The 112,683-nt window shown below is 71.3% G+C and carries 98 protein-coding genes and 6 pseudogenes (2 of these 104 running past the window's edge); 52 read left to right on the top strand and 52 right to left on the bottom strand.

The genetic code is table 11. The features are described 5' to 3' along the window. From ACGFSC_RS14755 to ACGFSC_RS14715, 9 genes and pseudogenes are all read left to right on the top strand, one after another. On the top strand, window positions 1-455 hold the 3' portion of the coding sequence (locus tag ACGFSC_RS14755; protein WP_359907703.1) for an NUDIX domain-containing protein. The gene continues 37 nt to the left of window position 1, outside the view; only the last 455 of its 492 coding nucleotides appear in the window; the start codon falls outside the window, past its left edge; it ends in the stop codon at window positions 453-455. Further along, on the top strand, window positions 452-1,603 hold the full coding sequence (locus ACGFSC_RS14750; RefSeq protein WP_359907706.1) for an aminoglycoside phosphotransferase family protein: 1,152 nt from the start codon (window positions 452-454) through the stop codon (window positions 1,601-1,603). The genes ACGFSC_RS14755 and ACGFSC_RS14750 overlap by 4 nt, the downstream gene beginning before the upstream one ends. Window positions 1,604-1,632: 29 nt before the next feature. Then, window positions 1,633-2,136 (top strand): MarR family transcriptional regulator, encoded by a 504-nt coding sequence (locus ACGFSC_RS14745; RefSeq protein WP_359907709.1) that lies wholly within the window; start codon window positions 1,633-1,635, stop codon window positions 2,134-2,136. Between the two features lie 177 nt (window positions 2,137-2,313). Next, a complete protein-coding gene (locus tag ACGFSC_RS14740; protein ID WP_359907712.1) occupies window positions 2,314-2,733 on the top strand; it encodes a nuclear transport factor 2 family protein in 420 nt (139 codons plus the stop codon). Window positions 2,734-2,808: 75 nt separating this feature from the next. After that, a complete protein-coding gene (locus ACGFSC_RS14735) occupies window positions 2,809-3,336 on the top strand; it encodes a YceI family protein (RefSeq protein WP_359907714.1) in 528 nt (175 codons plus the stop codon). A 37-nt stretch (window positions 3,337-3,373) separates the two neighbouring features. Then, window positions 3,374-3,936, top strand: a pseudogene (locus tag ACGFSC_RS14730) (NADPH-dependent FMN reductase). A gap of 15 nt (window positions 3,937-3,951) precedes the next feature. Continuing rightward, window positions 3,952-4,860 (top strand): oxidoreductase, encoded by a 909-nt coding sequence (locus tag ACGFSC_RS14725; protein WP_359907717.1) that lies wholly within the window; start codon window positions 3,952-3,954, stop codon window positions 4,858-4,860. Window positions 4,861-5,194: 334 nt separating this feature from the next. Next, entirely contained in the window at window positions 5,195-7,030 is a 1,836-nt protein-coding gene (locus ACGFSC_RS14720; protein ID WP_359907720.1) for a glycoside hydrolase family 15 protein, read from the top strand. A 329-nt stretch (window positions 7,031-7,359) separates the two neighbouring features. Then, window positions 7,360-8,022 (top strand): SDR family oxidoreductase, encoded by a 663-nt coding sequence (locus ACGFSC_RS14715; protein WP_359907723.1) that lies wholly within the window; start codon window positions 7,360-7,362, stop codon window positions 8,020-8,022. A gap of 71 nt (window positions 8,023-8,093) precedes the next feature. Here the strand turns inward: ACGFSC_RS14715 and ACGFSC_RS14710 are convergent, their stop codons facing one another. Continuing rightward, window positions 8,094-9,062, bottom strand: a complete 969-nt coding sequence (locus tag ACGFSC_RS14710; RefSeq protein WP_359907726.1) for a LysR substrate-binding domain-containing protein — start codon at window positions 9,060-9,062, stop codon at window positions 8,094-8,096. A 107-nt stretch (window positions 9,063-9,169) separates the two neighbouring features. On the opposite strand from ACGFSC_RS14710, the gene ACGFSC_RS14705 reads away from it, so the two are divergent. From ACGFSC_RS14705 to ACGFSC_RS14685, 5 genes are all read left to right on the top strand, one after another. Continuing rightward, window positions 9,170-10,135, top strand: a complete 966-nt coding sequence (locus tag ACGFSC_RS14705) for an ester cyclase (protein ID WP_359907729.1) — start codon at window positions 9,170-9,172, stop codon at window positions 10,133-10,135. A gap of 49 nt (window positions 10,136-10,184) precedes the next feature. Then, window positions 10,185-10,841 carry an NAD(P)-binding domain-containing protein gene (locus ACGFSC_RS14700; protein WP_359907732.1) on the top strand — a complete coding sequence of 219 codons (657 nt, stop codon included), beginning with the start codon at window positions 10,185-10,187 and terminating at the stop codon, window positions 10,839-10,841. A 146-nt stretch (window positions 10,842-10,987) separates the two neighbouring features. Beyond that, the gene (locus ACGFSC_RS14695) at window positions 10,988-11,245 is read left to right on the top strand and encodes a nitroreductase family deazaflavin-dependent oxidoreductase (protein WP_359907753.1); all 258 of its coding nucleotides are present in this window, start codon (window positions 10,988-10,990) and stop codon (window positions 11,243-11,245) included. A gap of 42 nt (window positions 11,246-11,287) precedes the next feature. Beyond that, window positions 11,288-12,211, top strand: a complete 924-nt coding sequence (locus tag ACGFSC_RS14690) for an NADP-dependent oxidoreductase (protein ID WP_359907735.1) — start codon at window positions 11,288-11,290, stop codon at window positions 12,209-12,211. A 77-nt stretch (window positions 12,212-12,288) separates the two neighbouring features. Then, window positions 12,289-12,495 (top strand): hypothetical protein, encoded by a 207-nt coding sequence (locus ACGFSC_RS14685; protein ID WP_359907738.1) that lies wholly within the window; start codon window positions 12,289-12,291, stop codon window positions 12,493-12,495. On the opposite strand, the gene ACGFSC_RS14680 is transcribed toward ACGFSC_RS14685, so the two are convergent. The 3 genes from ACGFSC_RS14680 to ACGFSC_RS14670 all read right to left on the bottom strand — a co-directional run bounded on the left by ACGFSC_RS14680 (window position 12,470) and on the right by ACGFSC_RS14670 (window position 16,197). Next, the gene (locus tag ACGFSC_RS14680) at window positions 12,470-12,841 is read right to left on the bottom strand and encodes a nuclear transport factor 2 family protein (protein WP_359907741.1); all 372 of its coding nucleotides are present in this window, start codon (window positions 12,839-12,841) and stop codon (window positions 12,470-12,472) included. The two genes, ACGFSC_RS14685 and ACGFSC_RS14680, sit on opposite strands and share 26 nt — an antisense overlap. 225 nt (window positions 12,842-13,066) lie before the next feature. Then, entirely contained in the window at window positions 13,067-14,524 is a 1,458-nt protein-coding gene (locus ACGFSC_RS14675) for an ATP-binding protein (protein WP_359907744.1), read from the bottom strand. Beyond that, the gene (locus tag ACGFSC_RS14670; RefSeq protein WP_359907746.1) at window positions 14,521-16,197 is read right to left on the bottom strand and encodes an FAD-dependent oxidoreductase; all 1,677 of its coding nucleotides are present in this window, start codon (window positions 16,195-16,197) and stop codon (window positions 14,521-14,523) included. Before ACGFSC_RS14670 ends, ACGFSC_RS14675 begins: the two co-directional genes overlap by 4 nt. Before the next feature lie 149 nt (window positions 16,198-16,346). Between ACGFSC_RS14670 and ACGFSC_RS14665 the strand changes: the two genes are divergently transcribed. The 3 genes from ACGFSC_RS14665 (at window position 16,347) to ACGFSC_RS14655 (ending at window position 19,656) form a co-directional block, all read left to right on the top strand. Beyond that, window positions 16,347-16,514: a hypothetical protein gene (locus tag ACGFSC_RS14665; RefSeq protein ID WP_359907749.1), complete on the top strand. Its 168-nt coding sequence runs from the start codon at window positions 16,347-16,349 to the stop codon at window positions 16,512-16,514. 125 nt (window positions 16,515-16,639) lie between these two features. Beyond that, window positions 16,640-17,254, top strand: a complete 615-nt coding sequence (locus ACGFSC_RS14660) for a hypothetical protein (protein ID WP_392863346.1) — start codon at window positions 16,640-16,642, stop codon at window positions 17,252-17,254. A 257-nt stretch (window positions 17,255-17,511) separates the two neighbouring features. After that, window positions 17,512-19,656 (top strand): NPCBM/NEW2 domain-containing protein, encoded by a 2,145-nt coding sequence (locus tag ACGFSC_RS14655; protein ID WP_359896825.1) that lies wholly within the window; start codon window positions 17,512-17,514, stop codon window positions 19,654-19,656. 105 nt (window positions 19,657-19,761) lie between these two features. Here the strand turns inward: ACGFSC_RS14655 and ACGFSC_RS14650 are convergent, their stop codons facing one another. The 4 genes from ACGFSC_RS14650 to ACGFSC_RS14635 form a co-directional block, all read right to left on the bottom strand. Further along, complete coding sequence (locus tag ACGFSC_RS14650) at window positions 19,762-20,109, bottom strand: hypothetical protein (protein ID WP_359896823.1); 348 nt, start codon at window positions 20,107-20,109, stop codon at window positions 19,762-19,764. Next, complete coding sequence (locus ACGFSC_RS14645) at window positions 20,073-21,137, bottom strand: hypothetical protein (RefSeq protein WP_359896821.1); 1,065 nt, start codon at window positions 21,135-21,137, stop codon at window positions 20,073-20,075. Before ACGFSC_RS14645 ends, ACGFSC_RS14650 begins: the two co-directional genes overlap by 37 nt. Window positions 21,138-21,717: 580 nt before the next feature. Further along, on the bottom strand, window positions 21,718-23,178 hold the full coding sequence (locus ACGFSC_RS14640) for a serpin family protein (protein WP_359896819.1): 1,461 nt from the start codon (window positions 23,176-23,178) through the stop codon (window positions 21,718-21,720). 49 nt (window positions 23,179-23,227) lie between these two features. Next, complete coding sequence (locus ACGFSC_RS14635) at window positions 23,228-23,881, bottom strand: TetR/AcrR family transcriptional regulator (protein WP_359896817.1); 654 nt, start codon at window positions 23,879-23,881, stop codon at window positions 23,228-23,230. 107 nt (window positions 23,882-23,988) lie between these two features. On the opposite strand from ACGFSC_RS14635, the gene ACGFSC_RS14630 reads away from it, so the two are divergent. From ACGFSC_RS14630 to ACGFSC_RS14620, 3 genes are all read left to right on the top strand, one after another. Then, on the top strand, window positions 23,989-25,026 hold the full coding sequence (locus tag ACGFSC_RS14630; RefSeq protein WP_359896816.1) for a medium chain dehydrogenase/reductase family protein: 1,038 nt from the start codon (window positions 23,989-23,991) through the stop codon (window positions 25,024-25,026). A gap of 170 nt (window positions 25,027-25,196) precedes the next feature. Next, a complete protein-coding gene (locus tag ACGFSC_RS14625) occupies window positions 25,197-25,607 on the top strand; it encodes a VOC family protein (RefSeq protein ID WP_359896814.1) in 411 nt (136 codons plus the stop codon). A gap of 588 nt (window positions 25,608-26,195) precedes the next feature. Beyond that, entirely contained in the window at window positions 26,196-29,642 is a 3,447-nt protein-coding gene (locus tag ACGFSC_RS14620; protein ID WP_359896812.1) for a protein kinase, read from the top strand. Window positions 29,643-29,647: 5 nt separating this feature from the next. Here the strand turns inward: ACGFSC_RS14620 and ACGFSC_RS14615 are convergent, their stop codons facing one another. After that, entirely contained in the window at window positions 29,648-31,153 is a 1,506-nt protein-coding gene (locus ACGFSC_RS14615) for a hypothetical protein (protein ID WP_359896810.1), read from the bottom strand. After that, window positions 31,141-32,346, bottom strand: coding sequence for a DUF6236 family protein (locus ACGFSC_RS14610; protein WP_359896807.1), 1,206 nt, complete (start codon window positions 32,344-32,346; stop codon window positions 31,141-31,143). The genes ACGFSC_RS14615 and ACGFSC_RS14610 overlap by 13 nt, the downstream gene beginning before the upstream one ends. Before the next feature lie 331 nt (window positions 32,347-32,677). Here ACGFSC_RS14610 and ACGFSC_RS14605 point away from each other — a divergent pair, with 331 nt between their 5' ends. From ACGFSC_RS14605 to ACGFSC_RS14595, 3 genes are read left to right on the top strand one after another with little or no spacing between them, the layout of a single operon-like run. After that, the gene (locus tag ACGFSC_RS14605) at window positions 32,678-33,229 is read left to right on the top strand and encodes a hypothetical protein (protein ID WP_392863339.1); all 552 of its coding nucleotides are present in this window, start codon (window positions 32,678-32,680) and stop codon (window positions 33,227-33,229) included. Then, window positions 33,226-33,393: a hypothetical protein gene (locus tag ACGFSC_RS14600; protein ID WP_392863336.1), complete on the top strand. Its 168-nt coding sequence runs from the start codon at window positions 33,226-33,228 to the stop codon at window positions 33,391-33,393. Before ACGFSC_RS14605 ends, ACGFSC_RS14600 begins: the two co-directional genes overlap by 4 nt. A 52-nt stretch (window positions 33,394-33,445) precedes the next feature. Next, window positions 33,446-33,751 carry a hypothetical protein gene (locus ACGFSC_RS14595; RefSeq protein ID WP_392863333.1) on the top strand — a complete coding sequence of 102 codons (306 nt, stop codon included), beginning with the start codon at window positions 33,446-33,448 and terminating at the stop codon, window positions 33,749-33,751. 235 nt (window positions 33,752-33,986) lie between these two features. Here ACGFSC_RS14595 and ACGFSC_RS14590 read toward each other — a convergent pair whose 3' ends face one another. The 4 genes and pseudogenes from ACGFSC_RS14590 to ACGFSC_RS14575 form a co-directional block, all read right to left on the bottom strand. Further along, a complete protein-coding gene (locus ACGFSC_RS14590; protein WP_359896806.1) occupies window positions 33,987-34,199 on the bottom strand; it encodes a hypothetical protein in 213 nt (70 codons plus the stop codon). Continuing rightward, a pseudogene (locus ACGFSC_RS14585) lies at window positions 34,181-34,582 on the bottom strand (RNA polymerase sigma factor); the annotation flags it as partial. The pseudogene ACGFSC_RS14585 and the gene ACGFSC_RS14590, both read right to left, overlap by 19 nt. A 111-nt stretch (window positions 34,583-34,693) precedes the next feature. Beyond that, a pseudogene (locus tag ACGFSC_RS14580) lies at window positions 34,694-34,966 on the bottom strand (WhiB family transcriptional regulator); the annotation flags it as partial. Continuing rightward, window positions 34,950-35,189, bottom strand: a complete 240-nt coding sequence (locus ACGFSC_RS14575) for a hypothetical protein (RefSeq protein ID WP_359896805.1) — start codon at window positions 35,187-35,189, stop codon at window positions 34,950-34,952. The gene ACGFSC_RS14575 and the pseudogene ACGFSC_RS14580, both read right to left, overlap by 17 nt. Before the next feature lie 151 nt (window positions 35,190-35,340). On the opposite strand from ACGFSC_RS14575, the gene ACGFSC_RS14570 reads away from it, so the two are divergent. Continuing rightward, the gene (locus ACGFSC_RS14570; RefSeq protein ID WP_359896803.1) at window positions 35,341-35,757 is read left to right on the top strand and encodes a helix-turn-helix domain-containing protein; all 417 of its coding nucleotides are present in this window, start codon (window positions 35,341-35,343) and stop codon (window positions 35,755-35,757) included. A 145-nt stretch (window positions 35,758-35,902) separates the two neighbouring features. Continuing rightward, window positions 35,903-36,292: a hypothetical protein gene (locus tag ACGFSC_RS14565; protein ID WP_359896802.1), complete on the top strand. Its 390-nt coding sequence runs from the start codon at window positions 35,903-35,905 to the stop codon at window positions 36,290-36,292. A 500-nt stretch (window positions 36,293-36,792) separates the two neighbouring features. On the opposite strand, the gene ACGFSC_RS14560 is transcribed toward ACGFSC_RS14565, so the two are convergent. Beyond that, window positions 36,793-37,086: a hypothetical protein gene (locus tag ACGFSC_RS14560; protein WP_359896800.1), complete on the bottom strand. Its 294-nt coding sequence runs from the start codon at window positions 37,084-37,086 to the stop codon at window positions 36,793-36,795. Between the two features lie 546 nt (window positions 37,087-37,632). After that, window positions 37,633-38,046, bottom strand: a complete 414-nt coding sequence (locus tag ACGFSC_RS14555) for a helicase associated domain-containing protein (RefSeq protein WP_359896798.1) — start codon at window positions 38,044-38,046, stop codon at window positions 37,633-37,635. Between the two features lie 404 nt (window positions 38,047-38,450). Here ACGFSC_RS14555 and ACGFSC_RS14550 point away from each other — a divergent pair, with 404 nt between their 5' ends. Next, window positions 38,451-40,454, top strand: a complete 2,004-nt coding sequence (locus ACGFSC_RS14550; protein WP_359896797.1) for an alkyl sulfatase dimerization domain-containing protein — start codon at window positions 38,451-38,453, stop codon at window positions 40,452-40,454. Here ACGFSC_RS14550 and ACGFSC_RS14545 read toward each other — a convergent pair. After that, complete coding sequence (locus tag ACGFSC_RS14545) at window positions 40,441-41,280, bottom strand: SMI1/KNR4 family protein (RefSeq protein WP_359896795.1); 840 nt, start codon at window positions 41,278-41,280, stop codon at window positions 40,441-40,443. The two genes, ACGFSC_RS14550 and ACGFSC_RS14545, sit on opposite strands and share 14 nt — an antisense overlap. Before the next feature lie 571 nt (window positions 41,281-41,851). On the opposite strand from ACGFSC_RS14545, the gene ACGFSC_RS14540 reads away from it, so the two are divergent. The 3 genes from ACGFSC_RS14540 to ACGFSC_RS14530 are packed head-to-tail and all read left to right on the top strand — an operon-like array spanning window position 41,852 to window position 47,126. Continuing rightward, a complete protein-coding gene (locus ACGFSC_RS14540) occupies window positions 41,852-44,083 on the top strand; it encodes a transposase (RefSeq protein ID WP_359896794.1) in 2,232 nt (743 codons plus the stop codon). Between the two features lie 17 nt (window positions 44,084-44,100). Beyond that, complete coding sequence (locus tag ACGFSC_RS14535) at window positions 44,101-45,342, top strand: AAA family ATPase (protein WP_359896792.1); 1,242 nt, start codon at window positions 44,101-44,103, stop codon at window positions 45,340-45,342. After that, on the top strand, window positions 45,339-47,126 hold the full coding sequence (locus tag ACGFSC_RS14530) for a TniQ family protein (RefSeq protein ID WP_359896790.1): 1,788 nt from the start codon (window positions 45,339-45,341) through the stop codon (window positions 47,124-47,126). The genes ACGFSC_RS14535 and ACGFSC_RS14530 overlap by 4 nt, the downstream gene beginning before the upstream one ends. Before the next feature lie 434 nt (window positions 47,127-47,560). Here ACGFSC_RS14530 and ACGFSC_RS14525 read toward each other — a convergent pair whose 3' ends face one another. Continuing rightward, complete coding sequence (locus tag ACGFSC_RS14525) at window positions 47,561-48,820, bottom strand: NADH:flavin oxidoreductase/NADH oxidase family protein (RefSeq protein ID WP_359896789.1); 1,260 nt, start codon at window positions 48,818-48,820, stop codon at window positions 47,561-47,563. A 90-nt stretch (window positions 48,821-48,910) separates the two neighbouring features. Between ACGFSC_RS14525 and ACGFSC_RS14520 the strand changes: the two genes are divergently transcribed. The 3 genes from ACGFSC_RS14520 (at window position 48,911) to ACGFSC_RS14510 (ending at window position 51,077) form a co-directional block, all read left to right on the top strand. Next, window positions 48,911-49,534 (top strand): TetR/AcrR family transcriptional regulator, encoded by a 624-nt coding sequence (locus ACGFSC_RS14520; protein WP_030394835.1) that lies wholly within the window; start codon window positions 48,911-48,913, stop codon window positions 49,532-49,534. Window positions 49,535-49,633: 99 nt separating this feature from the next. Next, on the top strand, window positions 49,634-50,593 hold the full coding sequence (locus tag ACGFSC_RS14515; RefSeq protein ID WP_359896787.1) for an NAD(P)H-quinone oxidoreductase: 960 nt from the start codon (window positions 49,634-49,636) through the stop codon (window positions 50,591-50,593). A gap of 127 nt (window positions 50,594-50,720) precedes the next feature. Then, window positions 50,721-51,077 carry a hypothetical protein gene (locus ACGFSC_RS14510; RefSeq protein WP_359896786.1) on the top strand — a complete coding sequence of 119 codons (357 nt, stop codon included), beginning with the start codon at window positions 50,721-50,723 and terminating at the stop codon, window positions 51,075-51,077. A 107-nt stretch (window positions 51,078-51,184) separates the two neighbouring features. Here ACGFSC_RS14510 and ACGFSC_RS14505 read toward each other — a convergent pair whose 3' ends face one another. Next, a complete protein-coding gene (locus ACGFSC_RS14505; protein ID WP_359896784.1) occupies window positions 51,185-51,886 on the bottom strand; it encodes a type 1 glutamine amidotransferase domain-containing protein in 702 nt (233 codons plus the stop codon). A 252-nt stretch (window positions 51,887-52,138) separates the two neighbouring features. Between ACGFSC_RS14505 and ACGFSC_RS14500 the strand changes: the two genes are divergently transcribed. Further along, a complete protein-coding gene (locus ACGFSC_RS14500) occupies window positions 52,139-53,113 on the top strand; it encodes an alpha/beta hydrolase (protein ID WP_359896783.1) in 975 nt (324 codons plus the stop codon). A 15-nt stretch (window positions 53,114-53,128) separates the two neighbouring features. Here ACGFSC_RS14500 and ACGFSC_RS14495 read toward each other — a convergent pair whose 3' ends face one another. The 5 genes from ACGFSC_RS14495 to ACGFSC_RS14475 all read right to left on the bottom strand — a co-directional run bounded on the left by ACGFSC_RS14495 (window position 53,129) and on the right by ACGFSC_RS14475 (window position 59,182). Beyond that, the gene (locus ACGFSC_RS14495) at window positions 53,129-54,727 is read right to left on the bottom strand and encodes a succinic semialdehyde dehydrogenase (protein WP_359896780.1); all 1,599 of its coding nucleotides are present in this window, start codon (window positions 54,725-54,727) and stop codon (window positions 53,129-53,131) included. Between the two features lie 15 nt (window positions 54,728-54,742). Continuing rightward, entirely contained in the window at window positions 54,743-55,666 is a 924-nt protein-coding gene (locus tag ACGFSC_RS14490) for an acetoacetate decarboxylase family protein (protein ID WP_359896779.1), read from the bottom strand. A 962-nt stretch (window positions 55,667-56,628) separates the two neighbouring features. Next, entirely contained in the window at window positions 56,629-56,790 is a 162-nt protein-coding gene (locus ACGFSC_RS14485; RefSeq protein ID WP_359896777.1) for a hypothetical protein, read from the bottom strand. A 554-nt stretch (window positions 56,791-57,344) separates the two neighbouring features. Then, a complete protein-coding gene (locus ACGFSC_RS14480) occupies window positions 57,345-58,034 on the bottom strand; it encodes a response regulator transcription factor (protein WP_359896775.1) in 690 nt (229 codons plus the stop codon). Continuing rightward, window positions 58,031-59,182, bottom strand: a complete 1,152-nt coding sequence (locus ACGFSC_RS14475) for a sensor histidine kinase (protein ID WP_359896772.1) — start codon at window positions 59,180-59,182, stop codon at window positions 58,031-58,033. The genes ACGFSC_RS14480 and ACGFSC_RS14475 overlap by 4 nt, the downstream gene beginning before the upstream one ends. A 167-nt stretch (window positions 59,183-59,349) precedes the next feature. Between ACGFSC_RS14475 and ACGFSC_RS14470 the strand changes: the two genes are divergently transcribed. Beyond that, window positions 59,350-60,540 carry a lipase gene (locus ACGFSC_RS14470; protein WP_359896770.1) on the top strand — a complete coding sequence of 397 codons (1,191 nt, stop codon included), beginning with the start codon at window positions 59,350-59,352 and terminating at the stop codon, window positions 60,538-60,540. Between the two features lie 214 nt (window positions 60,541-60,754). Here the strand turns inward: ACGFSC_RS14470 and ACGFSC_RS14465 are convergent, their stop codons facing one another. Further along, window positions 60,755-63,109: an FtsX-like permease family protein gene (locus tag ACGFSC_RS14465; RefSeq protein WP_359896769.1), complete on the bottom strand. Its 2,355-nt coding sequence runs from the start codon at window positions 63,107-63,109 to the stop codon at window positions 60,755-60,757. 145 nt (window positions 63,110-63,254) lie between these two features. Further along, entirely contained in the window at window positions 63,255-64,001 is a 747-nt protein-coding gene (locus ACGFSC_RS14460) for an ABC transporter ATP-binding protein (RefSeq protein ID WP_359896767.1), read from the bottom strand. A gap of 142 nt (window positions 64,002-64,143) precedes the next feature. Between ACGFSC_RS14460 and ACGFSC_RS14455 the strand changes: the two genes are divergently transcribed. From ACGFSC_RS14455 to ACGFSC_RS14445, 3 genes are all read left to right on the top strand, one after another. Next, entirely contained in the window at window positions 64,144-65,355 is a 1,212-nt protein-coding gene (locus ACGFSC_RS14455) for a histidine kinase (protein WP_359896766.1), read from the top strand. Beyond that, on the top strand, window positions 65,352-66,035 hold the full coding sequence (locus tag ACGFSC_RS14450) for a response regulator transcription factor (protein ID WP_359896765.1): 684 nt from the start codon (window positions 65,352-65,354) through the stop codon (window positions 66,033-66,035). Before ACGFSC_RS14455 ends, ACGFSC_RS14450 begins: the two co-directional genes overlap by 4 nt. A gap of 281 nt (window positions 66,036-66,316) precedes the next feature. Continuing rightward, complete coding sequence (locus ACGFSC_RS14445; protein WP_359896764.1) at window positions 66,317-66,646, top strand: hypothetical protein; 330 nt, start codon at window positions 66,317-66,319, stop codon at window positions 66,644-66,646. A gap of 58 nt (window positions 66,647-66,704) precedes the next feature. Here ACGFSC_RS14445 and ACGFSC_RS14440 read toward each other — a convergent pair whose 3' ends face one another. The 3 genes from ACGFSC_RS14440 to ACGFSC_RS14430 all read right to left on the bottom strand — a co-directional run bounded on the left by ACGFSC_RS14440 (window position 66,705) and on the right by ACGFSC_RS14430 (window position 68,479). Continuing rightward, window positions 66,705-66,830, bottom strand: coding sequence for a hypothetical protein (locus ACGFSC_RS14440; protein WP_359896763.1), 126 nt, complete (start codon window positions 66,828-66,830; stop codon window positions 66,705-66,707). Between the two features lie 117 nt (window positions 66,831-66,947). After that, window positions 66,948-67,910, bottom strand: a complete 963-nt coding sequence (locus tag ACGFSC_RS14435) for a hypothetical protein (RefSeq protein WP_359896762.1) — start codon at window positions 67,908-67,910, stop codon at window positions 66,948-66,950. A 347-nt stretch (window positions 67,911-68,257) separates the two neighbouring features. Further along, entirely contained in the window at window positions 68,258-68,479 is a 222-nt protein-coding gene (locus tag ACGFSC_RS14430; protein ID WP_359896761.1) for a hypothetical protein, read from the bottom strand. Window positions 68,480-68,818: 339 nt separating this feature from the next. Here ACGFSC_RS14430 and ACGFSC_RS14425 point away from each other — a divergent pair, with 339 nt between their 5' ends. The 4 genes and pseudogenes from ACGFSC_RS14425 to ACGFSC_RS14410 all read left to right on the top strand — a co-directional run bounded on the left by ACGFSC_RS14425 (window position 68,819) and on the right by ACGFSC_RS14410 (window position 72,674). Next, entirely contained in the window at window positions 68,819-70,132 is a 1,314-nt protein-coding gene (locus tag ACGFSC_RS14425; protein WP_359896759.1) for a sensor histidine kinase, read from the top strand. Beyond that, window positions 70,129-70,464, top strand: coding sequence for a response regulator transcription factor (locus tag ACGFSC_RS14420; RefSeq protein WP_359896757.1), 336 nt, complete (start codon window positions 70,129-70,131; stop codon window positions 70,462-70,464). Before ACGFSC_RS14425 ends, ACGFSC_RS14420 begins: the two co-directional genes overlap by 4 nt. A 347-nt stretch (window positions 70,465-70,811) precedes the next feature. Continuing rightward, window positions 70,812-71,030 (top strand): annotated as a pseudogene (locus ACGFSC_RS14415) (hypothetical protein); the annotation flags it as partial. A 468-nt stretch (window positions 71,031-71,498) separates the two neighbouring features. Continuing rightward, a complete protein-coding gene (locus ACGFSC_RS14410) occupies window positions 71,499-72,674 on the top strand; it encodes a hypothetical protein (RefSeq protein WP_359896755.1) in 1,176 nt (391 codons plus the stop codon). 116 nt (window positions 72,675-72,790) lie between these two features. Here ACGFSC_RS14410 and ACGFSC_RS14405 read toward each other — a convergent pair whose 3' ends face one another. The 5 genes from ACGFSC_RS14405 to ACGFSC_RS14385 form a co-directional block, all read right to left on the bottom strand. Beyond that, window positions 72,791-73,138, bottom strand: coding sequence for a hypothetical protein (locus tag ACGFSC_RS14405; RefSeq protein WP_359896754.1), 348 nt, complete (start codon window positions 73,136-73,138; stop codon window positions 72,791-72,793). A gap of 175 nt (window positions 73,139-73,313) precedes the next feature. Then, window positions 73,314-74,297: a GNAT family N-acetyltransferase gene (locus ACGFSC_RS14400; RefSeq protein WP_359896752.1), complete on the bottom strand. Its 984-nt coding sequence runs from the start codon at window positions 74,295-74,297 to the stop codon at window positions 73,314-73,316. Between the two features lie 138 nt (window positions 74,298-74,435). Beyond that, complete coding sequence (locus tag ACGFSC_RS14395) at window positions 74,436-74,705, bottom strand: hypothetical protein (RefSeq protein ID WP_359896847.1); 270 nt, start codon at window positions 74,703-74,705, stop codon at window positions 74,436-74,438. Window positions 74,706-74,763: 58 nt separating this feature from the next. Beyond that, a complete protein-coding gene (locus tag ACGFSC_RS14390) occupies window positions 74,764-76,206 on the bottom strand; it encodes a hypothetical protein (protein ID WP_359896751.1) in 1,443 nt (480 codons plus the stop codon). Window positions 76,207-76,249: 43 nt separating this feature from the next. Further along, window positions 76,250-76,450, bottom strand: coding sequence for a hypothetical protein (locus ACGFSC_RS14385; protein ID WP_359896749.1), 201 nt, complete (start codon window positions 76,448-76,450; stop codon window positions 76,250-76,252). A 520-nt stretch (window positions 76,451-76,970) separates the two neighbouring features. On the opposite strand from ACGFSC_RS14385, the gene ACGFSC_RS14380 reads away from it, so the two are divergent. After that, window positions 76,971-78,032: a DUF2776 family protein gene (locus ACGFSC_RS14380; RefSeq protein WP_359896748.1), complete on the top strand. Its 1,062-nt coding sequence runs from the start codon at window positions 76,971-76,973 to the stop codon at window positions 78,030-78,032. Window positions 78,033-78,324: 292 nt separating this feature from the next. On the opposite strand, the gene ACGFSC_RS14375 is transcribed toward ACGFSC_RS14380, so the two are convergent. Further along, window positions 78,325-78,465 carry a hypothetical protein gene (locus tag ACGFSC_RS14375; protein WP_359896746.1) on the bottom strand — a complete coding sequence of 47 codons (141 nt, stop codon included), beginning with the start codon at window positions 78,463-78,465 and terminating at the stop codon, window positions 78,325-78,327. A 1,057-nt stretch (window positions 78,466-79,522) separates the two neighbouring features. On the opposite strand from ACGFSC_RS14375, the gene ACGFSC_RS14370 reads away from it, so the two are divergent. Further along, window positions 79,523-79,741: a recombinase gene (locus ACGFSC_RS14370; protein WP_359896744.1), complete on the top strand. Its 219-nt coding sequence runs from the start codon at window positions 79,523-79,525 to the stop codon at window positions 79,739-79,741. Window positions 79,742-80,044: 303 nt separating this feature from the next. Further along, window positions 80,045-80,242 carry a hypothetical protein gene (locus tag ACGFSC_RS14365; protein WP_359896742.1) on the top strand — a complete coding sequence of 66 codons (198 nt, stop codon included), beginning with the start codon at window positions 80,045-80,047 and terminating at the stop codon, window positions 80,240-80,242. A 235-nt stretch (window positions 80,243-80,477) separates the two neighbouring features. Here the strand turns inward: ACGFSC_RS14365 and ACGFSC_RS14360 are convergent, their stop codons facing one another. The 4 genes from ACGFSC_RS14360 to ACGFSC_RS14345 form a co-directional block, all read right to left on the bottom strand. Next, entirely contained in the window at window positions 80,478-81,452 is a 975-nt protein-coding gene (locus ACGFSC_RS14360) for a hypothetical protein (RefSeq protein WP_359896740.1), read from the bottom strand. Next, window positions 81,449-82,792 carry an MFS transporter gene (locus ACGFSC_RS14355; protein WP_359896840.1) on the bottom strand — a complete coding sequence of 448 codons (1,344 nt, stop codon included), beginning with the start codon at window positions 82,790-82,792 and terminating at the stop codon, window positions 81,449-81,451. The genes ACGFSC_RS14360 and ACGFSC_RS14355 overlap by 4 nt, the downstream gene beginning before the upstream one ends. A 2-nt stretch (window positions 82,793-82,794) precedes the next feature. Beyond that, entirely contained in the window at window positions 82,795-84,153 is a 1,359-nt protein-coding gene (locus tag ACGFSC_RS14350; RefSeq protein WP_359896739.1) for a discoidin domain-containing protein, read from the bottom strand. A 680-nt stretch (window positions 84,154-84,833) separates the two neighbouring features. Continuing rightward, window positions 84,834-85,685 carry a LysR family transcriptional regulator gene (locus ACGFSC_RS14345; RefSeq protein WP_359896737.1) on the bottom strand — a complete coding sequence of 284 codons (852 nt, stop codon included), beginning with the start codon at window positions 85,683-85,685 and terminating at the stop codon, window positions 84,834-84,836. Window positions 85,686-85,780: 95 nt separating this feature from the next. Here ACGFSC_RS14345 and ACGFSC_RS14340 point away from each other — a divergent pair, with 95 nt between their 5' ends. Then, window positions 85,781-86,512, top strand: a complete 732-nt coding sequence (locus ACGFSC_RS14340; RefSeq protein ID WP_359896736.1) for an SDR family NAD(P)-dependent oxidoreductase — start codon at window positions 85,781-85,783, stop codon at window positions 86,510-86,512. A gap of 351 nt (window positions 86,513-86,863) precedes the next feature. On the opposite strand, the gene ACGFSC_RS14335 is transcribed toward ACGFSC_RS14340, so the two are convergent. Next, window positions 86,864-87,784 (bottom strand): tyrosinase family protein, encoded by a 921-nt coding sequence (locus tag ACGFSC_RS14335; protein ID WP_359896734.1) that lies wholly within the window; start codon window positions 87,782-87,784, stop codon window positions 86,864-86,866. A gap of 189 nt (window positions 87,785-87,973) precedes the next feature. On the opposite strand from ACGFSC_RS14335, the pseudogene ACGFSC_RS14330 reads away from it, so the two are divergent. Beyond that, window positions 87,974-88,197 (top strand): annotated as a pseudogene (locus ACGFSC_RS14330) (transposase); the annotation flags it as partial. Window positions 88,198-88,382: 185 nt separating this feature from the next. On the opposite strand, the gene ACGFSC_RS14325 reads toward ACGFSC_RS14330, so the two are convergent. After that, complete coding sequence (locus ACGFSC_RS14325) at window positions 88,383-88,712, bottom strand: hypothetical protein (protein ID WP_392863304.1); 330 nt, start codon at window positions 88,710-88,712, stop codon at window positions 88,383-88,385. Window positions 88,713-88,715: 3 nt separating this feature from the next. On the opposite strand from ACGFSC_RS14325, the gene ACGFSC_RS14320 reads away from it, so the two are divergent. After that, on the top strand, window positions 88,716-89,081 hold the full coding sequence (locus ACGFSC_RS14320; RefSeq protein ID WP_359896733.1) for a hypothetical protein: 366 nt from the start codon (window positions 88,716-88,718) through the stop codon (window positions 89,079-89,081). Between the two features lie 595 nt (window positions 89,082-89,676). On the opposite strand, the gene ACGFSC_RS14315 is transcribed toward ACGFSC_RS14320, so the two are convergent. Together ACGFSC_RS14315 and ACGFSC_RS14310 are read right to left on the bottom strand one after the other, a co-directional pair. Next, the gene (locus ACGFSC_RS14315; RefSeq protein ID WP_359896731.1) at window positions 89,677-91,344 is read right to left on the bottom strand and encodes a protein NO VEIN domain-containing protein; all 1,668 of its coding nucleotides are present in this window, start codon (window positions 91,342-91,344) and stop codon (window positions 89,677-89,679) included. Beyond that, the gene (locus ACGFSC_RS14310) at window positions 91,319-94,201 is read right to left on the bottom strand and encodes an ATP-binding protein (RefSeq protein WP_359896729.1); all 2,883 of its coding nucleotides are present in this window, start codon (window positions 94,199-94,201) and stop codon (window positions 91,319-91,321) included. The genes ACGFSC_RS14315 and ACGFSC_RS14310 overlap by 26 nt, the downstream gene beginning before the upstream one ends. A 1,446-nt stretch (window positions 94,202-95,647) precedes the next feature. Here ACGFSC_RS14310 and ACGFSC_RS14305 point away from each other — a divergent pair. Genes ACGFSC_RS14305 through ACGFSC_RS14295 form a run of 3 tightly spaced genes read left to right on the top strand, consistent with a single transcriptional unit; the run spans window position 95,648 to window position 98,759 of the window. Then, entirely contained in the window at window positions 95,648-96,751 is a 1,104-nt protein-coding gene (locus tag ACGFSC_RS14305) for a bifunctional DNA primase/polymerase (RefSeq protein WP_392863300.1), read from the top strand. After that, window positions 96,748-98,358 (top strand): phage/plasmid primase, P4 family, encoded by a 1,611-nt coding sequence (locus ACGFSC_RS14300; protein WP_359896726.1) that lies wholly within the window; start codon window positions 96,748-96,750, stop codon window positions 98,356-98,358. The genes ACGFSC_RS14305 and ACGFSC_RS14300 overlap by 4 nt, the downstream gene beginning before the upstream one ends. Beyond that, complete coding sequence (locus ACGFSC_RS14295; RefSeq protein ID WP_331768794.1) at window positions 98,355-98,759, top strand: DUF6009 family protein; 405 nt, start codon at window positions 98,355-98,357, stop codon at window positions 98,757-98,759. Before ACGFSC_RS14300 ends, ACGFSC_RS14295 begins: the two co-directional genes overlap by 4 nt. Window positions 98,760-99,132: 373 nt before the next feature. Here ACGFSC_RS14295 and ACGFSC_RS14290 read toward each other — a convergent pair whose 3' ends face one another. Further along, window positions 99,133-99,789: a hypothetical protein gene (locus ACGFSC_RS14290; protein ID WP_359896723.1), complete on the bottom strand. Its 657-nt coding sequence runs from the start codon at window positions 99,787-99,789 to the stop codon at window positions 99,133-99,135. A 639-nt stretch (window positions 99,790-100,428) separates the two neighbouring features. Continuing rightward, complete coding sequence (locus tag ACGFSC_RS14285) at window positions 100,429-101,478, bottom strand: hypothetical protein (protein WP_359896721.1); 1,050 nt, start codon at window positions 101,476-101,478, stop codon at window positions 100,429-100,431. 425 nt (window positions 101,479-101,903) lie between these two features. On the opposite strand from ACGFSC_RS14285, the gene ACGFSC_RS14280 reads away from it, so the two are divergent. Next, window positions 101,904-102,716, top strand: a complete 813-nt coding sequence (locus ACGFSC_RS14280) for an isocitrate lyase/phosphoenolpyruvate mutase family protein (protein ID WP_359896719.1) — start codon at window positions 101,904-101,906, stop codon at window positions 102,714-102,716. A gap of 365 nt (window positions 102,717-103,081) precedes the next feature. On the opposite strand, the gene ACGFSC_RS14275 is transcribed toward ACGFSC_RS14280, so the two are convergent. From ACGFSC_RS14275 to ACGFSC_RS14260, 4 genes are all read right to left on the bottom strand, one after another. Beyond that, the gene (locus tag ACGFSC_RS14275; protein ID WP_359896717.1) at window positions 103,082-103,309 is read right to left on the bottom strand and encodes a hypothetical protein; all 228 of its coding nucleotides are present in this window, start codon (window positions 103,307-103,309) and stop codon (window positions 103,082-103,084) included. Window positions 103,310-103,730: 421 nt separating this feature from the next. Next, window positions 103,731-104,096 carry a hypothetical protein gene (locus tag ACGFSC_RS14270; protein WP_359896716.1) on the bottom strand — a complete coding sequence of 122 codons (366 nt, stop codon included), beginning with the start codon at window positions 104,094-104,096 and terminating at the stop codon, window positions 103,731-103,733. Between the two features lie 90 nt (window positions 104,097-104,186). Beyond that, complete coding sequence (locus tag ACGFSC_RS14265; protein ID WP_359896714.1) at window positions 104,187-104,660, bottom strand: hypothetical protein; 474 nt, start codon at window positions 104,658-104,660, stop codon at window positions 104,187-104,189. 682 nt (window positions 104,661-105,342) lie between these two features. After that, on the bottom strand, window positions 105,343-107,169 hold the full coding sequence (locus tag ACGFSC_RS14260; RefSeq protein ID WP_359896712.1) for a HEAT repeat domain-containing protein: 1,827 nt from the start codon (window positions 107,167-107,169) through the stop codon (window positions 105,343-105,345). Window positions 107,170-107,478: 309 nt separating this feature from the next. On the opposite strand from ACGFSC_RS14260, the gene ACGFSC_RS14255 reads away from it, so the two are divergent. Continuing rightward, complete coding sequence (locus ACGFSC_RS14255) at window positions 107,479-108,156, top strand: hypothetical protein (protein ID WP_359896711.1); 678 nt, start codon at window positions 107,479-107,481, stop codon at window positions 108,154-108,156. 432 nt (window positions 108,157-108,588) lie between these two features. On the opposite strand, the gene ACGFSC_RS14250 is transcribed toward ACGFSC_RS14255, so the two are convergent. The 3 genes and pseudogenes from ACGFSC_RS14250 to ACGFSC_RS14240 form a co-directional block, all read right to left on the bottom strand. Beyond that, window positions 108,589-111,075, bottom strand: coding sequence for a hypothetical protein (locus ACGFSC_RS14250; RefSeq protein ID WP_359896709.1), 2,487 nt, complete (start codon window positions 111,073-111,075; stop codon window positions 108,589-108,591). 653 nt (window positions 111,076-111,728) lie between these two features. Then, window positions 111,729-111,986, bottom strand: a pseudogene (locus tag ACGFSC_RS14245) (esterase); the annotation flags it as partial. A gap of 156 nt (window positions 111,987-112,142) precedes the next feature. Beyond that, a protein-coding gene (locus tag ACGFSC_RS14240) for a hypothetical protein (RefSeq protein WP_359896707.1) crosses the window boundary here: on the bottom strand, window positions 112,143-112,683 show its 3' portion. It continues 2,090 nt past the right edge of the window; only the last 541 of its 2,631 coding nucleotides appear in the window; its start codon lies off the right edge, out of view; it ends in the stop codon at window positions 112,143-112,145.

Below are 112,683 nucleotides of genomic sequence, written 5' to 3'. Positions count from 1 at the left end.
CGGCTTCCGGGACGGATCCGCTGACCCTGGTCGTCGGCGTCCACCTCGTCCTGACCAACGCCGACCGCGTGCTGCTCGGCCGGCGCCGCAACACCGCCTACGCGAACGGCCTGTGGCACCTGCCGGCCGGGCACATGGAACGCGGCGAGCCGGTCACCCGCTCCATGACGCGCGAGGCCGAGGAGGAACTCGGCATCACCATCGCCGAGGACGACCTCGCGCTCGTCCACACCCTGCACCACCTCGACGCCGACGACGGCCGCAGCCGCCTCCAGCTGTTCTTCCGCCCCACCCGCTACCACGGCCGGCTCCGCAACGCGGAGCCACACAAGTGCGAGGAACTGCACTGGTGGCCGCTCGACTCGCTGCCGGACGACACCGTCCCCTACACCGCCCACGCGCTCGCCGAGATCGCCCGCGGCAGCACCCTGTCCACCGTCGGGTGGACCCCGTGAGCGCCCCCGACATGCCGGCCGACATCACCCGACTGCTGCGCGCGACGGCAGAGGACTACGAGCTGCTGGACGTACGCTCCCTCGATCGCGCCGGCCACCCGGTCGTCTGGGAGGCCCTCGGTGCCGCCGGACGCAGGCTGTTCGCCAAGCGCCACAAGAACGCCCTCATGCACCAGCGAGAAACCGCCGCCTACCGTCTCCTCGCGCCAGCGCTCGGCAGCGGCCGGGCACCGGCCCTGCTTGCCGAGGACACCCGGTCGCTGCTCATCGTCACCTCCGCGCTGCCCGGCACCCCGGTCATCAGCACCGACCTCACCGCCGCCGAGGAGCAGGAGGTGTACCGGCAGGCCGGGCAGCTCCTGGCCACGACTCACGCGCAGCCGACGACCGGAGCCCCGGTCGGCGAGTACCTGCCCTGGGCCCAGGAGCGCGCACGGGCGCTGGCCCGCGCCCGCGACGCCCGCCTGTCGGACGAGGCCGTCGAGGTCCTGGCCGACGCCACCCGCGCCGAGCCCCCGCCCACCGCACTCGCCTACTGCCACGGCGACTTCGGTCCGCGGAACTGGATCGTGCGCCGCGCCGGCGATCGGCTGGCGCTGGGGCTGATCGACTTCGAACGCAGCCACGTCGAGGCCCCTGCCCGGCGTGACCTGATGCGGGTCACCCTCCAGCTCACACCCCACCGGCCCGACCTGCGTGCCGCGTTCACCACCGGGTACGGGCGAGAACTCACCCCGCAGGAGCCTCCTCTTGATAACGGCGACACAGTCGAATCCACATCAAGGGCGATGAAGGACATCCGGGCCGAGAAGGACATGGGCCTCTACGAGTACGAGGGCGGAAGGGAGGAGTGTCTTCGCCGCATCAGCGGGCTGGCAGAACGCCCCAAGACTGCGGCGCAAGCGGCGCGCGTGAGCCCAAGGGCATTGCTCCCCACCGGGTCGACCTTCGCTTCAGAGTGGGCCAGTAGCGATATCGCTGGCCAGCGGCAGCTCCTCCTGAAGTCCAAGGTGAGGGCCTGCATCTGCCGGAACTCCCTCAGCTCTCTTTGCTGCCCCCCACTACCGGCGACCCGCCCGGCCACCTCCCGCCGCCTGGGATCAGCACGCCGTGGTCAGCGTGGTGCACCGTCCAGCCGGCCCGCTTGACATGACTGTTCAAGTGATAAGCTCGCAGAATGACGAGCCAGGACGAGATACCCCAGGCGCCGGCGGACGAGCATGCGGACCTGTGGCTCACGTCGACCGAGCTGGCCTCCTGGATGTCGGTGGTCCGCCTGATCACCCGACTCCCCTGGGCGATCGACGTCCAGCTCCAGCGCGACGCCGAGCTGAGCATGGTCGAGTACATGACCCTCGCCATGCTGTCCGAGGCCCCCGAGTGGACCTTGCGCATGAGCGTCCTGGCCGAGCACACCAGCACATCGCTGTCCCGCCTCTCGCACATGGTGAAGCGGCTGGAGGGCCGCGGCTACGTGCGGCGGGAGCCGGATCCGAGCGACGGGCGGTTCACCAATGCCATCCTCCTGCCGGCCGGCATGAGCAAACTGGAGGCGGCGGCCCCTGGGCATGTCGCCCATGTCCGCCGCCTCGTCGTGGACAACCTGTCCGGCGAGCGCCTGCGCAGGCTCGGGCAGGAAGCGGAACGCATCCTGCAGCGCATCGACTCCCCCGCGCGCTGATGCCCGTCACTTGACGAGGCAAGTCACCCGCTCGGCCGCAATGCATCCCAGCACGACGCGGAGGCCGAAACGACGAGCCCTTCCCCGAGATTGACTTGAATGTTAAAGTCGATGTACGAAGGCGCCGATCCCGGCGCCGCCTCGTCACCCGCATGTGGCACGGATCAGGGAGCCGAGATGTCACTGGAAAACGAGAAAATCATTCGCAACGCCTACCAGGTCGCCGAGGAGCGGGACGTCGCCAGCTGGGTCGCGGCGTTCACCGAGGACGGGACCTTCACGGACATGTCGGTCCCGTTCACCTACCGCGGTGCGGACGAGCTGGGCAAGACGGTCGAGGTCTACGCGAAGGCGTTCCCCGACATGCACCGGGAACTCGAACGCTTCTACGTCACCGGCGACGTGGTGATCGTGCAGCTGCGCCTGCAGGGCACCCACCTCGGCCCGCTGGAGCTGCCCTCCGGCTCCGTCCCGCCGACCGGCAAGCGCATGGATGCCCCGTGCTGCGACGTGTTCGAGCTGGTCGACGGCAAGATCAAGCGTTTCGACTGCTACGCGGAGGGCTCCGTCATCGCCGCCCAGCTCGGCCTGGTCTGAGCCTTAGTGCAACGTGAGCCTTCAAGTCGACGGATCTGGACTTCGACTTGAAGGCTCACGTCAGAGGAGGTCGCCATGACCACCGTCACGCCCGAGCCAGACCGGTACGCCATCGACGTCCCGCGCTCCCGGATCACCTTCACCACCAAGCACCTCTTCGGCCTGGGTACGGTCCGCGGCAGCTTCAAGCTGCGCGGCGGGACCGTCTCCCTCGCGGAGCCGCCGACCGGGAGCCGTGTGGACGCAGTCGCGGACGCGGCCAGCTTCGAGACCGGCAACAAGAACCGTGACCGCCAGGTCCTCTCCAGGACCCTGCTGGACGTCGCCGCCTACCCGGACATCGTCTTCACCTCGACCGGAGCCGAGCAGGACCAGGCCGGCACCTGGGCCCTCCAGGGCCAGCTGACCGCCCACGGCGTCCGCGCGCCCGTCACCTTCACCGTGTCGGACGCCCGGATCGACGGAGACGAGATCTCCGTGGAGGCCACCGCGACCGTCGACCGCTACGCCCACGGCGTCACCAGGCTCAAGGGCATGGCGGGACGCCGGCTGCAGCTGACCGCGACCGTCCGGGCCCGTCGCGCGGACGACAGCCCCGCCTGACCGGGCCGTCGAAGAAGTCGAGGAAGGAGTGGACGTCATGGCCACTCTCAAGGTCGCAGTGATCCTCGGCAGCACCCGCCCCGGCCGCAACGGCAAGGCCGTCGCCGACTGGATCGTCGACCGCGCGGGAGCCCGCACCGCCGCCGAGTACGACCTGGTCGACCTCCTCGACTGGCCGCTACCCTCCATGGACGAGCCGCTACCGCCCTTCATGGGCCAGTACCGGGGCGCCCACACCAGGACGTGGGCCGCCAAGGTCGCCGAGTACGACGGCTACGTCTTCGTCACCCCGAGTACAACCACTCCATCCCCGCCGTGATGAAGAACGCCATCGACTACGCCTACGCCGAGTGGAACAACAAGGCCGCCGCCTTCGTCTCCTACGGCACCGTCGGCGGCATCCGCGCCGCCGAGCACCTGCGCACCATCGCCGGCGAACTCCAGCTCGCCCACGTCCGCCGGCAACTGGCCCTCTCCCTGTTCACCGACTTCGAGAACCTCGCCCTCTTCAAGCCCGGCGCGCGCCACGACGCTGCGGCCACCAAACTGTTCGAGGAGCTGGAGCCCTGGTCGGCGGCCATGAAGACCCTGCGCGACTGAACCGTAGGAGACGCCATGCCCGAGCACACCCCTTCCGTCACATCGGCGGGTTCGTACCCTCTCGGCCCGCGCCGGGTGCACCGGATCGGATACGGCGCGATGCAACTGGCCGGCGACAACGTCTTCGGCCCGCCCCGCGACCGCGACGAGGCACTGCGCGTGCTGCGCGCCGCCGTGGCAGGTGGCGTCGACCACATCGACACCGCCCAGTACTACGGCCCAGGCGTCGTCAACGAGCTGATCCGCGAGGCGCTCCACCCCTACCCCGACGGCCTGGCCATCGTCACCAAGGTCGCCGCCCGCCGCGACGAGACAGGCGCCGTCCTCCCGTACGACGAACCGCACCAGCTGCGCGAGGGCATCGAGGAAAACCTCGCCACCCTCGGCGTCGACCGCCTGGCCGCAGTGAACCTGCGCCTGGCCGACCGGACAGCCGCACCGGGCAAACGGTTCGACTCCCAGCTGGCGGAGCTCGTCCGAGCCCGCGAGGAGGGACTGATCGACGGCATCGGCCTCAGCAACATCGGGCGGGAGCACCTGCTGCGGGCGGGCGACCAGGCCGACATCGTCTGCGTCCAGAACCTCTTCAACCTCGCGGACCAGCGCTCCCTCGACGTGCTCCAGGAGTGCTCCGCCCGAGGGATCGCGTTCGTCCCCTTCTGCCCCCTCGGCTGGCCACGCGGCATCCAGAACCGGATCCTGACCAGTCCCGTCCTCACCGACCTGGGCAAGCGCCTGGGGGCCACCCCGGCACAGCTCGCCCTCGCCTGGCTGCTCGACCTCGCCCCGAACATCCTGCTGATCCCCGGCACCCGCACCCGCACCCACCTGGCCGAGAACCTCACCACCGCGTCGGTGCGGCTCGACGAGGCGTCACGAAAGGAACTGGCCCGGGCGTTCCCGGCCCCCCGGCAGCCCACCTGAATTGCTCCCACCGCCCGGACGATCTCGCAGTCCTTCCCGGCCGCTTGGCGGTAGTTGCCGTGCGCGGGTGTCGGTGACGCGCAGCTGGTCGAGCGCGCCCGGGTGAATGAGCTCGGCATGGCTGCGGTTGCGGGTGAGCGGAGGGAAGGTGGCGATCAACCGCTCGGCGGCCGCCGCCGCGGGCACCCCGAGAAGTGCCGGCGGGTTGCCCAAGCCAGGAAGGCTGCCGAGTCCTGTGCGCACGGCTCTGGCGGAGCCGAGCCTCGAGTAGCGATCTAGGATGAAAGGCAAGGCTTCATCTCCAGGCCCGCGCCGCAGCGGCAGGGAGGCCGGAATGGCGTTCGACACGCCCGGTTTCGAGCAGGCGGACAACTGCCGCTACCTACCGATCTCCGAGCACGGCCTGATCGGTGATCTCCGTACCGCCGCGCTCGTCGCCACCGACGGCACGATCGACTGGTACTGCTGCCCGCGCTTCGACGCGCCCAGCGTGTTCGCGTCCATCCTCGACGCGGACCGCGGCGGCCGCTTCGAACTGTGCGCGGACGTGCCGACCCGTACCCGGCAGTTCTACTTCCCCGACACCAACGTCCTGATCACGCGGTTCTCCGCCGCGGACGGGGTGGCGGAGATCCAGGACTTCATGCCCGTCGTCGACGAGTCCCGCGAGGCGGACCGCCACCGGCTGATCCGGCGGGTGGTCTGCGTCCGCGGCGTGCTCCCGTTCAGGGCGCGGATCGCCCCGCGCTTCGGCTATGGCGCCGAAGCGCACACCGTGCACCTCGAAGGCCACGAGGCGGTGTTCCGCTCCCCGTCACTGACGCTCGCGCTGACCTCCACCGCGCCCCTGGAGAGCGACGGGCCCGACGTGTGGTCGCACTTCAAGCTCCTCGAGGGCGAGTCCCAGGTGTTCGCCCTCGACCGGATCGGCGACGACGTCCGGGCCCGGTCGTGTCCGCGCGCCGAGGCACAGGAGCAGGCCGAGGCGACCGTCCGGTTCTGGCGTCACTGGCTGGCCGGTTCGCGCTACCACGGGCGGTGGCGCGAGATGGTGAACCGGTCCGCACTCGTGCTGAAGCTCCTCACCTACGCCCCGACCGGTGCGATCATCGCCGCACCAACCACCAGCCTGCCCGAGCGGATCGGCGGCGAGCGCAACTGGGACTACCGCTACGTCTGGGTCCGGGACGCCGCCTTCTGCATCTACGCCCTGCTGCGCCTCGGGTTCACCTCGGAGGCCGAGGCGTTCATGGGGTTCCTCGGCGAGCGCGGCATCATGCGCGGCACCGGCGCGTCCGGCCCTCTGCAGATCATGTACGGCATCGACGGGCGCAGCGAGCTGCCCGAGTACGAGCTGTCGCATCTCCAGGGCCACCTCGGTTCCGCGCCGGTGCGGGTCGGCAACGCCGCCACCGGGCAGCTCCAACTGGACATCTACGGAGCGCTGATCGACTCCGTCTATCTCTACGACAAGTGGGGCCAGCCGATCAGCAGCGACGGGTGGGAGGCGGTCGGCGCGGTGGCGGACTGGCTCTGCGAGCACTGGGACCAGCCCGACGAGGGGGTCTGGGAGACCCGCGGGGGGCGGCGCAACTTCGTGTACTCGCGGCTGATGTGCTGGGTCGCGCTGGAACGGGCGATCCGGCTGGCGAACCGGCGCGGGCTCCCCGCCGACCTGCCCCGCTGGCGGCAGTCCCGGGACGCGATCTACCGGCAGATCATGGCCCGCGGCTGGTCGGCCGAGCGCGGTGCGTTCGTCCAGGGGCTGGACGGCACGATCCTCGACGCGTCCCTGCTGATGATGCCGATGGCCAAGTTCATCTCGCCCACCGATCCCAAGTGGCTCTCCACCCTGGACGTGCTCACCTCGGACCTGGTCTCCGACTCCCTGGTGTACCGCTACGACCCTGCGGCCAGTCCGGACGGCCTCCACGGCTCCGAGGGCACGTTCTCGATCTGCTCCTTCTGGTACGTCGAGGCGCTGGCCCGGGCTGGCCGGCTGGAGGAGGCCCGGCTGGCTTTCGAGAAGATGCTCACCTACGCCAACCACGTCGGCCTGTTCGCCGAGGAGATCGGCCCGACCGGTGAACAGCTCGGCAACTTCCCCCAGGCGTTCACCCACCTCTCGCTGATCAGCGCCGCCTTCAACCTCGACCGGGCCCTGGGCTGAGCCGGGCATCGCCGCCCGGACCGCGGTGCGTGACGCGTCGCGGCGGGTCGTGTGCCGTACGTCGCATCCGTACACGAAATCGAGTCCCGCTGAACCCGGAACGGTTCACTGTTCCGTTCGATAGCGGGCGGCTATCGCTGAAGCCGGTGGCAAGTCTTGGACGACGACGCACGCAGAGACTTGGCTTGTCGTGCAGGCAAACGAATGCCCTGTGCCGGCTGGTCGCCGGGGTGGGCAAGCCCGGGTGCCGACGAGTTCCGCAGTGAGAGGAGCGCTGAGCAGTGTCTACCGTGTCTACTGAGACTGTCGGAGGCCGCCGGGTCGCGGTCGTGACCGGCGGCGCCGGTGCGATCGGCGGGGCGATCGCCGCGCGGCTCGCAGCCGATCACGCCGTGGTCGTGCTCGACCGTACGGGCGAGGTCCCGGTCGATCTGGGTGATCCGGACGCTGTGCGCCGGGCCGCGCGGGTGGTGCTGGATCGCTACGGCAGGTGCGATGTTCTGGTCCACTCGGCCGCCATGGTCGCCTTCGGGCCGTTCGAGGAGTTCGAACTCGACCTGTGGCGTCAGGTCCAGGCGGTGAATGTCGAGTCGGCGCTGCTGCTCACCCAGGCGTTCGCGCCGGGGATGCGCGAGCGAGGCTTCGGCAGGGTGGTCTTCATCGTGTCCAACACGTTCTGGCGTCCCGCGGGCGCGCACATGCTCGCGTACGTGGCGTCCAAGGGGGCGCTGATCGGCATGACCCGCGCCCTGGCCGTCGGGCTCGGCGGCCACGGGATCGCGGTCACGGCTGTTGCCCCGGGGCTGACTCGCACTCCGGCTACCGGTGTGGTGCCGACGGAGGAGTTCGAGGAAGTCGCGGCGCACCAGGCGCTGCCCCGGCCGCTCACCCCCGACGACACCGCAGCTGTGGTGGCGATGCTCGTCGGCGACGACGCCGCCGCGCTGACGGGCCAGGTCCTCACCGTCGACGGTGGCCTGGTGATGCGTTAGGAACGCGCCCCACGGCGGGAACCTCACCATGGGGCTCCCGCGAGCGAATCACGTATCGCCAGCCCCGACGGCTACGGAGAAGGTGTCGGATTCGGGGTATCGGCGCTGGTCTCACCGTGCGTGGACAGCAGCCAGCCGTGCTCCTCGGCGCATCGCCGGACACTTCCCAGAAGACGTGTGACGGCGGCGGACCTGCTGCGCGCGGACCACAGGACCGACCACTCCACGCGGATCTCCGGTTGGACGATTCGACATGCGGCGTAGCCGGGATCTGCTGCGGCGGTGTGGTGGGCGAACGAGGCGGGCGGCAGGCCGACCTCCCGGTTCGCCCGCAGTCGGGCGACCATGGCCTGGGGAGGCGGGTCGGCGAAGGTCTGGATCCGGGGCTGGAAGCCTGACTGCTCGCAGGCGGCGACGACCCTGTCGTAGTAGCCGGGCGCGAGCTCGCGCGGGAACAGCAGCACCGTCTCGTTCTCGAGGCCGGCGACCGGGACGGGGTCCGTGTCGGCGAGGCGGTGGTCCTTGCCGCACAGCAGCGCGAGCGGCTCCAACCGCACCAGGGCACCGCGCACCCCCTTCATCGGTGCGGGGAACAGCGCGATTCCGACATCCAGGTCGCCGGCGAGCACGCGGCCGGGGATCTCGGAGCTGAAATGCTCGGTGGTGAGGACGGTCAGGTTGGGGCTGTCGTGCTCGACGGCGGACAGGATCGCGCCGAGGGTCTCGTATCCGGCCATCGGTGCGTAGCCGAGTCGTACCGTCCCGGCGACACCCGCGCCGGCCTGCTGCGTGCGTTCGGCGGCGCGCTCGAGTGCGGCGAGCGCGCGGGGCGCCTCCTCGAGGAGCATGCGCCCTGCCGTGGTGAGCTCGACCTTGCGGCTGGAGCGTACGAACAGGTCGACCCCGAGTGTGCGTTCGAGGCTGTGGATCTGGTTGCTCAGCGAAGGCTGGGCGATGTACAGGCGCGCGGCGGCGCGGCCGAAGTGCAGCTCTTGGGCGACGGCCAGGAAGTACCGCAGCTGGCGCGGTTCGAGATCCATAGCCGGAAGCTATCACCGGTGCGGCTGGGAAGTATTGGACGCCGGACTGCGTGACGCGTTGACTTGTCAATGGAAGTTGAACCTTCAAGTGAGGGAGTCAAGTCGCCATGAGTACGACATCCGGCGCGACGAGCCTCGACAGTTTCCACTCCACCCGCACGGCGCAACGCGCGGACGAGCTGGCGCGGGAGCTGTTCGACGCGGTCAACGCCGACGACCCCGGCCGCATCGACACGGTTCTGGCGCGCTCGGTGCTGTCCTACGACGTGCACGGCACCCGCAGCCGAACCGGCGTCAAGAACTACTACGCGGGCCTTCGCCGGTCCTTCCCGGATCTCCGCCTCGAGGTGCACGAGAACGTCGGCGTCCTGGTCGAAGGCGACCTGGTCGCGCTGCGCACGGTCATCACCGGCACCCACAAGGGCGCGTACGCCGGGAATGCGGCGACCGGGAACCCGGTCCAGACCTCGGCCTCGCACATCTTGCGTGTGCGCGACGACCAGATCGTCGAGCACTGGCAGGTCCTCGACACCTACCGCATCCTGGTCGCGATCGGCGCCATCCCCAAGGCCGCCAACGCCTTCCAGCAGATCCTCGGCGTCGAGGAATCCGCGGGCGGACTGTTCCCCGAGAAGCTCGGCACCGCCTTCGGCAAGGCCGCCGGACGGCCGGTCTCGCGCGAGGAGTCCCGGGCCGTGGTGCGCCGCCTCTACGACGGCGTGATCGCCACCGGGAAGCCCGAGGACGTCGACGTGGTCGGCGAGGAGTACCTGCAGAACTCCGGCTGGACGCCCGACGGGCGCGACGCGTTCGCCAGTGCGCTCGCGATCAGCCGCGGAGCGATGCCCGACGGGCGGGCCCTGCAGACGCACGTGGTCGCCGAGAGCAACCGGCTCGCCTCCCGGAGCGTGTGGGACGGCACCATCGCCGGCAGCGGGCGGGCGGCCGACTTCACCACGCTCGACTTCTTCCGCGTCGAGGACGGGCTGATCGTCGAGCACTGGGAGTCGGTCGACTGGGTGAGGGCGTATCAGGCATTCGGGCTGCTACCCGACGACATCCGGGACATCTGAGACATCTGAGCTAGAACTGATTCAACGTCAACGGAGAGGAAGGCCGGAGATGACCACCGCAATCGTAGGCGTCGGCAACATCGGGAGTGCTCTCGCCCGGCACCTGGTGGCCGGAGGCGAGAGCGTCGTCCTGGCGGGGAAGGGCGCCTCGCACGCGGCGGAGCTCGCGGACGAGCTCGGGCCGCTCGCACACGCCGCCCCCGTGCAGGACGCGATCGCGGGCGCGGACACGGTCGTGTTCGCCATCTGGCTGGATGACATGAGGGAGATGATCCCGCGGGTTCGACCGCTGCTCGACGGGAAGGTCGTGATCGACCCGTCGAACCCGATCGCGTTCGACGAGACGGGCCGGATCGTGCGGTCGCTGCCTGACGGGCAGTCGGCCGGGTCGGTGGCCGCCGCCCTGCTGCCCGGAGGTGCCCACTACGTGAAGGCGTTCGGCACCCTCGCCGCGGAGGTGCTCGCCGCTAACGCGAAGCGCACGCCGCAGCGTGCGGCGCTCTTCTACGCCACCGACGACGAGATCGCCGCGGCGACCGTCGAACGGCTGATCCGCGCGGCCGGGTTCGACGCCGTGAAGGCCGGCGGCCTCGCCGCCGCCGGACGCATCGAGGCGCCGGGAGGCGACCTGCACCAGTTCGGGTTCAACGGCGAAGTCGTCGACCTCGACCAGGCGCGCGCCGCTGTCGGCTCCGCCCACCCGTGATCCGCACACGAAGGGGCAGAGCGCGACCCGGATCGGCGTGATCCTCGGAAGGTGGGCTACGTCCTGGCCACTCTGTCGCTACAGCTCATCCCGGCGCACAGCCCGGATCGTGAACGACAGGAGTTCGACATGAGCGAAGCACTCGACTGGAACGCGAAGACCATCGCAGAGTTCCGAGCGGAGCACCCACCAACCCGGACTGGTACCGCAACCTGACCGCCGCCGGCGAGGGCACCGTCGAACGCGGCACCGCGACCCACCAGGTGACCGTCCGCGAATTGAACGGCGCCGAACGCGACCGCATCCACGCCGAGCAGGCCCGGCGTTACCCCGGCTTTGCCGAGTACGCACGCCAGACTGCCGGAATCCGCGTCATTCCCGTGCTCGAACTCCGGCGGGCGTAACCCACACCCCTGCCGACTTCAGTGAGTCGAAGGAGAGAGATCATGCCCAAGGCGGTCAGGTACGACGAGTTCGGCGGGATCGACGTGCTGCGGGTCGACGAGGTGGAGCGCCCGGTGCCCGGGGACGGGCAGGTCCTCGTTCGCGTGAAGGCGGCCGGCATCAACCCCAGTGAGGCGGTCATCCGCACGGGGGCGGTGGCGCAGATGTTCCCGTCGACGTTCCCGTCCGGGCAGGGCAGCGACCTCGCCGGGGTCATCGAGGAGGTCGGCGCCGGGGTCGGCGGATTCTCGCCCGGTGACGAGGTGATCGGGTTCAGCAACAAGCGGGCCTCCCAGGCCGAGCTGGTCCTGGTCGAGGCCGACGACCTCACGCGCAAGCCGGAAGAGGTTTCATGGGAGGTGGCCGGAAGCCTGTACGTCGTCGGCGTCACCGCATGGGGGGCGGTACACGCCGTCCAGCCCAAGGAGGGCGAGACCGTCGTCGTCTCCGGAGCCGCCGGGGGCGTCGGCTCGCTCGCCGTCCAGCTCGCGCGCCGTACCGGGGCCACGGTCATCGGCCTGGCGAGCGAGAGCAACCACGAGTGGCTGAAGAGCCACGACGTGGTCCCGGTCGCGTACGGCGTGGGGGTCGCGGACCGCATCAGGGCTGCCGCGCCCGGCGGCGTGGACGCCTTCATCGACACCTTCGGCGACGGGTACGTCGAGCTGGCCCTCGCCCTCGGCGTCGCAACCGATCGAATCGACACCATCGCCGATTTCGCAGCTGCCGAGAAGCACGGGGTGAAGACTGACGGAGGGGTCGCGGCCGGGCCGGGCGCCAAGGTGCTCGCCGAGCTTGCCGGCCTGATCGCCGACGGACACCTCGAGGTGCCGATCGCGAACGTCTACCCGCTGGCGCAAGTCCGCGAGGCCTACACCGAGCTCGAACACCGCCACACCCACGGCAAGATCGTCCTCAGGCCCTAGCTGTATTGACCACGAGCGTTGTCGACAGTGCTCCGGCTTGATCAAACGCAAAGACGTCCGGTGTGGTGGAGCGGCGGATGGGCATCGCGATCCCCGCCGCCGCCGCGATCAGCGAAGCGGTCCTCCACGCCATCGATCTGCCTGCCGACGTCGACGTCGACGAACTCGTCGTCCGGCCCAGGGATGACGGGCTCGGGCACACACCGTGGCAGGAGGACGGCCGGGAATTCGTGTGGTCCATCCTCGCTGGACCGCGTGCTACGAGGGTTGGCCGGTCCCGCTGACGAAGGTGTAGAGCTCGGTGATGACGCCGTCCTTGCAGTGGGCGATGTCCATTCCGGTCACGACGGGCGGCTGACCGGCGGGACCGTACCGGAAGGCGAGGTGGCCGAGGTCGTCGTTGACGGAGACGGGGCCGTCGGGCCGCATGACCCAGTCCGGGGACTGCGCGAGCAACTCTGCGGCACGCCGGGCGAGGGCCTCGCGGCCTCGGTTCACGCGGTCGGGTTCGTGCCACACGACGTCCTGGGCGTAGGTCACCGCGATGGCCGCGTCGCGGCGCTCGGCGTCCGGTTCGTTGAAGACGTCGAGGAGGTTGCGGCGCATCAGCTCCGCGACGGTGGTGTTCATGAGCGGTCCTTCGGGGTTGGCCCGCAGGGGGGAATTGTGGCCCCGGCCGGCAGCTCCGCGCGACCTGTGCACCAGGCGCCTCCCGACCTGGGCCGTGGTCATCGGGCACAGTGTGACGGCAGAACGGCCCGGCGCGCCGGATGACACCGAAGGGCGGCGGACCGCGCGGGATCATCACGCTGCTTTCGGCGACGGCTCTATGCGGGTCGATCGGGTTCCCGGTGGTCATGGCAACTCCTGCGGGGTGGCGGGCTCTGCGGGGTTGATCGGGAGGCGGACCTGGAAGCGGGTGTCGCCCGGGGCGGACTCGAGTCGCAGGTCGCCGCCGTGCCGGTTGACGATGATGCGCCAGGAGATGTCCAGGCCGAGACCGGTGCCTTCGCCGGCAGGTTTGGTGCTGAAGAACGGGTCGAAGACCCGACTCTGTACGTCGGCGGGCACACCGGGGCCGGTGTCGCGGACTTCGACCAGCACCTGGTTCCCGTCCTGTGCGGTCCGAACGGTGAGGGTGCCGCCGGCGCCGGTGCTGCGCATCGCCCAGGCGGCGTTGTCGATCAGGTTCGTCCAGACCTGGTTCAGCTCGGCGGGGTAGCCGGGGATGCTGGGCAACGTGCGGTCGTAGTCGCGCACGACGGTGATGCCCGGGCCGATCTTCGCGGAGAGCAGCAGCAGGGTGCCGTCCAGCAGCTCGTTCACATCAGTGTTTTGGTACGGGGCCCGGTCGAGCTGCGTGTACTGCTTCGCCGCACCGACGAGTGCGGAGACGCGGTTCGCGGCATCCTCGATCTCGTCGAGCAGGAGCTCGGCCTCCACCGTGCAGCTCAGCCAGTTCACTGCTCTTCCGAGCAGGTCTTCGGGCAGGGCTCCGGCGATCCGGTCCAGCCAGTCGATGCCCAGACCCGCCTCGACGAGGACCGGCGCCAGCTCCCAACCGTCGGCGACGCCGTGCGCCTCCAGCCAGTCGCCGATCTCGTCCTCGCGGTCCGAGGCCTCCAGCGGGTTGAGCGCTGGGGCCTGCCCCGCCTGGCCGATCGTCATGTCCTGCAGCTCCCTCAGCTGCGCCAGGTCCCCGCCTCGGCGTGGCTCGGCCGCGAGCTCCGCGAATTCGCGGCGCACCCGGGCGATGCGCTCCCGCAGGGCCGAGGTGGCACGTACGGCGGCAGCCGCGGGGTTGTTGAGCTCGTGGGTGAGCCCGGCTGTCACCGACCCGAGGGCGAGCAGCCTCTCCCTCTGGCCGACCGCCTCCTGCATGCTTTTGAATCCGAAGAACAGCCCCTCCAGCAGGTGGACGGCCATCGGGAACCAACTGTGCATGATCTCCGCGAAGGCCTCCGCGGGCAGCACGAAGAACCTGGACCGCTCGGTCACCCGGAGCGAGTTGTTGTACACCTGCGGCACCTGGTCGCCGAGGTAGGCCTGGAACGCCCCGGCGTACACGCCGGGCACGGACGTCCGGCTGACGTCCACCTGCTGGCCGCCGACGCTGCGCGAGAGGACCACGGTCCCCTGGAACAGCACGAACAGGCTCGCCGCGGGCTCGCCCTCCCGGTACACGGGGCCCGGGTCGAACCACTCGACGTGGCCGTCCCGGCACAGCTGGGTGAGTTGGTCGGGGGCCAGCTTCTCGAACAGGAACAGTGTCCGCAGCTCCTGTTCGTCGCACTTCTCCCGCGCGGAGGTCATGACTGCTCCAGGTACCGGTGCGCGAGCATGACGGCCATGGCGCCCTCGCCGACCGCGGAGGCGACCCGTTTGGCGGACTCCGCGCGCACGTCTCCGGCAGCGAAGACCCCTGGCACGTTGGTCTCGAGGTGGTAAGGGGGCCGATCCAGCGGCCAGCCGGCAGGCGGGCGCCCGTCGGTGATCAGATCGGGGCCGGTCAGCACGAAGCCTCGCGGGTCCCTGAGCACCGTGCCGTCCAGCCAGTCGGTCAGCGGTGCCGCGCCGATGAAGACGTACATCCACTGCGCGTCGACGGTCTCGGACTCGCCGGTCGCACGGTTGCGCAGGGTCAGCCCTTCCAGGTGTTCCTTGCCGTGGGCCGCCTCGACGACCGTGTCCGTGAGCACCATGACGGTGGAGGCGTCCTCGACCCGCTGGAGCAGGTAGTAGGACATCGAGGCGGCCAGCTCCGGTGCCCGCACCAGCAGGGTGACCTTCCGGGCGGTGCGGGAGAGGAACATCGCGGCCTGGCCGGCGGAGTTCGCACCGCCGACGATGTAGACCTCCTGTCCTTGGCAGGCGGCCGCCTCGGTCAGGGCCGAGCCGTAGTAGACCCCGCGCCCGGTCAGTCCGGCCGCCCCCGGCACGTCCAGCTGCCGGTAGGACACACCGGTCGCGAGGATCACGGTGTGTGCCGAGACGGCGGAGCCGTCGGAGAAACGCAGCGTGCGTGCCGCCCCCTTCACCTCCAGGCCGGTGACCTTGCACGCCGTGAGCAGCTCCGCGCCGAACTTCGTGGCCTGGCGGCGTGCCCGGTCGGTGAGCTGCGCGCCGGAGACGCCGTCGGGGAAGCCCAGGTAGTTCTCGATGCGGGAGCTCTGGCCGGCCTGTCCGCCGGTTGCCTCGCGTTCCACGAGGACGGTGCGCAGACCCTCCGAGGCTCCGTAGACGGCTGCGGCGAGGCCGGCGGGGCCGCCGCCGACGATGACCAGGTCGTAGAAGTCGGCCGTGGGGGTGGTCGACAGCCCCACATGGGCGGCCAGGTCGCGCTCGGCAGGCTCGACGAGGGCAGTGCCGTCCGGGGTCACCACCAGCGGCAGCCGCCGACCGTCCTGCCCTGCGGCGACCAGCAGACGTCTGCCTTCCGGTTCCTCGCTGGAGTACCAGCGGTACGGCACCTGGTTGCGGGCGAGGAACTCCCGGATCTGGGAGGAACGGGCCGACCAGCGGTGGCCGACGACCTTGGTGACGTCCACGGCGTGGCCCTCGCCGGCCCGCCACGTCTCCAGCAGGTCGTCCACCACCGGGTACAGCTTCTCCTCGGGCGGCTCCCACGGCTTGAGCAGGTAGTGGTCGAGATCGACGACGTTGATGGCGTCGATCGCGGCATTGGTGTCGGCGTAAGCGGTGAGCAGTACCCGTCGGGCGGCCGGGAACAGATCGAGCGCCGCTTCGAGGAATTCGATGCCGTTCATCTGCGGCATCCGGTAGTCGGCCAGGATCACCGCGACCGGCGCGCCCCGCAGCTTCAGCCCGCGCAGCGCCTCGAGCGCCGAAGCACCGGACTCGGCACGGACCACCCGGTAATCCTCCCCGTAGTGGCGGCGCAGGTCACGGGCGACGGCCCGGGACACCGCGGGATCGTCGTCCACGGTCAAAATCACGGTCCGCACCTCATCGGGGACCTCTGCCATGGTTCACCACCCAGGACTGTCGCAGGGCCGGAGCGGGAGCACCCCCTCCAGTCTGATCGCTGGCACGCGGTGCGGCCCGCCGTCGCGGGACTCACGGCACAGAGCGGTTTCCACTCGAGCGAAAGTTCGCGGACCGGTACGGGTTCGACGTGACCTCGTGGCAGGGCCACCCCGTCCTGTGCGCGCTCCGCGAACTGCGGATGATCACCACGAACGCCAAGCGGGCGCCGGCCGGAAGCCCGACGATCACGGAGGTACGCCGCCGCATCCAAGGGCTGCGATCCGGCCACGGCGGGCTCGGATGGAACATCCTCTGATCAAGCCCCGTTCCGGGACAGGCACGACAGGCACCTGGCTCCGGCCGGGCGCGGCAACGTAGCCTGCCTCGATCCGCATCCTGCTGGCTTCGGGTGAGCAGGAGGCGTATGCCGACAGCCTCGAGGTGCGTACGCCGCCTGCCGGCGAAAGCCTGGTCGCCGAGATGCGCGATCGTGGGCAGGACGACGGCGTTCACATCGCGCTGCTCTTCGACTCCGGCGATGAGGGCGTCCGGCTCGGCACCCTCATCGGCTGTGGCGGAGAGCGCTCTCGCCGACACCGGCGAGGTTCGTGCGCAGTCCGGGGCCTACCGGGCGGCCCCCGCGTCGGGCTGATGGCGGACGCGTTCGGTACGTACTTCCTCACCCACTCGCGCGGCGAGGCCCTCAACGCCAAGCGGATGCTGGACTCCGAGAAGTCCTTCTACCAGGTCGGCGACTGCGGCTTCGGCTCCGCCGGTCACCACGGCACGCCCAACCGGCGCCTCGCGACGGCCTCGTGGGCCGCGCGCGGCCGACGGCGCGGCCGACCAGGGCACATCCTGCCCTCGCTGCGGTTCTACGGCCTGTTCGGGGCGGAGCTGCCGGACCTCGTGAAGCCGGACGCATCGAACCGATCGCCGTGTGACGGGGCCTTCGCCCTGGTGAGCGTGGTCGCCGCGGGACGAGCGGACCTCGTCCCGCGGCGACCGCGTCGCGTTGCGGGGCCAACCGTACAGTCAGTGTTCGATTGTGATTGAACATGGGGCTTTTGAAGCAGCCATGAGCAGATCCTTGCCTCCGGGGTCTTGACGCCCGCCCGGACGGCAGGCTTTCCTGTGACCCGAACGTTCGATTGCGGTGGCTTCTGTTTGTACGTGTTGAAACTCGCCCCCCTGGGCGGGAAGCACCTCCGACCTGCCGTCAGAAGCCGGTCGACCGGCGGCACTTCACTCCGCCCCACTCTCGGGCCCCGGCGACCTCGAAATCTCCCGTCCCGTCACAGTGGAGCTCCCCCATGCCCCTTGCCGCACCACAAAGGCTTCGACGATCCCTGACCGCGGCGACGACCGCGCTCACCCTCCTCGCCGGCGGAGGCGCGCTCGCCGCCATGGCCGCCGTCGGCCTCGACGTCGCCACCGCACCCCCGGCGGCCGCGGTGGAGAACACCCTGGCCCGCACCCCGCAGATGGGCTTCAACAACTGGAACTCCACCCACTGCCGGGCCGAGTTCGACGAGTCGATGGTCAAGGGCATCGCCGACCTCTTCGTCTCCCAGGGCCTCAAGGAGGCCGGCTACACCTACGTCAACCTGGACGACTGCTGGGCACTGCCGGTCCGTGACGCCGCCGGCAACCTGGTGCCCGATCCGGTGCGCTTCCCGAACGGCATCAAGGCGGTCGCCGACTACGTCCACTCCAAGGGCCTGAAGTTCGGCCTGTACTCCAGCGCCGGCACCTCGACCTGCGACGTGCCGGGCTTCCCCGGCGGTCTCGGCCACGAGCAGCAGGACGCGAACCAGTGGGCCTCCTGGGGCGTCGACTACCTCAAGTACGACAACTGCAACAACCTGGGCCTGGACGCCAAGCAGCGCTACACGGCGATGGGTGAGGCCCTGAAGGCCACCGGCCGCCCGATCCTGTACAGCATCTGCGAGTGGGGCAGCAACCAGCCCTGGACCTGGGCCGAACCGCTCGGCAACTCCTGGCGCACCACCGGCGACATCTCCGACTCCTGGTCCAGCATGATCGCCATCGCGCACGCCAACCAGGCGCTCGCGCCGTACGCCGGGCCCGGGCACTGGAACGACCCGGACATGCTGGAGGTCGGCAACGGCGGCATGACCGACACCGAGTACCGCACCCACTTCAGCCTCTGGGCCGAGATGTCCGCGCCGCTGCTGATCGGCAGCGACCTGCGCACCGCGAGCCCGGCCACCCTAGCGATCCTGAAGAACACCGACGTCATCGCCGTCGACCAGGACCCGCTCGGTGCCCAGGGAACCGTCATCGCCGACTCCGACGGCCTGGTCGTCATGAGCAAGCCGCTGGCCGACGGAAGCCGCGCGATCACGCTGACCAACGAGACCACCACCCCGCGGACCGTCAGCACCACCGCGGCGGCCGCCGGCATCGGCGGCGCGCACTCGTACACCGTCAAGGACCTCTGGTCGAAGGAGACCACCACCTCCCATGGTGCGATCAGCGCCTCGGTGCCCTCCCACGGCACCGTGATGTACCGGGTCACCCCGAAGACCCCGACCCCGCTGCCCACCGGCCTCCTCCGGCTCGGCGACCTGGCCTGGACCTCGGCCAGCAACGGCTGGGGCCCGGTCGAGCGCGACCACAGCAACGGCGAGGCCGCCGCCGGCGACGGGCACCCCCTCACCATCGGCACCACCACCTACGCCAAGGGCCTCGGCGTGCACGCCGCCTCCGACATTCGGTACCACCTCGGCGGCACCTGCCGGAACCTCACCGTGGACGTCGGAGTCGACGACGAGTCCGGCACCAACGGCTCGGCGGTCTTCCGGATCTACCGCGACCGGACCCTGGTCGCCGACAGCGGCGTCCGCCGCGGCACCGACGGGCCGCTGCGCCTGAGCGCGGACCTGACCGGCGGCGGCGACCTGCGCCTGCTGGTCACCGATGCCGGCGACGGCGACACCTTCGACCACGCCGACTGGGCGGACCCCCGCATCGCCTGCGGCACGGGCCCGAGCACCGGCGCCCACGCCCTCAGCGACCTGGCCTGGTCCAGCGCCAGCAACGGCTGGGGCCCGGTCGAGCGCGACCAGAGCAACGGCGAGACGGCCGCCGGCGACGGACACCCCCTCACCATCGGCACCACCACCTACGCCAAGGGCCTCGGCGTGCACGCCCCCTCCGCCGTCAGCTACTACCTCGGCGGCACCTGCACCAACCTGAGCACCGACGTGGGCGTCGACGCCGAGTCGGGAATCCGCGGCTCCGTGGTGTTCCAGATCCTCGCGGACGGCGTCAAGGTCGCCGACAGCGGGACGCTGACCGGCACGAAGGCAGCCGTGCACCTCAGCGCCCCGCTCACCGGCGCCAACGAACTCACCCTCCAGGTCACCGACGCCGGCGACGGCAACACCTCCGACCACGCCGACTGGGCGGCTCCCGTGCTCACCTGCACCTGAGCCGACCCGCCACCAGGCGCGTGACGGGCCGTCGCCGCTCCCCGAGGAACGGCGACGGCCCGTCACGCTTCTTCCGTGCGTCGACCGAAGGCAAAAGTTGAGCGTTCAACCATAATCGGAGGCGGCCGTACGAGGAGGAACCATGGAGCGGTCCGTCACCGACAACACCGAGAAGTCCCGGTTCGAGATCCAGGACGACGGCGAACTCGCCGGCTTCGCCGAGTACCACCGCTCCGGCAACGAGAAGCCACGGCGACACTCGCCGTTCGCACGGCGCCGCAGCACGGTGTGCGGCATGTCGTCGGTGATGAGCGGCGGTCGGTTGCCGTGCTTGCCCTTGCGAGAGGCGGTGTCGAGCCCTTCCAGTGTGGACTCGCGGATGTTCTCCCGCCCGGCACCCTGCGGGAAATGGCAGCTCAGCCAGCGCGCGCAGTCCACTTCGGCGGCGTCCACAACCGGGCATTGGCGCTGCCGACCTGGATCAGCGTTCCGGTATGCCGATCCTGACGCGCCGGGCGGAACCCGTCGATCGCGAACACCTGCTGTCCGCTGGTGATGTCGACGCCCTGCAGACCGGCCTCGTCGGCGATCAGCAGATGCTCTCCGTCGGTGAAAAAGCCGAAATCGCCGACCGGCCAGGGGAACGTCGCGACCGCCTTGATCCATCGGACGCCCGGCGAGCGCAGTTCGATCGAGGCGGGGTCGAGGACGTGGACGGTACCGCTGCCGGCATCGTCCCGGTCGTACACCGCGATCCGCCCTTCGTCGATCCACACCACCGGCCAGTTCCACTCCGAGACCTCGGGATACACCGCATGGCTGGGCCCGTCCTCGGACTCATACGGGTTGTCGTGCAGCCAGGCGGTCAGGCTCCACACCGCCGGCATCCCCCACGGCTGCCACACCCAACCGCCGTCGTAGACACGAGTCCCGTCAGGACTCAGCGACAGCGCGCCGTGGAAGTAATCGAGGTCGTGCTCCGCATCTTCCTCATCTCCATCCGGGCTGTCCCGCGCCGTGAGCACCTCGCCGGACGCGAGATCGGTGACATCCAACCGGTTCCAGTCGGTGCGGTGGACGACGACCGGCCGGCCACCGTGTTCGGCGAACGCCAACGCGAACGGGACGGTTTCACAGCAGTACTCCCCGCCGTCCAACTTCAACGCCGGCGAACCGGTGGTGAGATCGACGACGGTGCCGTACCGACCGCGGTCTTGAACCACCGCCGCCCAACGGCCGCATCGAGACACATGAAGCCGCAGTCGAACTCCGCCACCGTATTCGGACGCCAGCCTCTCCTCCCGGTACCGGGCCACGTCCTGCACCTCGCCGGTCGTCGGCGTCCACCGCGCCAGCCGTCCGTCCTCGGACAGCACCAGCCACGCCGGCCCCGCGTCACCGAGGGCCGCTGGCAGCGCTGCCACATCCACGACCGGCCGCAGCGCGTCGGGAACTGCCACGTCCACCGTGATCGTCGCCATACTGATCCCCTCGGTGCGCCCGTGTGACCCCCCGCGGCAATGTGGACAGCAGGTGATGCGGCACCGTATCGGCAGAGTCGGTGAACGCCGCGACGGCGGTCACAGCGCTGAGGTGAGCACGGATCTGGTCTATGTCGGGCTCATTCTCGCGCAGCTCCGCCTCGGTGTCGTCCAGCGAGAAACCCCCTCCGGTCGTCATGACCGGACCGGACGGTCGCCACGCACCACCCGAGGCCCCGTCTGTTGCCGCAGACCCCTCGCCCCGCCCGGCGGTGCCGCACGACGCGGCACCGCCGGCGTTGCGTCCGCTCCTTGTGGGGCCGGTCGTCCGAGGTGGTGGCGTCGGATCCACGCGGGGGTTCGGGCAGGCGCAGGGCCGGAGGCGCCGGCCGCGCCGCTCGCGGAACGGCTGCGCAGTGGTGGCCACCTGCCGGGCAGGCACCACGACCCCGAGGAGCGGTCGGCGAGCAAGCTCCTTCGCCGCCACGACACCGCCGCGCTCGCGCCGCTTCGGGCGGGCGACCTTCACACCGCACCCGACCGTCCGACGCTACCCCGTGCCGTCCGTTGCTTCACGGGCTCACCATTCCCCGGACGATTCCTCGAAGGCGTCGGGTTCGGTGATCCAGCCGGCGTTCAGGACGAGCCGTGAGGTGCGGTGGACGGCGAGGAAGCCGAACGGCCGGTCGAATCGAGCGCTGATCACGCGGGCGCGATAGCGGTACCGCGGCGGTAGCCCCGCGCCCGCCACGCTCAGGGCAGTGACGCTCGCGGAACGGAAGCCGCGGGCGCCGAACGTGGCAGTCACCGTCTGTGCGGCGGCCTCGACCGCCAACGGCTCGGCGCTGATGCCGGGGAAGTGACCTCGGGTTCCGTCCGTCGCCGTTCGGAGGCCGAACAGCTCAGGGGCCTCGAGCAGATCGTGGCGGGCGGTGACGGTGAAGGGCACGGTTTCCACCACCAGCTTCGATTCGCCGTCGAGGCTGGGAACACGCTCGACCGTCAGCCCGGGGCCCGGAGCGCCGTCGGGGAGTTGACCGCCCGGGAGTACTGTCCTCCGGTTGTCGAGGGTCCGCACCGCTGCCGCCAGCACCTGCCCCGGCTGGGCGTCCTCCGTCCCCAGGAACAGGTGGACATCGACTCCCTGGGCACCGAGAACGTGGAGCACGGTGACGGGACCTGTCGGGGTCCGGGTGACTCCCACGCGGTCGAGGAGTGCGGTGACCCGGAACAGGCCGGCCAAGTCCCTGCCCCGCCAGGGGCCGGCCGCCGCCTCCAGGCCGCCGGGTTCGAACGGTCGGATCCAGTCGGTGCGGACCGTGAGGGCACTGGCCAGCACCAGTTGGGTGTCCTTCCCGACGGTCACCGGCATCGACGGGATCTGTCCGCCGGTGCACGTCGCCGCCCAGGCGTCGAGCCGAGCCTGATCCGAAGCCGCGTCGCCGGTGAGCTGTCCGTGGACGCGCTCGGGGAGCGCGGCAAGCCAGCTCCGCTCGATCGGCAGAGCTTCGTGGGTCCACAGGCCGAGCGCCCCTTGCACGCCGGGCATCGCATCGATCGCGGCCAGCAGCCCCCGCGCCTCGCCCGCAGCCCGGTCTGCCGGGATGCCGATGGCATCGGCAAGTTCCGTACGGACGGCGGCGGTTGCGCCGTCCGCCAGCAGAGCCAGCAGCGGCCACACCCCGGCGGTGGTGAAGGCCGTGCCGCCTTCCGGCAGAGCGGCGGCCCAGCGCGCGGTCAACGCGTTGACGGCCCGGACGGTGGAACTACGAATCATGCCCACCCCTTCGAGGAACACCTGACCCCGGGAGCGTAGGGCCGACCCGTCCGGGGCGGCCAGCGATATACGTGGGCGCTCGTGGTGACGAACCGCGAGCTCGGCTCGGACGGGCTCGTCGACGGCACGGGCATCGAGTGCACGGGGAGCCGGCAGGACCCGGCCCCCCGGCCGGTGGCGCAGCCCGTAGAACTCGATCACCCACCCGTCGGCGAGCGGATCGAGCGGCTTGAAGCGCCGGCGCGGCGAGTCCTCCCGCGTCAACGGCCCCGTGCCGCGCCCGTCGACTCGCCTCGACCCGCCGCATGATCAATTATTTGGACGGGCCTTGGCTCTTGAGGTGCGCCAGCGTGGAGATCAGCCGGTCGGCGATTCCCTCGGGCCAGGGGAAGGCGATGGTCACCGCCCGCTGGTGGGCCAGCCCGTGCAGGCCCAGCCACAGGGCGACGGCGTCCGCCCAGGGGTCGTCGGTGGCGGCCAGGCCGGCGGCGGCGCACTCGGCCAGGACATCGGCGAGCAGATGCAGGGGCGCCATGCCGAGGGCGGCCATGTCCTCCTGCGTCACGGCGGTGTCCTGGAGCACGGGCACCCAGACGCCGCCGAGCATGGTGCGGTAGCGCTCCGGGTGGTCCTCGGAGAAGCCCAGGTAGGCGTGGCAGAAGGCGAGCAGACGTGCCCGGGGGTCCTCGCCGGCCGCGTCCACGGCGGCGCGGAGCTGTGCTTCCAGCTGGTCGAAGGCCTGCTGCACCACGGCCAGCATGATGGCCGGCTGGTCGGGGAAGTGGCGGTAGATCGAGGGGGCGGCGATCCCGACCCGGCGGGCGACGGAGCGCAGGGTGACGGCGCTCTCGCTACCGGTCTCGTCGAGCAGCTCGACCGCGGCGGCCACGATGTCCTCGCGGAGGCGGGCACCCTCCCCCCGGCGGTTGCGGGGGCGGGCGGACAGTGTGCTCGATTCGTTTCCCATGCCGTGAGCTTACAGGTGAAAACTTACAGCCGACAGCCCTTGTGTGCCGTGAGCTTACGCGCGTAACGTTACGACCGTAAGCAATGCTGAGCCGAACGGAGCACGCCATGAACGACGCCGTCATCACCCGCGCCATCGAGGTCGTCCTGCCGGGCGAGGTCGAGCCGGACGGCCTCCGGCTGCGCACCCGCGACCTCCCGCCGCCGACCGACGGCCGGGTCCTGCTGCGGATGGACGCCACCGGCGTCTCCTTCGCCGAGCAGCAGATGCGCCGCGGCAAGTACTACGACCAGCCGCCCTTCCCCTTCGTGCCCGGCTACGACGTGGTCGGCACGGTGGTCGCGACCGGCCCCGGCGTCGACCCGGCGATGACCGGGCGCCGCTTCGCCGCCGTCACCAAGACCGGCGCCTGGGCCAGCCACCTGCTGATCGACGCCGCGGACGCCGTCCCCGTGCCGGACGGCGTGACGGCCGCCGACGCCGAGACCGTGGTCGTCAACGGCGTGACGGCCTGGCAGATGCTGCACCGGACGGCGAAGGTGGCCCGGGGCGCGACGATCGTCGTGCTCGGCGCCAACGGCGGCGTCGGCTCGACCCTCGTCCAACTGGCCCGGCACGCCGGGATCACGGTGATCGGCACGGCCTCCGCGCGCCACCACGACACCGTCCGCGCCCTCGGTGCGACCCCGGTCGACTACCGCGACCCGGACGCGTACCGGCGCATCCGGGAACTCGCACCCGACGGCGTCGACGCGGTGTTCGACCACGTCGGCGGCGCCGGACTGGCACGGTCCTGGCAACTGCTGCGCCGCGGAGGGGTCCTGGTGTCCTACGGCACCGCCGCCACCAAGGACGAGGCCGGCGACTCGCGGCTCCCGGTGCTGAACCTGTTCGCCCGGCTGGCGTTGTGGAACCTGCTCCCCAACGGGCGCTCCGCGCACTTCTACAACCTGTGGGCGGGCAGGCGCCGCCCCGCGGCCTTCCGGGCCCGGCTGCGCGAGGACCTCACCCAGGTGCTGGCCCTGCTCGCCGACGGCACGCTCACCGCCCAGGTCGCCGCGGAGTTCCCCCTCGACGAGGCCGCGGCCGCGCTGGCCCTGGCCGAGTCGCGCACCGTCGCGGGCAAGGTCGTCATCGTCCGCTGAGCGGCTCCGCCGACGTCCGCTGCTGATCCGCACCTGCGGTACAAACCTGGCCGCCCCCGGTGAACGGGGTCTGGGGGCGAAGCCCCCAGGAACTCTCTGTTCCCGCACCTCGGCGGAGCTGCTCAGGGCCTGTCGCGAAGTGGGGTGTGAGCTTGTGGCAAGATCACGGGATGCTGCGACTCACCGATTTCATTATCGACTGCCCGGACACGATGAAGCTGGCGGCTTTCTACTCCGAGGTGACGGGCCGTCCGATCAAGGAAGGCAGCTCCGAGGACTGGGCCGGCATCCAGTTCGGCGAGATCGAGCTGGCATTCATCCGGGTGGACGACTACCGCGCTCCGCAGTGGCCCAACAGCGAGCACCCCAAGCAGTTCCACCTCGACTTCGAGGTGGACGAGATCGAGTCCGAGCAGCGCCGCGTCCTCGACCTCGGCGCGACGCTGAGGCAGGACTTCATCGGCCCCGACGGCTACGGCTGGCAGGTCTACACCGACCCGATCGGCCACCCCTTCTGCCTGTGCCGCAACAAGGGCGTCATCTGGACCGACCAGGGCCCGATCTGGCCCAAGCACGACTGACGCGGCTTTGGTGAAGTCGGCCGCTGATCCTTTGATGCCTGTCCGTTGACCGTTCAGGGCTCGGTCGACCGCGGTGCCGACCGCTTCACGGAGACCATCGACCGCGCGCACCACACCTTCGTCGAGGCGATCGCCGCGGGCGACCCGGACGCCGCCGTCGCGGCGGCCCAGAGCAGCCTGGAGCGCACCCTCGACCGGCTGCGCGCCGCGGGAGCCGGACCGCGCCGAGCCGGGGGCCGCGTCCGCGCCGCTCCGGCCGGGGCCGTTCGCAGGCGAGTTCCTCGCCCGCGGAGAAGCTGTTTCCGTCCGCGAGCACGTGGAGCGGCTCACTGCCGCCGAAGCACAGCCGCCCCACCTGCCGGTCGGGCGTCCCGGCGATCACGGAGTGATCGGTCACTCGGCCCGGCGGCACTCCCCGCCCGCCGGCCGGCCGGGGCGGCCGGGGCGGCCGGGGCGGCCGGGGCGATCACACCTGTCATCGGGCGTCACTTCCCGCTCGGATATCCGCGGTTGGCCGTACAGACCCGGATGGCCCGGTTTCTAATGAGCGGGAAGTCGCAGCCGGTCCGGCGAAAGGGCGTGTCGTACGTGGGCGACAGGGCGATCGAGCAGGTTCTCGACGACCGCTACGAGGTCAAGGGGGTCGCGGGCGAGGGCGGGATGGGGCGGGTGCTGCGCGTTCTGCACCGGCAGTGGGGAATCGACCTGGCGGTCAAGACGCCGAAGCCGGAGGTGTTCGCGACCGATGAGCAGCGCGAGCGGTTCGTCACCGAGGCCGAGGCGTGGGTCGCGCTCGGGCTGCACCCGAACATCTGCGGGTGCCACTACGTGCGCGTGGTCGACGGCGTCCCTTGCGTCTTCGCCGAGTACGTCGGCGACGGCAGTCTGCACGACTGGATCGCCGACCGCCGCCTGTACGAGGGCGGCCCGGAGGCGGCCGTGGCACGCATTCTGGACCTGGCGATCCAGATGGCCTGGGGCGTGGGCCATGCGCACGCCGAGGGCCTGGTGCACCGGGACGTCAAGCCCGCCAACGTGCTGCTCGACGTGCAGGGCGGCGACATCGTCGCCAAGGTCACCGACTTCGGCCTGGCCCGCATCCGGCCGATCGTCGCCGAGGACGGCGGGGACCTTCCGCACGGTGTCAGCGTTCCGGTCTCGGCGGGCGGGCGGACACCGGCGTACGCCTCGCCGGAACAGCTTTCGAACCGGCCGGTCGGGAGGCGGACGGACGTCTTCAGCCTCGGTGTCACGGTTCTCGAGATGTTCACCGGTGGGCCGCGCTGGGGCCGGGGGCCGTTCGCGAACGACACCATCAGGGAGCGCCACGGGATCGAGTCGTACGGGCCTGGCCTGCCTCCGCTGCCGTCGGACCTGGCCGACCTGCTGGAGCGCTGCCTCGACCCGGCCCCCGAGAGGCGGCCGGGGTCGATGGCGGTGGTCGCCGGGGAACTGGCGGCGATCCACCTGCGGATCACCGGGGAGCGGTACCGGCGCCTGGAGCCGAAGGCCGCCGACCTGCGCGCCGACGAGCTCAACAACCGGGCGCTCTCCCTGCTCGACCTCGACCGCGACGAGGAGGCCGCCGCCTCGTTCACCGCGGCGCTGACGGCCGACCCGCAGCACGCCGAGGCGACCCTGAACTCGGGACTGTGGCGCTGGCGCCGTGGCGAGATCACCGACGAGGAACTGGTCGCCGACCTCGACGCCGTCCGCACCGACGCCGACGACGCCGGTCCCGCGCGGCACGCGCTCGGGCTCGTCCACCTCGAACGGGGCGACCTCGCCACGGCCCGGCCGCTCCTCGAACGCATCGACCGCGAGCAGCCCGGGGTGCGGGACGTGGGCGAGGCGCTGGACACACTCGGCTCCGGAACCGTGCCGGACGCGGACTGCATCGGGATCAAGGAGATCCGCTGGAACCCGACCGCCGACGGGAAGCCCGCCCGGCTGCTCCACATCGACGTGTCCGCGGACGGGAGGACCGCCGTGACCGGTGGTCACGACGAACACGTCCGTGTGTGGGACGTGCGCACGGGCCGGTGCCTTCGCACGCTTCGCGGCCACGGGGCCAAGGTCCGGTCGGTCCGGCTCACTCCCGACGGCCGGTACTGCGCCTCGGTCGAGTACGACGCGGTCATGCGTATCTGGGACCTGTCCGACGGCAGGTGCCTGCGGGCCATCAGGGCGGCGAGGGCCTTCAGATGGGCGGCGGTCAGTGCGCGGGAGGGCATCGCCGTCGCCACGGAACCGGTCTGGAAGGGCGATGTGTACGGCGTCGACGTCGTCGTGTGGGACCTGCGCCGGCGCCGGGTCCGCTGGCGGCTGCACGGCCCGCTGGCGCAGTTCCCGGAAGCCGAGCTCAGCCCTGACGGACGCTGGGTCCTGGTGGCCGGATACGAGGACTGCATCGCCCGCCTCTGGGACCTGCGCACCGGGGAATGCGCGCGGGTGCTGGCCGGGAAGGGGGTGAACCAGCCCGCTCTGTGCTTCGACACCGGCAACGGCGTCGCGGCGGTCGCCGACAACCAGGATGCCGTCGGCATCTGGGACCTGCGGACCGGGCGTCGGGTCCGGACCCTGCGGGGCCCCGTCACGTCGCTCGCGCTCAGCGCCGACGCCGCGAAGCTCCTGGTCGGTGCCCGCGACGGTGCGGTCCGCCTGTGGGACCTGGGGACCGGCAGGTGCCTGCGGACGTTCCGGGGCCACCGAGGCGAGGCGGGCCATGTCCGCTGGGGCGCCGGCGACCGGTTCGCGCTGTCCGCGTCGCTCGACAACACCGTGCGGCTGTGGCGGATGCCCGGCTCTCCCGCCGCGCCGTTCCAGGTGAGCCGGCCCCGCAGGCACGGCGTGCTGAACCTGTTGGAGGAGAAGGTGAAGGCACTGGTCGGGACCGCGGCGGCCCGGGAGGCGGCGGGCGACCGCGCCGCCGCGCTCGACACGCTCCGGGAGGCCCGCGCCGTCCCCGGGTACGAGCGCGCTCCCGACGTGATGGCCGCCTGGCGCTCCCTCAGCCGGTCACTGGTCCACACCGGCGTCCGTGCGGTCTGGCCCGCCCGCAGTTTCGCGGCGCACCGGTCGGGCGTCGGTTCGCTCGACATCAGCGCGGGCGGGGACGTCATGGCCACCAGCGACGGCGCCGAGATCCGGCTCTGGGACCCGGGCACCGGCGCGCTCCTGCGGACCATCACCGTCCACGAGGAACGCGAGCACAGCTTCTTCGTCGGCATCGACGCGGTGCAGCTCAGCGCCGACGGCGGCACCGTCATGGCCTGGGGCCGCAGCGGATCGGCCAAGGCCTGGTCGACCGGCAGCGGCGCGCAACGGTACTCGATGTCCGACGACCGGCTCATCGGCACGGATGCCATGCCCGAGTCGCTCAGGTGGATGATTCCCGTGGCCATGAGTCCCGACGCGGCCCGGTTCACCGCCGACGGGCGCCGCGCGCTCATCGGCGGCGACGGAAACGACCGGCGGTTCCGGCTCTGGGACCTGGAGACCGGCACCCTCCTGCGCGAGCTCGAGGGCCACACGGGAATGCCCAGGGCCGTGTGGATCGGCCCGGGCGACCGGACCGCCGCCACGGGCGCGAGCGACGGGACGGTCCGCCTGTGGGACCTCGGGACCGGCCGCTGCCGTGCCGTGCTGCGCGGTCACACGCATTGGGTCATGGCCGTGACGATGAGCGCCGACGGAAGCCTGGTGGCCTCCGCCGGCGGCTACGACGACCTGTCGGTCCGCGTGTGGGACACCGCCACCGGCTCCTGCACCGCGGTGCTCGAAGGGCAGCGCGGCAACGCGCGGAAGATGCGCTTCACCCCCGACGGTCGCTTTCTGGTCTCGACCCATGACGGCGAAGAGATGCGGCTGTGGGACCTGGCGACCGGCACCTGCTCGCGGACGGTGGAGGCCCAGCCCGGGCAACTGGGCCGGCTCGCTCTGACGGCCGACGGCGCGTACGCGGTCTCGGGAGGAAGCGACGGGCGGGTACGCCTGTGGACGCTCGACTGGGAGCTGGCGGAACCGCGGGCCTGACCCGCTCACAGCCCCCAGCGCTCGCGGTACCGGCGCGCGAACTCCACCGCGTATTGGTGCGGGTACGAGCGCTGGGTGTCCGTGACCTCCAGGACCGCGTCGTCGGCGACGAAGAAGAGCCCGCGTCCGAACCTGACCTCGCCGACGGCGACCGGCGCGTAGACCTGCCATCCGCAGTCCACCCGGTCGGCCACGAGGTCCGCGACCCGGTAGTCGGGGCCGTCCAGTCCGTGGGCGAGCATGTGGCGGCCCACGATCGCGATCGCGTGGTGGCGGGGCAGCTGCGGCAGGTCGGTGCGACGCACGACGCCCGCCATCACCAGCTGGTGGTAGGCGCCGTCGAGGTCGACGCCCTCGCCGTCCCCGAAGACCTCGGCCAGCATGCCGCGCTCGGCGAACTCCCCTTCGGCGGCTGTGACCAGGCGCAGCACGGCCGACTCGGTGTCCCGCGCGACGCGCCGGGCCAGCTTCGACACGATGCCGGCGACCGTTCCGCCGGTCCAGACCCCGGGAACCGCCGTCGCGAGTTCCTCCATCACCGGCGATTCGCCCCGCAGCCAGCGCCCGCTCTCCCACCAGTAGCAGAAGGACAGCAGACCGGACTCGGCCCGTTCGTCGAGCAGTGGATCGGCCACCCATTCCGGCGCCCCCGCGAACAGCTCGGGGTGCGGCGCGTCGCCGCGATAGGCATCGGCCAGGCCGGGCGCGTCCCAGACGCCGCCGGACAGGACGGCGCGGCCGCCCGCGAGCATCCACAGTGTCGAGCCGCCGCGCGTCGAGCTCTCGAACCACGCGTGGGAAGGCCGCATCCGCGGCCCCCATTCGGAACCGGCCGCGACGAACGCCGCGGACAGGACGGCCCAGCGCGCCCAGGTCTCGGTGAGGCCGGGCATCTCGTCCGGCGGGACACCCCGTGCGGACCGCGCGCCGTGCGAGTCGGCCGGCAGGGCGGCCTTCCGCGGGCTGCGCAGCTGTCTGCCGCCGTGGCCGACGAACGCGGACAACCAGGTGGGGAGCTTCTCCGCGGACCAGTCGAAGGCTTCGAGGTCGACCCGGTAGTCCTCGGGGGCGAACAGGTGATCGTCGGGGAACGGCTCGTCGCCGTAGTCGAAGTCCACCTCGACGCCGCCGTCGACGTGCAGGTCGAGCGTCATCCGCCACCAGGGCCCGCGCGGCAGCCGGGCGGTGGTCCGGCGCAGCTCGCGGGCCAGCCGGAGCGTGTCGGGGCCCGGCGCGGCGTCGGTGGAGGCCCGGTCGGTCGCATGGAGGACATGCGAGGCCTCGCGGCGCAGCGTCAGGGCGAACACCGCGGTGATCCGCCGGCAGCCGGACGGAGCCTCGGCCAGGAGGGACTCGGCGAGACGCCGGGTCTGCCGGTCCGCGAGGGCGAGGACCGCCGGATCCGCGGCGGGCTCGGGGACGAGCACATGGCGGGAGTCGGTGCCGGGCCCCGGGAACGCTTCGTGAAAGGCCTCCGAGAAGGAGCCGCCGTCGCCCGTCACAGCGGCCATGCCCTTCGCAGCCTACTGATCAGTGTGTCGGGGCCGAGAGCCCGCTTGAGCTGGAACAGGTAGCCGACGGGCGACTCCTGCACGATCTCGCGGCGTTTGCGGCGCCACTGGAGGGGCGCGCCGACGATGCAGCCGGCGACCACGGCGGGGACGGTCAGCGCCGGGGTGACGCCGACCGCTTCCGCCGCGGCCGCGGCCAGCGGCGGGAGGGCGACCGACTTGACATTGGCCAGGGCCCGGGCGGTTTCGAGGCCGGCGCTGCGCATGCGGTCGTCCAGGTCGTCGAGCCGCGCGCGGACCTCGCGGTCGACCTCGGTGTGCAGGTACTCCTGGTAGAGCCCCGCGTCCCGCACGTCCTCGACGGCGCCGAGCAGCCCGACCTGCTCGGCCGTGAACTCCCGGAACCCGTCCAGTTCTGCCCCGAATTCGGCGCGGATCTCAAGGATCTTCTCGACCGGGACGGCCCGCAGATCCGCGAGGACCACCGTCGCGAACGCCAGGAACACGAACGCCTCCTCGGATGCCGGCCGCGCCGCGGAGCTGTCGGCCGGGAGGTCGCCGAGGAGCACTGCTGCCAGCCGCTCGAAGGTCCAGCCGGACATGGCGGCGTGCGGCAGTGCCCGGTCGGTGATCGGGTGCAGGCGGTTCTCGGCGGCGATCTGCTCGGCCAGCGCGAGCATGTGGACGGTGGCCAGCTCGGGGTGCATCGCCACCCAGATCCCGCCGCGGCCCGGGCGGGCGAGCGCGAGCCCCTGGTCGACGGCCGAGTCGAGGAGGTGCCCGCTGATGCGGCTGGCGTGGACGTAGCCGAAACGCGGGTTGAGCCAGGTCGGGTCACCCTCGTCGACCTCCTCCCGGCCCGCCGAGAACCCGCCCGCGTTGCCGAATCCGGCCTCGGCGACCGGTAGGCCCCAGGTCTCGATCCGGTCGAGGCCGAAGCGCTCCCGGAGGGCGGCACCGTGTTCGTGGAGCAGTTCCAGGAACGGCTCGGCGACTTCGCGGGCGGCCCAGGCGGGCGGTTCGACGTCGAGCAGCCAGCGCGCGGCGTGGAGTTCCCTGGCGGCGGGCGAGTCCTGGAGCGGGTAGCCCGGCGGGCGGATCCGGGCCATCTTGGGCCAGTACAGGGCTGCGTACTTGAGCCAGTCGTCGTCGCGGACGTGGATGTGCGGGTAGTAGAGGGCGAACCGGTCCATCAGGCATTCCCTCCGCGCCGCGCGTCGGTGAGGATCGCAGCCGCCCGGACGCGGACTCGCGGTTCGCCGTCGAGGCGGCCCTCGCCGGTCATCGGGGTTCCCAGGTCGAGTGGCCCTTCGCCCGCGGACCGGTTCCGCGGTACCACGGTCCTCCGCAGTGACTCCGGTGTCGGTTCCGGCATGAGCGGGTGGAGTCCGAGCGCGTAGGGGACCCGTCCCGTGATGATGGCAGCTGTCACACCCCGAGTGTGTCCCAACTCCCTTGGTTTCGGGGCGATACCGTTGCATCGCCGGGCCGTTCCCCGCGGATCGCCCGGCGGCCCGGACGCGGATGCCCGGCCGGCTTCGGGACACGGACGGCCGTCGTGACCTGCCCGTACACGGGGACGTCACCGCCGGCCTCGACGGATTCCTCGACGGATTCCTCGACGCGTTCCGGTACTGCGTCCGCGCCGCGGTCGGATGCGGGCGGGTGGTGCTCCGGACGTACGCCGAAGGACCCGCCCTGATGCGTCCGACGTACCGCCAGTTCGTGCCGCACGGCGCTGCCTTCGGGCGGGGTCCGCCGAGCGGCTCGACCGGCACGGCCCGGACGCCCTCCGGGCCGGACGGGTCCGCCACCCCGGGAGAAAGCAGCATGACCGCCACCGGCACCGCCGTCCGGCGCGCCTCGGCCGAGGGGCGCGTCCTCGCCACCGGCCTCACCACCTGCCTGGCCACCGCCCCCGCCGCGGCGGCTGCCACAGCCTCCGTCGACGCGGCCCCCGCCGCCGGACCCGGCCGCTACCACCGGCAGCGCCTGGAGTGGCGCGGCTGCGCCCGGGCGGGAACGATCGGACGGGCCGCGCCCTTGACGCCGTGGGCGCGCGCTGCGCGGACGTGACCGTACCGCTCGACCACGGCGACCCCGGAGGCAGGACCATCACCGTCGCCAGATCCCGCCTGAAGGCCACCAACACCCGCCGCCGGATCGGCTCCCTCCTGGTCAACCCCGGAGGCCCGGGCGGCCCCGGCCTCGGCATCGGGCTCACCGTGCGCCCCGCGTGAAGGAGCCCGGCGCCCAGCGGCCTGCGCTCAGCCGGTCAGCAGTATTACCTCGGTGCCTTCCGCCGGCCAGGTCGAGCGCGCCACCAGCGCGCTCGCCTCCTCCATCGACCACGCCGTCCCCCGCGACCAGGCCGTCCGCTCCGGCCGCCTCGCCACCGCCCGCCTCGCCGGCAAGGACCTCGACGGCGCCCTTGACGCCGCCAACCGCGGCCTCGGCCTCCTCGAAACCAAGGTCCACTCTGTCCGCGCCGTCAACCGCCTCACCAAGTTCGACGGCTACCTCAAGCCCTACGCGGCCGAGCCCGCCGTCGCCGAGTTCCGCGAGCGCCTGCGCGCGCTTCCTGCGATGGCCGCCTGAACACCAGGCGTACCGGCCATAATTCGCTCGCCTTTGCCGAGCGCTGGATGGGGTCGGCTAGATCCTTGCTGTCCGCCTGGCCTTGAACAGGACCCACCGGCCTGCCGCCGACCCCTGCTGCCTGGTGCGGCACGCTGCGCTAAGGCCCGGCCGCGTCCGGGCCTTAGCCGTTCATCACCGCCACCACAGCTCTCACCTGGGGCGAGCGTCGGCGCCCGCCACAGGTACTCCGTCATCAGCTGGCAGCCGCGAGCAGTCGGCTGGCGCCAGGTCCACTGGGAGCCGGGTCCATGGCAGCCACCGTGCGGACCGTCTGCGCCAGTTGGTGCTCGACGTCCAGCTGGGCGGCCGCAGCAGCCTTGAGCTGTTCGAAGCCGACCCTCAGGAAGGTGTCCATCTGCTCGGTCAGGGTGTACTCGGGGCCGTCGGTCAGGACGGGTTCGGACATGGCAGGATTCCTCTCTCGACGATCAGGCGGGCCAGAGTGCTTCGGGCTCGTTTGAGGTTCTGGCGCACACTCGCCGCCGACACCTCCAGGATGCCGGCGATCTCGGTCGGTGAACGGCCGTCGTAGACCAGGGCCATCGTAGTGCGCTGCTGCGGGGGCAGCTCAGCCAGTAGTTCGATCACCTGGCGGGCCTGTAGGCCAAGTTCCAGGTCCCCGGTGACCGTGGTGTCCGGCGGCGCCGGGGACGCTTCGAGGATGTGGATACGGTCCTTGCGGATCAGCCGCACCCACATGCGGTAAGCAACGCTCCGCAGCCACGCGATCCGAGAGGTGACTGCAGACCACTTCCGCAGGATCTCCACGAAGGCCATCTGGGCAGCGTCTTGAGCCTCCACCAGCCGCGCTCCCGCTGCCACCAGGAAGCCGACGAGATTGCCGAACTCCGCCCGGAAGAGAACTTCGAACTCGCGCTCGACATTGTCCGCCAGGCTGAGTTCGTACTCCCGGCGCGCGAGTTCGAAGGTGCGGCGCCACGACACAACGGTGGGTCGACGCCGCAGCAGGGCGCGGCGCTCCCGCTCGGTCATCCCACCCCAGATCCCGAACTCCACCCGATTGTCCAGCGCGTCCGCCAGGCACTCGGTGCGGACCGGGCACCCGCTGCACACCCCTTTCGAGCGGTTCTGCGCCGCGCCCTGGACGAACAGTTCGCCAGGGTCAGTGGTCCGGCAGGCGGCCTGTGCCGACCAGTCATCGACCCAGCCCATGCGGCGTCACGTCCTCTCCTGCGCTGCCGACCTCGATCACGATTCCCACGCCGTCCCGCTCGACGAATCGGCTGCCAGCAGGCAGCTCCCGGGCCACGGCGACGCGTGACGTGGACCGCACCCGCTCCAGCCTCACGGCGGCGCGCGTACGTACCCACAGCGCCACGATCGCACCCGCTTGTGCGATCACCCCCATCACAACGCCTACCTCAAGTTCCGTCACTTTAGGGCCCTTCCCGCCTCGACGTCCCGCATCTGTCCGAGGGAGTGCCTCCATCACCACCGGGGCGTGACGTCCGCCGGGGAAATTTTTTCGGTGGGTAGGCCCACAGGCCGCCCCAAACGACGGGCGCACTTCACGGCAACGTCCCGAGATGCGGCGCCCCGTCGGTCTGGAGATGGTCAGGGACGGGTGGTTCGGGGTGGTGCTGCGGGCGCGGCAGGGCCGCGGTTCGGGCGAGGGAGCGGTGGTTCGCCGGTTGGCGCGGGCGCGGAAGGCGCCGGCGGATCTGGTGCTGCGGGCGCGGATGATCGAGCTGAGTCGGGCGGGGTCGAGGGTGCCCGCGATCGCGGCCAAGCTGATGTGTAGCCAGAAGACCGTGCGGTGCTGGATCCACCGCTTCAACCGGGACCGCCTTGAGGGCCTGGAGGGTCTGGGAGGGCAGGGCCGCAGGCGTCGGATCACCGAGGCCGAGCGATCGGCAGGATGCGGACCTGCTCTTCGGTTGACCATCAGTCGACGCCGCCTGCTCACCTTGGCCAACGGTTGTACGGGACAGCCCTTAGATTGACCCAATGGTGGACTCCGATCCACTGAACCAACCTGTCGGGGCGCCGTCCGTATCCCGGGCGGCGCCCCTGCGCACCAGAAATGTGGAATGGAAAATGCGCAAGAGACGTAATCCGTAGGCGCTCGCCTACCTCCTGGTCGGGCTCGTGTTCTTGCTGATCGCCGTCGCTGTAGCGGCCACTGCCACCAGGGTCGACGACCTCATCCCCATCGTCCTTGGCGGTGTGCCGGGCCTGGTACTGACGATCCGTGCCCCGATGTACGGCGTCGCCTTCGGAGACACCGGCCTGAAGTACTCCGGCCTGCTCAACTCGCGCTCCTACACCTGGTCCGAGATCCAGGAGGTGAGGCCCGCCGTCGTTTCGGGAACCCTGTTCTCCTCGAACGTCCCGGAACTGCTCCTGGCCTCGGGCAAGACCGACCAGCTCCCGATGCTGGCGGGCTACGGGTCGGGGAACACGCCCAACCAGCGGATCGAGCAGCTCGTGGCCGAATTGGAAGAGGCGCGCTCGTCCGCCCTCTCCTCAGCACGGTGATCACGCCCTCCGACACTCCGACTTGGCTTCTCCGTTCCTGCTGGTCAGCAGCTTGGGACCGGAGACGCCCTTGTCTCCTCTTCTGATCATGCCGACTTCGGTCAAACGACTCGGCCCGGACCCCATGGCGGTGTCCGGGCCAAGTTCTCGCTTGCGGGGCGGGCACCGCCATCGTGCGGTCCGGGCGGCACGGGCGTGCCGGACGAACACCGGGACCTGGGCGCCGTCGAATTCCTCCAGGACCTGTTGGGCCGGTTCGTCGCCGCCGGGGCTTGCCAGGAGCGGGCGGGCCTCGGCGCGCAGGGCCGGGAGTTTCTTCTTCGAGGCGGCGCCGGCGGTGTTCAGCCTGTCGGCAGGCGGGGCCGCAGTACAGGGCGGGGCGGCCGCCCCGCGCTTGTCCGGGAGGCTGGTGGCGCGCTGCCCGCCACCTCGGGAGACCCGTCGGCGGGCAGTGACGGTCCGGGCCGGTCCGGGGCCGATGGCGAGATCGGGGCAGAGATTCAGGGGATGAAGAGGCTCTGGGCGCCGGTGGTGATCTCGTCGTCACCGGCACTGATACGGCCGAGCTCCTCTCCGCTGCAGTCCGGACCCGAGTAGACGGTCACGGCCGTGTCGGTGTTGTTGTCGACGATGCTGGAGTCCTCCAGGGGGTAGCAGCCGGAGGGGTCCGTGTAGACCTCTTCGTTGTTGAGGTAGAGGTTTCCGGTGGCTGCGGTGGCCGGGCCGACGGGCAGGACCAGGGCGGCAGCGGTCATCAACGGGACGCCGAGAGCGGCGCGGCAGGTGATTCTCATAACCATGTGCATAGCCATTTCGGGCCGATGCCGTAGCAGGGACGGGCAGGGGTCGCCCTTGGAGGGCGGGCCCGATGGGCCGAATGCCGGGTGCCCCACGGCCGCCGCCGACGACGTCGACCACGACCCCGGTCCGCGGCCCGGGCACGCCGACGGCGCTCCCGTCGGCGGCCAAGGCGGTGTGGAGGCGCCGACGCATCAGCTCCGGCCGGCTGTCGGGGGTACGGAGTGTGCGCGGCTGCTCGGTCGTGGCCATCCGGAACTGGAGCGGCGCGGCGACCACGGCGTGGTCGATCTCGGGCGGCACAGCCATCACGGGCTCCTCACGATCGGGTGCCCGCCGCCCCGGCGGCGGCGAGCACCCGCAGGAAAGCCCACGCTTCACCGGTTTTCTCACCAGGACCGGCCCCTACGGTCACGACCCGACAACGGGTGTTCCAACCGGTCCGGCAACCGACGGTGAGAACCGGTGCGCCAACCGGTGGCCGACCATCCCGGCCACAACGCCCGGGGTTTCCTGACGAAAGCGCAGGTCAGTGGCCATGGTCAGTGGCCGTCAAAGTGGAACTCACCACCCCGACAACCCTCTCCTTCCGCTTCCTGCCCCTGGCCTTGCGGGTGGTGGTTGGCCGGTTGGGTGAGGCGGTGGAGTTGAGGGTTCGCTGCGCCTGCGGAGGGCTTCTTCTTCGGCACCGCCTCCTCGGCCGGGGCCGCCAGCGGCTCGACGCCGAGCACGACCAGGCGCTCGCGCTGCCCGTCCATCAGCCCCTGCCACACGATGTGCTGACGCTGCCGCTCCACCCACCGCCCCACATCCAGCCCTTGCAAGGTCGCCCCCGGCGGCAGATCACCGAGCTGCGCCCCGCCCTCGACGCAGTCGGCGACGGCGGCGTAGTGGCGCTGCCAGTCCAGCGGCCACGCGTGGTTCCAGTCCGGGTCGATCCCCGCGAGCGCCTCCACCCGGTCCGGCCGTCGGAGATGCCCTCGGCCAGGCCGCCCGACCCGCCACCGCCACCGCCACCGCCACCGCCACCGCCACCGCCACCGCCACCGCCGGACCGTTGCCGCTTCTGCCGATGACCGCCACCACCGCGCGGAGGACCCGTGCGGACGGACGGTGCGCGGGCCTGGGTGCGGTCGGCCGGTTTCGTCGACTGGTTGTCCGGAACGGGGCTACAGATGCCCGCCATCACGCCCGTACCGTATGTGTTCGCGCCGTTACGGATCGTGCTTTCGGGTCGGAGGTGGGGCCGGTTCGTCCGTCGTGCCACGACGTCGAACCGCCCGCACCTCACCCCGCACTCCTCGCCCCCGTGCGCCGTGCCGGCCGCCCCTGTCCTGCCGACGAAAGGTGTGCACCGCCCGTGGCTCTTCCCGATCGCGCTCAGACCCAGCCCGCCACCGCCCTGACGAGGGACCTGAACGCCGCCGTCGTGGTCCCCGACCCGGGCGCCGACGCGGAGGCCGCGTTCGCCTCCCGGGGCCTGGTCGCCGCGCTGCCCGCCGACTTCACCGTCGAGAAGGAGGGCGGCGGCCCGGTGCCCGCCTGGTCCCTGGCGCCGTTCCAGTTCCTCACCGGCCAGGCTCCGGACACCGTCAACCCGAGCCTGTGGCGCAACGCCGTGCTGAACATGAACGCGGGCCTGTTCGAGGTCGTCGAGAACGCCGTCTACCAGGTCCGGGGCATGGACCTGTCCAACATCACCTTTCTGGAGGACCCCACCGGCGCCTCCCGGGAGATCGTGGTCGTCGACCCTCTCATCAGCGAGGAGACCGCCGCCGCCGCACTCGCGCTCTACCGCGAGCACCGGGGCGACGACCGCGTCATCCGCGCGGTGATCTTCACCCACTCCCACCTCGACCACTACGGCGGCGTGCTGGGTCTCTGGGACGACCGGACCCTCCCCGACGGCGTCGAGATCATCGCCCCCGACGGCTTCCTGGAGCATGCCGTCAGCGAGAACGTCTACGCGGGCAACGCCATGCAGCGCCGCGCCCAGTTCATGTACGGCTCCCTGCTGGAGCGCTCCGCGCAGGGACAGGTGGACGCCGGCCTCGGCAAGGCCAACTCCCTGGGCACCTCGGGACTGCTCGCCCCGACGTTCACGGTCACCTCCGACATCGCCGCCCCCGGCATCGTCCAAGCGTTCGGACCGGTCAACATCGAGTTCCAGCTCACCCCCGGCACCGAGGCCCCGGCCGAGCTGAACTTCTACCTCCCCGACATCCGCTCACTGTGCATGGCCGAGAACGCCACCCCCACCCTCCACAACCTCTACAGCCTGCGCGGCGCCCAGGTCCGCGACGCCAAGGCCTGGTCGGAGTTCCTGATCCAGTCCACCGACTGGTACGCCGACCGCTCCGACTCCCTGTTCGCCTCCCACTTCTGGCCCCGCTGGAACAGCGAGCAGGAACCGGAGACGGTCCGCTCCTTCCTCACCTCGCAGGCCGACCTGTACCGCTACCTGCACGACCAGTCACTGCGCCTGGCCAACCACGGCCGGACCATCACGGAGATCGGCGAGGAACTCGACGGCGCCGTACCCCAGTCGCTGGCCGGGCAGTGGTTCAACCGGGGCTACTACGGCACCGTCAACCACGACTCCAAGGCCGTCTACCAGCGCTACCTCGGCTGGTACGACGGCAACGCCGCCCACCTGCACACCCTGCCCCCGGAGGAGGCCGGCGCCCGGTACGTCGACGCCTTCGGCGGCGCGGACAAGGTCGTGGACATCGCCCGGACGACCTTCGACAACGCCAAGACCGCGCAGGACTACCGGTTCGCCGCGGAGCTGCTCACCCACGTGGTCTTCGCCGACCCGACGAACACCGGCGCCCGCGGCCTCCAGGCCGACGTCCTCGAACAGCTCGGCTACCAGGCCGAGAGCGGTCCCTGGCGCAACTTCTACCTCGCCGCCGCCAACGAACTGCGCGTCCGCCCGGCGGACAGCCCCGTCGCCCTGCCGTCGCCGCAGATCATCACCCCTCCGGTCCTGGCCGCGATGCCGCTGGAGATGCTCTTCGACTACTTCGGCATCCGCCTCAACGGGCCGAACGCCGCCGAGCAGCCCCTGACCATCGGCCTCACCGTCACCGGCGGCATCCCGGACGACCCCGCCGCCTACACCCTGCGCGTGCGCAACGGCGTCCTCGTCCAGTACCCGGGCACCCTCGAACCCGCCACCGCCGACGCCGTCTACGACATCACCCGTGACGGCCTCAACCGGCTCGCCATCGCCGCCACCACCCCCGACCAGCTCCTCGCCGACGGTTCCCTCACCGTGACCAGCGGCACCATCGACCCGCTGAACACGCTCAACGCCCTCCTCGACACCTTCGAGTACTGGTTCGGTCTCACCACCCCCTGACCGCGCCCGCGGGTCCTGTCCCTCCCCGCCCCGGGAAAGGGACAGGACCCGCCCCCCACGGGCGCTGCGTGCCCCGCACCGCCGCAGTTTCGCGGTGAGGTGGTGGGCGGTGACCGGCCAGCGAGGGGGCACCGGCTCCGGTGGCCGTCAGGCCTGCCGCTCGGCCTCCTCCAACCGCGCCGACTCCGCCAGCAGCTCCTCGGCGGTCCCCCGACCAGGCCGGTTGCCAGGTGAGGTCGAGGGCGCCGTCGATCGTCGCGGTGCAGGGCTGCGCGGAGCCGGCGAGGTCCGCGTGGTCCAGGAGGGCCGGTGTCCCGGTCTCCAGCGCGTTGGCGATGTCCTGGAGCATCGACGTCACCGAGGCCCATCGGGGAACGTCCAGGTCCCACGTCTCGTGATCCCAGAGGAGCACCGCGCCGTGCGTGTCACCGGGCCGGAGGTCGACGATCAGTCCGTCGCCGCCGGGGCTCAGCGCAATCGGCATGAACTCCCGCTGGTAGCGGGCCTCGGGCTGGCCGTTCTCGTCGAAGGAGTCGCCTTCCTGCTCTGCGACCAGCAGCCAGATGTCGTGGGTCTCCAGGGCCTCGTCCAACGGGACCGGGGCGAATTCGCCAGGTATCCAGTGGCTCGCGGTGACGTCGGGCAGCAGCCACCAGGCCCGCAGGTCGGCGGGCAGGGGCAGGCCGAGGTCCTTCTCGAACGCGTCCAGGCGGGAGGCATCCGGCGCTGGTCTCGCCGAGTCTCGTCGGGTGTGCGCAGTGAGCCAGGTACCGATGCGGCTCCAGGAGGTCGGGACGTCGGTGTGCCGAAGCGGGCTAGTTGTCACCAGCTGCGTGGGGCGACCTCGGTGAAGTTGTGAGGTGAGGCAGGATGCTTGTCACCGCTTAGGCGCGATATCTGTCACCTGCGACTTTTGCTGGGCTTTTCTGTCACCTGCTGTTCGTTGGAGATCAGCTTCGGCCGGTGTGGGGCGGCTGATTCCATGGCTCGCGTGTTCGATCAAGCGGGTGTCGGGGACGTGTCGGCCGTGGTGTGGTCCGATCGGTGCGAGTGGACCGATCTGGTCGTCGAGGTACCGGTGGAGGCGGGGCGTCCGACTCTTCGCCTCGGGGACAACTGGCTGCGACGGTGGTCGGCGACGTGGAGAGCTCGCGCCGGTGAGGTGTCGTGCGCGGTGCGGGACCTGGATGGCATCGTCATCTCCGGGCGGCCGGTACGCCGGTTCTCCTGGCGGCGCGATCAACGGCACCGCCCGAACCTCCAGGCCCTGGTCAGTACCGGTCGGCTCCACGGCGCGGAGAGCCTGGAGGAGGCGCGGGTCCTGCTGGCGCTGGATTTTGCCGGGGACCTGGTCGAGGTGGCGTCGCAGCCGTTCCGGTGCGAGCGGGGGCCGACCGGTGAGGGGTACGGCGGCGGTGCTGGACCTGTCGCCGGGCGCCGGCCTGGTGGTGGACGGACGCGAGTGGACGGTGGAGCGGCGCGAGCCGCACCTGGGCCGGGTGCAGTTGGTCGCCGCCGACGGCGAGCGGCAGGCGGTGAGCTTCCGTTTCCTGGCCAACCACCCCGGCTGCCGGGCTTCGTCGCGCACGGCGGCGGCGGGTCCCGAGCGCGGCCGCCAGGTGCGCACGACCGGTGACCTACCGCGCGAACGGCGTGAGCTGGCGCTGCTGAGGATGGCCCACCTGCTGGAGGTGGCCACCGGGTTCCGCGGAGGCGATCCGCTGCGGCCCGGCCCGGGCGAGCCCCGGACCGGCTACGACCCCGGCACGACCACGCTGTCGCAGCGCAGGCTGGCGAAGGTCACGGAGCTCGCCGCCCTGGACCCGCAGCAGGCGAAGCTGCTCGGCCTCGCGCGGGTCGGGTACCGCACACTGATCCGCTGGGAGAGGGACCGGCGCCGCTTCGGCCTCGCGGGATGCGCGGACGGCCGCTGGCTGCGGGAGAGCGGCGGACACCCGTCGGTGAGCGAGCAGGTGCGCGAGGCGCTGTTCGCGGTGCGGGAGGAGACCCGCTACGCCTCCCGGGTGTCGATGCGCACGAAGGAGCGGATGGTCCACCGGTACGTGCGCGAGCGGTTCGGCGACGGGGTGCCGGTTCCCGGCTACGACACGCTGCGCCGGGTGTGGCGGGAGTGGTTCGGCCCGGGCGGCACCCGGCCCCGCTACGCGCGCACCGTGGAGACGGTGTTCGACGGCGGGCACGTCCTGGTGCACCGTCCGGGCCAGGTGGTGGCACTGGACACGACCGTGCTGCCGGTGTTCGTGCGCGAGGGCGTGTTCGGCGAGCCGGTGAAGGTCCACCTGACGATCGCGCTCGACGTCTACACCCACTCGGTCTGCGCGTTCCGCCTCACCCTGGTGTCGGACACCGCAGTGGACGTGGCGATGCTGCTGCGGGACGTGATGATGCCGCTGCCGATGCGCGCCGAGTGGGGCGAGGACCTGGAGTGGCCCTACCCGGGGCTTCCGGCAGCGGTGGTGGCCCAGTTCGCGGGGCACAAGGTGGCGGGCCTGCCGTTCTTCGCGCCGGAGACCGTGACCACCGACCACGGCGCGGTCTACCGCAACCACCACCTGGTGGAGGTGCAGCGGGTGCTGGGCTGCAACGTGCTGCCCGCCCGGGCGCTGCGGCCCACCGACAAGGCCGCCTGCGAGCGGGCCTTCGGGGTGATCCGCCAACTCCTGTTCGAGCAGCTGCCCGGCTACACCGGCGTGGACGTGGCGGATCGCGGTGCGGACCCGGCCGACGGGCCGCTGCTGACAGTGGAGGAGATGGAGCACCTGATCGCGACGTGGGTGGTGGCGGTGTGGCAGCGCCGGGCGCTGGGGGAGTTCGCGCCCGGCTGGGACCCTGACGGCTCGCACAGTCCGAACACGCTGTTCGCGGCCTCGTTCGCGCAGACCGGCTTCGCGATGGACATCCCCTCGCCGGAGCTGTTCTACGAACTCCTGCCCACGCACTACGTGCGCATCGACCGCCGCCGCGGGGTGAAGATCCGGGGCCTGTGGTACGACGACCCCAAGGTGCTCGGCCCCTACCGCGGCGAACGCTCCACGCGCGGCGGCGCCCACCCGGGCACGTGGGTGGTGCGCCGGGACCCGCGGGACCGCCGGTTCGTGTTCTTCCAGGACCCGCTCACCCACGACTGGCATCCGCTCGCCTGGACCGGGATGCCCCACGCGGATCGCACTCCGGCGTTCGGTGACGCCCGCGCCGGCGAACTGCTGAAGAAGGCCGAGGCGGCCGGTCTGCGTCCCAGGTCCGACCGGGAGCTGCTGCCCGTCCTGCTGGAGATGCTGGCCGACGTCGCGCCGGTGGACGGCTGGAGGGGCCAACCAGGCCGGAGCGGGCGGATCGACCGCGCCCGCGAGACGGCCGCCGCCCGCACCGCCGCCGCCGACCGTCCACCGGCAGCCCAGCAGGCCGGGCCGGTCCGGGAGGTGCCGTGGCCGCAGCAGCGGCGGCAGGTCGAGGAGGCCGCCGACGGGGAGCGCCGCCACCGCCGCGAAGCCGCGACCGTCCAGGCCCCGGCCGGTGGCCCGGCCCGCCCGCTGAGCGCCGCCTTCTGGGACGGCAACCCGCTGCTGCTGCCCGCCGACACCGACGAAGCCCCGGAGCCGCCCCGGTGAACCCGACCATCGACGCCATGGGAATCGCGCCTCTGCTCGCCGCGGGCCCGCCACCCGACCGCAACCGGCTGGAGGGCTGGCAGCAGTGGCTCCGCACCCGCCACGCCTTCAGCCCCGCACCGCGCATCACGCTCGACGAGTACCGGACACTGCCGGCGCGCCGACGCGCACTGTACGACCTGCACCGCACCGCCACCCACGTCAACCTGCGACTGCAGGAGACCCCGATGAGCGCGGCCGTCGTGAAGGCGCTGCGAACCAGGCTGCAGAACAACGCGCTGAACTTCCAGCCCGGCACCCGGGTGGGGCTGATGGTCAGCGGCGGAGGATTCCAGGGCAAGACCGAGACGGTGTGCGACGCGGCCGCCTCGTTCGAGGACCTGTGGCGCGAGGTCCACCGCCAGCTCGCCCCGCACACCGAGCCGATACCCGGCACCCGCGACGCGTTCGTCCCGGTCGCCTACTGCCGGCTCCCGGTCAAGGCGACCCCGAAGGCGCTGTGCGCGAGCATCCTCGACTACTACGGGGCACCGCACCCCAAGACCCTCGACGCCATGATCCGCGCGGTGCGCGACTCGCTGCGCGACCACCGCACCACCGCCCTGCTGCTCGACGACATCACCCGTCTGCGCCTGCACCGCGAGGACGACCAGGACACCCTCGACCTGGTCCGCGAACTCATGGACCTGAACGTCACCCTGGTCCTGATCGGTGTGGACATTCCCCGCTCCGGCCTGCTGCGCGGCTCCTCCATCGACCCCGCCACCGGACAGCTGATCGTCCCCGACGTCCGCCAGGGCCGAAGCCACAACCCGTCGGCCGCCACCCAGACCGAGCGCCGCTTCGACCTCGTCGACCTCGACCCCTTCGCCTACACCACCCCCGGTCAGATCCGCGCGTTCGTCGACCACCTCACCGGCATCGAGGATCAGCTGCGACTCCTTCGCGCCGAGCCGGGGATGCTCACCGCCGGCACCATGCCCGAGTACCTGTTCCGTCGTACCGGCGGTGTCATCGGCCTGCTGCGGCGCCTGATCGAAGACGGCTGCGCGGAGGCGATGGCCGGAGGCGAGGAACGGCTGACCCGGGACCTGCTGGACGGCACCGTCATTCGCCCCGAGCGGCTCGGCGACCTCGACGCCCACGCCGGCGAGGTCCCCTCCATCCCGAAACCACCTCGTCGGCGGCGCCAGGCGCGTGCGGCCAACACGGTCTTCGACGACCAGGGCCACTACGGCACCGAGAGCAGTACCGGGTGAGCGCGTCCCGGCCGCTACCGCGCAGCCTCGACCCGCTGCCGGGTGAGAGCCTGCCCGGCTTCGTCCTGCGTCTGGCCCACCGCCTGGAGATCACCCCGCAGCACGTCCTGCGGCTCACCAGCCTCACGGTCGGCGCCCGGCAGATCGCCGTCCCGGGCTACCAGGCCGTCCACCTGCCGAAGGCGGCGGCCGCGGCGTTCGGCCGCGCGACCCGACTGAGTCCGGCCGAGGTGAGCGGTCTGTGCCTGTCGCCGTTCGCCTACCGCTACCGCCCCTACCAGCAGCACCTTGGCCGGGTCGACTTGTCGGAGCGGGCGCACTGGGCGGCGCCGGCTGGCTGGGCCTCCCACCGGCTGCGCCGCTACTGCCCCCAGTGTCTGGCATCGGACGGCACGACGGTCCAGCAGCGGCACGGCGGAGCATGGCGCAGGCTCTGGCACCTGCCCGTCTCCTTCGCCTGCCTCGCGCACCAACGGATGCTGGAGACCACCTGCCCGCACTGCGAGAAGCCGGTCAACCAGAACCTCGGAAGCCACCTGATCGCCCGCCCCGCCCTCGGCCTCCTACACCCCGCGCAGTGCCGCAACCCGGCCGCCGACACCGGCCACCCCGCTTGGCAGGAGGCCTGCGCCGGACGCCTCGACACCCCCGTACCGCCGACCACCGTGCCGGCCGACCAGCTCGACTGCCAACGCCACCTGCACGCCCTGCTCACCGAACCCGACCCCGACGCCCGCAGCATCGGCCAACACGTCAAGGCCCTCACCTGCTTCGACGACCTGTACACCGCCACGGTCCTGCTGCGTCCGGTACCCGCAGCCGGCGCCGATCCGGCGCCGCGCGAGCGCCGGATGCGCGGCGACTGCCGCCTCCCGCAGGACCCCGGGGATGCCGCCAAAGTCCTCACCACCGCGCACCAGCTCCTGGCCGCCGACGCGGCACAGGCCGAGACAATGATCAGGGAACTGCTGACGGCCGCCCGCTGGTCACCCCACCGCTGGCAGGCCGTCCTCAACAGCAACCACAACAGCTCACCCACGTTGAGCCGGTTGATCCGGGAAGCCGATTCCCTTCCACGGCCCCAGCCGAAGCCGCGAAAGCCCCAACCGCCGATCCCGCCCAGCCATCACGGCGCCTTCACCTGGCATCACATCCCGCAGTACCTCCCCGAGGAGTGGCTCCACTACTTCGATGCGCCCGCCGGTGCACACGAGGCCCTGCGGCGTGCCGTGCCCGTCCACCTGGTCAAGATGATCGCTGGCGGATCGGTGCAGGACTGCGCCGAACGCCTTGGCGTGCCGTTCGGCACGGCGGCGTGGGCGATGGGCAACGCCCGCCGCCGCCTCGCCGACGCTGACGCCCTTGACGCGTTGGAAGCCGGCCTCCAGAAGCTGGCCGACCACCTTGATGCGCAGACATGCCTGGTCGACTACCACCGCCGCCGCCAGGCCCTTGATACCTGGTCTCTCTCCGAGGCCGACTGGCGCCGCCTGAGCGAGAACCTGCCCGAGCGCACCGGGCGGCGCTTCGACGACGCAGTGCGCCGCGATACCGCCGCTGTCCTGATCTGGACGGACATCACCCAGAGCCACTCCCACCAGGCCTACGTCGTTCACCGGGCACGCGCCGCTGCGCTTCCCGCCCGCAGCCCGCTCCTGCAATCCTTGACGGAGACTCGCTACCAGCGCCGCTGCGGCCGCGCCTGGGAACTACGGCCGATCGCCGAACAACTCGACGCGTACGCTCGCGATCTCGCCACCGCGATTGATCGGCCCTGCAACTGAGGGCGCATCCCCGTACCGCACAGCCTGGGCGGCCGGCTCCCGCCCCGCACGTGAAGGGCGACGAAGCAGAGGCTGTCGGCGTGTGCCGACGACCCCCTTGTCACCGGCGCCGGGTCTTGGGCTCCTCCTGCGCCTTGGCCGTCATCCTCGGCCGCGTGTCGAACGGTCTGGCTCAGCGGGCCCAGTGCCTTTGACGAGTAGTCCCTGCTTTTCACCGACTGTAGGGGCGACTCCCCATATCCCAGGACGCGATGCTGGGAAGTTGTCCGCCCGCTCCTGGTGACATCACGTTGATGCTCATTGACCCCGTCGAAGCCATCAGACCCGCCGACGCGGGTTGAAATCCGTCATGGCAGCTTCGGTCGGAAAGGCACATACGCATGCATCTTGGGCCCCTGACGCCGGACAGCGGAGACCAGGATGCGTGCCGGCTGCTACGGGTGTCGGTGGCCTGCGGCCTTTAGGCGCGTGGGCAGCCACGCACGATAGCGGCGCAGGGCCTGGCGCTGCTGACGCTGCTCCCCGAGCAGGGCGATCGCCGGGTGGATGCCGGGCCTGGGCCTGCTGCCGCGGGCGATGCGGCGCAGTTGGCGGCGGACCTGGGCCATGCTGGCGGCTGAGGCGAGGGGCTTGTCCTTCCAGGTGACCGGTCGCATCTGGCGGTCGGCCTCGCGGCCGTTGAACCAGTGGTCGGGGAGGTCGGGGGTGATGGCGAGGGCGGTGCCCATGCCGACGAGTGCGACGCCGCTGGCGAGGACCTGTTCGGCGGTGGTGCGCCGGGTGATGCCGCCGGTGAGCATCAACGGGACGGGGCTGGTGGTGACCAGGTCCTTGGCCAGCTCCAGGAAGTACGCCTCGCGGGCCTGCGTGCGGGTGTCGGTGGCTCGGCCGGTCATGGCGGGGCTCTCGTAGCTGCCGCCAGAGAGTTCGACCAGGTCGACGTCGAGCAGGGACAGCCACTCGATCACTCGGCGTGCGTCGTCGGCGTCGAAGCCGCCGCGCTGGAAGTCGGCGGAGTTGAGCTTCACGGCGACGGTGAATGACGGGGAGACCGCGGCGCGGACGGCGCGGACGGTGTCCAGGAGCATCCTGGCCCGGTTCTCCAGGGAGCCGCCCCAGGCGTCGGTGCGCTTGTTGACCAGCGGTGACAGGAACTGCGACAGCAGGTAGCCGTGTGCGGCGTGGATCTCCACCCCGTCGAAGCCGGCCTGTTCGGCGCGCGCGGCCGTGACGGCGAAGCGCTTGACGGTGGCCTCGATCTGCTGGGCGGTCATGGCGCTCGGTCGGCCGAAGCGGCCGCTGTGCTTGCCCAGGTCGACGCCGAGGTCGGACGGTCCCCAGACGACGCCGGGCATGTCGGAGGCGACCTGGCGGCCGGGGTGGTTGATCTGCATCCAGATCGCCCCGCCGGCGGACTTGCCGGCCTTCGCCCACTCGGCGAAGGGCTCCAGGGGCGCGGCCTCGTCCAGGACGACACCTGCGGGGCCGGTCAGGGCCTCGGCGTGGACCATGACGTTGCCGGTGATCAGCAGCCCGGTGCCGCCGGCGGCCCAGCGCCGGTACAGGCCGATCAGCTGCTGGTCCGGGAGCTGGCCGGTGCCGGCCATGTTCTCCTCCATGGCCGCCTTCGCGATCCGGTTGGGCAGCACCGCCCCGGAGCCCAGGGGCAGCGGCGTGAACAGTTCGCTGGCCATCTGATTCTTCCTCTTCCATCGACTAGGATGTGTACATCGCTTACATTAAGCCAATAATGTAGGCGGTGCAAACATTGGAGAGAGTGACCCATGACACAAGTGAGTGCCTCGTACCACCACGGCGATCTGCGCGCCGCATGCCTGCGCGCCGCCCGGGAACTCCTGGAGGAGGACGGGAGTGCCGGGCTGTCCCTGCGGGCCGTGGCTCGACGGGCGGGGGTGTCGGCAACCGCCCCCTACCGCCACTACGCAGACCGCGACGCGCTCGTCTCGGCGGTCGCGGCCGAGGGCTACGCCGAGCTCGCCGACCACCTGGCGGCGGCGCACCCGTCACCGCGCACGCCCGAGGACCTCGCCGAGGTCGCGGTCGCCTATGTCCGGTTCGCCCTGGAGCGTCCGGCGTTGTTCCGGGTGATGTTCGCCGAGCCCTGTGATCCGACGAGCGAGGAGCGGGTCGCGGCGACCGCCGCCATCTGGGAGTACGTCCGCGGCATCGTCCACGGCGTCTTCGCCGGCTCCGACCCCGAGGCCCTGTCCACCGCCGTGTGGGCCGTCGTCCACGGCCTGGCCTTCCTGCACCTGGACGGGAAGCTGGACACCTCCACCCCCGGGGCGGTGTCGGCCCAGGTCCGAGCCGCCGTCCAGGCACTGCTCACCGCGACTCCTGGGCAGCCCCAGCCGAAGGCCGCGACGGCCGAGCAGGTCGACGCCTAGCAGCGGCCGAGTCCGACGGGTAGATGTTGACACTGCATACTTAGCGTCCTAATGTGTGCAGTGCAAACATTTCTTGGCTCATGCGAACGGACTTGCACCATGAAGGCAATAACGATCAAGGAATTCGGCGGCCCTGAGGTCCTGGAGTGGACCGAGGTCGAGGACCCGACCCCCGCGGCGGGCGAAGTCGTCATCGACGTGGCCGCCACCGCCCTCAACCGGGCCGACATCATGCAGCGCTGGGGCCTGTACCCCCTCGCCCCCGGCACGTCCCCCTACCCCGGGCTGGAGGCGTCGGGGCGCATCAGCGCCATCGGCGAAGGCGTCACCGGCTGGAAGATCGGCGACGAGGTCTGCGCCCTGCTCACCGGCGGCGGCTACGCCCAGAAGGTCGCCGTTCCCGCGGGCCAGCTCCTGCCCGTCCCCAAGGGCCTCAGCCTCGTCGAGGCGGCGGCCCTGCCCGAGGCCGTCGCCACGGTGTGGTCCAACCTCGTCATGACCGCTCGCCTGGAGCACGGCGAGAGCCTCCTCGTCCACGGCGGCGCCGGCGGCATCGGCACCGCCGCCATCCAGATCGCCAAGGCCCTCGGAGCCCGCGTCGTCACCACCGTCGGCGGCCCGGAGAAGGCCGCCCGCGCCCGGGAGCTGGGCGCCGACGTCACCGTCGACTACCGCACCGAGGACTTCGCCGAGCACGCACCCTACGACGTCATCCTCGACGTCATCGGCGGCCGGTACCTCCAGCGCAACATCAGCTCCCTCGCAGCGGACGGGCGCCTGGTCGTCATCGGCCTGCAGGACGGCCTGGAAGCCCCGCTCAACCTCGCCGAGCTGGTCTTCAAGCGCGCCTCCGTCCACGGCACCACCCTGCGCACCCGCCCCGCCGCCGACAAGGCCGCGATCATCGCCGAGGTGCGCGAACGGGTCTGGCCGATGATCGAGGACGGGACCGTCAAGCTCGTCGTCGACCGCGCCCTCCCGCTCGCCGACGCCGCCGAGGCGCACCGCCTCATGGAGGCGGGCGGACACACCGGCAAGATCATCCTCGTCAACGACTGAGCGAAGGAACTCCACCGACACCGGCCCCTCGCTCACCCCCGACCCCACCAGCGAGAGCTTCGCCATCGCCGGGCAGACGGCCAGTGGCGGGGCCCGCTTCGGCGCACCCCGCATCGCCCGGGCCGTCGTGGACGTCCGCGAGGCCGCGTACGCGCACCTTACGGCGGCCTTCCTGCCCGAGGCGGAGGGCCGCCACCTCGTCGTGGCGGAGACCACCGACATCGTGGACCTCAGCCGCAGGCTGCTTCCCGTCCACGGGGCCGAGCCGGGGCTGCCGCGCCGAGCGGTTCCCGAGCCTCTCGCGGTCGCCCTCGCGCCGGTGATCGGACTCCCGCGCGAGTACGTGCGCCGCAACATCGGCTTCGACCTCCGCAGCGACAGGGCCAGGAGCCGTCGTGCGCCGGGCGTGCGCTACCGGCCCGCCCAGAAGTCCATGGAGGAGATGCCCGGCCAGCTCGCCGCGTCCAAAGCGCCGAAGAGCTGAAGCACGGATCCGAAGCCGGAGCAGGGTGGCGGACCGCGGTCCGCCACCCTGCTCCGCTTGTTCGGACCGTTCGCGATCCGGCCTGAAGAACCGGGCTCGCGCCCGTGTCAGTGGGCCAGGTCGGCCACCATACGGTGGGCGAGCTGCTTGGCCGAGCCGGGGTTCTGGCCGGTGTAGAGAGTGCGGTCGACCTCGATGTGGGGCAGGAGCGGGAGCTTTCCCTTGGTGTAGTGCGCGCCGCTCTCGCGCAGCCGGTCCTCCAGGAACCAGGACGCCTTGCGTCCGAAGCTGTTCAGCTTCTCCTCGAAGTTGGACAGCGCGGTGATCCGGTATCCGGCGAAGGGCCAGGAACCGTCGTTGGTCCTGGCCGCGAGCAGCGCGGCGGGGCCGTGGCACAGCAGACCCAGCGGCCTGCCGGAGGCGAGTTGCCTGGTGAGGAGCGCTCCCGAGACCTCGTCGTGGGAGAGATCTTCCATGGGGCCGTGTCCCCCGGGGTAGAAGACGAGGTCGAAGTCGTCGGGATTCACGTCGCTGAGGGAGGCCGGGGCGTCCAGTGCGTCCTGGATCGTGGCGAGGTAGTCGGCGACTTCGCGGAGGGTGCCCGGAAGGCCGGCGGTGCGGCCCATGCTGATCCTGTCCAGGGTGGGTCGCTTCCCGCCGGGGGTCGCGATGGTGATCTCCCATCCGGCCTCGGTGAAGATCTTGTGCGGCATCGCCAGTTCCTCGCCCCAGTAACCCGTGGGGTGCCTGGTGCCGTCCTTCAGCGTCCAGTGGTCGGCCGCCGTGACGACGAAGAGGGCACGGGTCATGTTCTCGCCTTTCCGGGTGATGACGGGGCCGTCCGTCCGAACGGCTGCCGTCGTGTTCCGTTTGTCTCGATCTTCGGCGCCGCCGTGGGCGCCCGCCCGGTGAGAGCCGCGGTCCGCGGCCAGGGCTACAGGTTGCGCCTCGCGCGCGGGATCCGACGATAGGAGGAGGGGAGGTTCGGCCGGGGGTTCGTCAGGCCCGGCCGGTGAGGCCGCACGAGCACGGCACACGTGTGCCCGCGACATGGAGAGAAGATGACTGAGCTTCCTGCGCCGCTCACGCCGTACCTGGAGCCCGCCGCGAAGGAGTTGTGCGAGGCGACCGATCCGCACCCGCGGCTCTACGAGGTCCCGCCGGAGAAGGGCCGCGAGATCCTGCTCGGCCTGCAGTCCGACCCGGGCGTGCCCCGGCCCGAGGTCGACGAGGAGTGGGTCGAGGTGGACACCGGCGAGTGGGGCACCGTGCGAACCCGCATCATCCGCCCCAAGGGCGTCACCGGACCGCTGCCCGTGGTGTTCTACATCCACGGCGCGGGCTGGGTCTTCGGTGACGACAAGACCCACGACCGCCTCTTCCGGGAGCTCGCCGTCGGCGCGGGCGCGGCGGGCGTCTTCCCCGTCTACGACCGCGCGCCGGAGGCCAGGTACCCCACCCAGGTGGAGCAGAACTACGCCGTAGGCCAGTGGGTGCTCCAGCACGGTGCGGAACACGGCCTGGACGCCTCGCGCATCGCGGTCACCGGGGAGTCGGTCGGCGGCTGCATGTCCGCGGTCTTCGCGCTGATGAACAAGGAGCGCGGCGGCATCGGCCTCAAGGCCCAGGTCCTGCTCTACCCGGTGACCAACGCCGACTTCGACACCCCGTCCTACTTGCAGTTCGCCGAGGGCTACTACCTCACCCGCGACGGGATGAAGTGGTTCTGGGACGCCTACACCACCGACCCGGCCCAGCGTGCCGAGCCGCACGCCTCGCCACTCCAGGCACCACTGGAGCTGCTGCGGGGGCTGCCCACCACCCTGGTCATCACCGATGAGGCCGATGTCCTGCGCGACGAGGGCGAGCAGTACGCCAACAAGCTTCGCGAGGCCGGCGTCGACGTCACGTCCGTCCGCGTGGCCGGCATGGTCCACGACTTCCTGCTCCTGGACAGCCTGCGCGACACCCGCGCCGCCAACGTCGCCCGCAAACTTGCCATCGATGCCCTCAGGACAGCGCTCCACGGCGACTGAGCGGCCCCACACTGTTCAGCGGACGCCGAACACCTTCATGGCCCTGAGCGTGCCGGTCAGCAGGGCGGCCCAGGTGTCGGGGCTGACGCGCTGTGGCGGGTAGAAGCCCTGGATGCGCTGGTGGGCGACAGTCTGGGCCTCGGTGTACTTGAGGATGCCCTCGGCGCCGTGGCGGCGGCCGAGTCCGGAGTCGCCCATGCCGCCCATCGGCGCGTCGATGCTTCCCCACGCGGCGGCGAAGGCCTCGTTGACGTTGACGGTGCCGGCGTGCACGCGGGCGGCGACGGCTCGGCCGCGCGCCCCGTTGCGGGACCAGACGCTGGCGTTGAGGCCGTACGGCGTGGCGTTGGCCCGTGCGATCGCCTCCTCGACGTGGCGGAAGGAGTAGATAGAGACGACCGGGCCGAAGGTCTCGTGGTCGTACACCGTCATCTCGGGGGTGACGTCGGTGAGGATGGTCGGCTCGTAGAACAGGGGGCCGAGGTCCGGGCGGGCCCTGCCGCCGGCCAGGACGGTGGCGCCCTTGGCCACGGCGTCGTCGACGTGTTCGGTGACGGTCCCCAGCTGGGACGGCGTGGTGAGGGAGCCGACGTCGACGCTGTAGTCGTACGCGGCGCCGATCCTGAGCTTCTTCGTGCGCTCGACGAACGCGGCGACGAACTTGTCGCGGACGGACTCGGCGACGTAGAGGCGCTCGACGGAGACGCACAGCTGGCCGGCCGAGGGGAAGCAGGCGTTGACCGCGCCGGCGGCGGCCTTGTCGATGTCGGCGTCGTCCAGGACGATCATCGGGTTCTTGCCGCCGAGTTCGAGGGAGGCCCCGATCAGGCGCCGGCCCGCGTCGCTCGCGATCTGGCGTCCGCTGGCGGTGGAACCGGTGAACATCATGTAGTCGGCGCCTGCCATCAGGGCGCCGCCGATGGCACTGCCCCGGCCGACCACGATCTGCCACACGTCGGCCGGCAGCCCCGCCTCGTACATCAGGTCGAGCGACCACAGGGCGGTGAGCGCGGTCTGGGTGTCGGGCTTCTGGACGACGGCGTTGCCCGCCATGAGCGCGGCGATGGCGTCGCTGGCGGCCATGCTCAGGGGGTAGTTCCACGGGGAGATCACCGTGACGACGCCCTTGGGGTGGCGCAGTTCGGTGGTGTGGGTGAGCAGCGGGATCGCGCCGCGGCGGCGCTTTGGGCTCAGGTACTTGGCGGCGTTGCGCGCGTAGTAGCGGGAGACGATCCCGATGTCGACGACTTCGAGGAACGCGTCGCGGCGGGTCTTGCCGTTCTCGGCTTGCATGAGGTCGAGCGCCTCCTCCTGGCGGGCGAGGACGAGGTCGTGGAAGCGCAGCATGATCCTCTTGCGCTCCGCGATCGGCGTGGCCGCCCAGGTGGCCTGGGCAGCGCGGGCGCGGGCGAACGCGGCCTCGACGTCGTCGGGGGTGGAGATGGGGAAGTCGCCCAGGGGGTGGCCGGAGTACGGGGCGCTGGTGGTGACGCGCGCGGCGTTCGGTGCGGCGGAGACCCGTGCGGTCAGCCGCTCGATCAGCGCCGGGGTGATGGAGGCGGGCAGGCCCTGGGCGCGGGCGGCCGTGGGGCTGGCGGTTTGTGCGGTGGCCATGGCGAGGGTTCCTTGCTACTTGTTCCGGCGCTGGACCGAGGTGGGGACCGGCATGTGGAGGGCGAGCTGGCCTTCGGTCATCACGTCGAACTGGATGGTCCGCATCGGCTTGAGCGAGCGCAGGTCGTCGGACATCCGGCCCTCGCCGAGCTGGAGGCGGACGTCACGCGGCAGGCGCGTCGTGCCGGCGTTCAGCACGTTGGTCTGGCTCAGGGTGGAGTGCCATGCGCCGTTGATCGTCGTGTAGGAGGTGAGCGAGCTGACGCGGTCGCCGCTCAGGTGGGCGGTCTGCTTCGGCGTGGTCGCCTGGAGCGACAGGTCGAGGCCGCCGGCGTCGTTGGTGACCCGGGCGGTGGTGCGGCGCTCGTCGATGTCGACGTCGAGGCCGGTGACCCACTTGGGGAAGCCGTAGCCGTCGTGGCCGCGGACCTGGGCGATCTCCGTGCTGACCGGCAGGGACAGTACGTAGGAGTCGAGGTGTTCGTTCTTGAGGCCGGCGACGAGGTCGAAGAATCCGAGCTTGCCGTGCCGCGCGGGCTTCACGGCGATGCCGACGGCGGCCTCGGTGTAGAAGTCGATGTCGCACACGTCGTAGCGGAAGAACATGACCGAGATCAGCCCGAGGCCCGGGGCGATCTCCAGCGGCGCGAGCTCGCCGGGCAGCCTGGTCCGGATCGTGCTGGAGGGCGCCAGCATGGTGATCCGGGCGGTCGAGACGCTGTAGTAGAAGTTCGGGGTGAGCGTGGGGCCGATCGGGGAGTCGACCTTGATCTTGGGCAGCTGCCGGAAGAAGTCCACCCCGCTGACGCGGGGGTCCCGGGCGATCTCATCCAGGTCGGGGTTCATCCGGTACCGGTCGTACAGACCCCCCTTGGGGACGGTGACCGTGCGGCCGCCCAAGTCGACCTTGACGGTGGTGTCCTTCTGCGCCGAAGACATGGCCCGGCTCCTCACTAGTCATGTAAGCGGTGTACACATGACTATAGGTCGCGATGTAAGCACCGTCAACAATGGGGCGCACGGGGATTCCGCAGACAGACACGGCCGCCGGGGTTGGCCTGCCGACCATGCGGCCAGCCGCCCACCGAGACCGTCGTGCCGGCGGCTGAGCACCTCCAGCAACGATTACTCCCGCATGCTCAGGCCGTGCCGGGCCTGAAGCGAATGTTCGACGCGCACCTCGACCCAACCCTGCAAGAGGGACAGGGCGGCCCAGTCGCCGGCGAGGGCGGTGAGCGCGGGATCCATGGCGACCGCGTAGGCCCTTCCTTTCAAATATCCGTTAATTCAAATACCAGCGTGCGGCTGTATACCGCTAGAGCAACTAAATCCCGTGTGCCCTCTGCCGCTCAGCCGCTGGCGCCATGGCAGTCGATCCCACTGTTGCTGCACGCGGAGGCGATCCTTCCGCCCGCCCGGGGTGACGCCCCGATCGATCCCCCGTTGGGCTTGGTGACAACAAGCCTGCCTTGGTGACGCCTATCGTGCTTCGGCACAGCTCCCCATGGCGGCCGCGAGCCTCGCCAGCTCCGCGACCCGCGCGCTGGTCGTGATCTGACCTGGAGGGCTGGCAACCCGCCCTGGAGGAGCGGACGGCGTACAGGGCCGTCAGGCGTTCGCGGGCGGCCCGGGCGTGCCGGGCGGCCTGGGCGAGTTGTTCGCCGGTCGGCAGAGCGTCCCGTGTCCTGCGGGCCTTCAGGTCCTGTCCGGCCCCGCTCCCGGTCGGCTTTCTCGGCCTCCGGGTCGAGGCTGTGGTTCACGCCCACCGGGCGAGGCTGCGGCATGCGTCCGTGTGTGGCCGACCGGGCCGGTTCACCGGGAGTTTTCTCTGCAGACAGCGGACGGGCCGTCACCGGTGCTGCGGTGGCGGCCCGTCGAGGGTGATGCTCAGAGGGTGATGCTCATACGGCCGGGCCGATCAGGCCTGCCAGGGCCCGGTGTGCGCGTCGGGTGGTGCGCTCGGCGCGGCTCTTGAGCCGGAGCGCGCGCGTGAGGCGGTGCTTCTCGGCCTCCCGCAGGCGCTCGTCGATCGTCGCCCGCGCAACCTCGATGTGGTAGATCATGATGCTCCCCCTGTCCGGGGTGATTCGTCGGCATCATCGTCATGCCGGCCCTTCGGACCACCCTCTGTGCTTCAGAGCCTACACCCAAATACGGGGCAAGGCCTTGCATTTAACGTTCCGTTCAAGAAATTGCCTACTGATCGAAGGCTTTGATGCCGATCAGCTCCCAGGTTCCGCGTGGCGGCGATTCGGTGCCCGGATCCCTGCCCGGGCCGTCGCGAGAGCGGCACCAACCCCGGCCGGCTGGTCGAACGCGTCGTCGCGGCCGGACCGGTCGAGCGCCGCACCGACGCCGAGGACCGCCGCACACGGAGCCGCGCGGGGCCGGCCGACACCGCGCCGGGGAAGGAGAAATCGTGCGATTCGAGAACACCCTGACCGTCGACGCGCCCGTCGGCGTGCTCTTCGCCCACCTCGCACGGCCCGAGAACCGCCCGCGCTGGAACTGCGCGCTCGACACCACGGAGCAGACCTCCCCGGGACCGATCGGGGTCGGCACGACCCACCTCCGGGGCAGTCCCCTTCAGGCGGTGCACCGTCCCAGCCGGTGGGCGTCAGCCCGTGGACGGGAGGTTCCCGCCCGCGGTGACCATGCCGGTCTCATAGGCGATGACGACCAGCTGGGCCCGGTCATGGGCGTGGAGCTTGGCCAGCAGCCGCCGGACATGTGTCTTGACGGTCGCGACGCTCAGCCCCAGGTGCTCGGCGATCACGCGGTTGGGCAGTCCCCGGGCCACCAATCGGAGCACTTCCCGCTCCCGTGGGGTCACGCCCGCCAGCTCCCGGGCGAGTCGCGGGCGCGGCTCGTGGCGTCCGGCGAACTCGCGGATCAGACGGCGGGTGACCGCGGGCGCGAGCAGGGCGTCGCCGGCGGCGACCACCCGCACGGCTGTCAGCAGGTCGGCGGGGAGGATGTCCTTCAGGATGAATCCGCTGGCTCCGCCGCGCAGTGCCGCGTACACGTACTCGTCCAGGTCGAACGTGGTGAGGATCAGCACCCGGGTGCCGACGGCGTCCGGGTCCGCGCAGATGCGCCGGGTGGCCTCCAGACCGTCCGTGCCCGGCATCCGGATGTCCATCAGCACGACGTCGGGCCGCAGCCGCAGGGCGAGTTCGACGGCCTGCTCGCCGCTGACGGCCTCGCCCGCGACGGTGAGGTCCGGCGCGTTCTCGATGAGCAGGCGGAAGCCCGTCCGCAACAGCGCCTGGTCATCGGCGATGAGAACCCGGACCGGCCGGTTCACCGTGCTGTCTCCGATCCGCAGGGCAGCCGCGCGTGCACCCGGAATCCACCCGTCGCCAGGGGGCCGGCGGAGAGGGTCCCGCCGCACATGGCCGCCCGCTCCCGCATCCCGACGAGTCCGTGCCCGCCGCCAGGACGCCCGGGCGGGAACCGGGGCGGGAAACGGGGCGGGAGCCGGGACGGCGCGTCGTTGACGACCTCGATCTCGACCGCCTCGGGACCCGTCCGGGAGAGGTTCACCCGGCAGTCCGCCGATCCCGCGTGCCTGACGACATTGGTGAGGGCTTCCTGAACGATCCGGTAAACCGCCAGTTCCACACCCGGGGGGAGCGGTGGATCCGGGTCGACGGACAGCTCCACGCGTGGGCCTGCGCCGTCCGCGAGCGCGGGCAGGTCCGCCAGACCGGGGGCGGTCCCCGACTCGGCTCCGTCACCGGGTGACCGCAGAACGCCGAGCATGCGGCGCATCTCGGTGAGCGCCGTCCGGCCCGCTGTCCCGACCAGTGCGAGGGTCCGCTCGGCCTCCTGCGGGTTGGTGGAGGCCACCGCACGGGCCACCTCGGCCCGTACCGCGATGACAGTCAGATGATGGGCCACCACGTCGTGGAGCTCGCGGGCGATCCGCAGGCGCTCGTCCGTCACGGCCTGCCGGGCGGCGAGTTCCGCGTACGACCGCTGCTCTCTCAGCGCGGTGCCCACCAGCCAGGGCAGCGTCATCATCAAGGAGGCGAAGACGACGCCCGACGCGACCCCGGAGGCCGGGACCGGTCGCGGTACGAGGGCCATGGCCACCGCGACGGCGCCCAGCGAGCAGCCGAGCGCCGTCGCGGACCGGCGCCGCGGTTCCCGCGCCGCCACCGTGTACAGGGCGGCCCCGACGGGGACCCAGGACTCCTCCCATCCGGTGAACACCATGGCGAGGACCGCTCCGGCCAGGACCGTGTACAGAACCCGGACGGACCATCTGCGCCGTACCGCGACCGGCAGCCAGACCGCCGCCGCCACCGCTCCCGCTCCCCAGCCACCGCTGCGCGTCTCGCTCGCGCCGAACGCCAGGGCGAGGAGCACGGCCGCGACCGTGTCCACGCCGTGCCACTGTCCGTCCCGCAGACGTCCGGCCACCAGCGGCCGTGACTCCCCGTCGCCCATGCCGGCCACGCTATCCAAGCGGGGGCCCGGAGCCTGTCAGCCCGGAGGACGTCATCTCGCGGGCTGACTCATCCGCGCGGCCGATGCCCGTCCTACCCTCCTGGGCTGACGCCGGGTTCCTCCCCGGGGGCGAAGCCGCCGGGCCCGTCGGACGCGACAGTGGAGCCATGAATCGGAGAACACTGCTGTCCTCGTCCGCCGCACTGGCCGCCGCCATGATCACGGGTCCGCTCGCGCCGGTGGCCGTCGCGCGGCCGAAGCGGGAGGAACCCGTGCGGTTCCAGCTGCCCGCCCCGAACGGACCGTACCCGCTGGGTACGATCGCGCTGCACCTGGCCGACACCGCGCGGCCGGACCCCTGGGTGCCCTCCCGCCCCTGCCGTGAGCTGATGATCAGCCTCTGGTACCCCGCCCGCGGCCGCGCGGACCGCCCCACCGTTCCCTGGATGCCTCCGGCGGCGGCCGACCGGTACCTGAGCCTCCTCGGCCTGCCTCCCGGCCGGGTGCGACTGGGAGACACCCACGGCCACGAGGGCGCTCCCGTCGGCGGCCCACCGGGCCCCCTGCCCGTCGTTCTCTACTCCCCCGGCGCCGACGCGTCACGGTCGTTCGGCACCGGCGTCGTGGAAGACCTCGCCAGTCACGGCTTCCTGGTGGTCACCGTCGACCACACCTACGACGCGGCGGCGGTCGCCTTCCCCGGTGGACGCGTCGAGACGAATCCGCAGGGCGGGATCAGCGACTACGCCAAGGCCCTCGCGGTCCGTACCGCCGACATCCGGTTCGTCCTGGACCGGCTCGCCGTCCTCCGCTCGGGTGGCCACCCCGGCGTCTGCCGCACCCCGCTGCCCACAGGCCTGCGCGGGGCGCTCGACCTGCGGCGCGTCGGGATGCTCGGCCACTCCCTGGGCGGCGCCACCACCGCCGCGACGATGCTCACCGACGGGCGGATCACGGCGGGCATGAGCCTGGACGGGGGCGCGGCGGGCCCGGTGGTGGACGCCGGGCTCGACCGTCCGTTCCTGGTCGTGGACACCCCGGGCAAGGGCGGCATGGAGAACAACCCCGCCCTGCGCGCGTTCTGGTCGCATCTGCGCGGCTGGCGCCTGCACCTGACCGTACGGGGAGCCGCGCACCACTCGTTCGGCGACGATGTGCTGATCCTGCCGCTGATCGCCCCTCTCCGGGGCATGTCACCGCCCGATCTGGAGGAAGAGGTCGGGACGATTCCCGGGCACCGGGCACAGGCGTTCCAACGCGCCTACCCGCGAGCCTTCTTCGACCTCCACCTCCGCGACCGGGGGCGGCTGCTCGACGGTCCCTCCCCCGGCTTCCCCGAGGTCGACTACGCCCGGTGAACGCCCTGGCGCCGGGCCCTGCCCGTCCGGGCTCCGAGGTACGACGCCGGGGCGTTCACCGGGCGGGGTCCAGCGAAGGAGGGCCGTCGGTGCCCTCGGCTTCGCAGGGAGGATCACGACCCGGGGAATCCTGCGGGGCGACGCCTCCACCGTCCCGACAGGGCAGCGGCGCCCTGGACGGGGCCCGCATCCGCAGGGCACCACGCCCTCGGTCCTACTCGGTCCGCAGCGCGGTGGCGGTCCGCGACCGGGCCGCCCGGCCGGCCGGCAGCAGCGCCCCGAGCAGGGCGATCACGATCCCGCCGGCCAGCAGGGGGACGAGCAGCCCGGCGGTGTAGGTGTGGGACACGCTCGGCGGCAGGTGCCGGCCGATCGCGTTCCCCATCGGGGTCAGCGTCGCCTTCTCCACCGCGACCCCGAGCGGGACCCCGATCAGCCCGGCGATCAGGCCGGTGAGGGACACCGAGGTCAGCACCATCGCGACGGTCTGCTTGGGCGTCATCCCGAGGGCCTTGAGGATCCCCAGGTCATGGACCCGTTCCCGGGTGTCCTGCACCACCGTGCTCAGCACCCCGAGCGCGGCGACCGCGATCATCATCAGCGTGAGCGTGGCCACCAGGGCGCCCATGGTGATCACAATGATGTTCTTGCCCCCGCCCGAGCTCGGCCGGACCGAGGCGTTCAGCGGGGTCAGCGCGGCGGCGGCCGAGGTGGACCAGTCCGATCCGTTGACGTTGTCGGCCAGCTCGACGTTGAACAGGTCGATGTGCGGGGTCAGACCGGCGGCGGTGAAGGTGGCCGCATCCGTCATGACCGTGTAGTCGCCCTGGTTGGTGTCGAAGTTGATACCGACGACCTTCAGCGACAGTTGCCTGTTCTGCTGCACCACCGCGACGTCGTCACCGACGTGGATCCCCACCGCCGAGGCCAGCTTGTCGCCGACCACGGCCTCGCCGGGCGCCGAGTACCAGCGGCCGGACAGCAGCTCCAGGTGCGTCCAGGAGAAGTCGCCGGTGACCGTGAACACCTTCGGCGGTTCGCCGCCGGGCGGGGCGCCGACCATGGTCGCGCCGCTGTCGCCCCAGCCGAACGCGGCCTTCGTGCCCGGGATCCCGGCGAGCGCGGCGGCCACCCCGGCGGCGTCCAGGTGCGGGGTGCGCGGGTCGTTGGGGCCGTAGCGACCCCAGGGCACGCCCGCGTCGGCCGTGGGTTCCACGAACTCCGACGCGACGTTGAAGCCCGAGGTACTGGCGTCCAGGTACTTGTTGAACCCGGTCTCCAGCCCCACCGCGAACGTGACACTCACCACGCCGAACAGCACCGCCGCACCGACCAGTACGGCCCGGGCCGGCCGGGCGAACGGCTGGGCCAGCCCCAGCGACACGGCCCGGGGCAGCGGCAGCCGCGAGGCCAGACGCTGCGCCGCCCGACCGCCCCCGGCCTTGGGGGCGCGGCCGACCACCAGGGCCCGCACCGTCGGCATCCGGCCGGCCCGCAGTGCCGGGATCAAAGCCGTGACGCCGACGATCAGCAGGGTGCCCAGCGGCACCGCGGCGCTGACCCACAACGGGATCGTGGCACCGGCCGCACCGGCCGCGCCGAGCTGCTTGGTGGCCCCGTCCAGGATCGGCACGGCCAGGAGGTTGCCGAAAACCGTGCCGAGCACCAGGCCGAATGTCGCCGGGATCACGGCCTGCGCGGTGTAGGCGCGGGCCACCTGCGACGGGGTGAAGCCCAACGACTTCAGAATCCCGATGCGCCGGATTCCCGAGGCCACCGCCCCGCTGACCACGATCGAGATGATCAGCACCGACATGAACAGCCCGAGGATCCCGAAGGCGATCAGGAACGGCACGTAGGCCTTGGCGTTGCCGGTCGCCTGCTGCTCCGCGGTCAGGTACGACTGTCCGGCCTCGACCGAGCCGGCCGGCGCGGCGGCGGCCACCGCCTGCTTGTCGGTGGCGATGTCTGCGGCGCTCCCGGCCTCGGCGAACCGGTAGAGCATCTGCTCGTCGGACGTGGCACCGGCAGCGGTGAGCCGCGCGAAACCGTCGGCGGTGGCGAAGCCGGTCGCGCTGTCGGTCACCGAGCCGGCGAAGCCGACGACCTTGAACGACGGCTTGCCCGGCAGGGAGGAGAACACCACCGAATCGCCGAAGCAGTCGGTGGCGTAGTGCTGCCACGGCACGGCGATCTCGTCCGGGCTCGTCGGCCAGCGCCCCCGGGTCAGCGCCAGCTGGTCCATCCCGGAGGTGCTGCCCAGGTCGGGCCGGGTGGTGACGGTGACCGGACCGTTGTCGTGACCGGCCCGATCCTTCTCGGAGCAGTCCGTGCCGATCGTCGTGTCCAGGGCGGCGGCGACCGGGTACGGCCCGGCCGCCTCGGTGACGCCGGCGGCGTGCGCGGTGGCGGCGGCCTGCGCGGCCGTGACCTTCGAGCCGTCGAACTGGACCGCCAGGTGCGCCCCGTTCCGCGCACGGAAAGCGTGCTCGAACGGGGCCTGAACGACAGTCAGCAGCCCGAGGGAGAGCACTGAGGACGTCACCGCGGCGAACGTCGTCAGGGCCATGACGAGGGACTGGACCCGACGGCGGCCCACGCCGGAACGTACGACCTTGCCCAGGGCGCTCACCGGCTCACCGCCGGCAGCGGGCACGCCACGGCCCGGAAACCGACCTCGAAGAGGCGCCGGGGCATCGGCGGCTTTCGCAGTGTCATCGGACCTCTCCCGCCGGACGGATCAGCGGTGTGCGGGCGGCCGGGCCGGCGCCGCTGCCGTCGTTGACGACGTCCCGCTCGACCGCCCCGTCCACCAACTCGATCGTGCGGCGCGCGGTGCTCGCGGCCAACTGCACGTCGTGGGTGACCAGCAGGATGGTCCGGCCCTCACTGTTCAGGTCCAGCAGCAGCTCGCGCACGTCCTCGGCCGAGCTCGAGTCCAGGGCGCCGGTCGGCTCGTCGGCCAGCAGCAGCGCCGGCTCGTTCATCAGGGCCCTGGCCACCGCCACCCGCTGCCGTTCCCCGCCGGACAGCCGCTGCGGATAGGCCTTGACATGCCGGTCGATGCCCAGCGAGTCGAGCAGCTCGACGGCCCGCCGCTTCGCCTCGCCCTTGCCCATCCCGGCCAGCTGCGCCGGAACCATGACGTTGTCCAACACGGTCAGGTCGTCCAGCAGGTTGAAGAACTGGAAGATCATGCCGATGGAGGCCCGGCGGTACTTCGCCGAACCGGCCTCGCCGAGCTGGTCGACGCGGGTGCCGTCGACGGTCACGGTGCCGCTGGAAGGCTTGTCCAGACCCGCGATCAGGTTCAGCAGCGTGGACTTGCCACTGCCGGAATGGCCGAGGATCGCCACGCACTCACCGGCCGCCACGGACAAGGTGACGCCGGCCAGTGCGGGCGGGCCGTCGTCGTACTTCTTCGTCGTGTCGCGAAGATCGATCATCGGTGCATTCGTCATGACCACGAACCTAGGAACGGACCACGATCCACCGCGTCGGCCGGCGGGTGTCACCACTTCCCAGGCCATCGGCCCGGGGGCGTATCCGGCGTACATCCCCGGGGCGACGCGCAGAGCCGACGCCACTGAATACGATCTTCGTATGGAACAGCTTCTCCAGCGTCTCTCGACATCGAAACGCGTGACCTGGCTGATGTCACAGGCCGTGGTGCTGGCCACCGCCTGCTTGTACGCGCTGATTCTCGCCCTGACGATGCTGCCCACTGATTGGGCGCACTACGAGGGCCTGTTCCGGTTCCCCGACCTCGATCCCTTCCAGATGCTCGGTCTCTGCGTCGTGCTCGCCCTGCCGGTTCTGCTGGTGCGCCGTCTGCCGGCGGCGGTCTTCGCGGCGGTCCTGGGCGAAGCGGTCCTCGGCGACGCCTTCGGCGCGCGGCCCTCGATCGTGTTCGTCCTGCTCGTCGGCCTGGGCGGGTACCTCGCCGTCCGGCAGCCCAGGGCTGCCGCCGTCGGCTCCGTCGCGGCCGTCGCGGCCGCGTTCTTCAACGACCTCCACGTCCACGAGCAGACCGTCGGCGACGCGTCCCAGTGGGCCGGCCAGTTCGCGTTGTGGTTCGCGGTCGCCTGGGTCTTCGGGGGCGTGTACCGCAAACGCCGTGAATACCTCGAAGCCCTTAAGGAGCAGACCGCGGCCCGCGTCGTCATGGCCGAGCGGCTGCGGATCGCCCGCGAGCTGCACGACAGCGTCGCGCACAGCATCGGGATCATCACGGTGCTGTCGGGAGCGGCGGCGCGGGTCGTGGAGACCAAGCCCGAGCAGACGCGGCAGGCGCTGACCGGCATCGAGACCACCAGCCGGGAGACGCTGCTGGAACTGCAGCGCATGCTCGGGGCGCTCCGCCGCGCCGAGCCCGACGACGCCATGCCGCAGGCCGCTCCGCTGGCGCCGGCCGGCAGCCTGGCCGACGTCCCGCAGCTCGCCGAACGCACGGCCGGCGCCGGGGTGCGGGTTCATGTGACCTGGCGGGGCGAGCGGCGTCCACTGCCGCCGGAGATCGAACTGTCGGCGTTCCGGATCATCCAGGAGTCGGTGACGAACGTGGTGCGGCACTCCGGGGCGCGGACCTGCCGGGTCGCGGTCGGCTACGAGCCGGAAGGAGTGAGGATCGAGGTGGTGGACGACGGGGACGACGGTCTCGGCGGGCCGGGCCGACCGAGGTTCGCGGCGGGGGCCGGCGGCAGCGGCTTCGGCCTGCTCGGCATGCGCGAGCGGGTGACCTTGCTGTCCGGCCAGTTCAGCGCCGGCCGGCGTCCGGAGGGCGGATTCCGGGTGACGGCGAGGCTCCCGGCATGAGCGTGCGAGTGCTACTGGTCGACGACCAGCCGCTGATGCTGGTCGGGCTCGGGATCCTGATCGGCGACACCGACGACCTGGAGGTGGTCGGCCAGGCCGGCGACGGCCGCGAGGCGGTGCGCCTGGTGCGTGAACTGCGGCCGGACGTCGTGGTGATGGACATCCGGATGCCGGGCATGGACGGGATCGAGGCGACCCGACAGGCGACCGCCGAGCCGGACCCGCCCAAGGTGCTGGTGCTGACGACCTTCGACCACGACGAGTACGTCTACGGCGCACTGCGCGCCGGGGCCAGCGGATTCCTGCTCAAAAGCATGGCCCTGGACGCGATCCTGGAAGCGATCCGCGTGGTGGCCGCGGGCGACGCGCTGATCGCGCCGAGCGTGACCCGACGGCTGATCGCGGACTTCGCCGGAACGTCCGGCCCCGCGGCCCCCGAACCGGACGCCGGGCCCGCCGCGGATGCGACTCCCCTCGCGGCGATCACCGACCGGGAGCGCGAGGTGCTGGCACTGGTCGGACAGGGACTGTCGAACACGGAGATCGCCGAACGGCTGGTGATCAGCGCGGCGACCGCGAAGACCCATGTCGCGCGTCTGTTCGCCAAACTCGAGGCTCGGGACCGCGTCCAGCTGGCGATCATCGCCTTCGAAACCGGACTCGTGCCGCGTAGACGGTAGAGGCGGACGGTAGGGGCAGGATCAGAAGAACGATCGCGACCACGAGTCCACCGCGTTCCTGATGCGCCGGCACACCCCGGGTCGCAGCAGGATCGGGCTTCGGGGAGTATCCGTCGCTCGCGCCGGCGCCGCCGGAGGCCCGGGTGGGCGGCCGGTCGGTGCCGCTGATCCCGGCCCGTGCCGCCGACCTCGGTCCGGACACACTGCCGGCGGATCACCAACGGCTGCCGACGATCGTGCGCGACGCGGCCGGGCCGGTCACAGCCCGGACGATCGGGGAGGTGCTTGGCCCGCCGGTCGAGGTGCACGGCAAGCCGACCGTCCCATCAAGTGCGTCCGCGAGTTGCTGGACGGTGCCGAAGCGTGGCGAGGCGGGGATGGCGGGTAGCGAGTGGGAAGGCACAGCGATGTCCTTCCCGGGCAGGACGACTCCGTTCAGGGCCTCCCGCCGCATCACCGTCGCCCCGGGCACGTGCAGCGGCGGATCACTGGCCTTCGGCCGGATCGGGGACTGGACCTGCGAGGTAGTCGGCTCCTCCTGCCGGATCAACGTGCACGCGGCCCGGACACCCGACGGCGAGGCCGCCTACCTGTCGTTCTTCTACGGCTGACCCCCGCGAGCGCGGGGCCGACTCAGGGCTCGACCACCTGGGTCGCCCTGGTTCAGAGCTATCCCCGCGGGCGCGGGGAGGACTCGTCGAACAGCTGCTGGTAGCCGGTCACCTGCTTCCGGGCAGCTTGCTTGGCCAGCCGCCGCGCCGAGCCTTTGTCGAACGTGAACCTGCTGTTGCCCATGACGGACCCTTTCTGTGCCGGACCCCCTCGGATAGCGACGCAACCGGCCGGGCCGGACAACCAAGCGTCGCTTGCGACCTGTTGCCGGGACCGGGCTGACTGACCGCCGGACGTCTTCTACTTGCCGGGCAGGTACTCGGCGATCCGCGCGAACCGCGACCGACCGGCCACCAGCATCCCGACCACCACAGCGGAGCCGAACACCACCGTGGAGTGCACAGCCGTGGGGAGCCCGGTCGAGGGGAGCAACACGGTGGCGGCCGCCGCCGAGGCCGTTGCGGCGGCGATCGCGAGGGCGAGGCGGACGGTCTCGGCGACGGAGGCGCGCCTGGTCGACACCGGGGTCACGCCCTCCAGTTCGGCTTCCGGCAGCAGTGCGGCGAGCCGTCCGGCGGCGAAGTTCTCTCCGATCAGCGCCAGCATGCGGGCCAGCTCGACCAGGCCGGTGTCGGGGTCGGCATCGATCCGGGCCAGCCGGACGCGCAGTGCGCCCGCGACCAGGGCGCAGTGCTCCCTGACCGAGGCCCGACGCGGTGAACGGCGGTGGATGGAGCGGGCGGTGCGGTGGAGTTCCAACAGGGCCCGCTCCAGGTTGCGACAGACTTGGTCTAGCCTCCGCAGCGATGACGCCCGCTCCGACGGCGCTTGAGCGCGGGCTTTGGCACACCCTTCGATGCCGGAGATGGCCAGGAGCGTGACGGCGTAGTGGAATTCGGGCTGGTGGCGCCTCATCATCCGTCCGACCGCGACTGCCACCGCGATGAGGTAGACGTAGGACAGGATGATGCCGAGGCCGTTCACGGGTGAGCTCGGGTCGAAGAGGGGACCGAGGCGATTGGCGCCTGCGTGCCCCATTCCGGTGGGCGGGCCGAGCCCGAGCCGGACGGCGATGTCTCCTGCTGTGCGTAAGAACTGCTCAAAAAACCGCACGGCGGCGAAGAGCAGGACAACAGAGAGGACCGTCCACCCGTAGGGGAAGGTCTTCAGGGTCTGCTGGGAGGCGCGCACAGCGGCCGGGGTAGCGTGCGCAGCGGCCGGGTTGAGGTCGAGCTGTGCGCACGCTTCACGCAGGCTGTCCATCTGCTTGTCGACTGCCTGCCGGTTCGAGCGTCGGTGCCATCTGCGCAGCCGTACCCACCGGCGTACCGCTGCCGCCTGACCGCGTTCCCGTAGCCCGCCCAACCTGATCCTCCTCGGTTCGTGACGGGACGATGATGTCCGAGGCTCCGTGCCTGTACCGCCGAAACGGGAATCTCAGCCGGCTCCCGCGTTGTTCGGGCGTCCCCGAGCCACCCTTGCGGGCGCGGGCGTGGGCGCGGGCGCAAGGCGGCGATGCCCGGCGCGGACGTACCGTTCCCCGCCTCCGAGGTGATGGAGCAGGCTGGCCTGGTGGTGGAGCACCGCAACCACGACGGTGCCGTGGCCGCCTACGACTTCGCCCGCCGGTGCCTGCAGCGCTGCAGCACTCGCTCGCTGTGCTGTTCGCCTGCCGCTGCCGCGGCGGTATGCAGGAAGTCCCCGCACTGGGACTGGGTGACGCGGGCGAGTAGCACCGGGCTCAGCAGGGCCAGGGAGATTCCCAGCACCACCCAGAGGGCGATCACCTTCCACGGGTTCCTGGTGGAGTATCCGGTCAGTGCGCGGATCACGGTTTCCTCCGGCAGTGGACACGAGCGTCCGCAAGATCGGTCTCGGCTCCGGGGGTTCCCGGCCGGGTTCCAGACCATCACCCGGGGTGGGCCGCGGACGTCCCTGCGACGGACGATCCGGGCCCCTGCTCCTAGGCCGGGCCCGGACCCGGGACTGTGGTCCTGGTCCAGGCCCCCGTGATCGGCCGTGGGGACCATGCCGGGGAGGGGTGAGCCGATGCCAGAATGGGGTCATCGGGCCTGTTCAGAGCCTGTTCAGGGTCTGAACAGGGCCTGATCGGGCTCATCGGGGCTCATCGGTGAGGCGCGGCGCGGGCCGGGCACGGAGGGGGAACGGACATGGGCGGTGATCAGCGCCCCGCGATGGACGCGGCACTCGGGGCGGACCCGGCACACGCGGCACACGCGGCACACCCGGCGAGCGGGAGCCCGCGGCCCGGCGGGGTGACGGACGCGCCGCCGGAGACCGACGACGCGCCGTGGACCCACACCGACGCGCTGGTGGCCGCCGGCGTCTGCACGCTCGACCTGCTCAACTACCTGCTCTTCAGCGAGATGGACGGGGTACGCCGGGTGACCCCGCCGGGCCTGCTCCTCGTCGCGCTGTCGGCCCTGCCGCTGCTCGTTCGGCGCCGCCACCCGGTGCCGGCGCTCGCCGTGGTCCTGGCCGTCGAGGCCACGATCGACCTGTCCACACCGGCGAGCACCCACTTCGGCGCCGCCTTGATGGTCAGCCTGTACTCGGTCGCCCGGGCCCGCCCCGCCCCGGTGACGGCGGCCGCCGCGGCGGCGACGACGGTGCTGACCACGCTGAGCCAGAGCCACCTGCGCGTCCCCTCCTGGCAGGCGCTCGCCGGCACCTCCTGCTCCACTCTGCTCGTGGTCGGTGCCGGCCTCGCCGTGGCGCGCTGGCAGCGGGAGGTCGCGGCCCACCGCAAACTGCTGGCCGACCGCGCGGTGGCCGACGAACGCCGCCGCATCGCACGGGAGTTGCACGACATCGTGGCGCACCACATCACCACCATGCAGCTGATGGCCGGCGGTGCCCGGGCCAACCTCGCCCACCCGGAGGTGGTCCGGGACGCCCTGGTCACCCTGGAGTCCTCCGGGCGACTGGCCCTGCGGGAGATGCGCCAGCTCCTGAACGTCCTGCGGGCCGGCGACGAACCGGACACCGCCCCGCCCTCGCCCCAGCCCGGGGCCGAGGACCTCGGCCGGCTTGTGAACGAGTCCCAGGTGGCCGGCCTGCCGACCGACTTCGGCGTCCGCGGGGCGCACCGCCCGCTGCCGCCCGCCGTTGGCCTGACCGTGTTCCGGATCGTTCAGGAGGGCCTCACCAACGCCCGAAAGCACGCCGGGCCCGCCCGCGCGACCGTCACCCTGACGTACGGTCCGGACCGGGTCACCGTCGAGGTGCGCGACGACGGGAATACGGCGGGCACGGGCGGCGCCGCACCGCAGGAGGCGGTGCCGGCCGGCGGCCGGAGCGGGTACGGCCTGATCGGCATGCGCGAGCGCGTCGCCCTGCACGGCGGCACCCTGCGGACCGGACCACGGCCGGAGGGCGGCTTCGCTGTCCTGGCCGACCTGCCACTGGCCCCGGAGGAGACGGCCGACGCGGCCGTCCAACACGGAACGGCGACGGCCCGGTGAGGTCGAACGACGGCCGCCCGGTGGGCGCGGTGGCACCGGGCATCCGGATTCTCATCGCGGACGACCAGCCGCTGGTGCGGCGCGGCCTGTCCCTGATCCTCTCCCCCGACCCATCCTTCGAAGTGGTGGGCGAGGCCGAGAACGGGGAACAGGCCATCACCGCCGCCCGCCTGCCGCGCCCCGACGTCGTGGTGATGGACATCCGGATGCCCCGTTCCCGCCCAGTCCGGCGTGTGCCGGCTACCGGTCGACCAGGGCACCGATCCGCCAGCCTCCCGGCGAGACCGGGCCGTCGCCGGGCCGGAGTCCGTTCGCGACTGGCGGCGGTCTGACCTCTCCGACCCGGACGAGCAGAAGTGGATCCGGCCAGCGAGGTCCTTGCCCGAGTGCACGCCGCCGGCGGTGACCGGCGAATGATCCGGTCGACCAGCAGCAGCCGGCGCCGCTGCACGTCTCCCTCTCCAACGCCGCCGAACAGACCATCGCCCAGCTGTGCACCGACGAGCTGGACGCCGTCGAGAATCTTGTCGAACGTCCGCGATCCTCCGGCCCCGGTCGGCGACTGCAGAAGGCAAGAAGCTGAACAGGACTCGTCGTCCTCCTCCGAGCCAGCGATCAGCCACCTGGCCGTCAACCCGGCCGCGGCACGCTGATGAGCATCCCGCCCCGAACCCACGGGCGCTTCCTGCAGCTGCTCGCGCAGCGGAACCGTCTCGGCCAGGGGCCGCCGACGTGCCAGGAGATGGCTGCCTGCTTCGGCCTGGACCCGGTGGCCGCGAAGATCGAGGCGTTGCGGTCGAAGGCGAAGCGGCTGACAGTGCGAGGGTGGCTGGCCGAGCCGGCACCGGGCCGGTTCACGCTCGCGAAGGCCGTGGCCGGGCAAGGCGGCGGGTCATGAGCTGCGCCGCCGACCAGTAGACCATCGCCTCCGCGCTGCTGGTGGACCGTTCGAAGTCCCGCACGAGGCGGCGGCTCGACCGGCTGGTGCGCCGGCACGCCGAGCGCCGCCGCAGCGAGTGGGCGCCGCTCGACCTCGGCCCCGATCCCGCCGACACCGTCAGCCGAGCCGCGCTGCTGCTCTCCGCCGCGCTGCTGGACGCGGCCACCGCCACGCGCGCTCCGCCGCGGACCCCGCGCCCGAGGTCCTGGTCGACAACACCTTGGCCACCGCCGCACCGTAGCAACGGCCGGCCCCTCACCCATGGGTCTACGCATACGATCCGATAACTCTGAGTGAGCAGTGCGGTCACCCTATGGTGTCCCCATGCGCCGATCAAAACTCCTCTACTCGGCAGCCATCCTGCTTCTGGGCGCAGCATCGGTCGCTGTTGCGAGGACGGCTGAGGGTGATGCCGAGGAGACCCGCATGGCTCCGACGGTGCTGCTGAGCCGCGAGTACCACGAAAAGCACTTGAGGCCGGTCGCGGACGAGGTTCACCGGCTGGTCGACACGGGCCAGGTGCCCGGTGACGGCTTCGCCTCGATCGTGTTCCACGGTGACGAGCACTACCTTGACCTGTACTGGAAGGGCACGGTCCCTGCCGTGATCACCGAGGCCGTGGACGCCTGGCGCGCACGCACCCGTGAACAGGCCCGTCACGAGCCCGCCGGCCCGGTGAGCCCCGACTACGACGTCCGCTACCGGTCGGCCGCCTACTCGCGTTCCGAGATGGACCGGGCCGTCGACAGGTTCGTCTCCGCTGTCGGCGAGGACCCATCGGAGTGGTCGTCCGTTTCGCCCGCCAACGACGGCAGCGGCCTCCTGCTCACCTACCGGCCGAGGACCACCCGGCGCATCGCGCCGGCCAACGCCCCGACCCGCGACTACGAAGCCCGGGCCGAACACTTCGCCGGCATTCCCGTCCACACCCGCACCGGCTCCCCCGAAACACCCACCCAGGGCAGCCGTACCAGTGACGCCCCGCCCTGGTACGCCGGAACCGACCTCACCCTTGCCGACAACTCCCGCTGCTCCACCGGAATCCCCGGCTGGGTCAGCAACAAACGCGTCCTGGTGACCGCCGCGCACTGCCGGACCGGCGGGAACGTCTACAACGGGCAGCGCGTCGTCGGGGAGGTCACCGCCTACGACAGCGGCCTGGACGTCGCCGTCGTCACGACCGACAAGGGCGCCGCGGCCCGCTTCTACAGCGGCTCCTGGAACAGCGGCGACTCCCGCCCGCTGTACGGACCGGCTCGCCTGGACCCGGGCCAGTCCGCCTGCTTCAGCGGTGCCGTGTCCGGCTTCCACTGCGAGCTGGAGGTCACCCGCGTCGGCGTCCACTCACCGTCCGGGCGCACCGCCGCGACCGAGGTCAGGTCCCGCAGCGGGGGCATCGCCGTCGCCCAGGGCGACAGCGGGGGACCGGCCGTGGCCAACCCGCAGGGCGATGCCATGGCACCGGTCGGCGTCATCATCGCCGGAAACACCGACACCAAAATCCCGTGCGACGGCACGTCAACCCCGACGACCTGCTTCTCCACCGGTTACTACACCCCGCTCGAGCCGGTGGCGTCCAGGTTCGGCTTCTCCGCGCTGTGACCTCCAGAGACCTCACGGTGCGAAGGCGTCAAGTCGGGGACTGCGGACGCGGGCTCGGTGTTCGACGGCGCACGGCCCTATTCGGCGGCATGCCCCGAACGGACGCGCTCTGGACGTCAAACGCATTTGTCGCCGTCGCTCCAGGTCTTGGTGGCGTTGCCCGGCACAGCCTGCCAGTGGACGACGGAACACTGGAAGTTCTGCCGGGTCTCGTTGCCGACGGCGTACTCGTAGGACGTCGGGTAGCGCATCCACCCTGCCTCGCACCCCTGGCTGCACCAGTAGTCGCCGATGTCCCCCCAGACAGGCCACGCACCGCTGCCAGGAGACCAGTAGATGGTCCCGTTCTGAAACTGCGTCCGGCGGCCAACCCCGTCGGGGTTGACCAACTCCTGCGTGAGCGGGCAGCCGAGTGATCCTTCGGGGCCGCCCATCGCGATGTACCGCTTCTCGATGTCGCCCACGACCTCAAACCCGCGGTCGCAGTACGGGGTGGCCTCTTCGTAGCAGCGGCGGCTGGCGGGGTTTCACCCAGGACGAAGCCATCCGCACCGCCATCGAAGGGTTGCTCGCCACGTGCGACTGACCGGGCAATTGTCAAATTCTGTGGATCGACCGGACGGTCCAATGGCTGGTCGATCAAGCGAGCGGCTTGCGGTAGCGGACATACTCGTTCTGTCTCCGGAACCCCACGCTCTCGTAAAGATCGTAGGACCGGTGGGGATTTGCTGTGCCCGTGTACAGCCTGGCCGTCGTCGCACCCTGCTCGCGAAGGCTTCGCAGCCCTTCCAGCAGCAGGATCCGGCCGATTCCGAGGCGTCGCTGGTCCGTTCGGACGCTCAGCTCCTCCACCTCGCCCACGGTGTGGTCGTGGCTGCGGATGGAGCAGAGGGCCACGCCGAGCATCTCCTGCCCCCTCCAGGCAGCCCTCCAGCATGCCGGGTCGGCGGTGTCGACAAAGTCCTGGAAGGTCCATTTCTGAGTGAAACCGGTTTCCGCATAGGAATCGACGACCGTCCTCCAGGCCGCGCGGTAGTGGCTGGTCCCGATCGGCCCCGTCCGTATCCCGGCCGGGCATTCGCTGCCTCGTTCGGGCAACTGCCGCAGATTGCCCAGCTCCAGCTCGACCAGACTGAAGACACGTCGGTAGCCGGCTGCGAGCAGAAGCGCCGTGGCGTCCTGCTCGGAGACCATGGCGTTCGCACCGATCACTGCAGTCCGAGCCGTGCCATGGTCTTCGATGAGCTGGCCGATCCGCTCTTCGGCCCAGCTCAGCATGGCTGACCCGATGCCCTGGTCGCGATGCTCGGGCAAGAGGTAACCGCGGTGCAGGTAAAGCCACGTATCGTCCCGCTCCTGCCACCACCGGATCGTCGAGTAGCCGACGACGCTCCCGTCGCGTACCACCAGGACCTGGTTCTTGGACGGCTCGTCCAGCTTGGCAGAGGCCTCGGCGATCTCGGCCGCTGTCGGGAGCCCTTCCACAACCGAACGGGTGTCGACCCGGTCCCGTTCGACGCATCCCAGCCGCACCGCGGCCATGGGGCCGTGGTCCTCGTCGCCCCGATACGGCCGTAACCCGACGCCGGCTGGGAGGTCCTGTCCTGGCGTGTCATCCGACATGATCGGATGATCTCGAACTTCGAGGCAGGTCCGCCACCCTGTTCATGATTCATGCTGCGGTCGTGTTCGGCCGTTCCACGAGGTAGCCGCGTTCGAAGTGGGCTCCGGCTCGGACGAGAGCGACGAGGTGGGGCGCATTCACGGCTCGCCAGCGGGTCTGGGCGGACCGATCTCCAGATCGGGACCGCCGATGCGGTACCACCTGGTCTCGCCCCACCGGGGCGGCCGCTCACCCAGCCCGGCCAGCAACGCGGTGAGCCGCGTCTGCCCGTCGATCACCAGGAACTCCGCCTTGGGCACCTTCTCGTACCTGCCGCGGGCCGGGCGGTCCTTCGGATCCGGCCGCCACAAGAACAGCGGCCCGACCTCGACCTTCGCTCGTGGGCCGGTGACCCGAAGGTCGCGCACCGCTTCAACGACACGGCGGACAGCAGCGAAGTGGTACCTGCCGCATCAGTTCCTGGCCCTACTCACGAAATGGGTGGGAGGTGAGCCAGCGCTGAAATTCACGATGGCGAAATTGGTAGGCATTGCCGGACAGTCGGATCAGCCCCGCGTCGTAGGACCATGCAAGGAAGGCGTTGAGACGGAATGGCAGAGCGCGCCGCATGTAAAGGCGCAGGGACAAAAGAAATATGAAATATCGCCCGTACGCGCTCGTTGCCACGCTCATGACGAAGATGGTCAGTCCGAAAAGGGACCCCCAGAGGAGTCCGGCCGCGAATCCGTCGACGAGTCCGAACAGAGACCCGAAGGCAAGCCCGGCCAGCAGCGCACACACGAACCCGACGGTGATCCTGTAGAGGATGTCCGACCGGAGGACGGCTCCCGGGCCGGCGACAGTGGCCGGTGGACCCTCAAGTTCGCCGAGGAGTGAGGACAGGAGCCCAAGCAGGACACCCATGAGTCCGACCACGATTCCGGTCGTGACTCCGACCTTGGCCTCAGCCGAGAGACCAACGATGACGCCGGTCACGATGCCGATCCCGATCGATGCGGCAAGCGCCCCCTTGCACGTGTCGACAATATTTTGACGAAACTCGGGGACTTCCAGGGCCGACCAATTCAGGCGGCGAGGCAGGTGCTCGTTTCCCCAGGCGACAAAGCCCGTGGTGGTACCCCAGAGGGCGAGGAGGAGAGTCTGGAACGGGAAGGGGGAGCCCTGCACGTACAGACCCCCGAGGAAAAGCGGCATCGGTACGAGAAGGAGAAACTCCCATTGGATCACGCGATCTTCAACGATGACCCACAGCTCGTGGATGTGGATCTCGGTACGCGGCTCGGCAAGTGGCTCCACCGCCGGTGTTTCCGATGTCGGATCGGGGCGTTGGAGGCTGCGGGCGATGCTGGTCAACCAACGGCGTGTGTCATCGGACGTGTACCGGCGCTTCGGCGGATGGAGAGCGAGGGCTTCGTAGTGGGTGGTGCGGCAGGTGAGCACCAGTGGTCCTGCGGTTCGGCCGCGGCCGTATGCGTTCAACGCGGCGAGGGCGGCGCGGGCGCGTGGGGGGTGTGGGTCGGATGAGGGTCGACCGCCGGCTTCGCGGACGGGCTGGCCGACAGTCCCGGTCAAGCCGGAGTCCATCTCGTCCAGGCCGTCCAGGATCGGCAGGACCAGGCCGTGCTCGACCAGCTGTGCCGCACGGTCCCGGGGCCAGTCCAGGTTCTGGACGAGATGGGCGATCAGGAAGGCTTCCAGCGGAATGTCGGTGTCCCAGGCAGCCAGGGACATCCGCACGGGCACCGGGTCGGTGTCGCCGCGATGCTCGATGAGCCCCAGCAGCAATTCCAGGGCGAGGACGGTCTTGCCCGCTCCCGGTGCTCCCGTGACGACAAGACGTGCAGGGGTGGTGGCCTGGTAGTAGGCAGTTATGTCCGGCGCTCCTGCCGTGTGACTGTCGTCGAACATCTGACCGTGCGGGCCGGGGGCGCGGGCGCTGGGAACGGGTTGGTCATGAAGGGTGTAGCGCAGATTGATGCGCGTCGCTCGTGAGCGTGCCGCAGGACGGGCAGGCACCCGGCGCGGCCAGCACCCCGGGCCCGGCCAGGATCTGGAACATCCGCAGCACCTTCGCGCACTCGGCGCAGCCCAGCGGGCCGGCACCCAGCTCCGGGTGCACCCGCACCCCGTCGAACCCGCAATCGTCACTCATGCCCGGACCAACGAGACGGCGGTTCGCGGAGCACGGGGCGGGCGAAGGAGTCCAGAGAGGCTTGCGGGCCCGTCGAAGCCGCCCCGCGCGGAGCCGGGGACCCCGGGACAGGGACAGCCCCGGAAAGGCCCTGGAGAGCCAGGACGGGCGGCGCCGGGACGGACCACGGCCGCAGGCGCCGGAGACGAACCGGTGGACCGCCGATCCTGGTGTGCTAGGCACAATCAGCGGTCATGACAGCAGATTGGTCACCCCGTAGCAGCGGAAATCCACGGCCCTCTTCAAGAAGAAGCCGAGCTCAGCGGCTCCTTCCCCTCGATGACCACGCTGCTGACCATCCGACTGACACCACCCCACCCACTCACAAGGCCACTGCCGGGGTCCCGCACGGCGGGTGTCGCCGTGAGCCGATCGGACGAAATCCGTGGACACTCGCCGCCGGGGTCCCGGCCGGAGACCCGGCGGGCTGAACACTGACTGCCGCCCGGAACCGGCGAGCGCGAGGGAACGAGGAGACCTGGTGAACCACGGAATGAGCGTGCTGCTCCGGGCGATTCCGCTGCTCATGGGCGCGGTGTCGGCCGCGCTCGGCGGCTACGTCCTCGCGCACTCCACCGGGCCGAGCGCCCGGGTCGCGGGCCTGACGCTGGTCTTCCTGGCCGCCGTCTGTCTCTGCCTGTTCGCCGTCGCGGCGACCGTCGTGCGGCAACTGATCGGCCGTTTCGGCGCGTTGGACCGGATCGGCTACCCGGCGTTCGGCTTCGCGGTCGCCGGGGCCGCCGTCGGCTACGGGCTGGGCCTGCTGGCGGAGAGCCACCGGCCGGTGGCCGACTTCGTGGCCGGCAGCGTGGTCCTCGGCATCGGCCTGGTCTGCGTGTGCGTCTCGTCGGTGGCCGCGGTCGCCACCCGCTTCACGCTGATCGGGCAGAACGCCGTCCTGCCGGAGGGTTCCCCGCCGCGCTCGCCCGCGCCGTTCGGCCGGTCCGCGGCCCGGGCGCTGGTGGCGGTCCCGGTCCTTGCGGCCGCCGCCGCCTGGGCGTGGGCGATCGTCATGCTGGCCAACGGGGGCGGCGGGGACTCGGACGGGCGCTTCACGGCCGGGCACGTGGTGGTCGACCAGGCGATCGTCTGCACCGCCCTGATCGGGCTGGTGATCACCCTGCTGCGGCAGATCCGGAACACGTACACCCGGCGGGAGCGGGTCTGGTGGCTCGTCCCGGCCGCCGTGCTCGGCGCCATGGACATCACCGGGGGCCTGGTCGTCGTCGCCCTGGACCCCCGGCCCGGTCAACTGGCCACCGGGTACGTGCAGATCGGGCTGGGTCTGCTGTGCTGGACAGTGCTGAGCGCGGTGCTGCTGCTCGCCCTCGGCTGGCGCCGTGCCGCGCCGCCGGCCGGCCGCGCCCCGCTGGTCCCGGTCGGCACCACACTGCTGTGCCTGTTCATGTCGGCGTTCCTGTTCGAGTCGGCCGACCCGGACGTGACGGTCGCGGCCCGGGTCCTGGTCGGCCTCGGCGCCGTCTGCTTCTCGCTGTTCGCCGTGGTCTCCGTCCTGGAGGCCGGCGTCGCCGACCGGAACTGACCGGCCGCCCGGACACTCATCGGGCGCGGGACCGCGGGGCTGTCCCCGGCCGCCGACCACGTCCTGCAGCACCTGGTGGCCCCCGACGAGGCGCCGACGGCGTGCCCGGGCCGCGGGCCGACCCCACCACGGGGGTTGAGACTGGTAGGCGCGCATGTTGAGGTGTCGCGTATCCACCCATAAAGTCAGCGCTGCAACCACGATGAGTGATGGTCTCAGCGAGCAGCAACAGCCAGTTGGTCGGCAACCTTCCCGGCTGCGTGGCGAGAGTCTGCAGCCGGGAAGGTGATGACTACTCCGAGAGCAGCTTGATCAGCCGCTCGGTGATGGCGCGGGAAGCGCCGGTGAAGGCTCCACGGACGGCCTGCCCGATGAGCTGCAGGGCGATGCTGGTCCTGGCCTCAGTGGCTGGCGGGCGCGTAGCGTTGGGCATCTGGGTCCCCTCTCGAAGGCTGGATCCTGAGTGGCCCGTCGGTGTTGGTTGGACGCCTTTCCGGCGGGCCGCTTCAATGTCAGCACGCTGGGTAGCGGACTGTTCAAAGCCCGGAACCAAGCGCGACCAAGTGGGACTTCCCGGGATTTGGCCCGACGTTCGTTGAGGGGGAGCCGTGCCGAATCGGCGACGCACTATCGATCGCTCACACCCGCTGGGCAGGTTCGCCATTCAGCTTTCCGAACTGCAGGAGAGCGCCATAGCGCGAGCAGGAGGCAGCCAAGCGGCTCGGGAGATCAGCATCGACAGGGTGGCCAGCGGCAAGTGGGTAACGAGTCGGACGGCGATCTACGCCTCGCTCAACGGGACTCGATTGGCGTCGATGAACACGCTGTGCGCGATGGTTTCCGCATGGCACCCGCGGGGAGAGAAAGGCATCACTGAGTGGCAAAAGCTACGACGCGACGTCGAGGAACAGTTGGCCGCTTTGCGGGGCGGTAGGCCCGCGAGGGCTGTGGATGTTGAGGTCACGCCTGCAGTGCAGCAGCCAGAGCCCGTTCGGGTACCTGACGAGGAAGCATTGGCCGAGCTGCGAGTCTTGCTGGCCGACAGGCTGGACCAGGTTCGACAGACCAAGACGCAGCTTGCGGCGCGCTCTGGTCTGGGGCGAACCACCGTACATGCGGCATTCGCCCGAGGCAGGCCGGCGCCATCTGCGGCGACGGTTGCCGCGCTCGCCCGGGCGCTATCCCTCGATGCAGCCCACCTCCTTGAGTTGCATCGGCAAGCTGTCGGTTAAGTCCATTGGTGTTCGCCTCGGTTCAGGTGAACCTTCCTGAACATCGGCGTCGTGACTCGAACGCGATCTTCGAGCCTTCGGGAATGGCGGTTGCCTTGTCACCGCGTGTGGTCTCCGAGCGCGTATCGGTTCCAAGTTCCGCCGGCTTCAGTGACGAGCCGGGTGGCGGCCTCGGCGGCGGGCGGATCGGTCAGCGTCGGGCGTCTTTGGGAGCCAGCAGGCTTGTCACCTCGGAGATGGCCTCCGCCGAGGGCTTGAATGCTGCCTCGCCTGAACGAGCTTGAGCACGACCTCCTCGACCGGCGTCAGCGCGCTGAAGCCGAAGGCTGGATCGGTGAGATCGAAGGTATCGACCTCACCCTCACCCTCCTGCGCGGCAAGAGAGACGAAGCCAGCCGCCGCAGCCGCCGGCCCGTCGTCGACCTCGGCCTTCCCCGGCCCCGACCGTCCCTGCCACCGGAGTACTCACTTCCATGAACCCTGCCATACGAGTCAGCTCTCGTGCGTCCATCCCCCCGTTGGAGGCCCGTCCGCCAGCGGCGGGGAGCGGCTGATGTCTCACGGAATCGGCTACGGCTTGGTCAACTAGTGGCGGCGATCGCGCTCGGCGCGGTGCGCTGGTCGCGGCGCTCCAGGCAGTGCGGGAGGAGGCGAGGGAGCGGATCCCGAAAGAATTCCGGGTCCACCTGCAACCTCCACACCCCCCGCACGTCTGATGAGTGAGCGGCCGGAAGCCGGAACCGGCCGCGCATCACTCGGTCACCAAAAGGGGGAATTCGCATGCGCAAGAACAGCCGTTTCCTGAACCAGGCCCGTCGCCTCGCCCCGACGGTCGCGCTCACCGCGGCACTGGTCGCGGGCGGCGCCGCGACGGCCGCCCCGGCCTTCGCCGACACCGGCTCCCACTCCGTCTCCGGCGTCGGCGTATTCGGCAATGAGGTCGTGTCGGGCAAGGAGGCGCCCACCGCGAACCGGTGAGCAACCCGGGACGGACCGCCGGTCGGCGCCGGTGCCGTGGCCTTCGCCCCGGCCCGGCGCCGTCCCCGGTCGACCGCCCTTCCGTTCACGGCCCGTCCGGCGCTCCGGACGGGCCGTGAACGTTCAGCGCCGCCCAAAGAACGGGCAGGGCGAGGTGGTCGCGCAGGGTGGGGCCGGCGGGGGCGGCGCGGCCCACCGTCCCGGGCCGGTGCGGCAGGCGGCGGGCCGGCGGGCGTCAGGCCGGCGGGGGCGGGACGGTGACCGGGGAGGAGGCACCGGGGAGGAGGAGGCGGGGCGTGCCGGTGCCGTCGGCGGGGGTGGCCCAGACGTCGGGGGCCTGGCCCGCCCGGGCCGGGAGGGCGTAGGCGAGGGTGGCGTCGTCGAGCCAGGCGGCCTGGTCGTCGACACTGCGGGTCTCGGCCAGCGGGTGTTCGTGGAGGTCGGCCAGGTCGAGGACGTGGAGGCGCCAGGGCGCGGCGGGATCGGCGGAGACCTTCTTCTTGAAGGCGATCCGGGTGCCGTCCGGGGAGAGCGAGGGGCATTCCACGTTCTCCCGCAGGGTGCGGGCCGACCAGGCCTTGAGGTCGCCCTCGACGAGGTGGGTGCGGCCGGCGGTGGAGACGGTGGCGTAGAAGCGGTTGTCGTCGGCGGCGAAGTTGACGCCCCAGTAGTTGACGTCGGCGGCGTGGTAACGGGTGCCGCCGATCGTCAGCGGGATCTCCTCGACGGACTTGATCAGGTAGCCGGTGCGCAGGTCGAGGATCGAGGTGCGGGTGGAGAAGCGGTCCGCCGCATAGGAGTCGCCGACGGCGAAGGTGGTCCAGGAGAGCACCTGGCCGGAGGGCGAGACCCGGGCCCGGTTGGGGATCCCGGGGACGATCACCGACCGGAGCTCGGTGAACCGCCGGTCGTAGACCACGGCCTGGGTCCGGGCGGGGGTGCCCGGCAGGGCGCGCAGGCACAGGGCGCGGTCCCCCGCGACGTAGAAGCGGGCGCAGGACGGGCCGCCGGGCTCGCCGCCCGGGCTGCGGGCGACGCGGCCGGTGGCGGTGTCGCGGTAGTAGAGACCGGGCTGGTCGAGCGTGAACGAGACGTCCGCGGCGACGGGTTGCGGTCCGCCGTCCCGTTGGCGGGCGTGCATCACGTAGCCGAGGGAGCCGCCCAGGAGGACGAGGGCGGCGAGGACCAGCAGGAGCGTTCGCGACTTCATCGGCGCGCTTTCCTTCCCGGGAGGATCCGCCAGGCGGCGGTGAGCGCGGCGGCCAGGGCGAGGGCGGCCGCGACGAGGGCCGGGCGCGGCCCCCACCACGTCCAGGCCGCGCCGAACCCGGCCGCGCCGACCAGACGGGCCAGGGCCTGTCCGGTCTGCAGGACGGCGAGGCCGCTCGCCCGGCCGGCGGCCGGGAGCGCGGGCGCGGCCAGCGCCATCAGCACGCCGTCGGTGGCGGCGTAGAAGACGCCGAGGAGGACCAGGACCAGCACGGCGGTCGGCAGGCCCGACGGGACCAGGAGCGTCAGGTAGGCGGCGAGCAGCGCGCCGTGGCCGAGCAGGAACGGGATCCGCCGTCCGGCGCGGTCCGCGATCCGCCCGGCGGGGACGGCCAGCAGCAGGTAGCAGGCCGCCGCGCCGAGCGGCAGCAGGGGGAAGAGCGCGGCCGACAGGTCGAGGCCGCGCTGGAGCAGGAGGTAGAGGAAGGAGTCGCCGACGGTCGCGGCGCCCAGCAGCGCGGCGGCCGCGACCACCCGCCGGAAGGCGGGGTCGGCAGTCGACCGGGCTGCCGTGCCGGCCGGGCCGGGTGCGGCGTTCGGCCCCGCGGCCGGGGCAGCGGACGGGGCAGCGGACGGGGCAGCGGACCCGTCAGCGGTCGGGGCAGCGGACGGGACCGGGCGGGTCGATGCGGCCCGCGGCGGCGGTGCCGACGGGTCGGCCGGGACGAAGAGGCCCAGCACCACGACACCGAGCAGGCCGGTGGCGAAGCTGACCACGAACACCGCGTCGTACGCGTCCGCGGTCGCCCACAGCACCACGAAGGCGACCAGCGGGCCGAGCAGCGCCCCGGTCGTGTCCATCGCCCGGTGCACGCCGAACGCCCGGCCGAGGGCCTCCGGCGGTGCGCTGAGCGTGATCATCGCGTCCCGGGGTGCGGTGCGCACGCCCTTGCCGAGCCGATCCGCGGCCAGCGCGGCGGCGATCCCGCCGGCGGCCCCGCCGGCCATCAGCAGGCCCAGCCGGGAGAGCGCCGACAGCAGGTAGCCCGCCCCCGCGACGGTCCGGTGCCGACCGGCGCCGCGATCGGCGAGCCGCCCGCCGAGGAGCCGGACCAGTGCCGTGGCTCCGTTGAACAGTCCGTCGAGGAAGCCGAACTGGAGGGGTGAGAGGCCGAGGCCCAGGACCAGGTAGAGCGGCAGCACGGCGGTGACCATCTCCGAGGAGACGTCCGTGACCAGGCTGACCGCGCCGAGCGCGACGACCGTGCCCGGGACGCGCCGCCCCACCCCGGCGGGGCGGCGCGGCGCGTCCGGACGACGGCCCGTGGTGGCCAGGTACATCATCAGTGGCAGCTGTAGGTCGGGCTGGTGTCCTTGGCCTTGCCGTCCGTCCCGACGAAGCTCCAGCCGTACCCGGAGTCGGTGAAGTCCAGCTTCAGCACGCCGTAGTCGCCGCTGATCCGCTTCTGACTGTTCGGCTGGACCTGCTCGATCGGGTACGGCTCGGCGCCGCCCATCCCGCCGACGATCTCGACGATCCCGTCGGCGGTGGCCTTCCCGTCCGGGTCCTGCGGGGCGAACCGCTCGTAGTGGTGGTCGTGCCCGTTGAGCACCAGGTCCGCCCGGGCGTCGTAGAGGATCCGCCACACCGGCCGGGAGACCGGGTCGTTGCCGTGGCCGCCGGAGGAGTACAGCGGGTGGTGCCAGTAGGCGGCGACGCACTTGCGGGTGTTGGCCGCGAGGTCGGCCTTGAGCCAGTCGATCTGGGCGCTCTGGTCGAAGGCGTTGGAGTCGAGGGCGACGAAGTGCCAGTTCCCCTCGTCGAAGCTGTACCAGCTCTTGCCCTGCGGGTAGGCGATGCTGCCGAAGTACGCCTTGTACCCGGAGAGCGAGCCGGCCGGGTCGTAGGTCTCGTGGTTGCCGGCGACGGGGTGGGTCTTCGCCTTGAACGCGCCCCAGCTCTTGTCGTAGTAGGCGCGGAAGTCCGACAGCCGGGCGTCGTCGTACTGGTTGTCACCCATCGTCAGATAGAACTTCGGGTCGATCTTCTGGGCGAGGGCGGCGGTCTTCGGGTGCGCGCAGGCGCTGTCCGAGGCGGTGCACTGCGCCGCGATGTCACCGGCCGCGACGACGGTGAACGCCCCGCCCGGGGCGGTCCCGGTCGGCGACGGCGTGGCGGTCGGCGAGGGCGTGGTGTCCGTGACCCCGTAGACCTCCATCTCGACCAGCGAGTACCCGTAGGACGTGCCGCGGGCCGTACCGTACATCCGGACGTACCGGCCCTTGCCGGTCAGCCCGGTCCAGTCGTCCGTGCCGCCGTTGCCGGCCTTCTCCTCGGCGACGGTGGTCCAGGTCGCCCCGTCCGCCGACACCTCCAGCCGGTACGCCTTCGCGTACGCGGCCTCCCAGGAGAGCTTGATCCGCGAGACGGTGGCGTTCGCCCCGAGGTCGACCCGCAGCCACTGCGGGTCCTTCCCCTCCGCGCTCGCCCACCGGGTACCGGTGTTCCCGTCGAACGCCTTGCCCGCCGCGTAGGACGAGCCCTCCGTGGACGAGGCCGTGGCGGCCTTGCCCCGCGAGAGCAGCGGATCGGCCGCCGCTCCCGCCCGCCCGGACCAGCCGAGCAACAGTCCGCCGACCAGCACGAGCACCGCGGCGAACACTCCGATGTGAACAGGCCTTACCGAGACTTGGGGACGCATCCCTGAACTCCCTGACCTAGAACGACGGCGAGAGCTGGACTCCGGCGGGGCCCGCACGCGATCCCCGCCGGTCGAGCGGTGGTTCCCTCACCACCGCGGCGGCCGGGTCAGAGCTCTCGCTGAGCGCGTCACGCCCCGATCGAGCGGGCGCCGCGCCAAGCCGCCGCCGAGAGCCTAGTGAAAAGTAAAGTTTCCTGACAATAGTCCGGGCGTGCCGAAATCCCGTGCGGATCGACGGGCACCGGCCTACGGGCGTCGCGGAGCGGCGACCCGAAAAATACCCCCGGGGGTACAGTGGAGACAGAAGCACGACGCGCGGACCGCGCACCAGTGTGCAGCTGCCGTCCTCTTGTCGATGGCTCGCGCTGGCCATCGGTCAGGCGGACCGGGAGCTGCCTTTCGAACTGCTCGCCGCGATCGGTGAGGCGTCCTCGCTCCCGGGATGAGCTGGGCCCGAAGGCCGACCGGCGCCACAAGACGTCACAAGAGTCGGGGCCGGCCACAACTTGCGTGCTGAACAACAACGGGCCGTCAGACATCTCACTGATCCAGCGGCAGCTGTCGCACTGAACCGACCGGAGAACCGCACGTCAACCAGCGCACTTGACGACAGGCAGTGTGCTGAGTCCCAGGTCGTGAGCCGGGACACGAGAGGTGGAACCGGGCCAGGCGCATTGGAACTACCGGAGACGGGTCGCGGTCCGGACAAGGTCGGCGACGGCTCTGGACCGACTGTGTGGCGGCCAGGCGATCACGGTGGTGACTTTCGGCGCATCCAGCACGGGCACGGCGGCGAGGTCACCGGGCAGTTGAGATCGGCACGACTCCGGTGAGACCGCGCAAGCACGGCCGAGCGCGACGAGTTGCAACAACTGCGCGTGGTCGCGGACCTGCGGGCCGGGGCCGGGCGGGTAGGTGCCGTCGAGGTCGGGCCAGCGGGGCAGGGGCAGGCCGGGCAGCCCGGTGATGTCGGCCATGTGCACATGGGCCCGGACGGTGAGCGGATGCCCGGCCGGCAGGACCACGACCTGGCCCTCCGTGCTGAGTTCTTCGGTGTGGAACCCGGCCGTCGAGTCGAACGGCCGGTGCAGTAGCGCCACATCGGCCCGGCCCTCGCGCACAAGTCGTTCCTGCTCGGCCGGGCCGCACAGGATGACGTCGACGGGGACCGCGCCGGGTTCGGCGGCGTACGCGTCCAGCAGTCTCGCCAGCAGTTCGCGGGACGCGCTGGCCTTCGCGACCAGGACCAGGCCGGGACGGCCGGTCGAGTGAAGGGCGGCACGGCGGGTCCGGCGCTCGGCCGCTTCGACCGCGTCGAGGGCCGCCCGGCCCTCGACCAGCAGCACCGAGCCGGCTTCGGTCAGCGTGACGGTGCGGCTGGTCCGGTCCAGCAGCGCCGCCCCGAGCCGGCGTTCGAGCTGCTGGATCGCCCGTGACAGAGGCGGCTGCGCGATCCCGAGCCGCTGCGCGGCGCGCCCGAAGTGCAACTCTTCGGCGACGGCGACGAAGTAGCGCAGTTCCCTGGTCTCCATCCGGCCACGGTACTCCGGATCGATACCTGGAGGGTATCGTTGCCCACCCAATCGGTCTTGGACCCCCGCCGGGGTCCGAGAGCAGCATGGTCCCCATGAGCGAACGAACGATTGCGCTGGTCACCGGCGCGAACAAGGGAATCGGCTACGAGATCGCCGCAGGCCTGGGCGCCCTCGGCTGGAGCGTCGGCGTCGGCGCCCGCGACGATCAGCGTCGCAAGGCCGCGGTGGAGAGACTGCGCGCGGCCGGCGTCGACGCGTTCGGCGTACCGCTGGACGTGACCGACGACGCGAGCGCGACAGCCGCCGCACGACTGATCGAGGAACAGGCCGGGCGCCTCGACGTGCTCGTCAACAACGCCGCTATTGCGGGCGGCACGCCCCAGGAGCCCACCCGCGTCGACCCCGCCACCATCCGCACGGTCGTGGAGACCAACGTCATCGGCGTCATCCGTGTCACCAACGCGATGATGCCGCTGCTGCGCCGCTCTGCCTCACCGCGGATCGTGAACATGTCCAGCAGTGTCGGCTCCCTCACACGGCAGTCAGGGGCCGCTGGTGAGCTGACCACAGGTCCAGTGGCCGTGGCGTACTCGCCGTCGAAGACGTTCCTGAATGCCGTCACCCTCCAGTACGCCCGCGAGCTGAGCGGCACGAACATCCTGATCAACGCCGGCTGCCCCGGCTACGTCGCGACCGACCTCAACGGCTTCCAGGGCGTGCGCACCCCCGAACAGGGCGCGGCCATCGCCATCAAACTCGCGACCCTGCCCGACGACGGCCCGACGGGCCGGTTCTTCGAGGACGCCGGCGTAGTGCCCTGGTGAAGTGCACGGCGGTCATCACCCGCACAGCCACCAGGGTGAGGCCGCTTCGCCCGCGCGTCTCGAACAGGTTCATCGACTGCTTCGGCCGCCCCGGCCGACGCTCCGTGCTTGCGGCAACGCTCCGCACCGCTACCGGTTCCGGCATGGATGGCAGTTCACCGCAGGTTGCAAGCAGCGTGACCATTTGGTTCCAACAATCGTGAGCCGGGGATCCGGGTCGGGCGCCGTCCGACGCACGCTCGAGGTCGGGCCCGGGTCGAAGGCCGCCGCCTCGGCGGCCACGGCGGGTGCGCCGGCCAGGAGTTGAGCCGGCAGGACGGTGAGAGCGAGGCGGCGGCGCATCGTCGGCGGTCAGGCGTAGGAGTAGCCGAGGGCGATGGTGCTGGCCACGTCGGTGGCGGTGCTGGTCCAGGGGTCGAGGATGGCATCGTTGCCGGAGAGGCTCGGCTTGCCGGTGTGGTTGAGTTGCCAGCGGTCCCAGATACGGTCCACATTGGCGTGCAGAAGCCAGAAGATCGGGTCGTGCGGGGCGGCCATGATGTCGCTGATGGTGCCGTTGCACCAGTTGTGCACGTCGTTGTGCGCGTCCGCCTCCAGGTGGCTGGTGAACGGGGTGTAGCGCGGGCGCAGCAGCAGGCTGTCGATCAGGGTCTGGGTCGGCAGCGAGCCGCCGTTCGCGCCGGGGACGCCGCGGGTGACGTTCGGGGGCTGCCAGACCCAGTCGGGGCGGGCGTGGTCGTTGGCGTAGTCCCAGTACGGGATGGTCAGGGTCGGCGCGCCGTTGGCGGGCTGGACGGAGCGCAGCAGGTTCTCAGCCTGCAGTGTGTAGCGGCGGTGCCAGGGCAGGAAGCGCTGAGTGCCGATCGGGCCACTCATCGAGTGCATCCGGTGGCTCATGTCGCCGTGGATGTCGGCCAGCGTCTTGTACGTCCCGGCGGCGTGGGCGGCCTTCAGGGCCGTGTTGAAGGCGTCCTTTTCGGCCTGGCTGAGCTTGCGGTGGTCGACCCGGGTGCGGGTGAGGCTGCCGGCGAGCTGGATGATGAAGTCCCGCGCGGTGTCGGCGGGCACCAGGTTCGGCCGGGCCCCGTCCCCGGCTGCGGCGCCGGGCTGGGGCGGCAGCGTGGCGAGGTGTCGGTCGAAGCGGACGGCCACTGCCTCGGGGTCGAGCGCGGGGTGCAGGCCCCAGCCGTCCTTGAGGCGGAGCAGCTCGTCGCGGTCGGGGAAGTGCCCGGTCTCGGGGAGTCCGGCAGTGGTCTGGTCGATGGGTGGCATACGGAGCATCCCGTCGGTGCGTGGCTGGTGGGTCTGCTGCCACGGTCACGCGGCGGGTGCGCGGGTCGCGGTCGGGACGCGCCGAGCGGGCGGACTTTCACTCCGCGAGATCAGCGGTTTGAGTCATCAGATGCGCTGGCCCGGACTGCTCTTGCCACCTGGCGCGCTCGGGAGCACGCTCACGGGCGGGCGGCCGTTACCGTCCTCGCCCCCGCGACCCGCAGTTCCGGATCCTCCATACGCGGCGAACAACCCGCCCGGAGGGGTGACAAGCAGCTGAAACGAGCGTTCTTCCCGGCCGCGTTCGCCTCGCTCAGCGACCCGGCCTCCCGCACCTGCTACGACAAGAAGATCGGCCAGGGAAAACGGCACACCCAAGCCCCCTCTGCCTGGCCCGACGCCGGGTCGACGTCCCCCATAGAGGCACCCCCCGGCTCCGCCGGCTCGCTCTCCCCGCCTCTCACCCTGATAGACGCCCATCCCCCCGGGGGTGCAGGTCGGTTCGAAGCCATGGTGCGGTCAGCGCGCAACAGCCCTCCCCGGCCGAGGCCCGTCCGGGTGTCGAGGACGGCCGAGGCGTCCTTGACGCCGTCGCCGGTCAGCGCCGGCGGGCCCAGCCGCAGGTGGCCGCCGGGGAGACCGGGGTCGGCGAGGACCCGGGACCCGTCCGCCGCGGGGGTCCGGCCGGGCCGTCGGCGGTCGCCACGACGGGGTGGAAGGTGAGCTGGGCGGTGCGGCCGATGACCCCGGCGGCCTCGCGGGGGTCCTGGACGCCGGGGAGTTCGACGACGATGCGCCGCTCCCCGGCGCGGGCGAGCGAGGGCTCGACGACGCCGAGGCCGTCGACCCGGCGGCGCCTGGACTGCTTGGGAGACGCGCTCCGTGGTGAGGAGCCAAAGCAGTCGGCCGAGTACCATCGGGCGGCCACCGCATGGGCAGGGCCGTGCACGTGGCGCGTGAGCGCGGGGACTTCGCCGCCGAGAACGTCGAGTTGAGCAACCTCTGCGTCGTTCTCAGGTCCCTGGGACGGGCGGACGAGGCCGTCGCCGCCCGGCGGGAGTGCCTTGCGCTGCTGCCGGCGGACGTCGATCCACGCCATCGGATCGTGGCGTCACTGAACCTCGGCCAGCTGCTCCTAGCCGTGGATCGCGCAGCCGAAGGCAAGGCGGCCATCGATGAGGTCGCCGCGTCGATCAGTGTTCTCTGCGGGCAGCACGACGGCCCAGTCCGTCTGGAGGGCCTCTCCATGGAGGCGGACGGTCGCCTGACCTCCCTCACCGTTGGCTCTGGCTGCTGAAGACGTCCCCCAGCCGCGAAAATCATCAACAGCCCGATCCGGTCGCACGTCGCGTCACCGGTCACCCACCGGACGGGTACACCCGATCAACTGCTCAGCCCGGTGCCGGCAAAGGTCCGCCGCAGTGCTCCCGGTTCCGCTCCTGCGAGGCCGAACAGGTGGCCGATCTCCATCAGATGCCACAGGTCGAGCCCGGCTCTCACGCGAGGACGGGAATCGGATTTTCCGCGGAAAATCCGATTCCCGTCCTCCTTCCGAGTGGGACGGCCCCAGCCGCTCGAGAGTGACACCACCACCGGCTTCACCCATCTCGGCGCCCGCGAGTACGCCGCTTCCACCACCGCTTCCTCAGCGTCGACCCGCTGCAAACCGAATCAACGGCGCCCTCTCAAAGGCCAACACGCAGGGAGCCGATTCCGTCACATCATGTTCTTGACCCCCCCTTCGACGACATCCAGGACCTGGAGAAGGCCGGCGACGGGCAGGTCCGCTCCCACGTCTGGTCCTTCTGGTGGGACTGACGCCCCGTACGCGCCGACTCCGACACGTACGGGACTTCCGCCTTCCCACGTCAAGAACGCGCACCCCGTCCGGGTCAGGTCGTCGGCCACTCCCACACGACGGTCTCCAAGTCGGCTCCGCGCAGGCCCTTGAGCCGGACGTCCGACAGGGGCTCCAGGTCGAGCTTGGCCAGCGGGTCGCTGATCTGGGTCAGGACCGGTTCCCCTCCGCTGTCCTCGTTGAGGTGTTCGGCGACGAGCAGGATGTAGTTCTCTCCCTGCTCCCGGGCTCGGTTGTACTCCGCGGCGGTGAGGGTGACGTCGCTCGGCCGGGCGCCGCCGTGTGCCTTGATCTCGTAGTAGCGGCCGGCGCTGTCGACCGCGTCGGCTCCGACGTTCAGCTTTCCGCGCTGGTCGAGATTGTCCGCGTCCTCCCCGAGGACGGCGGCGAGGGTTCGGATGACCAGGGCCTCCTTGGAGCTGCTGTCCTGGAATCCGTGCCGAGCGGACTGCTCGCGGGGCACAGCACCGCCCGGCCTGGGGGCCGGCCCGGTCCGGCGGACCGTGGGCCGGCCGAGCCGGTCGAGGTCGACCAGCCGCGGTGGCTCGGGCACGACGGCGTTGCGCGGCTTCGGAATTGCTGCCTTGGGTGTCGTCGCCGCCTTGCCGTCGGGGGCGGGCCGGGGCGCGGGCACCGGTGCGGCGGACTTCGGCGAGGTATGGCGCCCCGGCCTCGCCGGCTTCGCGGGCGTCGGCGCCTGTGCGGCCTGCAGGGAACGGTCGCGCAGCAGTTCGTCCCGGCGCCGTTGTTCCTCGAAGTCCCGCTGGCCGGCCGAGGTGAGGGGTACGGCGTGACCGGTGGTGACGGCGTCCTCCTCCCAGAAGTCCCGCCAGTGGCGGGCCACCAGGCTGCGGGAGCCCGCGAAATGGCAGGCCAACGCGGCGCCGGTGCCCAGTCGGGAGAACAGTTCGGCCGGGGTGGAGAGGAACAGGGCTTTGGCCGACCGGTCGATGTGCGCGCCGATGGGGATCTCCAGCGGCTCGCGGTCCTTGCCCGGGTCCGCCCGGACGCGCAGACCCGGCAGGACGCGCACCTCCAGGCCCGCGAGCCACGCCCAGCCCGTGAAGGACTCGGCGGCCGCCGGCTCGTCCCGGACCAGGCGGTCCTGCAGAGCGGTGACGGCCCGTCGGAAGCTCTCGGTGAGGCCGGAATCGGGGACCGCCGTGTCGGGTTCGACGGCCTCGGCCGAGGCCATGTCCAACTGCTGCACACCAAGCGGGCCCATCAGCCCGGCGAACTGCTCCGCGTCGCCGCCCGGCCGCCAGATCGGGACACGATCGGCCAGAGCCAGTTCGACCGACCGGTGGGCAGCCACGGCGTAGACCGAGTTCTGCTGTTTGATCCACCCGGCGCTGGTCCACAGCGGCAGCCAGCGCAGCTTCTCCCTCAGGCCCGGCGCGATGCTGGCACCCGTGTTGCTGACCAGCCTGTTCAGCGACCGCAGCGCCTCCAGCATCAGCCGCTCCCCGTCCCCTCCCGTCGGGGATCCGCCGGCGGCGAGCTCCTTGAGGGCCTCGACCAGGTCCTCGGGCCCCGGCTCCCCGATCCCCAGGACCTGCCAGAGCGGCAGCAGCTCAGGGCCGGGCGGGACGAAGGCGCGCAGGCCGTACAGGATGGCGGTGCCCCGGAAGCAGTCCTCGGGACGGCGCCAGCCGAGGTCGGTGAGGACGAGGGCGTCATCGCCCCGCAGCGCCGCCGTCACCCGCTTCTCGACCTGCGCACGAGGGGTGTCGCCCGTGCGTTCCGTCAGCCGCCTGGCGAGCGCGCGGTAGACCAGGGTAGACCTCGGTTCGCAGGGCCTCCGCCGTGTCTCCGGTGCCCAACGGCCGCTTGCGCAGCCGCCGGAGGCGGTCGATCAGCTGGGGGACGTCGGGGTCGCCGACCACTCCCAGGGCCGCGAGCACGTCGGCACGGTTGGCCATCACGTGCTGGAGCTCCGCGTGCACGTAGTTCGGCTCGTCCTGTCCGTAGAGCGCTTCGGCGTCGGGGGTGCGCAACTGGAGGTGGCCGGGGCGGCACAGGTTGCCCTTCTCGTCCTCCAGCCATGCGCTGTCGCGCAGGTTCCAGACCCACAGCGCGGGAACGGAGCCTTTCACGGTCCAGCCGTGATAGGCGGTGGCGGCCTCGACCGTCGCCTCGGGGCCGGTGATCAGTTTGGCCAGGGAATGGAGCAGCGCGGCCGTACGCCGCCGCCGCTCGTCGACGTTGCGCTCCGCGGTGATGTCCTTGACGACCCGTTCGAGGTCCTGCGAGGCCCGGTCGTCCAGGGTGTGCGTGGCCCTGAGCCGCCGCACCGCTTGGGTGCGTGTCCGGGAGGACAGCCAATGGTCTTGGGGCAGTCCTGCCCTCGTGTCGCGGGACCGGTCGTACTTCTTCACCCCCAGCACGACCGGGGCGAGCCGGGGAGTGTCCGCCACGCCCAGCAGACGGAGGAAGGCCGTGGGACTCAGACCACCGCTCCGCGAGACGGGCAGAAGCGTCTTGGCGTAGGAGCGATGCGCCCAGAGGAGCCCCGGGGTCCTGTGCGCGGCGGTCGCGAACCGGTCGCTTCCTGCGCTCTCCAACGACCGGGGGAGGTAGAGCCGGTCGGGCGCCGCCTGACAGGCCTTCTCTTCACCGGTCGCCCCGTACTCGTACGCGTCGAGCCGCACGGTCCGGCCGACGCCCGGGCCCAGCCGCTCGCGCTCCGCGGCCGGGAGTTCGGCCAGGGCCCGTTGGAGCAGGACCAGCCGGTCGGTCGCGGAGATGTCGGTGGCGGGCAGGCGGCCGCCGGTGGCGCCCAGGCGCGCGATGCGGCGCAGGACGGCCGCGGTGTCGTCACGGCGGACCAGGTAGCCGCTCCTGCGGAGCCAGTCGGTGACCCGCCGGGCCGCGTCGTCGTCGGTCCAGTAGGCGGGATGAAGCTCCCGGAGCATGCCCAGCGGATCCAGCAGCCCGCTTCCCTCCCGGCCGGCGAACAGGTGCTCGTACGGCGTGAGCCGCTGACCGTCGGCCATGGCCAGGCACGCGCGGAAGCACAGCGTGTACTCCAGGCCGGCCTTGAGGGCAACGGCGGTGAGGCGGACCGTACGGTCGACGTCGTAAGCGGGTCGCTTGAGCAGTCCGACCGCCGTCGAGACCCCGACCTCGTCCGGGAGTTCCACCGCACCCGCGGTCCTCCAGTCGGAAAGCACCTCGCGCCACCGGCCGTCCTGGTCGCGTGCGGCAACCGGGAAGCAGTGCTCCAGCTCCGCCAACTGCGCGGTGTCCTGCTCCGAGATCACTCCGGCGAGCACCTCCGCCTCGACCGCGAGGCCCGCGAGAGGGACGGACGTACTGTCCGCCACCGGCAGCGTGAGGGCGGCGGCCACCTTCGCCCTGGCACGCTCCAGGAACGTTCCGGCGAGGCGCTCGGGCAACCCGGACCTGCCGTGGACGGAGCCCGCGGTCAGGGGAAGCAGGTGCCAGGCCGACGGGTCCACCTGTCCGAGGACGTCGAGTACCGCGGCCTGCCACAGGTCGGCGACGACCGGGACCAGGGCTTGGTTCAGGGCACTCGCGGCGAAACCCTCACGGCTGACGATCGGGTCGAACTGCGAGTGCACCCGGGCCGGGACGTCGAGCGGAGCCACTGGCAACCCCGCGTGGACGCACCCCGTCGCCGTTTCGTCCATCGGCAGCGCCACGGCCACCGGCACGGTCTCTCCGAGCTTCTTGTGCAGCCTGTGCCACCCGGGCCGGGGCGGGATCAGCGTGTCGTAGACGCGCCAGTGGGATCCCCCGGTGGTCCGGGCCTCTCGGACACGCACGGCGTGCTCCGCACCGTCGACCGGCAGGCTCAGGGTCGTGACCTCCTGCCAGCTCAGCCGCAGGACTCTCGTCGTATCGGGGCCATCGGGGTCGTCCGGGTCGCCGGCCATCACCGTGACCTGTCCGAGGTGGCGCAGGAAGAGCAGGGAACTGTCCTGCCAGTCCTCGAACCACGCGAGGAGTTCCTCGGCCGAGAGGACTCCGGGGTCCAGCGGGATTCGGAACACTGTCCACTCCCGCCCCGAGATGTCCGCGGGCAGGCGCGGGAGGTCGGCCGGCGCCAGGGCGATGTCGGTGAATCCGACGTGGTACGGGTGGCCGTGCACCTCCCAGGAGGTCGAGAGCGTCCGCAGCGTCGTCAGGCCGATGCCGAACCGACCGGTGCTCGCGGAGTCCAGGCGCTTGCCGCTGATCCACGGCAGCCCGAGCCGCGGGATGTCGGCCAGGCGCAGGCCGTTGCCGTTGTGCGCGATCAGGAGCTCGGTCGGCCGCCAGTGGAAGCGGATCTCCCGGGCTCCGGTGTCGTCGGCGTTCTGGACCATCTCGGAGAGGACCTGCAGCCCGTCCGACGAGAGCGTCTCCGCGCCTTCCTGAGCACCCTCCGCCATCTGCCGGAAGAGCCCCGGTACCGCACGGATGCCTTCGTCCAGCAGCCGGACGGCTCGGGCGGCCGCCTCCGCTGTCCGTGCCTCGACACCCGGATCGGACTTCCCGGCCAGCAGGGCCCGTACGGCCTCGGCCAGTTCGTCGTCGTTCCCACCCCTGGTCACGCTGCATCTCCTTTTCCCCAGTACGGTCCTGGGAAAGAGGATCCGCATACGATCGGCGGTACGAGTCACGACCGTCCGGATCCGGTCACATGGCTGACGGCTGTGGAGCCATCCACCTCGGCCGTGACCAGCTGGAAGTCGTCGGGTCGTGGCCGACCCGGCCGCGACCAGGAACGCACCCCCGGCTGAAAACAGGTAGGGGAAAGCGCTCAGTGTCAGTGGTGGCTGCAAGGACGTTGCGGGGCCCGTCCGGTTGTCCGACACCGCACGGTGTCGGACAACCGGCGGTCAGCTGACCGGCCCACTTCCGGAACGGGTCCGGACTCGCCCGCCCGAGCATGCCTGGAGGATGAGGCTGGCGGCCGAACAGAGCGTCGCAGCCGAGCACACAGGTCGCCATGAGGTTGGACAGGCCCGAGCGCTGGACCGGAACGCCCCACCCCGGGCGGGCGGCGGACGGTCGCTGAAGCTTCTCCAGGACTCAAGCAAGTCCGTGCTTGAGTCGCTTGGGTCGCTCAGTCGCTACCCACCATCCCGTCAACCAGGAGCGACCGAGCCCGAGCCCCACAAAAGGCGCCCATCGGAGGGCAGCGACCCAAGCGACTGTCAACCTGCCCTCGGCCACTGTCACCCTTGCGCGCGGCGCCGCCGCAGCCGTCATGTCCAGGGTGGCGGCCTGCTGGCCACTCCTGGTCGGCACCTCAGAAGACGCCGGGTACGCGAGCAACTCAGTGCCTGGGTCGCTCGGTCGCTGACCGGGGCACGCCCCCGATCGCCCGGCCTGACCAGCACCTGACGCCCAGGCGGCCTGGAACAGCGACCCAAGCGACTGTCGACCACGGTTGCCGCTGTTCCCTGGAACGAGGGTCTGTCTCTCGGGTTCTTCCCCGCAGCGAGTCGCTGGAGCTACCGAAGCGACCCAAGCGACTCGCTCCCGGAGCTTCGGGCGGACCTGACACGCACGACACGCCGGGCAGAACGCCCCGAGAGACTCAGTCGCTTTCGGTCGCTGGGCTTCAGTCGCTCCACAAAACACCAGGTCAGAGGCCATTTGCCCACTCAATCAGCGACCGAAGCGACTCAAGCTTGGGTATATGAAGACATTCCCGTGTGCGTGTGTGCGTCATAGACCCGGGCTACAGTCGCTTCAGTCGCTGTTTGCTGTGGAAATCGCTCCTGACCTGCGAAAACGTCGGAGCGACCAAAGCAGCGACTGAACGGGCTCAGTCGCTCCCCCAGGACTCGGTCGCTGAGTTTGTTCGCAAGCCCCCGTAGTAACGGTTCGCACGTCCCCGCTCGGCTAGTCTGTGTGAGCTATCTTCTGAACTTCGGTCGCTTCAGTCGCTGATCTGGGTCCTGCCAGTGCCCTGACCTGGCTTTTTGCCCTCAGCGACCGAACGAGCGACTGAAGTCCGAGCAGCTACCGAACAAGGGGAAGGGACCAGCGTGACGGCGCCGATGGCCGTGGGGAGCGACCGAGCGGGCCGCCAGCCGGATGCGCTGGCCGTTGCCCGGTGGTGTGCCGCCCAGGGATGGCCCGTCCATCCGCTCGCCCCCGGACGCAAGACCCCGCCCGCCAACTGCCGCCCCTGCCAGGAGTCCCCCCACTCCCCCACCGACTGCCCCTGCCCCGCCGCAGGCCGCTGGTGCCACGGCTTCCACGCAGCGACTCTGGACCAGGACGTCCTCACCGCCTGGTGGCGGATCAACCCGGACTTCGGCACCGCAGTTGCCTGCGGCCCGGCCGGCCTGGTGGTCATCGACGTCGACAGCCACACCGACGTCGTCCCCGCCCGCGACCGCATCCTGCCCGGGATCCCGATCCACGAGGACGTCGACCTCGACGGGCTCGAGAACGGGTACCACACCCTGGCCCTGCTGGCCGCCCTCCGCAGGGCTCCCGACCCGACCACGGACGAAGGCACCCTGCGCGTACGCACCCCCTCCGGGGGCCTGCACATCTGGTACCAGGACCACGCCGACCGCCGGTTCGCCTGCTCCACCGGATCCTCCGCGGGCCGCGCCCTGGCCTGGCAGGTCGACGTCCGGGCGCACGGAGGCTACATCGTCGCCCCCGGGACCGCGACCGCGGCAGGCACCTACACCCCGCTCCCAGGAGCCAGGACCCCTGCCCCACTGCCCGAGTGGCTCGCCGAGGAACTCGTCCGCACCGGACACCTCCAGGACCGGCCCGGCCGACCGAGCGTGCCTCAGCCGGCCGTCCCCGACCGTGCCCGCCAGGCCGTCGTCGCCGCGGGCGGGGGCAAGAAAGGCGCGGAGAAGGTGCTCGACACCGTGCTCCAGGACGTCACCGACTGCGCCAACACCCCCGAGGGCGCCGGCTTCACCGGCAAGCTCAACCGTGCCGCCTACACCGTGGGAGGCCTGGTCTCGGCCGGCCACCTCACCCACGCCGTCGCCGAGCAGCTCCTCCTCGACGCGGCCCGCACCGCCCGTCCCTCCCAGGACAGGCACAACTCCGCCGTCATCCGTTCCGGCCTGGCAGCCGGCACCCGGCAGCCCCTCCACATCGGGAAGGTCCGCGGATGACCGACAGCACCCGCCGCAAGAGGACGGTCTTCGACCCCGTGGCCACGGCGCAACAGATCCTGGACTACCCGCCCGTCCCGGGCCCCGCCCACCCCCCGTGGCACGGCACCGCCGTCCAGGAGAGCCTCCTCGACCCGGCGCCGACGACAGCGGCCCCCGTGGTTCCGCAGGCGGCGCCGGAGCCCGCACAGGCCTCCGCGGCAGGCCCGCAGGCGACCGCGCACGGCCTGCTGCCCGACTCGCTCTCCGACCGCGGCAACGCCAAGCTCTTCGTCCACCTCTACGGAAGCGACTACCGCCACGTCCCCGGCCTCGGCTGGTACCGGTGGTCCGCCCACCGCTGGCAGCTCGACGAGGACGACACCGTCCTGTGGGCGGCCGGCGAGATGGCCGAGAGCATCGCCACCCACGACTCACGCGGCCTCTACACCAACACCGACCTGCGCCGGCACCGCCGCCGGGCCCTGTCCACCTCCGGCATGAACGCCATGCTCACCCAGGCCAAGTCCGCTCCCGGCATGGTGCTCAACGCGGCCCTCCTCGACGCCGACGCGTACGCCCTGTGCACCCCCGGCGGCGTGGTCGACCTGCGCACCGGCGCGATCGTCCCGCCGGACCCGAAGGTCCACCACCACTCGCGCTCCACCACCCTGGCCCCGGCCCGGATGCCCACCCCGCGCTGGAACCGCTTCCTGACCGACACCTTCGGCGACGACAAGGAAGGCCGCCAGACCCGCGACTTCCTCCACCTGCTGCTCGGCTACTCCATCAGCGGCGACGTCGGCGCCCAGGTCATGCCCTTCCTCTACGGCCAGGGCAAGAACGGCAAGTCCGTCCTGCTCGACGTCATGATCCAGCTCCTCGGCGACTACGCCGACGCGGCCCCGCCCGGCTTCCTCATGGCCAAGACCTTCGACGGCCACCCCACCGACCTCGCCGAGCTCCACGGCCGCCGCATCATCGTCTGCTCCGAGCTCAAGCCCGGCGACCGCTTCGACGAGGCCCGGGTCAAGCTGCTCACCGGCGGTGACAAGATCAAGGCCCGCCGGATGCGCCAGGACTTCTTCTCCTTCGAGCCCACCCACAAGCTCTGGCTGCTCGGCAACCACCGCCCCGAGGTCGGCACCGGCGGCTTCGCCTTCTGGCGGCGCATGCGCCTGATCCCGTTCGAACGGGTCGTGCCCGAGGAGCGCAAGATCGACAACCTGGCCCACGTCCTCGTCGCCGAGGAAGGACCCGGGATCCTGGCCTGGCTCATCGAGGGCGCCCGCCGCTACTTCGCCGGGGAGAAGGACCTCGCCGGCCCACAGGCCGTCCAGACCGCCACCACCGCCTACGCCGAGACCGAGGACCACGTCGGCCGCTTCCTCAAGGAGGCGTGCGTCACAGGCGAGGGCATGCGTGCCGAACAGTCCCAGCTCTTCGGCGCCTACACCCGTTGGTGCGGCTTCGAGGGGGCCAATCCCGTATCCGGGCGTGCCTTCGCCGCACGAGTTCGAGAGACACTGGGTATGACATCTCCCAAGGAGATGGTCCTGTCCAACAGCCGCAAGTACTACCCGGGCATCGGCCTGATCACCGACGACACAGAGGAGCACAACGCGTGAGCGCGCTGATCGACCCGGCCGAGCTCGCCCACGAAACCGACCTCGTCTGGCTGGAGGACACCTCCGACCTCGACTACGTCCGTCAGTCGCTGGACCGCCTCACCACCCGCCGCGGCCGCCCGGCCTACCACCGCGACGGCCGCATGGTCGGCTACGCGATCCTCGGCCCCGACGCCAAGTCCTCGCGGGCCTCCGGCACCTTCCGCCGCCGCGTCTTCTGGCTCCTGCCGCACGACCGCGACCAGGACCCCGAGGGCCTCTACACCACCGGCGCCCCCTCCGAGGCCGTGGACCCGCGCACCGTCGCCCCGGGCGTCAAGGGCTACAAGACCGAGCGCTCCGAGGGCGGCCCGGCCTCCCCCGCCATGCTCGAACTGGGGATAACGCTTCCGAAGGCCTGACGGCCGGCCCGGCGACGCGGGGGCGGGAGAGGGGTGGCTCGGAAACGAGCCGCCCCTCTGTCATGTACCGAAGCGGAACTCGGCGAATCGGACTCGGCGGCCGGCCCACGAGGGCAGGTGCTGGGAAGTCGCTTCCCGTTGCGAGAGGCCGCAGTTCGGTTTATGGGAGGCCGTGCCGGTGTCCCGCTCCTGCGTCACCGAGTCGTACTGACCGCCCGCCTACGCCGTCGGCACACGGGCCGACCTGCCATCGACCCGGGATGATCTCCGCCTACGAAAAATCTTGCCAGAGCCGCAAACATCCTCATCACGGCACGTATGACGACCGTACCGGCGCCCCGATCCTCGATGGCCGACGCACCGGCCGGCGGTTCTACTGCTCCGGCGGTACGACAGGCCCGGGCAGGTCGAGGACCCGGGCGAGGGCTGCGGTGACGGGAGCCCGGTGGCCGGGCGGTAGGTGCCGGTGGGTCCAGTCGGTGGCCAGCGTGAGGAAGCCGGCCAGGTCGCGTTCGGCATCGGCGAGCAGGCGGCGGAGTTCGGTGACGGACAGTTCGATCACGGGGCTGTCGCTCTGCTCGGCGTCGACCGTGAGCCGGACGGTGTCGCCGAAGCGCTCCGCGACCGGTGACACGGGGTCGTGGCCGAACCAGAGCACGCCGTCCTTGTCGACGAGTTGGTGCCAGGTACGCCAGTCCTCCAGGCCGTCGCAGCAGCCCGGCAGGAACGTGGTGCCGGTGGAGTCGTCGGTGACCCGCAGGCCGCCGGCTGCGAAAAGGGTGTCGAAGGTCAGCAGTCCGTGGAGGAAAGAATCAAGAGGATCGGCAGGCCGGGGCGGGCGGTCGTTGTCGGTTCCGTCCTCGGGGTCGATGTCGTTGCAGCCGGCGATGCGCATCACGGCCGTTCCGACTTCGGCGGGCAAGAGCCCGCCGCTGAGGGGCAGGAAGGCGCCTGGCCCGACCTCGGCGACGGGCCAGAGGTCGAAGCCGTCAGGGACGCGGGTCTCTAGGACGGGCTGTATCACGATCACCCGGCGAAGTGTGCCGCATCACCTGCCCGTGATGCCTCCCGATTACGCCGGGCCGCTTCGCATCCGGCGAGCGTGAATCAGCACGGGAACTGAGCCCTTTCGGGGCCCGGACCATCACGACGGGACCGGACGCATCGACCGAGACCACCGACACATCGGCCAAGTGCGCAACAGCGGAAGCAGTTCAACGGAACACCGTCAGAGGCTGCCCACCACCGGCAGGAAATGATCTCCGGCTACGAAAATCCTGCCAGAGCCACGTTCAGACGTACGCCGACACCGACCACTGCTCGCTTGGGGCGTGGGGCAAAAGCGCTGGTTGCGGGCGCAGGAGGCAGCGACTCCCGCGCCGTTGCCGGGGACCAGCAGGTGCCTCCCGTTCTCGTGACGAACTGACTTCACGACTCGGGTACTGGTCCAACTTCTGGCCGACTTCTGTGGTTGGTTGCGGTGAGTGATCTGCTTGGTTGCTCCCGGCAACTCCCCCTGGATCAGCGTGCTTCAGCTCCTTCCGCAGGCCGACAGCCAGTCGACAACGACTCCTTGACCCGAACACCGAGCTCGCACCGGCAACCGCGAAGGGACGGTCAGGGGCGCTGGGATGGTCCCGAGCGGCCCCCCACATCGCCTCACGGGCGCTCACGACTGGTACGCGGCGTGGTGATACCGGCGCAGCCGGGGGCTACGGATCGTGGGCAGCCGGACCAGCGTGTGCATAAACGCGTCGTCATGGGGTTTCAGGGGGTACCAGGGGCGCGATGGCAGTGGGTAGTCGTCGCGCAGGACTCCCTCCGGGAGTACCCCGGTGGCGGGTGTCGGTGAGGTTTCCTCCCCGGGGCCGGCGAGGTACGCCCAGACTCCGCTGTCCAGCGGCACTACCGTGGCCTCGCGGTCGGGTGGGCGCCACGGCTCGCCCGTGCCGGGGTGGCGGGGGACGAGGAGGACGTCGGGGCGGGGCCGGGGCTCGGGGATGCCCGGACCGGCCAGTCCCACCGAGCGGGGGTCGGGCCCGGACGGGAGGTAGCGGGCCACGGCGTGGCCGAGCAGCTCGGCGACGGGGCCGGAGGGGAGGGTCACCGGGTGGTTCTCGGTGGCCGCCACGAGGTGGGCCAGCGCGACGCCGACCGCCGCCTCCCAGCGGCGGCTCCACGACCCGTCGGGTTCGACGGGCGGGACGCGGTGTTCGGCACGCTCCAGGTCCGCCCAGCCGGGCAACGGGCCGTCCGGGAGCCCCGAGGAACGGCGGACGACCGCGTCGGGCTCCAGCCACACGGTCTGCCACGAGCCGCAATCGTCGATCCGGGTCGCCACGGCCCGTCCGCACCCCGTACAGGCCAGGTTGGGCCCGGCCCGGCCGTCCACGCCCTGGCAGTAGCCCTCGCACTTCTCCAGGATCAGAGCCATCGACCGGGAGTCACCGGGCGCGATGACGATCCTGCCCCGCGCGCCGAAGGAGACGGAGTACACCGGGGCGTACACCCCCTGCCGGGCAGCCGCTTCCTCTCCGACGTCCTGCCACAACCGCCAGGGCGGCCCGGTGGGCCGGGGGTGGACGGCGTACGTCCCCGGCTCCATCAGTGGAGGATGAAGTTCCTCCCAGGCACCGTGGTCGGTGTGGACGGGCAGTGCGACCCGGGACACCGGTGCCGTCAGCCCGGTGCCGCAGCCAGCACACGCGAACACGTCCAAACAAGCTCCCCCCGCTGCGGCCCACCCGGATTGTGCCTCGCCCGCGGCAGAGGATCCAACCGATTTCGGAGCGGCTCCAGGGCTTCCAGGGGCGCTTCGTCTCCGCGTTGATGACAGGTGGTCGGCGCCCCCGGGCCGACGAACGCACCAGGCCGGAGCACCAGGTGGTTCCTTCGACGTCCTGCGAGGCCTTCAGTTCTGTCCGATACCCGCGTCGCGGAGGCGGCGTTCGGCGAGCCTGGTCACCCCCCGAGTTCGGTTTCCATCGCGGCGCGGACCGGCTCGTCGGTGGGTAGGTGAGGGCTCATGGGTTCTCCGTCTTGGTGTCCGGGTCGATGCTGGCCGTCGGAGGCGGCCCAGGCCTGCGCACGTTCGTGTCGCTTTCCCGCCGGACAACGGCTTCACCTGCTGGTTCCCTGAGGGGCATGTCCAACGCAAGCAAGTCCTCGCTCTTCCGATCCCTCCACACGCCCGATCGCCCACTCGCGCTCGCGAACGCCTGGGACGTCGCCAGCGCCCGCGTCATCGAAGCCGCGGGGGCGACCGCGATCGCCACCACCAGCGCCGGGGTGGCCTGGTCGCTCGGCGCCCCGGACGGGGACCGCGTCCCCCGGGGCCCCGTGCTGGACGCCATCGCCCGCATCGCGTCGGCGGTCACCGTCCCGGTGACCGCCGACATCGAAGGCGGCTACGGACAGAGCCCCGCCGAGGTCGCGGAGACCGTCACGCGGGTACTGGAAGCCGGCGTGGTGGGCATCAACATCGAGGACGGCACCCGCTCCCCCGGCACGCTCGTCGACCGGCTCGCGGCCTCCCGCGGTGCAGCGCAGAGGGCGGGCGTCGACCTGTTCGTCAACGCCCGCATCGACACCTACCTGCTCGGACTGGGCGACCCCGCCACCCGGCTGCAGGACACGCTGGAACGGGCACGCTCCTACATCGACGCCGGCGCGGACGGCATCTTCGTCCCCGGCGTCACGGACCCCGGCGTCATCAAGGACCTGGCCGCAGGGCTGACGGTCCCCCTCAACATCATGGCGGGTCCGGGCACCGTGCCGGTGGACGAGCTGGGTGCCCTCGGCGTGGCCCGTGTCAGCCTCGGTTCGAGCGTGGCGCAGGCCGCCTACGCCGTGCCACGGCATGCGGCACTCGAACTGCACCGCGTCGGCGGCTACGACCACCTCCGGCAGACCATCGACTACCCGGAGCTCAACAGCCTGTTCACCGCGACCGGCTGACCACACCTGGCTGCACACCCGAGGCAGCCCGGAACCCTCCGCCCCCGGCACGACGGACGCGGTGCGCCCGGTCCCGCGGACTGACCTGACGATCAGCTCCGGTGCTCCTGACGGCAGCGGCAGGGATCCCGTCGAAGACCGGGACACCCACGAGGACACCGGCATCCGGATCGGCCGGAGCCACGACTCACAGCTCTGCCGCTGCCCGGTCCCGTTCGACCGCCCGCACCGCGAAGTCGTGCCGTACGGGCCGGGGCTTCCTCGGGCCGCCGCGCTCCAGCCCGCTGGGCGCCGCCCGCGCGCGGCGAGGGCCGTGCACCGGATTGATGCCCCGCGCCCTCGGCTCTCCCCGCGAGTGAGTGCCGTCAGCCGGCAGTGGTGGTTTTGGGGAGTGCGCGGTGGGCGTACCAGGCCTCGCAGGCCTGGGCGCGGGTACCGGTCGGGTTCGTACGGTGCCAGGCGCTGGTGAAGCGGTTGAACTCGAACTGCTCCCCGATCTCGCGGGGCCGGAGCGTCTCCGGGCGCGCGGCATGCCAGTGGGCCACCGCATCGGCCAGGGTCAGGCTGGCTCCCCGGGCGATGAAGTCGCGCATGAAGGCGTCGAAGTGGAAGCCGGGGCCGATCGTGCCGACCCCGTCACCTCTCCCCCACTGGTTGCAGGCGCTGCTCCGAGGCCGAGGGCGGACGATTTTCCGCGGAAAATTCCACGGCCACTGGAGAGACGGTGTCGTCGGTGCACGCAAGGACGCCCGCGCCTGGCCCGCGGTCCGTCCCGGCGGTGCTCGACCCGGGCATGCGCGGCGTAGAACTGTGGGGCCCGCGCCCGTTCGGACTGCGGCACCCCACGGGCCGAACCCGGTTCCGTCACCTTCACTCCGGAAGGGGAGCGAAGGAGGGCGACAGCCCGCTGAGTGGTTCGCGTGATGGTCTGCCCGTCAGGCCTCGGCGCGACTTCTCCTGACAACAGCAGGGCCTTCCCCGGCTGCCACCCGCGGCACCGAGGAAGGCGTTCCGTCACACGTCCCGTTCACCGAACACGCGGACCACCCATTCGTCGAGCCGGATGCCGAACGCCACCGCCGAATCGATCCCCGAAGCCGGAAACGTCCCGGCGTCGTCCATGCTGGCGAGATAGTCGACGTCGGCCCAGCCGCCTCGGAACAGCACCACCGACAGCTGGGTCTCCTCGGGACCGGAGACAAGAACCCCCACCGAGTCGGGATCGGCCACCCGCGTCCTGTCCGTCTCAAGGCGCTGCGGCCACGGCGCCGTCTCGTCGCGCCATGTCATCTCGCCCACCACGAGACCAGCGGCCCGCCAACCGGGCGTCCGCGCAGCCACCTCCGCAGCCGCCTCGTCGAGATCCACGATCGTCTCCATGGCATGGATCATGGCCCGACCCAGCCGTGGTTCTCCACCGAATTCCGCCTGTACGACATGCGGGTGCTGCCATGCATGACTGGTTGACGGTCAGATCTGATGCCCCGGGTGCCGTGCATTCCAGGCTCGGACGATGGCGGCTCGCTGGTCCTCAAGACCGACGACGTCTCCGGGCTCGGCCGGGGCGAAGACGTCGACGATCTCAGGGGCCTCGCCTTGAAGGTCCGGAAAGCGGACGTACGCCTGCCGTCCGTTACTGAACTGGCGCAACTGTCCCGACGGATGAACGTCAGGACGGGCGCCCTGGCAGCAGAGCAGGCGGCCGTCGCGCTCCAGCTGCCGCCGGGCCTGGGCGAGGCAGTCGAGGTAGTCGGTTCCGCTGATCTCGGTGAGAACACCGTCGTCGAGGAGCGCGATGAGTGCGCCGGAAGACGGACCGATGCGAAGGACGACAGGTCGGAGGGAGCCGTCCGGGTCCACGGTCCGAAGGCGCACTTCTTCGATCCAGCTCGCCGGGGAGATGCTGCTGTCCGAGGTGCGGTCCTTGCCGAGCCCACTGTTCATGCCGCCCATGATCGCTGCGGGAAGCCGACTCGGGAAGGGTTGGGCAGTCGGGAGGAGGAGGACCCCGGATCCTCTCATCGGCCGGCGGTGTCGCTCCGCGAGTGCAGCCGGACGATTTTCCGCGGAAAATTCCCAGCCGCAGAATGCGCACCGTCAGCGCCGGACTGTCGAACCGATCGGCCGGGCCGGCTCCCTGTTCACCGGCGTCCGACCGTGGGAGTCAGCGGTGCTTCGGTGAGTCGTGCGCTTCCCGGCTCTACCGTCCGGCGGCGACCGGTCATGCCTCCCCGGTACACCTCGTCGGCTCGAACCCCGACAGCACGCGACTGCTCGCTGCCCCGGACCGGCGGATCCATCCGGGACCGGCGGAACGGCCGGGAGGCAGGGGACTCGCCGCACCGCTGTCCCGGTCGGCCTGGTCATCGGGGACTCGTGGAGGCTTCCGATTTTCCGCGGAAAATTCCGCATCACCCTCGAACCCTCCCTGGGACGAGGGCTTCCCGGGCGCCGAATTTTCCGCGGAAAATTCGGCGCCCGGATCGCGGGTCACCCCCGGCGGACCTGAGCAAGTACGGAGAGGTGGGCCAGGTGCGCCGACTTCCCCTCGGATGTCACGGGTGTGTCGTCGCGGAGCGAGTACCCGTGCTCAACTCCGGGACCTGGCCCCACTCCCCCGGTGGTGTCAGTCGAGCATCCGGCGCGCCGTCTCGCGCAGCTGGTCGTCACGGTGCCGCTGGGCGGGGTAGCAGGTGCCGTACTCGCGCAGCAGTCGGCGTTCGCTGGTCGCCCAGTGCAGCAGCTGCGGCCGGAGGTCGGACGGATAGGGAGGCCCGATCCGGTGGACTGCCTGAAGGGCCCGCACACCCACGGGGCGGGACGGATCCAGCAGCGCGGTCAGAACCGGGAGCGCGACGGACGGATCGCCGGTGATCCGCCAGTGGGCCTCGGCGGCGTGCAGTCGGGTCCAGTCGTAGCCGTCGTCGAGGTAGCACTCGATCAGCGGCAGCAGGGGAGTGGCCGCATCGCCCAGGCGCCCTGCCTCCTCCAGCCGCCGGCTGTCCTCGGCGAGCTGGTGTGCCAGCAGGCGCAGGACAGCGCCCGGCTCGTCGGTGAGGAGGGCGGTGGTGACGGCTGCCGCGGCCGCGAGCTCGTCATCGGTTGCGCGGGCGAGGGCTTCCAGAGGGCCGAGGAGTCCGGCGTCCCGGATCGCCCAGTCCCCGAAGCGGCGAACGAGGGTCTGGGTGGGGCGGTCGCGCAGCAGGCGGGTGAGGTCGGGCAGATGGGTGCGGACCTCCTCGACGGAGAGAGCGTCGTAGAGGCTGTCCAGGTGGGTGGCGTCCCGGTGCCGCAGGGCGAGGCGCTGGTGCTCGGGGTCGCGGGTACGGAGAGCGAGTGCGGCCAGTGCCTCCGGCGCCGATTCGGGAACGTGGGTGAGGAGCCGCGGATCGCCGAGCTGACCGAGGATCGTCTGGGCGCGGCGGCCGGCGAGGGTGTCGGCGTGGACGTGGGGGAGGAGGTTGTCGGCGAGCGCCGGGTCGGGGCGGGAAGCCCCGAACAGGCACTGGGAGATCACGTCGAGCAGGCCGCCGAGGTCCCAGAGGTCGTGCTCGTGGCGGAGGGCTTCGGTGAGCAGACTGACGGTCTCGTCCTCGCGGTCGCGCCACATCGCCGACAGGTGTCGGGCTCGGCGCGTGCCGCGGCCCTGGTGGTCCCCGTGGGTGATCCAGCCGCAGGCCACTGCCGCCAGGGCGTCCGCGTCCTCGGTCAGGATCCAGGTGCGTTCGTCGGTGTTGCCGATCCCCGGGACGAACTCACCGGCACTGAAGTCGAAGCCGGGGTCGCCCCCGGCCTCGGCCAGGACGGCGACCACGTCGGCCGGGTAGGGCGCCTCTGAACGTTCCAGCAGGGCCAGAGCGCCGGCGGCGCGGACGGCCGGCACCGGGTCCGTCAGGGCCGATCGGAGGCGGCGGCGGGCGGCATCGCTGTCCGGGTCGAGCAGCGTCAGGACGGTGAGTGCCTCGGCGCGGACAGCGGCGGCAGGGTCGGAGGTGTAGCAGGCGGTCAGCGCGCGCAGGACAACGGGGACGGTGTCGCCGGTGGCACGGCGGGCGACGCGCACCATGTTGCGGCGCACCACTGGGTCGTCGTCGCGCAGAAGGTGCAGCAGCCCGGCCACCTCGGCCGCGATCCGGGTACACCCCTGTACCTCGTCGTCGTACTCCGGCTCGGCTTCGGTGCCGCCGCATCCGGCCAGGGCGGCGAGCAGGTCGGCCCGTTCGTGGCGGCTGTGGGCCGCTGCGTGGGCGAGGAAGGGAACGGCCGCCACGGCGGCCGATGACACCGACCCCTGGTGCAGTGCCCGGCCGAAGAACGCGGACAGGGCCTTGTCCGCCTGGTGCCGGTCGTCGGAGTACAGGGCGCGTATCCAGCCGGGGACGTCGCTGCCGTCGCCGAAGGCGTGTCCTAGCGACGGCCAGTCGATCATGTGCAGCTCTTCAGGTGATCTCACATCGGCACACTCTAAGGACGGGCACGGACAGTGCCCGCAGACCGTGATTCCGGCCGTGATTCCGGCGGCGACGAGGGCCCGGCGAGGGCCCGGCGAGTGCGGCCCGGATCGGCTCGACGCGATTCCAGTCCCTGCTCCGAGGGGCCGTCGGTTTCGCCGCCTCACCGATTTTCCGCGGAAAATTCTGCGGCCCTCCTTCGACTGAGGTCGTCCGTCCCCGTCATCGGTCGGCCCGCCGACCGGCCATCAGGAGAGCCGGCCGGTACCCGGGGATTCATCTCAGGAGCCTCCAGACGGTTGAATGCCCGGGTGGTGAACTGGACACGGATGTACGACTGCCACGGGGACGTCGATCGCGTTCCCGAGCTTCTGGAGCGCGTGGAGCGCGTGGAGCGCGAAGGCGATGCCGAGGCGTGGACGGAGCTCGGGTACCGGCTGTGCCTGGAGGACGACCTCGTCTTCCCCGCGAGCTTCGCAGCGCTTCCCCGCCTCGTGCGGCTCGCGTCGAGCGATCAGCGGGCGCGCGCACTGGCCGGCACGATCGTTCGGCGCGCGGCAGGGCACCACGGCTGCGACGATCTGTTCGCCGACTGCGCCGGGACGATCGCCGAGTTCCGCATGTTGCTGGACCGGTACCTGACGTCGCGGCCGGACGACTACCTCGCGGCGTTCCTCGACCTGCTGGCGGTCAACGCGCAGTACCACTGGAGCGCCGCCCTGGGGGACGTCAACATCGGCGACTACGGGCGTTACTCGGCGATCCGGGACTGGAACCTGGGCGACGTGGAGCGACGCGACCTGCGGCCGGCGGCCGGTGAGGAACTCTCGGGAACCGGCCGCTGGATGCACGACACTGCCGTCCGGGACGGGCAGGAGGCACTCGCCGCCGGGATCCGGTATCTGTTCGGCCGTGCCGAATGCCCACGCTGTGCCAGCGTGTTCAACATCGCGGACGAGTACACGTCTGCCGAATGCCCCGCCCCGTAGCGATCGGCCGTCCGAGCGCCGGGTCCTCACCGGCGCCGGCAGCGCGACAGGGGCACGCGCCGACAGCAGCCCGAGCCGTGCCGAACAGTCGTCCTGTCGGGCAGCTCTCGGCAGGCGGGCACGATTTTCCGCGGAAAATTCCTCGCGCCCGGTGCGGCCACGACAGTGACGTGTCCGGCCTCCATCCGCACGGACGCCTCAACCGGGACCCGGGCACCCCGGCTCTGCCCGGGGCCCTCCGGATGCCTTGGAATTTTCCGCGGAAAATCCTGAGGCATCCGAAGGGCAGCGGGGCAAGGCGGCCCGAGCAACCGCGGAGCACTGTGCGGATGCTCAGGGTTGAGATGCGGGAGCTTCCGTCGCAGCCGGTTCCGCGGGGCGCCCACCAGGGCGGGCCGATGCACTCCTGGCCCGGGCTACAGGCTCCGAACCTCAGACGTCACGGCGCCATCGGTCGCCGGCGAACCGGCTCAGCGCGACCTCCAGATCGAGCGGCACCACCTCGGTGGGGCCCAGCTCCCACACCCGGACCCAGCCGTCCGAGGTGGTACGGAACCGCGGCGACTCCCGTCCCGGCATCGGCCTCATCACGAGGTAGTACGAGCTGATCAGACCGAAGGAGCCGGACTCCCTGTTCCTGTGGGACCGGATCCTGAGCACCCGTACCTCCGCCACGTCCTCCCACCGCAGCCGCAGCTTGCGGCCACCGTCCAGCTCCACGCCCGTGCCGTCGATGCGCAGTCGCGTCGCGACAGCCCGCAGGGCCAGTGCCCCCAGGACCAGGACGCAGAGTGCGCCGAGCAGTACGGGCCCTTGGCGCACCAGCAGCAGCCAGGTCCGATACCAGTCGTCCCGGAAGCCCGATCCCGAGGACATCGGAGAGACCACCAGGAGGAACACGACGACCGGCGTCAACAGATCGAACGCCAACGCCCGCAGAGCCCCGAGGCTCCGCACGCTGCTCCTGAGCACCACCTCGCGCGGTCCTGCGGAACCGGCGGGCACACGGTCCGGCGCCCCGTCGGTGAGCCGCGAGAGCAACTCGGCGTGCCGGAACTGGTAGACCCCGCCGACTCGCCGCAGCACGCCCAACCGACGGCCGTCCTCAAGGAAGCCCAGCAGGTCCGGTGGCAGACGTCGCCCACCCGCCAGGACGAGGCACGTGGCGGTCCAGCGGCCCCATCGGCTGAGGGCCATCAGCACCGCGGCCGAGCACGACCAGCTGATGACGAGGCCGCCACCGATGAGCAGCGGATCGCCGTCGAGCCAGTGGAAGAACGCCACTGAGGTGCCTGCGACGGCCGGCGCGACCAGTGCGGATTCGACCAGGGCGATCCTGCGCTCGTCGCGCAGCAACTGCTTCGGCCTGGCCGCCATGTCGAACTCGGTCGACCGTGTCAGGAGCACACCGGAGAGGAGGGGAAGCAGGAAGACGCACAGGCTTGCCGATGTGGTGCCGGGCAGGGCCACACCGACGGCTGTCGAGGCAGCGGCCGACGCGGCCAGGAGCACCCGGCCGCCGATTCCCGCCGCCGGCCTTCGTGGGCGGTTGTCGAAGCCGCTGAACAAGTGCCTGGTGATGACCCGTCCGAACGCCGTGGCGATGATGGCGACCGCGGCGACGGCCCCGAGCGCCTGGCCCACCCCCGGGATCCCGAGCCCGGGCCGCGGGGGAGCGGCCCCCAGGAGGGCGGCCAGTCCCGCGATCGCGTAGCCGGCCGCAGTGCCGCAGACGCCCACGACGATGAGGACGACGGCGCCCCAGACGCCCGGCTCGGTCAGCAGGCTCCGCAGCTGCCACCACGCGATGTCCTGAGTCCGCCGGCGGTGGAGGTCATCGGCCAGGAAGCGGAAGTACGCGGGTGCGCGGTCGGGCCTCCAACGGCGCACCGGCCCGGGGAGGTAGGACGGTCGCGGCCCCTGCGCGCAGACGGCCGGGATCAGCCCGTCCAGGAGATGGCCCTCGATGTCCACCTGCGTGGGCAGCAGCGTCGCATCGAGCAGCTCCCGAGGATCGGACTCCTTCGGCGCGTACACCGTCGCCGCGAGCCAGAGCATCAGCGGAGAGGACAGAGCGACGGCGACCGGGCCCTCGGGGTCGCCCTCCATGGCGTCGAAGAGAGCCTGCCAGGGGCCGAGACGGTCCTGATGGCACATCTGGGCGAGGTAGGCCCTGCCGGCCTGCGGCGGGACGGGACGGGCACGCAGAACGGGCACACCGCGCAGCACCGGCGAGGAGTCCACGGCATGCCGGTACGCCTCCGGCCGGGACGTCAGGACCAGGGGGTCCTTGGTGCCGAGCGCGCGCTTCAGTGCCTCCACTGCGTTCGTGCGAGCCAGCGGCAGCAGTTCGTCGAAGCCGTCGAGCACGGGAACGATCCGCCGACTCCGCACCAGGGACTCGACGGTGGGCCGATCCAGACCTGCCACGAGATCCCCGTAGTCCTCGCCGATACGCCTGATGACCCAGTCCTGGATGCTGATCCCCGGCTCCCAGTCGGACATCGACAGGATCACTGGGACGCTCTCCCGCGAGCCGGGGACCCTGGCTCTGGCTTCCAGCAGCTCGACCACGATCAGGACGACCAGGGAAGACTTCCCTGCCCCGCCAGGACCGGTGACCACCAACTGGTGCGGTGCGAGCGCCCGGAGCCGAGAGACGACGTCCTCGAACCCGAGCTGCTCGGGCAGCCCCCTGCGCGAGTCGTTCCCGTGAGGTTGCTCCAACTCCCACGGAACCAGCATCGGAACCCGCTCCCGCAGACCGCGGACGTTGGCCTCGTCACGCCACTGCTCCAGGACCTCGCGGGCCAGCCCGTCCAGGGCGACTTCCTCTGCGCCGGTGAGGGCCGGCCCTTCGCCTCGGGGAGCGGGGGCAGAGTCGAGATAGACGGCGCCGATGTTCCTCGCCTGGATCAAGTTCCGAGACGATCCCTCGTTGTGGTTGTGCACCTCTCCAGTCACGCCGACATGCTGTCAGGCCGGCGCCTGTGCACGAGGGGCTTCCTGCGGCTCCTCGATGGTGCCGAGGACCGGTTGGAGGCAGACGACCGCGGCTGACCGTGGAATTCCACGCAGGGCGAATTCCGCAGCCAACGCGGAGAACACAAAAGACTCATGTAAACGATCTATAGACATCGCGTGGCCGGGCGTGCCCTCGACGTCGTCGGGTCCGCGGCCACGGGATGCGGAGCACTCGTGCCGGTCCGCCGGGACTGATGCGCCGGTGTCGACGAGCGGCTTCCGACCACGGTGTACGTGCGGTTGGCCTGCCGCGAGCGCGACCTCCACCCGTCGGGCGACGGGGAGGAACCCCCGCGAGCGCGGGGCCGACTCCTTGACGAGGTTTCCGTCCCCGACTCGCAGCTGTCGCAGCGGGTCGAGCTCCGTACGCGCTTCGGGGTGTCCCTGCGCGGGCGGGAGACGAGCCGGAACGGACGGTAGCCGCGCCGGGGCAGTCACAGGCAGCGGAGCAGGGCCGGACGGTCCCTCGTGCGGACGGCGGGGAGCCAGGCGGTGGTGGGTCCTGGCAGGCGGATGCGGCACCAGAGGGTGGAGAGGAGGTCGGCGTCGCGGCCGCTGGTGTGGTAGTCGTCGGGAAGCAGCACGTTGACGGCCGGCTCCCAGCCGATCTCGGCGGTCCGGAAGCGGTAGTACCACATCCGGGCGTCGCCCTCGTTGCGGTCGGAGATGTGCAGGCCGAAGCCGTCGTCGGCCGCGCGAGCGGCAGAGCCAGCCGCGAGGACGCTCGCGCCGCCGAGCGCCAGCGCGGCGCCGAGCCCGCCGGCGGACTTGAGGATGCTCCTGCGGGTGGGGTGGTTCGCGGTCACCGTGACCACCTGAAGGCGCGTGATGACGGCCCGTCCTGCGGTCCGGCAGGCTGATCCGCTGTTCGTGTGGTGTCAGAATGGGGGCTTGTCATCCCGTCATCCCAGAAGCCGGGCACAACCGCGTCACGGCCAGGCCGTCGCCCGGCCGCTGAGCGCCTACGACCACTGACCGACTTCGGAACCACTCGACCGGGCCTTCGGGGCCCAGGCGTTCGGGAGCGGAGAAGGGTCAAGGAGATCGAGTGAGTGGAGGAGGCTCTTTCCGGTCTCGTTGAGCTGGGGTAGGTTGCCGCGGTCGAAGGGTCGGCGATCGGCCGGATTGCGGGCCAGTGCGGCGGGTGAGGTGGCTGGGGAGAGCCGGTAGTGCCGCCAGCGGACGAGCTGCCCGCGGTACGTGACCTCGAGCAGGTCCGGCTTGTGCCAGGCCACGAAGGACCAGTGGCCATCGTCGTGGCAAGCCCAGGCACCGACCGGGCCTGCCAGGCCGGTGCGGCCGAGGGCGTCCAGGGCGGCCCTGGTGGGGCTGGACCAATTGCCCCGGACGGACAGCAGGTTGGTGGCGTGCTGCTGCGCGACGACACCTGTCCGGTCGTCGCTGAGTTCCCGGACGGCCTTGGCCACCGGGTCCTGGAGGAGTTGGTTGGCGAGTTCCAGGACGTGGTCCGGCTCCACCATGACGCCGAACCGCCCTGCCAGT

Origin of the sequence: Kitasatospora sp. NPDC048715 (assembly GCF_043198905.1) — a bacterium.
GTDB classification, from domain to species: domain Bacteria; phylum Actinomycetota; class Actinomycetes; order Streptomycetales; family Streptomycetaceae; genus Kitasatospora; species Kitasatospora lactacystinica.
This window is presented reverse-complemented; position numbering and strand designations above follow the sequence as displayed.

What these genes read in the sequence shown, in the direction of transcription:
- ACGFSC_RS14745 (WP_359907709.1), top strand. Translation starts at nt 1,633, where the DNA reads ATGACGAGCCAGGACGAGATACCCCAGGCGCCGGCGGACGAGCATGCG.
- ACGFSC_RS14740 (WP_359907712.1), top strand. Translation starts at nt 2,314, where the DNA reads ATGTCACTGGAAAACGAGAAAATCATTCGCAACGCCTACCAGGTCGCC.
- ACGFSC_RS14735 (WP_359907714.1), top strand. Translation starts at nt 2,809, where the DNA reads ATGACCACCGTCACGCCCGAGCCAGACCGGTACGCCATCGACGTCCCG.
- ACGFSC_RS14725 (WP_359907717.1), top strand. Translation starts at nt 3,952, where the DNA reads ATGCCCGAGCACACCCCTTCCGTCACATCGGCGGGTTCGTACCCTCTC.
- ACGFSC_RS14720 (WP_359907720.1), top strand. Translation starts at nt 5,195, where the DNA reads ATGGCGTTCGACACGCCCGGTTTCGAGCAGGCGGACAACTGCCGCTAC.
- ACGFSC_RS14710 (WP_359907726.1), bottom strand. Translation starts at nt 9,062, where the DNA reads ATGGATCTCGAACCGCGCCAGCTGCGGTACTTCCTGGCCGTCGCCCAA.
- ACGFSC_RS14705 (WP_359907729.1), top strand. Translation starts at nt 9,170, where the DNA reads ATGAGTACGACATCCGGCGCGACGAGCCTCGACAGTTTCCACTCCACC.
- ACGFSC_RS14700 (WP_359907732.1), top strand. Translation starts at nt 10,185, where the DNA reads ATGACCACCGCAATCGTAGGCGTCGGCAACATCGGGAGTGCTCTCGCC.
- ACGFSC_RS14690 (WP_359907735.1), top strand. Translation starts at nt 11,288, where the DNA reads ATGCCCAAGGCGGTCAGGTACGACGAGTTCGGCGGGATCGACGTGCTG.
- ACGFSC_RS14685 (WP_359907738.1), top strand. Translation starts at nt 12,289, where the DNA reads ATGGGCATCGCGATCCCCGCCGCCGCCGCGATCAGCGAAGCGGTCCTC.
- ACGFSC_RS14680 (WP_359907741.1), bottom strand. Translation starts at nt 12,841, where the DNA reads ATGAACACCACCGTCGCGGAGCTGATGCGCCGCAACCTCCTCGACGTC.
- ACGFSC_RS14675 (WP_359907744.1), bottom strand. Translation starts at nt 14,524, where the DNA reads ATGACCTCCGCGCGGGAGAAGTGCGACGAACAGGAGCTGCGGACACTG.
- ACGFSC_RS14670 (WP_359907746.1), bottom strand. Translation starts at nt 16,197, where the DNA reads ATGGCAGAGGTCCCCGATGAGGTGCGGACCGTGATTTTGACCGTGGAC.
- ACGFSC_RS14655 (WP_359896825.1), top strand. Translation starts at nt 17,512, where the DNA reads ATGCCCCTTGCCGCACCACAAAGGCTTCGACGATCCCTGACCGCGGCG.
- ACGFSC_RS14645 (WP_359896821.1), bottom strand. Translation starts at nt 21,137, where the DNA reads ATGGCGACGATCACGGTGGACGTGGCAGTTCCCGACGCGCTGCGGCCG.
- ACGFSC_RS14635 (WP_359896817.1), bottom strand. Translation starts at nt 23,881, where the DNA reads ATGGGAAACGAATCGAGCACACTGTCCGCCCGCCCCCGCAACCGCCGG.
- ACGFSC_RS14630 (WP_359896816.1), top strand. Translation starts at nt 23,989, where the DNA reads ATGAACGACGCCGTCATCACCCGCGCCATCGAGGTCGTCCTGCCGGGC.
- ACGFSC_RS14625 (WP_359896814.1), top strand. Translation starts at nt 25,197, where the DNA reads ATGCTGCGACTCACCGATTTCATTATCGACTGCCCGGACACGATGAAG.
- ACGFSC_RS14615 (WP_359896810.1), bottom strand. Translation starts at nt 31,153, where the DNA reads ATGGCCGCTGTGACGGGCGACGGCGGCTCCTTCTCGGAGGCCTTTCAC.
- ACGFSC_RS14610 (WP_359896807.1), bottom strand. Translation starts at nt 32,346, where the DNA reads ATGGACCGGTTCGCCCTCTACTACCCGCACATCCACGTCCGCGACGAC.
- ACGFSC_RS14605 (WP_392863339.1), top strand. Translation starts at nt 32,678, where the DNA reads ATGCCCGGCCGGCTTCGGGACACGGACGGCCGTCGTGACCTGCCCGTA.
- ACGFSC_RS14590 (WP_359896806.1), bottom strand. Translation starts at nt 34,199, where the DNA reads ATGTCCGAACCCGTCCTGACCGACGGCCCCGAGTACACCCTGACCGAG.
- ACGFSC_RS14570 (WP_359896803.1), top strand. Translation starts at nt 35,341, where the DNA reads ATGCGGCGCCCCGTCGGTCTGGAGATGGTCAGGGACGGGTGGTTCGGG.
- ACGFSC_RS14560 (WP_359896800.1), bottom strand. Translation starts at nt 37,086, where the DNA reads ATGAGAATCACCTGCCGCGCCGCTCTCGGCGTCCCGTTGATGACCGCT.
- ACGFSC_RS14535 (WP_359896792.1), top strand. Translation starts at nt 44,101, where the DNA reads ATGGGAATCGCGCCTCTGCTCGCCGCGGGCCCGCCACCCGACCGCAAC.
- ACGFSC_RS14525 (WP_359896789.1), bottom strand. Translation starts at nt 48,820, where the DNA reads ATGGCCAGCGAACTGTTCACGCCGCTGCCCCTGGGCTCCGGGGCGGTG.
- ACGFSC_RS14520 (WP_030394835.1), top strand. Translation starts at nt 48,911, where the DNA reads ATGACACAAGTGAGTGCCTCGTACCACCACGGCGATCTGCGCGCCGCA.
- ACGFSC_RS14515 (WP_359896787.1), top strand. Translation starts at nt 49,634, where the DNA reads ATGAAGGCAATAACGATCAAGGAATTCGGCGGCCCTGAGGTCCTGGAG.
- ACGFSC_RS14505 (WP_359896784.1), bottom strand. Translation starts at nt 51,886, where the DNA reads ATGACCCGTGCCCTCTTCGTCGTCACGGCGGCCGACCACTGGACGCTG.
- ACGFSC_RS14500 (WP_359896783.1), top strand. Translation starts at nt 52,139, where the DNA reads ATGACTGAGCTTCCTGCGCCGCTCACGCCGTACCTGGAGCCCGCCGCG.
- ACGFSC_RS14495 (WP_359896780.1), bottom strand. Translation starts at nt 54,727, where the DNA reads ATGGCCACCGCACAAACCGCCAGCCCCACGGCCGCCCGCGCCCAGGGC.
- ACGFSC_RS14490 (WP_359896779.1), bottom strand. Translation starts at nt 55,666, where the DNA reads ATGTCTTCGGCGCAGAAGGACACCACCGTCAAGGTCGACTTGGGCGGC.
- ACGFSC_RS14485 (WP_359896777.1), bottom strand. Translation starts at nt 56,790, where the DNA reads ATGATCTACCACATCGAGGTTGCGCGGGCGACGATCGACGAGCGCCTG.
- ACGFSC_RS14475 (WP_359896772.1), bottom strand. Translation starts at nt 59,182, where the DNA reads ATGGGCGACGGGGAGTCACGGCCGCTGGTGGCCGGACGTCTGCGGGAC.
- ACGFSC_RS14470 (WP_359896770.1), top strand. Translation starts at nt 59,350, where the DNA reads ATGAATCGGAGAACACTGCTGTCCTCGTCCGCCGCACTGGCCGCCGCC.
- ACGFSC_RS14465 (WP_359896769.1), bottom strand. Translation starts at nt 63,109, where the DNA reads ATGGCCCTGACGACGTTCGCCGCGGTGACGTCCTCAGTGCTCTCCCTC.
- ACGFSC_RS14460 (WP_359896767.1), bottom strand. Translation starts at nt 64,001, where the DNA reads ATGACGAATGCACCGATGATCGATCTTCGCGACACGACGAAGAAGTAC.
- ACGFSC_RS14455 (WP_359896766.1), top strand. Translation starts at nt 64,144, where the DNA reads ATGGAACAGCTTCTCCAGCGTCTCTCGACATCGAAACGCGTGACCTGG.
- ACGFSC_RS14450 (WP_359896765.1), top strand. Translation starts at nt 65,352, where the DNA reads ATGAGCGTGCGAGTGCTACTGGTCGACGACCAGCCGCTGATGCTGGTC.
- ACGFSC_RS14440 (WP_359896763.1), bottom strand. Translation starts at nt 66,830, where the DNA reads ATGGGCAACAGCAGGTTCACGTTCGACAAAGGCTCGGCGCGGCGGCTG.
- ACGFSC_RS14435 (WP_359896762.1), bottom strand. Translation starts at nt 67,910, where the DNA reads ATGGACAGCCTGCGTGAAGCGTGCGCACAGCTCGACCTCAACCCGGCC.
- ACGFSC_RS14425 (WP_359896759.1), top strand. Translation starts at nt 68,819, where the DNA reads ATGGGCGGTGATCAGCGCCCCGCGATGGACGCGGCACTCGGGGCGGAC.
- ACGFSC_RS14410 (WP_359896755.1), top strand. Translation starts at nt 71,499, where the DNA reads ATGGCTCCGACGGTGCTGCTGAGCCGCGAGTACCACGAAAAGCACTTG.
- ACGFSC_RS14400 (WP_359896752.1), bottom strand. Translation starts at nt 74,297, where the DNA reads ATGTCGGATGACACGCCAGGACAGGACCTCCCAGCCGGCGTCGGGTTA.
- ACGFSC_RS14390 (WP_359896751.1), bottom strand. Translation starts at nt 76,206, where the DNA reads ATGTTCGACGACAGTCACACGGCAGGAGCGCCGGACATAACTGCCTAC.
- ACGFSC_RS14385 (WP_359896749.1), bottom strand. Translation starts at nt 76,450, where the DNA reads ATGAGTGACGATTGCGGGTTCGACGGGGTGCGGGTGCACCCGGAGCTG.
- ACGFSC_RS14375 (WP_359896746.1), bottom strand. Translation starts at nt 78,465, where the DNA reads ATGCCCAACGCTACGCGCCCGCCAGCCACTGAGGCCAGGACCAGCATC.
- ACGFSC_RS14370 (WP_359896744.1), top strand. Translation starts at nt 79,523, where the DNA reads ATGCTGCCTCGCCTGAACGAGCTTGAGCACGACCTCCTCGACCGGCGT.
- ACGFSC_RS14365 (WP_359896742.1), top strand. Translation starts at nt 80,045, where the DNA reads ATGCGCAAGAACAGCCGTTTCCTGAACCAGGCCCGTCGCCTCGCCCCG.
- ACGFSC_RS14360 (WP_359896740.1), bottom strand. Translation starts at nt 81,452, where the DNA reads ATGAAGTCGCGAACGCTCCTGCTGGTCCTCGCCGCCCTCGTCCTCCTG.
- ACGFSC_RS14355 (WP_359896840.1), bottom strand. Translation starts at nt 82,792, where the DNA reads ATGTACCTGGCCACCACGGGCCGTCGTCCGGACGCGCCGCGCCGCCCC.
- ACGFSC_RS14350 (WP_359896739.1), bottom strand. Translation starts at nt 84,153, where the DNA reads ATGCGTCCCCAAGTCTCGGTAAGGCCTGTTCACATCGGAGTGTTCGCC.
- ACGFSC_RS14345 (WP_359896737.1), bottom strand. Translation starts at nt 85,685, where the DNA reads ATGGAGACCAGGGAACTGCGCTACTTCGTCGCCGTCGCCGAAGAGTTG.
- ACGFSC_RS14340 (WP_359896736.1), top strand. Translation starts at nt 85,781, where the DNA reads ATGAGCGAACGAACGATTGCGCTGGTCACCGGCGCGAACAAGGGAATC.
- ACGFSC_RS14335 (WP_359896734.1), bottom strand. Translation starts at nt 87,784, where the DNA reads ATGCCACCCATCGACCAGACCACTGCCGGACTCCCCGAGACCGGGCAC.
- ACGFSC_RS14320 (WP_359896733.1), top strand. Translation starts at nt 88,716, where the DNA reads ATGGGCAGGGCCGTGCACGTGGCGCGTGAGCGCGGGGACTTCGCCGCC.
- ACGFSC_RS14300 (WP_359896726.1), top strand. Translation starts at nt 96,748, where the DNA reads ATGACCGACAGCACCCGCCGCAAGAGGACGGTCTTCGACCCCGTGGCC.
- ACGFSC_RS14280 (WP_359896719.1), top strand. Translation starts at nt 101,904, where the DNA reads ATGTCCAACGCAAGCAAGTCCTCGCTCTTCCGATCCCTCCACACGCCC.
- ACGFSC_RS14275 (WP_359896717.1), bottom strand. Translation starts at nt 103,309, where the DNA reads ATGCGCGACTTCATCGCCCGGGGAGCCAGCCTGACCCTGGCCGATGCG.
- ACGFSC_RS14270 (WP_359896716.1), bottom strand. Translation starts at nt 104,096, where the DNA reads ATGGAGACGATCGTGGATCTCGACGAGGCGGCTGCGGAGGTGGCTGCG.
- ACGFSC_RS14265 (WP_359896714.1), bottom strand. Translation starts at nt 104,660, where the DNA reads ATGAACAGTGGGCTCGGCAAGGACCGCACCTCGGACAGCAGCATCTCC.